Here is a 115,343-nt window from a genome sequence, read left to right on the forward strand (position 1 = left end):
CTGGATCACCCGCTGGAAGGCCGCCCTGAACGCCTTCGCCATCACCTTCGAAGGCCGCCTGACCCCGACCACCCGATAACGAATCGAGATCGAGAAACACCGTTTTCTAGACAGTCCCGATGAGCCAGAATTCATGAACATGCACAGCGTCGGAATCCCCACGATCATGGCTTTGAGGAGCCACGGTGATTCCGGACAGCCGCCTTATGGCGTAGCCTACGCGGCTGCTTGGGATGAAAGGGACTCGTTGAGCACGTCAAGGAGTGGCCGGTAGCCGAGCGCCGAGTGCAGGCGCCGCCGGCTGCAGAACCTTCGATGTAGCGAATGACCTGCCGTTTCGCCTTGGCCCGACTGGTGAAGCCGAAGCGGTGGTGCCATTCGTTCTTGATCGTGCTGAAGGACGACTCTGCCATCGCGTTGTCGTAGTAAACACCGGTGCGGCCGACCGAGCGGCGGATGCGCCGGCCGGTCAGAAACCGGCCGAACTCATTTGAGGTGTGATTCGAGCCGCGGTCGGAGTGGAAGACGGCACCGGGCTGGACGAGGCCGGTGCCGGCTCCCATCCGGATTGTGTCCTTGATCAGCTTGGTGCGGTAGTGGTCGGCCATGGCTCAGCCGAGGACCGCAGGGCGGCGTGCGCCCGCCGGTGGCCGTAGGTCTCGTGCGAGTCGGCGAAGACCTCCGTGACCAGCTGAGTGAGCAGCGCGCGGCGTTGGGCGGTGGCCGAGGCCGTCCGCTCGCGCCACTTGTAGTAGCCCGAGCGGGACACGTTCGGCCAGGCGCGATCTTGACGATCGCGTGGTGGGCCTTCTCCGCATCGATCAGCTCGTGCGTGGCGAGCGTCATCGACTCTCGGCCGCGAAGAAGGCGGCTGCTTTTTCAAGAACGCCAGCTTCTCGCGCAGTTCGGCGTTCTCCCGCTCCAACTCCCAGATCCGCACCCGCTCCGGACCGGAAGCCGACTGCTGCTCGTCTTGGCCGTGGATGATCCGATACCTGTTCACCTAGACTGCCCAGGGTGCCGGCGTTGATCCCACACTTGCGGCCACCGATGCGCCCGCGCGATCGCCGTCCAGGACCATGCGGACGGCTTCTTCCTTGAACTCGGTCGAGAACTGCCTGCGACGCCTCGTCATGTACCTACTTCCTCCAGACTGCTGTCAGCTTGTATAGCTGACTGTCCGGAATCTGCTGGGCACCTCACTTGACACAGTTCTCGATTCTGCCGCGCGATTCCGTGCCGCCTGCGACTCAAAGGGAATAGAGAAATGCGCATAACGCTCGCCCTCTTCCTCGCTTGCGCCGGTTGCACGTTCCTCTCTATACCGGCGCAGGCCAGTTTCCCCGACCCGCACCACACGTATCCCACCACGTACTATTCCGACGCCACACGAACCGAAGTCATCGGCCGATACATCGTCGACCGCCATGGGACGGTCCATGAGGCCGGTAAGCGCAGCGAGTATTCCACGTACAACTCCTACATCTGCGGTCCGGCTGCGGAGTAACCCGCCGCATCGAGTTTGGCCTGGGTCCGTTCGGCGTCTTTCACGCGATGCTGACGACGGTAGAGGTCCAACGCATGCGCCCAGGCCTGGTAGGCCTGGGCGTGCTCGCCCGCTGCCTCGTGGGCGTCACCCATCCGGTTCAGGGTGTCTGCTTTCTGGCTGGCGTTTCCCGTGGCGTCGCGAAGCTCCACGGCGCAGCGGTAGTGCCCAATGGCCTCGTTGTGCCGGCCCATACGGTGACTGATGTACCCCATGCTGTCCAGCGTGGCAGCCTCGCCGTCGAGGTCGTCCTGCTCGCGGAACAAGGCGAGAGCTTGCTCGCAGTAGACATATGCCTGTTTGTGCTGGTCGAGCTGGGCCAGACACCAGGCCGCCGCATTCAGAGCGTTGGCCTCCCAGGCCGGGGTGTCGAGTGTCTGAAAGTCCGCCAGAGCCCGGCTACTGTGATGCAGAGCTTGCCGTCGCTCGCCCCACTGCGTAAAGACCCAGCCCAGCGACTGGTGAACGTGAGCTGCCGACACGGCATCACCGGACTCCTTGAACAGGGATAACGCCTGGTACATATGGCCGAGCACCCCGTCGCGCTCTCCCACCATCGCCCTGGAGAACCCCAACCGCCAATGAGCCACCGCGCGGGCGGCGGTGTCCTCCAAACGTTCCGCGGCCTCCAACCCGGCCGCCCACATGCCCGAGCCGTCCACGAGGCGCACCTGACGCCAGCAGTATGTGTCCAGCGCCCAGGCCAGCTGCAACGTCGCGGTGTCCCAACCCCACGCCGCGGTGAGCCGCTGAATGGCCATCAGGCAGACGTACTCGGCGTCGAACCAGGCCAACGCCGCCGCTGTGTCTCGCGGCGGCTCCGGGGCGAGACCGTCTACCGGCAGGTCCAGCCCGAGGCCCGGCCGATTGGGGTACAGTAGCCGGTCAGCGGCGAAGGCACCGCGGAGGTAGAAGCCGCCCAGGCGGCGCATGGCGACCGTTCGCTCCTCGGCTGAGATGTCACGCTCTGCCGTTTCCATGGCGCAGAGGCGGACGAGGTCGTGCATGCGGTACCGCTGGGGAACGTACTGGCAGAGCAGGTGCGCGTCTTCCAGACTACGTAACAGGGAGCGAGCGCGCCCGATCGGCAGGTCGAGCAAAGCGGTGACGGCGAGCAGGCCGATGGTCGGCCCCGGTGCCAGCCCCAGCAACCCCAAGGCCCTGGCCGCGGAGGGCTCAAGAGAACGGTAGGAGGAGGCGAAGATCGCCCGGATGTCCGTGCCCGGGCCACCGACGTGGAGCGCGTCCAGTCGGCTGGATTCCTCCCTCAGTTCCTCGGCGAGGAAAGCGAGCGGAAGACCTGGGTGGGTCATCGCGCGCGAGGCCAGAATGCCGAGGGCGAGCGGCAGGCCCGCACAGTACTCCAGCAGAGCCGTCACGGCGTCGGCCTCCGCAGCCGCCCGGACCTTACCGATCCGAAGGGTGAGCATCCGGCGTGCCGCCCCTGGATCAAGCACATCCAGAGCGAGAGTCCTGGCGCCGTGCGTGACCGCCAGGTCGGCGAGTCGATTACGGCTCGTGATCAGGACAGTGCAGGCCGGGCTGCCGGGCAGGACCGGAATGACATGGGCCGCGTCGCGCGCGTCGTCCAGGACGATGAGCAGGCGCCTGTCGGCGACCAGCGAACGATAAAGGGCGGACTGCGCATCGGGGTCAGCCGGTATGGCCCCGGGCTCGACCCCCAGCGCCTCGATGAAGCCACGCAGCACAGCCAACGGTTCGGTGTGCTCACCCGCTGCGTCGAAGCCCCGCAGATTGGCGAACAGTTGCCCGTCGGGGAACCGGTCGAGATTTGTGTGAGCCCAGTGCAGGGCCAGATAGGTCTTGCCGATCCCGCCCGTGCCGACGAGCGTGACCAGCCGATCGGTGTTCTGCTCGTCCATGCGATCGAGCGCGGCCAGCTCGCGCGCCCGGCCCTCGAAATTCACCGGGGCCAGAGGTAGCTGACGCGGTATGGGCAACGTGGACACGGTGGTAGGACGCGACGAAACAGGCGTGGAGGACAGCACCTCCAGATGACGGGCCTGCAGTTCAGGGCTGGGGTCGACGCCCAATTGCTCGGCCAGCTGGGACCGGACCTGCTCGTACAGCTGGAGTGCTTCGGCCTGGCGCCCGGACCGGTACAGCACCATCATGAGCCGCGCGACCAGTCGCTCGTCGAACGGATGGGACGAGATCAGGTCACGCAGTTCGGGCAGTAACTCCTCGTGCCGCCCTCGTTTCAACTGGATGTCCTGATACAGCAGGGATGCCCTGACGCGCTCGTCGTCCAGCTGAGCCCGCGTCGCCTCCGCCCAATCGCCCGACAGACCAGTGAGGGCATCCGCCTGCCACAGGTCGAGCGCCTCGCGCAGCAGGCGCCCGGCGCGATCATCAGCAACGTCTCGTGCCTGCCTCACCAGGCGGCGAAAGCAGTACAGATCCACCCGTTCAGCGTCGGCCTCGAGCGCGTATCCGCCCGTGTGCCGGACCAGCGCGACACCATCCGCGTCCGTGCCCAGGGACTGCAGGATCGTACGGATGCGCGCCAGATAGCTGTTCAGGGTATTGCGGGCACCGCCGGGCGGGGCTTCGGCCCAGACGCGATAGATCAACTGGTCCGTCGAGACGACCTGACCCACGTCGATCAGTAACGCGGCCAGAACACACTGTTGCCGCGCCGGGCCGATGTCCACATGCCGAGCACCCACGGTCGCGCCGACAGGGCCGAGCACCTGGAACTCCATATGTCATCCCCCATGGGGGACACCCACAGGCGTCGCCTGCCCAGCCCGTAAGACGTCCCCCGTGTCGATAGGGCTTAAATGTGATCAAGTAAATCAGACCAGATCTGCTGATTCAGCGCAGATTCATCAAAGTCAAGACAGGTTCATGGAGGCGTTCGTCACATCTGGGCGGCTCACCACTCGCCGGCTCGTTATCGGGCGGCTCACCATCGGTCGAAGTGGAAGACCTCTCCGAGCGGGATGCGAGCGCCAGGCCGAAAGGTCTCTCCCGTGTAGTACGCAGTCGGGATGAGGGCACCCTGGCGGACGTCGGCAGGTAGGCCGAGCAATTCGGCGACTTCGCCTTCGTATGCCAGGTGCAGCGACGTCCAGGCCGTGCCCAGCCCACGGGTGCGGGCGGCCAGCATGTAACTCCACGCCGCCGGCAGCAGGGATCCCCACAGCCCAGCCTGGTTGCCACCGGGAAGCCCGCCCGGGAGCAGCCGCAGGCATGGGACCACCAACACCGGCACCTCTCCCATGTGCTTCGCGAGATAGGCGGCACTCTCCGCAACGCGCCAGCGGGCTTTGAGCCGGGCCAGGTCACCCGTGCGCGGTTCGGTTGCGGGGCCGCCGCTCCCGTAGGACTCCTCGAACGCGCGCCGGTAAAGCTCCCCGATGCGAGCACGGGTCGTCCGATCGGTCACGACGACCCAGTGCCAGCTCTGGCCGTTGCCAGCGTTCGGCGCCTGCAGGGCGATCTCCAGGCACTCCCGTACGAGTTCGATCGGAACGTCACGGCCGAGGTCCAGTCGCTTTCGCACGGTGCGAGTGGTCGTCAGCAGTTCCTCTGCATCGAGCCGTTGGTTGATCGTCAATTGCGCCACCCCGAATCAGTCCTCGGCCAGGACGGCCAGCAGGCCGCCGAAGGTCCTGATCTCCAAGAGACGCCCGATGCTCAGCTCGACGCCGAGTTGCGCCCGGATCCTAGCCATCAGCTCTACGGCGCTCAGCGAGTTGCCGCCCGCCTCGAAGAAGTCGTCGTCGTCGCTCGCCGGCGACGAGCCGACCGACTGGGTCCACAGCTCACGAAGCCGTTCCGGCAGAGCGCCCGCCGCATCGGTCGCCAGGTCAGCTGCGGAACGGGCCGGCTCGGCGGCGGCGTCCCGCTGCGGCTCTGTCTCCCCTACCACCGCTTCTCGCACCGGCACAGGACCGCCGTCCGGGTGCGGGCTGACCGCCACGGCATGCGGGGCGTCACTGGCCAGCAGCGTGAACAGCAGCCGCATCCCCTCCTCGCGATCCAGCCCGGCCTCCAGGCGATCCGGAGTCTCGCGCGGTGCGTCGAGGCCGTTCGACAGATCGGCCCGGCGCATCGTGAACCCGACGATCCGGGCAAGGATTGTGCCGTCCTCGGTCAGCAGGTCTATATCGCCTGCGATCGTGTCCTCGCTCATCCGCGTCCGCCGCACGTACGCGTAGAACTCCGCGGGCAGGTCGGCACGCAGAACCATCCGTTCGTACAGGAAGGGAATGAAAGGATCGGTGAACTGCGGCCTTATGGCCGCCGTCACCGTGTCGAGCAACGCCGGGTGCAGGCGATGCTCGGAGAGGTCGCCGGCGAAAGCCGAGGAAAGACGCGCATGCAGGAGCTGCTCGTCACCGGCTTCCCACGTCATGACCACGTTGCGCCACCTGGGCCCGAGGGCGAACGCGCCTCGCGGGCGCCCCCTGGGTGTGACCGCGGTCTTCGTACCCGCCGCCTCCAGCCTGTCGCGAACGGCGACGAAATCGACTTTCTCGGCCCGCGCCTCGACGCCGCGCACGCGGCCGGTGACGTGGACGACCCATGTCGCCCCCGGATTGTCCGACGGCCGGGAGGACACCTCGATGTCATAACCGTCCCCGGACGGCGTGAGCTCCAGCCGCAGCCGACGTGTCCCCTCGTCGAGGAGCGGCGCCCGGAACAACATCTCCGACAACTCGACCGCCTGGCCCGCCTCCTTCAGCCGATCGCTGAATACAGTGGTAACCATTTCCAGGTAGCCGGTTCCGGGCAGCAGAGGCCTGCCATCGAGCCTGTGCTCGTCGAGCATCCAGTGCGTGGCCGCAGCGATGTCGTCTTCCCAGACTACGGTCGCCGGGGCATCCTGCCGGACCATCCTGGCGATGGCGCCGGGGAGCGCCGCGAGGTCAGGCCCATTGTGATCCACCATGCCCGGGCCCTGCCAGACCGGCCATGCCACGCTCAGGACATTGCCATTGGCCAGCGAGGTCGTCTCCGCGAAGACGTCCATGAACGCGTTCGCCGCCGCATAGTCGGCGCCGCCGACCAGCCCTTCGAGCGCGGCCCTGCTGGAGAAGAAGACGGCGAAGTCGAGTGGCGGTCGCCCGGCGAACGCCTCGGCCAGGTTCACCGTGCCCAGCGTCTTCGGGGCGAGCACGGACCGGGCATCGTCTAGCTCCCGGAAAGCGATCATCCTGTCCCCGGGCACCCCAGCCAGGTGGAAGACCCCGTTGACCGGCCCAAAGCGGGTGGTGGCCGCGTCAATTGCCGCCCGGAGCGCCGCCGGGTCGGCGACGTCACCGGCGACGGAGAGCACTTCGGCTCCGCACGCACGCAGGTCGGCAACTATCCCGCGGTCCTCGGCCACGCGGCCCATCAGAACGAGCCGTGGCCGCAGCCCTGTTCCCGCCAGCTTTGTGGCGAGCGTGCGGCCCAGCCCGCCGAAGCCTCCTGTGACGAGGTAGACCCCCTGCTCCCGCAGCACGTCACGACCTGGGCGCGGCAGCGCCAGTGGACGTTCGATGGGCACCCAGCGGCGTCCACCCCGCAGGGCTACGAGTTCGGCGGGCGCCGCGACTCGCAGCTCCGCCGCGAGGTCGGCGACCTCCACCCGCTCGCCCACGTCGATCACACCGCCCACCAGCCGCGGCTCTTCCGAGAGCAGACTGCGCACGAGCCCGTGGATCGTCGCCTTGGCGGAATCGAGGCGGTCGCCTCCGGACACGTCCGCAGAGTAGGCGGTCACGACGGCGAACCGAGGCAGCGATCCCGCCGGGTAGCGCTGCAGGATCAGCTTCGCCAGCATGAAAGGGCCGGCGAAGGCGGTGTCGAGCTGGCCGGGCAAACTCTCCGCCGTGAGCGGCCTGAAGGGCTCCGCCGTCATGGCATGCACCACGAGACTGATCGCGACATTCCTGGCGGCGAGAGCGTCCAGCACCCGGGCGAGGTCACCGGGGTGGCGGATGGAGAAATCGGCCCCGTGCTCGGCATATCGCGTGCCGGCGTACACCCTGATAACCGAATGTCCGGCCTGCTGGACGGCAAGGAGCACGGTCAGCGCGCGGTCGTCATTTGGCAATAGCACGAGCGCAGTGCCGCCGCCCGCGACCTCGTCGGGCCTGGCCTGCTGCGTCCACTCAACGACCGTCATGGACGTCCGGGGCTCGGGCGACCTCCTGGGCGCCGACCGCTGAGGCTCCGGTTCCGCCCAGTGGCGTTCACGTTCGTAGGGATAGCCGGGCAGGATGCATCGCCTCTCAGGAGGCGTCTGACCGAGTGCTGCCCAGTCGAGCGGCAGGCCACGGGTCCACAGCATCGCGGCGGCCGACAACACGGCGATCATGTCCCCCTCTCCCTGGAGGGTGCTCACGACGGTGACGTGTCTCTTCCTTACCGAGCCGTGACGGCTGGCCAGCCCACCCAGTGTGGTGCCCGGCCCCACCTCCAGCAGAAGGTGACCGGAGCCCTCGGACAGCATGGCGTCGAGCGCGTCCCAGAAGCGCACGGGATGAATGAGCTGGCCAGCCCAGAACTCGGGATCCAGCGCCTCATCCGTCACCCGCGCGCCGGTACGCCCGGAGTAGAGAGGGATGCGAGGCAGGCTGGGCGTGACGTCGCCGAACGCCTCCATGAACCGGTCCGCCGCATCCGACCAGCCGGGATGATGGAACGGGTGAGCGACAGGCAGGCGCCTGGCCTGGATCCCCAACTCGGCCAGCTCTCCGGCGAGGTCGGCCAGTGCCTCATCCGGCCCGGACACCACCGTCTGCTTCGGACCGTTGACAGCTGCGATCGCCAGCCCTTCGGTAAGCACTTCGGCGATCCGGTCGGGCTCCGCGGCCAGCGCCAGCATGCCGCCGCGGACGGAATGCTCACTCATGGCCCGCGCCCGCGCGACCACAAGGCGTACGGCGTCGGGCAGGTCGAACACCCCGGCCACAGTGGCCGCGGTCAGCTCGCCCAGACTGTGACCCGCCACGGCGCCGGGCCCGATGCCGCCCGAGATCCACATCGCAGCCAGGGCGTACTCCACGGCGAACAGCAGCGGCTGCACCAGTGCCGTGTCCTCCAAGCGGGTGTCCTCCAGCCAGACGTCGTGAAGACGCAGGCCGTGCTCCTCCAGCAGGTCCAGGCACTCGTCCATGGCGATCGTGAACCCGCGCGCTGTGCCGTACAGGCCGCTCGCCATGCGGGCGCGGTGAGCCCCCTGACCGGGGAACAAGAAGACGGGACGGACCCCCTCCTTGGCCTCACCGGAGATGACCTTGGTGCCGCGCAGCAGGCCGGCGGCCCCGGCGGCGGAGTCACTGACGACAGCGGCCCGGGCCTGGTGCGGCGTACGGCCGTGCTGGAGAGTGCCGACCGCGTCAGGGAACGTCTCCTCGTCGCAGGTCTCGAAGAATGCGGCGAGAGAGTCCTGCAGCCTTCGTAGTGCGCCGAAGGTTCGCGCAGACCAGGCCACGACACGCGGCCGGGGCGGCTCCGTGATGCTGGAGACCACGGGGGCTTCCGAGAGCACCATGTGAGCGTTCGTGCCGCCGACCCCGAGCGAGTTGACGGCCGCGACCCGTGGCCGATCCGCCCGCCGCGGCCATGGACGCAGCTCTCTGGCAACATTGAACGGCGTCTTCTCGATCTCCAGGAGCGGGTTGACCGTCTCGACGTTGACGCTGGGGACGATCGCCCCGCGTTCGAGCATCAGAACCGTCTTGATGAGCCCGGCCACTCCAGACGCCTCGTTCATGTGGCCGATGTTGGACTTGACCGAGCCGATGGCTGTGCCGGAGAGCGGCAGGGGCTCGCCGGCGAGCGTGGCATACGCCTGCGCCAGCGCCGCGACCTCGACGGGATCGCCGAGCCGCGTGCCGGTGGCGTGCGCCTCGACGTACTGCACATCCGCGGGGTGGACGTCGGCCAGTGCCATGGCCTCCGCGATGGCCATGCACTGACCGGAGATGCTCGGCGCGCTGAAGGAGACCTTCTCCGCTCCGTCATTGTTGACGGCGTCGCCGAGGATGACCGCGCGGATCTGGTCGCCTTCGGCGAACGCGTCGTCCAAGCGCTTGAGCACGACCACACCGGCTCCACTGCCGAACAGCGTGCCCGACCCCGACGCGTCGAAGGGGCGGCAGTGGCCATCGCTCGTCAGGATGCCGCCCGGCGTCCACAGGTGTCCTGGCGCCAGATTCACTGAGACGCCTCCGGCCAGGGCCATCTCGCACTCCCCGGCCCGCAACGCCTGCGCGGCCAGGTGCACCGCCACCAGTGAACTGGAGCATGCGGTCAGCACCGTCATGCTAGGGCCGCGCAGGTTCAGCTTGTAGGAGACGAGGGTGGCCAGGTAGCCCGGGTCGTTCAACGGGAGCCACTGGAGCTCGTTGCGGCTTTCCAGCAGGTCGGGCCGGGTGGTGAAGATGTGCCGCAGGTACTGGTTGTAGCTGGCGGCGCCGAAGACGCCCACGCTCTGGCCGGCGCCGAAGGGATCGTGGCCGGCGTTCTCCATCGCCGCGTGGCAGATCTCCAGGAACAAGCGGAACTGCGGGTCGCAGATCTCCGCCTCGAGCGCGGTCATACCGAAAAGACCCGCATCGAACCGGTCGGCCTCTTCTAACGCCGGGACCGCCCTGACGAAATCCGGATTGGCCAGCTCCTCGTCACTCGCACCGGCCCGCCGCGCCTGCTCAGGTGTGAGGAAGGTGATGCTCTCGCGCCCTCCCACGAGGTTGAGCCAGAATTGCTCGACGTCGCGCGCGCCTGGCAGGCGGCAGGCCATTCCGACGATGGCGATCGGCTCGATCATTCCCGCCACGGCGGTCATCCCTTCCGTTGCATGAGTTGGGCTCGAAGGTTCCGCCTGGCGGCGGCAAGTCCCTGGGGGCGGTCGTTCAGGGGTTCGGGCGCCGCGAGCGGCCCATCCAGGTACGCAGCCAGGGATCGGATGGTGGGGTGGGCGAAGAAGGCAGTGAGGGGGAAGTCGCGGCCCGTCCTCCGCCGGATCTTCTCGTGGAGGGCCGGCAGCATCACCGAGGTCACCCCCGACTCGAAGAAGACCGCGTCGACCGGCGGACTCAGCCCACCGACCGCCGAGATCACATCGCCGATCAGCTCTTCCAGCTCCGTCATCGGACACCCTCCGGGATTTCGATCAGGCGAGCCAGCCTGGCGGGAGTGGGAGCGCGGAAGACCATCCCCATTGTCACGGGTGTGCCGAGGCGCCTGGTCGCGAGCTCCGCCAGGCGTGCCGCAGCGAGAGAGTGTCCGCCGCTGAGGAAGAAGTTCGCATCCACGTCCATGTCGTGACGGCCGAGCACCTCACGCCACAGCCTCACGAGGCCGCGCTCGATCTCGTCACCGGCTGTGCGGCGGGCGCTCGGCTCCCGTTCGCCGGCCTCCGCGGCTTCGAGCCGTCGGCCGGCGAGGGCCCTGGTGTCGATCTTGCCGTTGGCCGTGGTGGGCAGCGCGGGCAGCACCGCCAGCCGCGCCGGGACGCAGTAGGAGGGCAGCCTGTCTGCCGCATACGCCCACAGGTCGGCCCGCAGCCCACGTCTAGCCCGGGCGGCGACGAACGCGGCCAGCACCCCGTCGGCGGAGGGGTCGCCGTGCAGGACGACCGAAGCCGCCCGGACTTCGGGATGCCCTTCCAGCACCGCCTCGACCTCGCCGAGTTCAATGCGGTGCCCGCGCAGCTTGACCTGCCTGTCGGCGCGGCCCAGGAGGATCAACGTGCCGTCGTGGCGTAGCAGGGCACGGTCGCCCGTCCGGTAGAGACGGCCCAGTTCCTCGTCGTTGCGGAAGCGGTCGGCGGTCAGATCAGGCAGGCGGTGATAGCCGATGGCCACGCCGTCGCCCGACACGCACAGCTCGCCCGCGATACCCGGAGGGAGCGGGCGCAGGTGCCCGTCCACCACGTGGACCCTCGTGTTGAGCACCGGGCGTCCGATCGCCGTGGATGCCGGGTCCACGACCTGGGCAGCCGTAGACCAGATGGTCGTCTCCGTCGGGCCGTACACGTTGTAGACCGTGGCACCGGTGGCGAGCAGTTGCCCGGCGAGGGCCGAGGTGAGGGGTTCGCCTCCGCACAGCAGCGTGCGCCCGGCCAGGACACCTGCCGCGTACGGCGCGACCTGCCGCCAGGTGGTGGGCGTGGCCTGGACGATCGCCACGTCCTCCCGGGCGACAGTCTCCAGCAGAACGTCAGGGGAGTGAAGCGCGCTGTCCGGGGCGGCCACGACGCGCCCACCCCGGCTGAGTGGCAGGCACAGCTCCAGGGCGGAGATGTCGAAGGCGAACGTCGTCAGCCAGAGCACCCCGTCTCCTGCGCCCGAGTCGCACAGGTCCGCGAAATGCCGCACCACGTTGGCCAGGTTGCCGTGCGAAAGCCACACCCCCTTGGGGGTGCCGGTCGAGCCCGAGGTGTAGATCAGATAGGCCTCCGCGTCCGCTTCCGGCTCCGCGAGCGGACCGGCCACCTGCCCCTCCGACGGCAAGGTCAGGACTGTGCGACCGCGGGTGCACTCGTCGGGAAGCCGGTGATCAGTGATGATCAGCTGACAGGACGCGTCGTCCAGCTGGAAGGACAACCGCCTGGCCGGATGTGCCACGTCCAGCGGCAGGTACGCAGCTCCCGCCGCCCACACGCCCAGCACGGCCGCCGCCAGGCCGGGCCCGCGCGGCCCCGCCAGCGCCACGACGCGGCCCGGTCCGCCGTCGTGCGCTCTGACCTGGTCCCGGACGGCCGCCGCCATCCGGACGAGCTCGGCGTACGTGACCGATACCTCCGGAGAGGAGACCGCGACGGCATCCGGCGTGCGGCCGGCCGCCTCGATCACCATGCCGAGCACCGTCCGCGGTCCCTGCCACTGCCTGCCGGTTTCGTTGACCTCTTCGATCAGTCGGCGGTCACGTTCGGTGCGCAGGTCGAACCCGGTCACCGGCAGGGACCGGCGCCCCGCCGCCTGCCGGAGAACGCCCAGCAGCCGGTCCAGGAACGATTCCGCGAACGCCCGGTCGAAGGCTCTGGTCCGGTAGTGCAGCTTGACGATGATCCGCGGACCGAACCGCTCCACCGTCAGGTCGAGGTCGAACCGGGTCAGGCCGGTGAACACGTCGCGGTAGCGGATCGAGCTCTCGCCCATCCTGGCCTCGGCCTGCTGGTCGCCGCGGAAGTTGAACACGTGGTGTACGAGCCCGGAGCGCCACCAGTCCGGATCGGCCGTCGACTCCGGGACGTACCGGCCCACCAGCTCGTACGTCATCAGCCCGTGCTCAAAGGCGTCCGTCATGGTTCGCGTGACGCGTTGGACCAGCTCGGGGAAGCTCATCTCGTCGTCGACCGCGACGCGCAGCGGCACGGTGGCGATGTGGTAGCCCACGGCGTCCGGCGCGGCGCCTCCCCTCGTGTCCGCCATCACGCCCACCAGCGCGTCCCGGGCGGCGCCGTGCCGGCGGACGGCCAGGTAGTACGCGGCGAGCAGCACCATCGCGTCGGTGGAACGGCAGGCACGGCGCAATTCCGCCAGCACCTCCACCACGTCGTCGGGAACCACCCGTTCCACCACTTCACCGGTGAAGTCGGGCCCGGAGTCCTCGGGGGCGGCGGCGTCCAGCCGCATCCCTGACGGGTCGAACCCAGCGACGTGTCCTCTCCAGTAGTCCATGGCGGCCTGCGATGGAGCAGAAAGAGCGGCAGGAGAAGCCGGCTGTCCAGTGGGCAGCTCTCGTCCCTCCTCCGCGCTCTGGTACGCCTGCACGATTTCCCGCACCAGCACGCGCAGGCTCGCGGCATCCATCACGATGTGGTGAGCGACCACGCAGATCACGCTGTGGCCCGGCGAGACGGTGAACATCCCCACCCGGATCAGCGGGGCGGTGTCCAGATCGAACGGGCGGGCCGCGTACTCCCGCAGGTCGGCCTCGATCGTCTCGGGCCCCGTCGGGTGCACGTCGATGTCCAGCGCCAGTTCGTGCTCCGCGTGCTCGTGACGGACCGGCAGGCCCTCCGCGGAGGGGAACGAGCCGCGCAGGGCGGCGTGGCGGCGGATCAATGCGTTCACCGCCTCCTGCAAGGGCCACCATCGCGCCTGCCGGTCCAGGTCGATGGCAATGGCGACGTTGGAGATGCCGGAGCCGGGCATCAGCCTCTGCAGCGCCCACAACGCCTCGGTCGCAGCGTCGAGACTCACGTCCCCGTCCCTCCCAGCACAGATGCGATGCCAGCGGCCAGGTCGGCGACCGCCTCGTCCATCAGCCAGTGACCGCAGCGGAGCGGACGCAGTTCGACGGGCCGGTCGCTCTGCCTGCGCCATCCCAGGAGCGCGCCACGAGGGGTGCCGGGATCTCGTTCGCCGAAGAACACGGTGATGGGCAGCGGCATCGGCGGCCCTGGTCGATGGCGGTAGCCGGCCAGGGCCGTGTAGTCAGCCCGGATCGCGGGTTCGACCAGCTTGCGGAGTTGCGGATCCGCCCCGAGGCTGTCCGGCACTCCCCCGCTGTCGAGGAGGTACGTCCATAGCCGGTCGGCGGGCAGGTCCGCGACTCGGCGTGGCAGAAGAGCGATGTCGGGCGCCTCGTAAGAGGCCACGATGAGGCGCGTGGGCGGCTGCATGGAGCGCGACATCAGCGCCCGGGCCACCCCGTAGGCGAGCAGCGCGCCGCCGCAGTAGCCGAACAACCCGTACGGCGGGCCGTCCGCATGTGCGACCACGCCGTCAGCCAGCTCCTCCACCAGCGTCGCGTAATCCGTCACCGGTGGCTCGGCCAGCCTGGCCTGCCTGCCCGGCAGGTTGGCCGACAGCACCTGGACACTGTGGGTCTCCATCGCCTTGGCCAGACCGGCGAGCTGGGCGCATCCCGCTCCCGCGTGCGGAATGGCGAACAGGCGGGTCCGCCCGGCGGCGCCGAGCGGCACGAACCACTCAGCGCTCATACGACTGCCCCTCCCTCGGAGAGCCTGGCCAGCATCGCGGCGGGGGTCGGAGCCTCGAAGACCGCCGTGAAGTCCACGTCCCTGCCCAGGACCGCGCCGATCTCCACGGCCAGCTTGCCCGCCAGGAGCGAGTGACCGCCAGCGAGAAAGAAGTTGGAATCGGCCGTCAGGCGCTCGTCACCGAGCACGCCGCGCCAGGCCAGGACCAGAGTCCGCAGGTCCGGGTCGTCGGGCAGTTGCGGAGCGGCGGACCGGTCCGGGCCTGCGACGGCGGCCGCGACGGCGGTGTAATCGATCTTTCCGTTGCCCGTCAGGGGCAGATCGTCGATGACCACGAACCGGGCGGGCAGAGTGGCGGCGGGGAGCTTCCGCTCGGCGTACGCGCGCACCGAGTCCACCATCGCGTCAACCACCGTGTCCGGCCCTGCATCCCATGCTGCCGCACTGGGCTCGTTCTGGGCCAGGCGCACCGCCGCCACCAGCCGGACATGGCCTGCCGGGTCCGTTTCAGGTATCACGGCGACGTCCACGACCGCGTCGTGTTCCTCGATGACGGCCTCGACCTCGGCCGGTTCAACGCGGTGGCCGCGCACTTTCACCTGCCGGTCACTGCGGCCGATGAACTCCAGCAGACCGTCGCTGCGCTGCCGGACCTGGTCACCCGTGCGGTAGTAACGCCCCCGTTCGGGGTGGGTGCGGAAGCGGTCGGCCGTCTTGTTGGGGTCGTCGTGGTATCCCAGTGCGACCCCGGCGCCACCGATGCACAGCTCGCCCGGCACTCCTGGCGGGACCGGGAATCCAGCGGGGTCCAGCACATGGACCGTGGTATTGGAGATCGGTGCCCCGATCAGCATCCGGTCGGTCAACGGCGGACGCAGTTCCACCGCGGTGGACCAGATCGTCGTCTCGGTCGGGCCGTATACGTTGAAGAGCCGGCAGCCGGCGCCGAGCAGCTGCTCCGCGAGCGCGACGGTCAGGGCCTCGCCTCCGCAGAAAACTCGCACCCCCCGCAGCCGGTCGCCGAGGTGGGGGGCGAGATGCCGCCACAAGGTGGGGGTTCCCTGGACGACGGTGACGTCCTCTCGCCGGACCAGGTCGAGGAAAGCGTCGGGGGCGAGCCTGGACTCGTCGGACGCGACCGCCACGCCACCACCCACGACCAGCGGGACCAGCAGTTCCAGCACCGAGACGTCGAAGGAGAACGTCGTCGACCATAGCATCCTGTCGCCAGGGGTGACCTCGGCCGCTTCGGCGAAGTGGTGCACGACGTTGGCGAGCCCGGCCTGGGACACGCGGACTCCTTTCGGACGGCCCGTGGATCCGGAGGTGTAAATGAGGTAGGCGACGTCGCCGTTACGCCATCCCCCGCTGGCGTCGCCGCCCCTGCCCATCAGACTGTCCAGCGCCAGCACCTCTATGCCCGCGGCCAGGGTTCGCGGAAGCTCACGTCCGGCCAGCACCACTCTGACGCCCGCGTCCGCCAGCTCGAACGCCGTCCGCTCCGGGGGATGGGCCGGATCGAGGGGCAGATAGGCCGCACCCGTTCCCCAGACGCCCAGGACCGCCGCCGCGAGCCGGCGCCCTCGGCCGGCGTGGAGCGCGACCGTGTCGCCAGCGCCGATCCCCCTGCTGAGCAGCTCGTCCCTGACCGACGCGGCGGCGGCGAGCAGGTCGCGGTAGGTCCAGTCGCCGATCGCCATCGCGTTCGGAGACTCGCGTGCACGCTTCGCGATCGCCTGGAGGACCCCGCCAGGCCACACCCGGGCGGTCGCGTTCACCGCCTCCGCCTGCCGGCGTTCGTCCGGGGTCGACGCGGGCACGTTTCCGACCGGCCGGCCGAGCCCCGCGTCCAGCTCGACCAGCAGCGCATCGAACCGGGCCAGGAAGTCTGCGATCTCCTCACGGGTGTGCACCTCCATGCTGTAGATGGCGGTGAGACTCATCGCCGCCTGCCGGTGCCAGGCGATGATCTCCAGATCCAGCAGGCTCGTGCCGTCGTGGCTCGAGATCACTTCGGCCGGCCGACCGCCGATCGCGACGGCGGCGCCGTCGTTCATCGGCCGGAAGTTGAACATGTGCCTGAACAGGGGGACGCGCCAGTCGGCCGAGCGCAGATCCAGGTCGTGCTGGATCGACTCGAACGAGGCGCCTCGGTGCTCCATGCCATGGAGGAACGCGTCGCGGGTGGCCCGCGCGAGGGTCGCGAAGTCCCGCTCCATGTCGACCGCCACGCGGATCGGGAGTGTCTTGGCGTGGAATCCGACCAGGTCGCGCTCCTCGCTGCCGCGTCCGCTGACCGGGACGCCCACCACCAGGTCTGGGCCGGCGCCATGCTTGGCGAGCAGCAGCAGGTATGCCGCGAGGAGGACGATGTTGTCCGTGGTCCGCGTCACCTGGCGCAGGCGCCCGACGGCGGCGACTGCCTGCTCCGACAGCGGCCGGTCCAGCCGATCGCCCGCGAAGGTGGGCCGGGCGGGCATCGGGCGCGCTGCGGCCATCGCGAGCCGGCCCGCATCCACGCCCTCCAGATGCTCCACCCAGTACGCGGCCTCTTCCGGCTCGGGGTCGCGCTCGATCCGCATGGCGCCCTGGCCCGCCAGCCCCGCCGCCGGATCGTCGCCGGCCGCGTACGCGTCATAGAGCTCGGCCAGCTCGCGCATGAGCACCATGATCGACGTCGCATCGCTCACCAGGTGGTGCACCACGACGCAGATGACGCTGCGCTCGGGGAGCAAGAGCAGGTGGGCCCGTATCATCAGCTCGCCGGTGTCCTCGAAGGGAGCCGCCTTCACCGTGGCGACCTGCTCCTCGCAGTCCTCCTCCGTGGCCGCCAGCGTCTCCAGGGGCACGCTCACTTCGTCAGCCGACAGGATCCGCTTGCGCAGCCGGGTGCCCTCTGCCCGCACGATGGTCCGCAGCGCGGCGTGCCGCCGTACCAGGTGGTCGAGCGCCTCCTGCAACGGCCACCAGCGCAGCCGCTCGTCCACCCGCAAGGCGAAGCCGATGTTGCAGATGCCTCGCCCGCGCACGAGCTGGTGCAGCGTCCACATCGCCTGCTCTTTACGGTTGACGGGGAACTCAGTGGCGATCTCCGGCACGCCCATCTCACACCTCCCCTTTCTCCGTGAGGGACTCGGCCAGCGCGCCGACTGTGGGATGGTCGAACATCGCCACGATGCTCATCTGCACACCGAACTCGTCGCGTATGCGAGACATGAGCTCGACCGCGGTCAGCGAGTTGCCGCCGAGCTCGAAGAAGTCGCTATCGGCACCGATTCCCTGGTGCCCGAGTACCTCGGTCCACAGCGCCGCCAGCCGCTCCCGTACGGAAGCGGCTTCGTCCCGCGCGGCAGAGCCGTCCGAGGGGACCTCAGGCACGCCGTCGGCCGGCCGGCGGAGTACGGGCCCGATGGGCGCGGCCAGCGGGGCAGGCCGAGCATCGGTCGGCCGCACCGGCTTGCCGTCCTGGTGCGGCGCGATGGCGACCTGGTACGGGTGCCGCCCCTCCAGCAGCGCCATGAACAGCCGTTCGCCCTCGTCTGGGTTCAGCCCCGAGAAGCCGGCCGGGTCCGGGTTCCGCGGCAGCCGCGAGAGGTCCACCTCGCGCATGGTGTAGCCGCTGACGCTGGCCACCGGCCGGCCGTCCCCGCCGTACACGTCCACGTCCGCCACGATCAGACCGCCGCCCGCCCGCCTGCGCCGGATGCGGCTGATCACGTGAGCGGGCAGGTCCTCGTACAGCTCCAGGGATCCGCACCGGAACGGCAGGTGTGGCTCGTCCACACCGGGCACACGGGCAGCGGAGAGCGCGTTGTCCAACAGCGCCGGATGGGTGGCGTGGCGCGTCAGCTCCTCTTGGAATGCGGGCGGCAGGGCCAGCTCGACGAAGAGTTCACCGGACGCCCCACGACCTGAGGCCATCTGGTTGTCCCAGCGTGGTCCGACGTCCGCGATCCCCTCACCGGGACTCTCCAGCGGCTTCAGCAGCGCGGCCCATTCGGCGGGGTCGAGGCGGGACGGCGACGTGACGCAGGGCCGGATGGAACCGGTCACGTGCAGAGTGGGCCCGCCGTCGCCGGGCGGTCTCGACCGGATCTCGAATGCCCACGCCTCGGCCTGCGGCCGGAAGGACACCTCCAGCTCGCGAGCCCCCTCAGTGCTCAACATCTGCCGGAACACCACCTCGTCCAGGCGCACTGGTATGTCGGGCGGGCCGACGGTCTCCCTGAAGGCGCGGATGGCGAGGTCGAGGTGACCGGTCCCCGGCAGGGTGGGCACGCCCCCGATGCGGTGCTCGGCCAGGATCGGGCAGGTTGCCGGGTCGAGCACGGTCTTCCAGACCTGGCCTCTCGCCGCCATCCCGACCGTGTGCCAGGACGGCCAGTTCAGGCTCAGCACCGGTATTCCCCTCCTGGTCAACTCCGCGGCCTGTGCATCCATGAAGGCGTTGGCCGCGGCGTAGTCGGCACCGCCCACGAGTCCGCCCAACGCGGCCCGGCTGGAGAAGAACACCACGAAGTCCGGCATCGGCCGGCCGTCGAGCGCCTCCACCAGGGCCAGGGTGCCGTGCACCTTGGGGCGCAGCACGGATTCCGCCGCCGCCCTCGGCCGTACCAAGAGCATGCCGTCGCCAGGCACGCCGGCGAGGTGCACGACGCCGTTCACCTCGCCGTGCCGGGTGCGGACCAGGTCGAGCAGGCGGCGGACCGCGCGCCGGTCGGTTACGTCGCACTTCTCGACGCTGACCCGGGCACCCATGGTCTCCAGCGCGGCGATCTCCCGCCGCTGCCACTCGCCGGCTGGCCCGTTCCGGCTGGCGAGGACGAGCGTGGGCCGCAGCCCCGTGCGGGCCAGCCCGCGGGCGACGACCAGGCCGAGGCCGCCGAGCCCGCCGGTGAGCACGTAGACACCATCGTGGCGGACGACCCCTGCGCCGGGTCGTGGCCGGTACGCGCGCTCGGTGCGCACCCAGGTCCTGCTGCCCCGCACGGCGATCACAGTCTCGGCGGACGCGGTGATCGCGTCGGCCAGCTCGTCCGCGGACGCCGGGTGGGCCACGTCGATGAGCCGGGCGCCGAGCTCGGGAGCCTCCAGCGACAGCGTGCGCACGGCGCCGTGCAGGGTGGCCTTGGCCGGATCGAGCGGTTCGCCTCCCGTCACGTCGGCCGATCGCCCCGCCAGCACCAGCAGGCGTGGCGGCACCGGTCGCCTGGCTGCGCGTTGTGCCATGCAGGTCAGGCTGTGGTACGTCTCGACGAGCTGCTCGTCCACGGTGGCGGTCGAGGGCTGCTCCCAAGGGGCCAGCGCCAGTGCATGCACCAGCAGCCCCGGCTCGGCCCCCCGGGCGGCCAGGACGGAGAGCACCCTGTCCAGGTCCCCATCATGGCCCGGACGCATCCTGAACTCCTCGTCGACCTCGGCGAATCCCGCGCCCGGGCGTACGATCGCCACCCGGTGGCCGGCTCGTCGCAGGGCCGCCACGCTGAGGAGGGAGACGTCCGCGTCGTGGGGCAGGAGCACCAGGGCGGTGCCGTCACCCGCAGGCCCGGGCGGGCAAGGCCGCTCGACCCAGGCAGGAAGGGTCAGGGCCGAGGGCTCATGCACGGGCGGTTCGGGACGGGCCTGCGGCCAGTGGCGGGCGCGCCGGTAGGGGTAGCCTGGCACCGCTGTGCGATGGACCGGCTCCCGTTGCCGTACCGCCAGCCAATCCACCTCGTGCCCTTCCGCCCAGAGCGTCGCCGCGGCGGCCAGTGCGGACTCGTGATCGGGCCCCTGCCCGAGCGTCGGCAAGGCAAGGGGCGCGGACGGGTGCGCCCGTGCCAGAGATGTGAGCGTCCTGCCGGGTCCGACCTCCAGCAGCACCCGGCCCTCGTCGGCCAGCAGTCGCGTCATCGCCCGGTCGAATCGGACGGGTCGCACGATCTGCTCGGCCCAGAACATGGGGTCGCGGGCCTCCGACGTCACCCGCTCGCCGGTGGTGGCCGAGATGAGGGGCACGATCGGCTCTCGGAGGGTCACTCCGTCGAAGGCCGCGGCGAAGCGTTCCACGGCAGGCGTCATGAGCGGGCTGTGGAAGGCGTACGAGGTAGCCACCGGCGTGCAGGCGAGCCCCTCCGAGCGTAGCTTCCGGCGCGCGTCCTCGATCTGGTCGGCGGTTCCGGCGAGCACCGTCTGCCGCGGGCCGTTCACGACCGCCACGCTCACGCCGTCCGGGAGCCCATTCTCGATTCGCTCCACGGGAGCGGCCACGGCCAGCATCCGCCCTCGCGACATCGCGGCCATCGCCTCGGCTCTGGCCGCGACGAGCCGTATCGCGGAGGGCAGGTCGAAGACGCCGGCCACGGTCGCCGCGGTGAGCTCGCCCAGGCTGTGGCCGACCACCACGCCGGGCTCGATTCCCCAGGCCCGCCACATCGCGGCCAACGCGTACTCCACCATGAGCAGCAGCGGCTGCGCCGGCTCGTCGCCGGAGAGCCAGGCGTCACGCAGGTGCAGGCCGTGCCCGGCGACCAGGTCGAGGCAGGTGTCCATGGTGGCGCTGAAGGTCTCGTCCACGCCGTACAGCCCGGCCGCGATGCGCGTGTGCCGCGCCCCTTGCCCGGGAAACAGGAATGCCACAGGCCGCGGGGAAGCGCCGGTAGGGCCGCGGACGACCCTGCCCGCATGCAGGGCCTCGGCGCTCTCCTCCGCGCTGTGCGCCACCAGGGCGGCGCGGACCGGGTGCGGCGTCCGGCCGTCCTGCAGGGTGCCGGTCATGTCGGCGAAGTTCCGCTCACCGTGCCTGCGCAGGTGCGCCGCCAGCCGCTGCTCATACGCGTGCAGGGTCGCGTCGTCACGCGCCGACCAGATCACCACGCGTGGCCGCTCCGGCGCCACCGTGCGCACCGTATCCGGGCCTTCCTGGACGACCAGGTGCACGTTGGTGCCGCCGATGCCGAGTGAGCTCATGGCCGCTACACGGGGACGCTCGGCCCGCCTGTCCCATGGCAGCGTCGTCCCGCTGACCGTGAACGGCGTCTCGTCCAGCTCCAGCCGGGGATTCGCGTCGGTGAAGTTCACGGTCGCGGCCCGACGGCCGTGCTCCAGGCAGAGCGCCAGCTTGATCAGCGATGTCACGCCCGCCGCGTGCCCGAGGTGGCCCACGTTCCCCTTGACGGATGACAGGACCAGGCCACCCGCCTGGCCCTGCCAGTTCATCGACCGGTAGGCCCGGCTCAGGGCGGCCACTTCGATCGGATCGCCGAGCAGCGTGCCCGTGGCGTGCGCCTCGATGTAGGACACATCGGTCGTGGTGACCTCGGCGAGCGTCATGGCCTCGCGGATGACGGCGACCTGGCCGGCGACGCTGGGAGCCGAGAAGCCGGCCTTCGCCGCGCCGTCGTTGTTCATGGCGGAGGCGCGTACGACGGCCCAGATGTGATCGCGGTCCGCGAGCGCGTCGCTCAGCCGCTTGAGCACGACGGCGCCGCCGCCCATGCCGAACACGGTGCCACTGGCTCGCGCGTCGAACGGGCGGACGTGCCCGTCCCTGGACAGCGGTCCGTCGGGATCCCAGCGGTAGCCGTGGTGAAGCGGCGCCTCGACCGCGGCGCCGCCAGCCACGGCCACGTCGCATTCGCCCGTGCGCAGCGCCTGACAGGCCAGGTGGACGGCAACCGCCGAGCTGGAGCACGCGGTACTCACGGTCAGCGAGGGCCCGCGGAAGCCGAAACGGTACGACAGGTGGGTCGAGAGGTAGTCTCCCTGCGTCAGCGCGCCGGCCGCCATACCTCCGGCGACGGCGTCGAGCGCCTGGCTCGGGAGGGCGTCGCGGTAACGGCTGTCACCCGCCGTGCCGAAGACGCCGACTTCGCCGCCGACCCGGTACGGGTCGTACCCGGCGTGCTCGATGGCCGAATGCGCGACCTCGAGGAAGAGGCGGATCTGTGGATCGAGTACGGTCGCGTCCCGTGGTGTGAACCCGAAGAAGCCGGCATCGAACATGTCGAGGTCGGATGCCTGCGCCGCCGCTCCGACATAGCGGGGGTCCGCCAGCAGGCGCGGGGACACACCCGCGGCCAGCAGTTCCTCATCGGAGAGGAAGGTGACCGCCTCGTGCCCCTCGTCGAGGTTCTGCCAGAACTGCTCCACATCGCGAGCTCCGGGGAAGCGGCCCGCGAGTCCGATGACGGCGACGCAGTCGTCTGGGTTCGATCTCATGCTCGTCCTTTCTTGGACACCGCGGTGTCACGGGCCGCGAGTCGCCTGGCACGCAGCCCGCCTAGCTCAGCGCGAGACCGGGTGACGTCATCGAGGGCGACCTCTCCGGACGCCAGGAAGGCCGCCAGGTGGTGTACGTTCGGGTGGGCGAACAGCGCAGTCGGGGGGATCTTGCGACCCAGCTCTCGCTCCAGGGCCACGTGGGCGCGGATCATCGACATCGAGTCGGCTCCCAGGTCGAAGAAGTTCTGATGCAGGGGTACGTGCTCCGCGCCCAGGACGCCCTGCCAGATCGACGCGACCAGCCGCTCCAGCCCTGTGGCGACCTCCTGGGAGCGGCCCGGCTGCGGGAGGCGGGGCGCGACCGCGAGCGCGGCACGGTCGACCTTGCCGTTGAGGGTGAGCGGAATACGCTCCACGGCCACCACGGACGAGGGCAGCATGTGATCGGGCAGCGTGCGGCGCAGCCGCTCCCGCACATCGGAGACAGGCTGGGAGGCGTCGGGGACCACGTAGGCGACGATCCGGCTTTCGCCGTCGGCGCCCACGCGCACGGCGCCGGCCGCGTCCTTCACACCTGGGCACTCCCGCAGCCGGACGTCCACCTCGCCGAGCTCGACGCGATGGCCGCGGACCTTGACCTGATCGTCGGACCGCCCCAGGACCGTGACCAAGCCGTCGGGACCATAGCGGCCCAGATCTCCCGTGGCGAAGCGCCGGTGCTCGGGCACGGGGTCCGCGTGGAAGCCGCCCTCTTCCCGCAGGTAGCCCAGGGCGAGGTACGGACTGCGCACGACGATCTCGCCGCGCTCGCCTATTCCCGCGGGACGGCCGCCGGGCCGGAGTACGAGCAGTTCGAAGCCGGGGATGCCCGAGCCCACGGGCACGCGCTCCAGGGCAGCGTCTCCCGAGCGCACGTCGTACGCGCCGGCGAGTTGCGGCGTCTCGGTGGCGCCGTAGCCGTTGACGATCTGCGCCGACGGAGCCCACGAGGCGATGTCAAGTAGGTCGCGCCCGCTCAGCGAGTCGCCCGCGCAGCAGACCAGCCGGACCCGTTCCGGAACCGGCGCCCGCTCAGGCAGCGCCAGCATCCGGCACAGCGCCGGGGTGACGTGGAGGACCGTCACTCCCTCGTCGCGCAACCACCCTCTGAGCGCGGCCGGATCCCGCATCAGTTCGGTGGGCGGCACGCAAAGCGTGGCTCCCGCCCAGAGGGGTGCGAGGATATCGCGTAGCAGCGGGTCGTGAGCGATCCCCGAAACGAGCGCGAAGCGGTCGTGACGGCCGAGCCGGTATCGCCGGACGTACCAATCGAGGAAGTGCGCCAGCGGCCGCGTGTCGGCGCTGATTCCCCGGGGCGCGCCTGTCGTGCCCGATGTGAAGGCCACGTAGGCTGCGGTGTCCGGCAGCGGAGTTCCCGGTCCGTCAGGCCCAGGATCCGTGATCTTTCGCGCGGCCGCGTCGGGGGTGGCGATCCACCGCACGTCCGGACCGGGCAATGCGGCCGCGGGGGTACCAGTCAGCTCTGCTCCGAGACGGACGCCGGCCGCGGCCAGTTGCTCGGCGAGGCGGGATCGCGGGTGGTCCGAGTCCAGCACGGTGAAGCGTGCCCCGGTGGCCAGGATCCCGAGCAGGGCGGGCACCAGGCCTGCAACGCGGGCCCCGTGGACGGCGACGACCTGGTCCTCTCCCGTACCGGTCGCCGTCAGCGTCCGTGTCCACGCCGCCGCGGCGGCGTACAGATCGGCGAAGGTCAGCACACCGTCGCGATCCCGTACGGCAGGTGCGGACGGCTGCTCCCGGCCGCGTCGCCACAGTTCAGGGAGGAGTTCCGGCACGTCTTCCCGCAGGTCTGCCGTACCCTTGGGCAAGATCTCGGCGGCCGGTCCGGTACGCAGGTCGTGGGCGGCCAAGGGCGTTTCGGGGCTCGCGCAGGCCGCGGCCAACAAGAGCGAGAGCTGTTCCAGCAGCTCCGCGACATGCGCGGAGTCCAGCCTCCCCTGGTCGTACACCGCCTCCAGCCGATAGCCGTCGGCTCGGTCGGTGACGTAGATCCCCAGGTCGAACAGCGCTCCGGGCAGCGGCGGCTCGGCGACCTCCACTTCCAGCCCCGCCATGGAGGGGGGCTCGACAGATCGGCCCAGTAGGTTGAGCCAGACCCTGAACAGCGGATTGCGCCCGCCGCCTCCCGCCAGCCCGAGATCGGCGACGATCTGGTCGAACGGCACATCGGCATGGGCGATGGCCTCCGCCACCGTACGCCGGGCCGCGCGCAGCACCTCGCTGAAGGCGGCCTCGGCGGGTACGGCCATGCGAAGGGGCAGCGTGCTGACGCAGAAGCCCACCAGGTGGGCGTTCTCCGGGCGGTCGCGGTCACCGAACGGGCCGCCGATCACCAGGTCGTCCTGTCCCGACCAGCGGCTCAAGAGGGCGGCCAGGGCGGCCAGCAGTGCGGCGTACGGGGTGGCGCCATGCGCCCGGGCGACGGCGCGCACCTGGTCGGACAGGTCCGCCCCAAGGTCGCGTGTCGTCCTTCCGGCGAGCCCGGCTCGCGACCGCTGAGGTGGCTCGGGCAGGTCGAGGAGCGCGGGAGGTGAGGCGAGCGTGGAGCGCCAGTAGTCGCGTGCGGCCTGGCCGTGGCCGTCCTGCAGGCGCCTGTTCTGCCAGGCCGCGAAGTCGGCGTAGCTCCTGCGGACGGGCTCAGGTACCGGACGCGCGCCACTGGCCAGCGCCGAGTAGATCTCACCCAGCTCGCGCACGAGGATCCGTTCCGACCAGCCGTCGAACACCACGTGGTGCGCCACGAACACGAGATCGTGCTCGTCGGGGCCGCGGCGTACCAGCGTCGCACGACACAGCGGGGCCGCACCCAGGTCGAACGGGCGCAGAACGGCGGCTTCCACCGGATCGGGCCCGCTTTCGGGTGCCTCGATGACGTCCAGCGGCACCGTCACATCGGTTTCGACGTGGGTTTCAAGCTCGTCCGCGCCGTCCGCGAATCTCGTGCGCAGCGCGTCGTGCCGGGCCACGAGCAGGTCCAGGGCCTGGCGAAGCACATCTTCGCGCAGGCGGCCACGCAGGCGCAGGAGGGTGGGCAAATTGTAGGACGGGTCACCCGGGTTCAGCCGGTGCACCGTCCACAGCCGCCGCTGATGAGGTGACGGCCGATGACCGCTCGCCGACGTGACGGGCTCCGCCGGGGGCAGGCCGTCGAGGTGGCGCGCCAACTCGACGACGGTGGGAGCGCCGTACACGGCGGCGGCGGAGGCGTCGGCCCCGCACGCGTTTCGCAGGGTTAGTGCCAGCCAGGCGGCGGCCAGAGAGTCACCGCCCGCCTGGAAGAAGTCCTCCTCAAGACTGGCCGGCGGGCTGCCCAGCACCTCCGTCCAGGCCCTGATCACCACCTCCTCGGTGGCCGTCCGCCCTGCCGGAGCCGTACCGGGCCGGACGCCGATCCCGTGGTACCCATCCGGCATGTCCTGGGCTGACGCCGCCTGGACCGGCTCATCCGGGGCCGGCACCCCCTGCACCGGCGTCGACGGCAACGCGCGGCGGTCCAGCTTGCCCGCTGGGGTCAGCCACAACGACGAGGTGATCACGACTTCGGCAGGAACCATGGCGCTGGGCAGTTCGCGGGCCGCGAACCGCCGGATCCGTTCGGCTAGCCCGGCGGCCGGTGATGTCGGAACCACATGGGCGACGAGCATGTGGTGGTCGCCGCGTGAGGCTCGGGCGACGGCGACGGCTCGCACCTGGGGGTGGCGAGCCAGCACCGCCTCCACCGACCCTAGCTGGAATCGGACGCCGCGGACCTTGACCTCGTCGTCGAGGCGGCCCAGATGGGTCAAGACGCCGTCGGACCGCAGGCGCACCAGGTCGCCGGTGCGGTACATGCGCTGCCCGGCCCCTCCTCCGGTCAGCGGGACGAAGCGTTCGGCGGTGGCCGCAGGGCGGCCGAGGTACTCGCGCGCGAGCCCGTCTCCCGCCAGGAACAGCTCGCCGGGAAGCCCGGGGGGCACCGGTGCCAGGTCCTCACCGAGCACGAGTGCCGTGACACCGGGAAAGGGCTTGCCGATGGGGACGAGGTCGCCGTCGAGCGTGTCGTCGGTGACCTCGTGCCAGGTGCTGTCGACAGCGGCCTCGGCCACCCCGTACGAATTGACGATGCGGGTGAGCTGACCGGTCACGCCTCGCAGGCGGCGGTACTCGGCGGCCGTCCACTGCTCGCCGCCGGAGATGGCCAGGCGCACGGATGGCAGGCTTTGCCCGGTCTTCTCCAGCCATGACACGAGCAGCCGCCACACTGACGGCGTCAGCTCCATCAGGTCGATCGACTCACGTTCGATCAGCGCGTGCAGGGCGGGCGGGTCGAGGAGCACATGCGTGGGGCACAGCACCAGCCGACCGCCGGACAGCAGAGCCCTGGCGATGTCACCGACGTGCACGTCGAACGCCGCGCCGGCCCCTTGCAGCACGGCACGCGGCTCCGGCGTGAGTTCGTAGCATTCCTCCCAGGCCCGGTAAACGCAGGCGAGTGCCCTGTGCGGCACGGACACCGGCTTAGGCTCGCCCGTCGACCCCGAGGTGTGGATGATGTAGGCGAGCCGATCGGCGCTCATCTCGACAGCGGGCATCGATGACGCCGGGGCGTTCGGCGAGCCCGGAAGGGGAAGTTCGTCGCCCGCCGAAGCCGGAAGTCGATGCGGTACCAGGCCGTCCCACGGCCCGGGCGGACCGACGACGGCGACCGGCGCCGCACCTCGGATCATGGGCTCCACCCGCCCCGCCGGCGTGTCCGGATCGATGGGCAGGTACGCCGCGCCGGACGCCCACACGCCCAGCACCGCGACGATCCAGTCTGCCCCGCCCTTGTCCGCCACCACCGCGACAGGCGCATCCGGTCCCGCTCCGGCCGCGCGCAACCGATGGGCCAGCCGGAAGGCCCTCGCCGCCAGTTCCCCGTACGTCAATGTGACAGAGCCCGCGACGAGCGCCGTCTGATCGGCCCGCTCCTGCGCCACCGTGGCGAACAGGTGATGTACCAGCTCAAGCCGGTCATCGTTGCGCAACGATGTCCCCCTCCCAGCCAAGGCTGCGCAGCCGCCGGACCGAGGCACCGCGCCTGCGCTTGGCCTCCAACGCCTCGGCCCCGACATAGACCCGGCGCACTCCGGCGGCGATGGCCCGCTCGATCGGCTCGAAGAAGGTGAGGTTGAAGTACAGCGCCTGTTCCCGCACCGCCGGATGGCCGTAGTCGCACCCCCATGCCCGGGTCCGCCAGTGCGGACCCGCATCCCACAGGGTCACGAATGCCACGGGGGCCTGTCCGTCGAACGCCACGAGCATGGAGCAGTGCGCTCCCATCGCGATCGAGGTCGAGGTGAGGTACTGGCGCATCTCGTCCTCCGTCGCGGTGGTGCCGTACTTTCGCTCCACTTGAGCCAGGAGGGGCAGCACCGCCTCCACGGCTTCCAGTGGCGGTACCGAGCGCACGGTCAGGCCGGATTCCAGCAACGCACGGCGTTGCGACCGCACCTGACGGCGACGCTGCTTCGGCAGCGCCGCCACGTATTCACTGAACGAGGTGTATGGGAGGTCGAAATACGCCTCGTCGCGGCAGGCGAGCCTGGCCGGGCCCGGGGGCAGCGCCGACCGGACCGCCGCGTGCTGCTCCTCGTCGAGGAGGGGCGCGCTGATGAGCTCGGGACGATACCGGCCCGCCACCGTCCAGGCGACACGGAGCAGGGCCGGGAGCAGGGAGATGCGGGCCGTCATCATGTTCGGCGTCACGCCGTCCGACCCGATCAAGGATACGGAGCTCCAGGTGAACCGGTCCGACTCGCCGAACAGCACGGCCGCCTGCTCGCTCTCGAAGAACCCGCCGGGTGTCGGATAGATCGGAACCAGGCCCGCCAGCCCAGCTCCGTCGACGGCGACCACGTAAAGAGTCGGCAGGCCGTTCAACTCACGGATGAGCTGCCTGCGGTCCAGCTCGCGGAGGGCCTGCTCGGGCACGAGCGGTGTGCCACGCTTGGGGAGCAGCCGGTCGACCTCCTCGATGGTCTCGAGCACTTCGATCGCGCAGCCGCGCGGCAACGTGGTTTCGCGCGTCATGCCGGACCCGTCCGCGGAGCGGGCCAGGAGACGACCGGCGCCGGCGTGGGATCGACGGCCACGACGCGCAGCTCAGAGGTGTAGGCCCGGCCCGCGGGATCGGTGAGCCACAGTTCGCCCGGCCCTGGGAGCATTTCGACGAGATCCACGTGGTCTGCGGTCCTGAGTACCCGAACGAGGTTGTCCATCAGCACCGGCGAGCGGAGGTCCGCATAGAAAGGTTTGGCCTGACCGGGTATGCGCGCGAACACGTGCCTGGACACGCCGAGCCCTGAGAGGTAGGCGCGCATCCGGTCGTGGCCGGGGTCCACGGCTCTCGTCCGCAGCGGGGCCTGCGCCGCTTGGACGCGCCATGACCGGCGGCAGACGGTCAGGTCACCGATGGCCGCCCGGAAGCTGTGCCGCCCGGGCGCCCTGATCTTGAACAGGTTGACCACCAGGGCGCTGAGAAATTCTCCGAACACCTCCAGGACGGGCGCCGCCCAACGGTCTGCCTCGGCCACAGCCACCAGCTCGCCGTCCCGCTCCATGACGAGCAGGCCGGTGGCCGGGGTGCTAGGTGCGCCGGACGGATGCCCCTCGTCCGAGCCGTACGACCAGTAGCGGTAGTGGCCGGGCGGGTCGAGGGCGAGAGGCGGATAGGTGCGTGAGCTGACAGCGGGGGAATCGTTCGGGTAGATAGGTACGATCCTGCCTCCCGGATGGTCGGCGGCCACGGCGCGCAGGAGCTCACCGGGATCGTCGGCCTGGGTGCGGAAGACGCGGCTCTCCAAGGTGTTCAGCGCGACATGGAGCTCGCCGAGCACCCAGCGGTCTCCTTCGGCCGTCCGCCAGAGCAGCAGATCGGGGCTGTGCACCCTCGCCGCCGCCCACAACCGTCCGGAAGCAGGAAAGAGCCGGTCGGCGAGCTCACGCGCGTGACCTTCCGGCACGATCAGGTCCCTGTCCCCGGGCGGGAGGATCTCCGCCCACCTGAGCTGGAAATCGGCCAGCACGTCCGGGATCTCCTTCGCCCCTGTGCTGAGGAGCTCACCGGCGGCGAACTGGAGATCGGCCATCGTGACATCCGCCCGTCGTGTCCTCAACTCCCGATAGCAGCGGCGCAGCTCCTGCTCGACGACCTCGCCCACCTGACCCGCCAGCCAGCGGGCGCTGTCCAGCAACACCGAGAGCGGCCCGCTCAACGTGTCGAGCAACGAGGAGGCGATCGTCGCGTCCAGATTCCGGCGGCAGTCCAGGTACAAGGGGGTACGCCGCCCCGCCACGCGTTCCTGCCCGAGGGCACCGTCCGTGGCTTCCGCGAGGCGGCGGTCCACCTCGGCCAGCGCGACACGCAGGCGTTCGGGATCCTGCCCGGCCGCGGCCACCTCGTCGCGGGCCCGCTCCAGCCCGTCGAGCACCTCGGCGAGCCGGCGCCGCACGTCCGGATCCGTCACGGTCGCCACCTGGCGTCTCACGTGCTGCTCCGGGGCACTGTCCAGGGGCACGCGAAAGCCGATCTTCAGGACTCCCTGCCGCTCCAGTTCTGTCACCGTCTGCTCGGACTCCGGACCGCAACGCTGTACGAGATTTCCGAGGGAGACATCCGGGGTCAGCGCCCGAATGACGCGACCCATCGGCTCCACGCACGCAAGCGGCGGCCGGCGCGGGCGCCAGATCGCCCCGTCACTGAGCGTGCACGCGGGATCGAGCCGCACGGGCAGGTGGGCACGTAGCGCCGGATCCCGGTTCCACGACCGCACGACGGCCTCGACCGCCCACACCTCGAAGCACACGCGAGAGGACCGGATGGTCGTGTCCCCGCTGGTCCGCGTCTCGGACTCCCCCAGCCTCGCCCACGCCACCGGGCCGAAGAAGCCGATGGTGTCGTTCTTGACGCAGTACCGCTGTACATAGCGGGCGACCAGTGCCTCCCTTTTGCGACGGCGAACAGGCCCGGTCCGGCCAAGCGAGGCGACGTGCCGGCCGATCCAGTTGTCCACCGCGCGGGGGTTCTGCCACGTCATGGCGGTGCGCACGACAGGATCAGACAGAAGCGAGTCGATCGCCGCACCGGTGGCGGCGTTGACGGCCTCGTCGCGGGCCGCCCCGGGCGGCAGGCTCACCTGCGCGGGAGCCAGCGGATCCAGCAGCCCGCACGGCAGGCCGGCGGAGCGGAGCGCGGCCAGTCGCCACAATCCCCACCCGCCGGCGATCGCCACGAGATCGGCGCGCCGATCCTGAATGTCAGACGCCATCGCGCCCCTTCTACTCGGACCCTGGGCTCACCGCCGCACCGTAACTCTCGATACCGGGCCGGCACCTGTCGCACCTTTGCGGGACCTGTCCACCCGTCCGTGGGCAGGCACTATGAGACCCTTATGAGGAAGGGCACAGAGGTCGAGGTAGTGACCGCGATCTTCGGCGACCGTGCGATCACTGGGGACCGGCCTGGCCCGATCTCCTCGCAAGAGGCTCGCGAGCTGCATCGCATCGAGCTCATCCGCCAGTACCACGGCCTGCGGACCTTCTACGTGATCGCGCGAGAGGCCGACGACGTCATTGGGTTCCTGCCCGTCTACCCGGTCTCCCGGGCGTTCGCGCCACCTCGCATGGTCACGGGTCTCTTCGCGGACCTGCCGCACTGGTCCAGCGCGCTCTTGCTCGGGAGCGACGGCTCGATCCCCTCTCTCCTGACGACGCGGCCAGAGACGGCGGGCGAGCTGATCGCCAGGGCCCTGACGCTGGACAGCGCACAGGGGCATGGCATCGCCTGCCTGATGCACGCCGACGACGCGCAGTTCGAGCTGGTGCGCCCGTTCCTGCCCGAGGCCGCCTGGCCGGGAGAACGCCAGGAAGCCTATTTCGAGCTGCCGTTCGCCTCGTTCGAGGCATATGTCGCCACGCTGTCCCGGAACGGCAGGAAGCAGGCCCGCCGCGAACGCAGGCGGTTCCTGGACAGCGGACTCGAGCTCAGCGTCGTGCCCGCCATGGACGCGGTCGAGCTGGAACCGCTGCTCACGCAGGTGGAGCGCAAGTACGACGCGAACGCCAGCGCTGAATGGGAGGAGCTGTTCCTGTCCTCCACCGCACTGGCGATGGCCGAATGCGGCACGGCGCTGGTCGTCCACGACTGTGGCCGTCCGGTCGCCTTCACCGTGCTCTGGCAGGTTGGATCCGTGTGGCGGGTTCGCTGCTGGGGGTGTGACTACACGCATCCGGCAGTCAGGGACGCGGCGTTGTACGCCAACCTGACGTTCTACGAGCCGGTCATCCGGGCGGGTCAGGCAGGCGGGCGGCTGCTGATGGTCGGCACGGGGACTCTGGAGGCGAAGCTCAGGCGCGGCGCCTCGCTCCGCCGCCTGCGCAGCCTGGCTTGGGAGCACCAGTGAGCCCGGATTAGGGGACGTGCCGCCGCACCACATCCTCACCAAGGATTTCCCCATGCGTCCATCAAAGAGATCGCGCCGAACCACCGCCCGCGTACGGCGGGCTCAAGGGGGCGGTGTCGCCCGGTGACCGACTGGTTCGTCCCCCTGTCCCGCTCAGCCACAGGAGCGACCCGCCATATTTACGCCTTTCCGCAGGCCGGAGGCGGTTGCTCCACCTTCGCCGAGCTGGCGGACCGGCTGCCTCGCGACATCGCGCTCTGGGGACTGAACCTGCCCGGCAGGCAGGCCCGATTTCTGGAGCCCCCGTGCACGGACTTGGACGCGCTGGTCGGCGCGCTCGCCTCCGCTCTGGCGGGACGCGACCGGCCGGTGCTGTTCGGCTACTGCTCGGGCGCCTGCCTGGCCTTTCTCGTGGCCCGGCGGCTGCGCAAGGACTGGTCGCTCTCGCCCGCGGCGCTGATCGCCGCCTCATATCCGGCGCCGGACCGGGCACGGCCGCCCACTGACCTGCACGCCCTGGACAGCGAGGCGTTCTGGCGGGAGGTCCTCTCGCACGGCGGCGTACCGGCGCGGGTCGCCGCGGAGCCCGACTTCCGCGAACTCTTCGAGCCGGCGCTGCGCGCCGACTATGCCCTGCTGTCCACCTACCAGCACACGGAGGAGGAGCCGCTCGACGTGCCCATCACGATGATCTCCGGCGTGTCCGACCCGGTTCTGCACTATGAGGACATCGACGGCTGGGGCGGGCACACCGCGAGGGAGTTCGCGTCCATCCAGGTGCCGGGTGATCACTGGCTGCTCAACGGCGACCTGACAGCTCTGGCCCACACCATCGGGAGGGCGGCATGAACACGATTCTGGGCAAGACCGGTCTCGAGGTGTCGAGAATCGCGCACGGCACCTGGGAGCTGAGCGGTCATTGGGGAACATTCGACGAGGACGAGGCGATCAACGCCATCCGGCACTCCAGAAACCTGGGCGTGAACGTCTTCGACACCGCTCACGCCTACGGCTGGGGCGCGGCCGAGCGGGTGCTCGGCCGGGCCCTGCGCGACGACCTGAAGCGCCGTAGGGACGAGGTCGTGATCGTGACGAAGGGCGGCATGGGCATCGACGACGACGGCCGCCCGTTCCCCGACTCCGGCCGGGCCATGCTCCGCGTCGGCATCGAGAACAGCCTGATCTCGCTCGGCGTGGACCACATCGACATCTACCTGGTGCACGTGCCCGATCCCGACTTCCCATACGACGAGGTCGCCGGGTTCCTCCAGGAGTTCGTCGAGGCCGGGGTCATCCGCCACGTCGGCGTCTCCAATTACGACACCGAGCAGATGACCGCCTTCGCCGCGGGACGACCGGTCGAGGTGCTGCAGGCTCCCTACAACCTTCTGTGGCGAGAATCCCAGGACACGGTCCTGCCCTTCGCCCGTGGGAAGGGCATCGGTGTGCTGACCTACGCCCCGCTCGCGAACGGCCTGCTGTCGGGCGCCCTGACCGGGAAAGAGATGTTCGCTGGCGACTGGCGGGCCTTTTCCGGCAATTTTCGGGGCGAACGATACGAGAAGACCCTCAAGACGGCGAGCAAGCTGGCGGCGTTCGCAGCCGGCGAGCTGAACGTGACCCTGCCGCAGCTGGCCGTGGCATGGACGCTGGCGAACGGCATGGTGGACTGCGCGATCGTCGGCACCCGGCAGGCCGGACACATCGAGCAGGCGGTCCGCGCGGCAGACCTGCGGCTCGGCGCCGCCGAGCTCGCGGAGATCGACCATCTCATCAATGACTGACAGCGGAGGCATCGTGGTGGAACCCTGGGACGACTCTTTCGAAACAGTACTCCGGCCGCATCTCATGCTCCTGGAACCGGGCATGCCCATTGCGGCCGATCTCGACCTGCGTGAGGCGGGACTGGACTCGCTCACACTGATCGAGGTGCTCATAGCCATCGAGACCACGTACGAGATCGAATTTCCCGACGCACTGCTCACCGGGGAGACCTTCCGCACGCCCGGCACGTTGTGGACGGCCATCTCCACCATCCGTGACGTGCCCACCGGGCAGGCGGCGAGCTGAGTGCCGGTGACCAGGAGCACGCCCCGTCTGAGCGTGTTCTTCTTCTCCAGCGCCGACACCGGAGCGGTTCCGGGACGCTACGCGTTCATCCTGGAGACCACCGCCCTGGCGGAGGAGCTGGGCTTTGAGGCCGTGTGGGTGCCGGAGCGGCACTTCCATCCGTTCGGCGGACTGTTTCCCAATCCCGCGGTGCTGGCGGCGGCCTTGGCGGCCCGGACCAGCAGGATCGCGGTCCGCGCGGGCAGCGTGGTCATGCCGTTGCACCATGCCGCCCGGGTGGCGGAGGAGTGGGCGATGGTGGACGCGCTGTCCGGCGGCCGGGCCGGCGTGTCGTTGGCCACCGGGTGGAACAGGGGCGACTTCGTGCTCAGCGACGTGCCGTACGAGGAGCGCCGCGAGCATACCTTCGCCACTGTGGACACCTTGCGAGCGCTGTGGCGCGGCGAAGAGGTTCGCTTCGACACCGACGAGGCGCCGGTGCGGACGTATCCGGCGCCCATCCGGCGGCCCGTCCCGCTGTGGCTGACCGCGACCTCGGGGCCGGAGACCTTCTCGGAGGCGGGCCGGCGCGGCTGCAACGTGCTGACCGGCTTCCTCCAGCTGGACGGCGAGCAGCTGGAACAGAACATCAGGATCTACCGCGATACGTATGCCGCACATCACCGGGACGGGACCCCCCACGTCACGTTGATGCTGCACACGTGCGTGGGCGACACGACGGAGCAGGCGCTGGCCGCGGTCGAGGAGCCGCTGCTCACGTACCAGCGGCAGTTCCTCGACTTGCGGGACCGCGACGTCCAGGCGGAGGAGGACGAGCTCACCGACGAGGAGAAGCATGATCTCGCCCGCTACGCCGCCCGCAAGTACGCTTCCGGCCGCGGGCTCGTCGGAGACGTGGAAGAGGTCGCACGGCGGTTGCGGCAGCTGGCCCTGGCAGGCGTGGACGAGGTGGCCTGCCTGGTCGACTTCGGCGTCGAGCAGGAGATGGTCTTCCAAACGTTGAAGCGGCTCTCCGCTCTCACCTGAACAGCCCGGTGAGCTCCGGCACCTCGCCCAGTTCCCAGTCCGTCGCCACGGCGGGCGCCAGAACCGCCGCCTGGTCGGGCGCCGGTTCACCGGACAGAATGATCATGGCCACACGCAGCGGCCACTCATCGTCGTCGAAGCCGCGTCCTCGGTACTCGTAGCTCAGCCGCTCCGCCGGCCCTATCTCATCATCGCCCACCTCATGCAAGGCCAGATGGTTACACCCACCGGCGGTGATGCCTATCGCGGTGCGGAACGCCTCGTAGCATTCGGTCAGGCGCCGTAGCGCCACGGCCATATCCTCGATCCGGCATTTCTCCGGCACACGGAACAACTGGGTGCTGTTGAAGTAGTAGTGGTGCGGACGGCTACGTGAGAACCGATGCCCACATTTCGCGCTGCGCCCAGGTCAGCAGCCTCGGCCGGGCCTCGGGGGCGCGGAAGGCGACGGTGATCTCTCCGGTCGGGGTCGCGTCGGTCATGTCAGACTCCCGGCGTCCACTCGATCTGGTGCCAGGCCTGCGGGCCGCTCCAGGCGGGAGCGTCCACGACGAGCACGGCGAGTTCGCGCGGGGTGGGATGCTCGAGCAGGGCCACAATATCGATCTCCTTGCCCAGCTGGGCTCGTACCCTGGAGCGGATCCGGACCGCGGCCAGCGAGGTCGCGCCGAGATCGTGGAGGTTGCTGTCGGGGTCGATGTCCGAAGTCTTCAGCACGCTCTTCCAGATCGCGACCAACTGCTCGGCCACGTCGTCGAGCGTCTTGTCGGATGCGGGCATGGCATTCTCCTTTCGCTTGGTCACCAGTCGAGCAGCCGGCCGTCGCGGTAGAACCGTCCGGTCGGCCCGTCCGGCGGCAGGGTGGCCAGCCACACCGGGGTCACCGCGGCGTCCTCGGGGCTGACCGTGGCGGACGGCCCGCCCATCTCTGTCCGCGTCCAGCCGGGGCAGCAGGCATTGACGAGGATCCCGTCGTCGCGAAGCTCGTCGGCCATGATCCGGGTCAGCGCGTTCACCGCGCACTTGGAGACCCGGTACGCGGGGATGCCGGCCCCCATGCTGCTCAGCCGTCCCACGCCGCTGGAGATGTTGACGATGCGACCGTGCCGTCGCGCCCGCATAGCGGGGATGACGGCCTGACTGAGCTGCCAGGTGCCTAGCAGGTTGGTCTCCATCGTCCGCCGTACGACGTCCATGTCGATCGTCTCCGCGTCCTGACCGTCGTCGACGGCCACCGCCGCGTTGTTGACCAGTACATCGCAGCGGCCGAAGGTGAGGCGCAGCCAGGTGGCGAACTCGGCGACGCTCGCCGCGTCGGAGATGTCCAGCGGGGCGACGGTGACGCTGTCGCGGCGCTCGTCCAGCCGCTCCGCCGCCGCCTCGCCGCGCTCGGCCGACCGGCTGGCGAGCACCACGCGCAGGCCCGCCGCCGCCAGGCCGCCGACGATCTCCAGGCCCAGACCCCGGTTTCCGCCGCTCACCACGGCCACTCTGCCGCTCATCCCGCCGCCTCTGTCAGCACCTCGGCCAGCGCAGACTCCAGTGCGGCCAGCCGGGACTCGCCCACCGGGGCACGCGGCGAGGCGACCTCGGCGGTGAGCCCGCCGTCGTTCAGCGAGACCCACAGGCCGTACCCGGCCCGGTACGCAGGAGCCATGGGCACGCGCCGCCAGGCCCGCGCGCGGGCGGGACCGGGGTCTCGGTCGTCGGTGAAGGAGACGAAACAGCTGACGCCGTGCTGCTGATCGTCGGGCAGGCGTTGCAGGATCCGGGCCAGCGGCAGCTCGTGGTGTTCGAACACGGCCAGCAGGTTCGCCCGGACGTTTCGCAGGGTCGCGGCGAAGCCGTCCACGTCCGTGACCGGGAAGTAGAGGGGAAGCATGTTGGCGTACCAGCCGACGGCGTGGGATGTGTCCAGGTCGTCCCTGTTGTGGGTGGCGACCAGCACACCGGCTTCGTGCCGGCCGCTCACCTCCTTCAGAGCGAGGCCGAGGGCGGCGAGCACGCCCATGAAAACGGTGGATTTCTCCTCACGGCAACGCCGGGCGAAAGCGCCGGCCTGCGCCGGGTTCAGAAGCTTCAGCCGCGCGTAACGGCCGTGAGTGAGGTCCCAGCGGGCGACGCCGACGGGGAACGGCGGATGGAGCGGACGGCCCGCCAGCAGTCGCTGGAGGTCGGCGACCTGCGCGTCGAGGGCGGGCCCGTCCGCGAAGCGGCGGCGTTGCGAGGCGCTGTAGGCCAGGTAGCCGCCCGGATCCGGCAGGTCCGGCGGGCGCCCGGCCACGGCCGCGTCGTACAGCTCCCGCAGGTCCCGCATGGCGACGGAGACGGACCAGGCGTCGGCGACCAGGTGGTCCATCGACAGGTACAGCAGCGGCCGCTCCGATCGCACCAGCCCGGCCCGCAGCAGCGGCCAGCCGAGCACGTCGAACGGCCGGTCCACCTCGGCTCGCACGTGACCCATCGCCTGCTCGTCCCCGCCCGGGACCGCCGTGGCCACGCACGGCACCTCGGCGACGGGCACGCTCCTGACGGACACGATGCCGTCCCGGTGCGCGAAGCGGTGCCGCAGTGCCTCGTGACGGGCCACGAAGGCGGTCACGGCACGGGTCATGGCGGCGACGTCCGCCTCCGCCGGCAGGCGGCAGACCAGCGGAATGGTCTTGGCCAGGCCGGCGAGCCCGTCCCCGGCCTCGCGGACAGCGCGTACTCGCCGAGCCTGCGCGTACGACGGCTGGACATCCGTCATGTGGCGAGGTCCTCGGCCACGTGATCGAGCACTTCGCCTACACGGTCCCGCAGAAAGAGATGGCCGCCTGTGAAGGGGCGCACACCGCACTCCCGGGTGGTGTGGTGGCGCCAGGCCACCATCTCGTCGAGCCGCACCTCCGGGTCGTCCGTGGCGGCCAGGCAGGTCAGAGGGAGGTCCAACGGAGGCTCGTCGACGTAGACGTAACGCTCGCACATCTCCAGGTCGGCCCTGATCAGCGGGGCCATCGCCAGGAGGAGAGCCCTGTCGCGCAGTACGGTGACGGAAGGCCCGGCCATCTCGTCGAGCCTGGCCAGGAGCCCCTCATCGGACAACGTGCTGGCTTCGGGGCGCCATGGCGGCAGGTGCGGCGCCCGGTGCCCGGAGACGATCAGCCGGACCGGCTGCGGCCCGACCGACCGGCGCAGGCGCCTGCACACCTCGAACGCCAGCAAGGCGCCCATGCTGTGCCCGAACACGGCGCAGGGAACGTCCAGCAGCGGCTGGACGGCCTGCGCGATCTGCTCGGCCAGCAGGTCCGCCCGGCGGATCGGCGGCTCGCTCCACCGGTACTCGCGGCCTGGTGGCTGCACCGCCCAAATCTCGGCCGCCAGGTCGCCGGGCAGCCGCCACTCGCCGAACATGGATGCTCCTGCCCCGGCATACGGCAGGCAGATCAGTCGTAGCGCGGGGCGAGGGGCGCCACCGCACCGTCGCAGCCACGGACCGCGGAACACCTCCGTTTCCGACAGCACATTCCTCTCCCTCCGGTTTTCCTGACGATGGCATCGGCGGCCGCTCACGGGCATGTCCCAGGATCTGGTGACGTTCGAGATCCCTGACGTCATTGGCGCGGAGCGAGAACGTGCGGCGCGGGGGCACGATTGAGGTAGATGCCGCCGTCTACGACCAGGTTCTGGCCCGTGATCCAGCTCGCGGCGGGCGAGCACAGGAACACCGCCGCGGCCGCGATGTCAGCCGGGTCTCCGAGCCGGCCCAAGGGGCCGTCCCTGCCCGCGTCGGCGAAAGCCGCCGGCCGCGTCGTGGACAACATGTTGGCGGCCACGCCCTCGGTGGGCACGGGCCCCGGAGCGATGGCGTTGACCCGGACGCCGCGGGGGCCCCATTCGTAGGCCCACGTGGCGGTCAGCGAGACGATCGCCGCCTTGGCCGCGCCGCACGCGGCGAAGCCGGGGAAACCACGCTCGGGCACGGGCAACGTGATGTTGAGCACCGCGCCGTGGCGGGCCTCGAGCATGGCGGGCACGAAGCCTCGGGCGAGGTGGAACGTGCCGTACAGGTCGGTGTCCACCACCGCGGCCAGAGCCCGGGAGGTCAGGCGCTCGGCGCGCATGGGGAAGTTCGCCGCCGCGTTGTTGACGACGATGGTGGCCGGGCCGTACCTCGCCTCCACGTAGTCGCGCAGGCGCTGGACGTCGTCTTCGTCGCGGACGTCGCACGGCAGGCTGCCACAGCGGCGGCCGGTCTCCTCGACGAGCCTCGCCTTGGCGGCGGCGAGCCGTTCGGCCGAGCGTGACGTGATCACCACTGCGGCGCCGACCTGGGCGAAGGCCCTGGCCATGCCGTATCCCAGCCCGGATCCGCCGCCCGTGATCACCGCTACCTCGCCTTTGAGCGCGTTCGGCTGGAAGATCTCAAGCACCGCTGCGGCCCTCCGCCTCGGCCAGCTGGGTGAGCTCGGAGGCGAGCGCTTCCAGCGTGGAGAACTCGAACAGCGCCCCCGCGCCCAGTTGCGTGCCGAAGCGGGCGTTAATGCGCGCGACCAACTGGACGGCAGTGAGCGAGTTGCCGCCGAGCTCGAAGAAATCCTCCTGGCCGCCGATCTTCTCCAGCCCGAGCGCGGCCGCCCAGAGGCCGCGCAGCACGGGCTCGATCTGCTCGTCCTGCGGCTCGTCGCGCTGATCGGCCCGCTCCTCGCCAGAACGTTCCGCCTCCGGGGCCTTCGGTAAGGCGTCCGTGTACCGCTGGTCCCCATCCGATGCGGCGCCCGCGCGCAGCACCACCGAGGGCCCACCGGCCGGGGGCAGTCCCGGCGCCTCGACCGGGGCGTCCACAAGGTCGACCAGGACGACAGGCGAAAGATCCTGCCTCAGGAGCTCCAGAAAGGCGGCGGCTCCCTCCTGCGGCGTGAGCAGGCCGGTCGGCGGGTCGGCGGCCTCCTGCGGCGTGAGCAGAGCGGTAGGCCGCCCGGCGACCTCCTCACCTCGCCCGGGCGCGGCGAACGCCCCGTCCTTCACCTCGCGAATCGTGAACGACTCCGCGTAGAAGAGCAGGGCGCCTGTGCGGGAGTCGTAGATGTGGAAGTCCAACGCGCCCGCCACCTGAGCGCCCGTCGTGGCCCGGCCATGCACATGGACGTCTCCGGTCAGCGGCTCGAGCGCGACCACCCTGCGATAGAGGAAGGGTGCGTAGGCGCGGCCGGGCGGCAGCGTGTGCAGCACTCCGCCCGCCGCGTCGACGAGCGCCGGGTGCACGGGATGCGCGGAAAGGTCGTCGTGGAAGCGTTCCGGCAGGACAAGGCGGACCAGCCGCTCTCCCTCGGACGCTCTTCCCTCGGACAGGGAGGGCCAGCGTGGTCCGAACGTGATCCACTCGGCCAGCCGGATATCGACCGGTTCCGTCAGGCGGCCGCGGAGGTGGTCGAGCCCCTCCGCCTCGACCGGCTGCGCGCCGACGACCAGACCAGTGGCGTGCTCGGTCCACGGCCCCCGGCCCTGCTCCGGCCGCGAGCGCACGACGACGCGATGGCCGCCCGGCGACGGCCGGAGATGAACTTCGACACGCCGGGGCCCATCGCCCACCAGCGGCGCCAGGAAGGCCAGGTCGCGGATCTCCACGGGCCACGCCCGCTCGTTCACCGACTGGGCCCCGAGAACGGCCAGCTGCAGCAGGCTGGTCCCCGGCAGCACGGGGACCCCTTGAAAGAGGTGATCGTCGAACTCCCAGTCATGCCCCGGCCGCCGGACCACCTCCAGGACGGGGGCAGGGCCGCTGGACGGGTCCGCCAGCAGGCCGCCGTGCACCGCGCGTCCTTCCGGAGAGCGGGCCAGCATGCCCACCTCGGCCCATCCCGGCCACTGCACGGACACCGTGAAGCGCTCGTCGGAGCGGCGGTCGGTGCTGTGCGCGTCCAGGAAGGCGTTGGCCGCCGCGTAGTCCGCGCTGCCGTACATGCCCGTCAGCCCGGCGACGCTGGAGAAGGACACCAGGAAGTCCAGCGGAGCGCGATCGGCGAACACCTCCTCGATCGCCAGCACTCCCCCGGCCTTGGGGCGCAGTACCTCGCGCAGCTCCGCCCCGGAGCGCCGCTCGACGAGCCCCCCACCGGGCGTGCCCGCCGCGTGCACCACCCCGTCGATCCGTCCGAACCGCTTTTCCGCCGCGTCCACGACGGCGCCGAGCGCCGCCACGTCCGCGACGTCGCACTCATGGACCTGGACCTCGGCGCCGGAGTCGGTGATCGCCGCCAGCTCGGCCGCCACGTCGTCACGGTTCTGGAGCCTGCTGAGCGGCGTTCGTCCCAGCAGGACGAGGTTGGGGCGCAGTCCCGTCTCGGCCATGGCGCGCGCGACGACCAGACCAAGGCCGCCGAGTCCGCCGGTGATGACATACGTGCCTCGTCGGCGCAGCCTCGATTCGGTTCCCTCGGGCGAGCCGGTCACCAGCCGGGGCACCCAGCAGGCGGCGCCTCGGACGGCCGCCAGCGGCGGCTCGCCCACGACGACCTCTCCGAGCGTCCGCTCGGACGCCTTGGCCGACACGTCGACGAGCTGGAAGCGGATGGCGGGCAGTTCCTGGGCGGCGCTGCGGATCAGGCCCATGACGGCGGCCCTGACCGGGTTCACCGGCTCGCCGCCCGTGACGTCCACCATGCCGCGGGCGAGCACCAGTACCCGCGTCGGCACCCGGTGGTGGCGTTGGAAGACCGCCGCGGCCTTGAGCATGCCCCGTACCGCGTCGAGGTCCTGGGCGACCTGACGCTCGAGACCGTCGGCGTCCACGTGGTCCACCGGGTCGAGCATCGCGGCATGGGTCAGAACGACCTCCCCTTCGGCCCGGCCGATGGCGGACAGCCAGTCCTCCTCGACCGTGGGGTCGATGGCGCCCGGCCCCGAGGCGCCGGGGGCCCGGCGGTCCGCGACACGCCGGGTGCGATAGCCGCCGAGCTGCAGGGCCGCCTGAGCGGCGCGGGCAGCCGTCTCGTCGCCGGGAGCGAGCATGACGGCGACCCCGCGGCCGGCCACCCGGCCCGGCGATGGCGGCAAAGCCTGCCGTACCCAGTGCAACTCGGCGAAGCGCCAGCGGCGGACGTCGGGGGCAGGCACGGCCTGGCCCGCGAGAGCCGGAGCGGGATCGCCTGCGGGAGCCCGCCGCACGGCCTCGGGAGCGGCCTTCTCCTGCGCTTCTTCCGCCGCGGGCTTGCGATCGATCCAGGCGCGGCGACGCTGGTAGGGATAGCCGGGCACGGCGACGCGCCGATACCTCCGCTCATCCTGCCGCCAGTACGTCACCGGGACACCGTCGACCCACAGCCGGGCCAGCGTCTCCTCCAGCACACCCTCGTCGTCCCCGCGCCCGGTGACCGGCAGGAGCCGGCTCGCCGACGACCGGAAGTCGGAGCGCCCCCGCAGGACGGCGGCCAGGGTGGCGCCCGGCCCGATCTCCAGCACGTTGGCCGGCCCCTCCGCGAACACGACCCGCGCGGCGGCGTCGAAGTCCACGGGCCGGACCAGTTGCCGGGCCCAGAAGGCGGCGGAGGTGGCCTCATCCGGGCCGAGCTCGGCCCCCGTTTCGGCCGAGATCACCCGCGTCGTGGGCGCTGTCAACGTCATGGCGCTCAGAGCCGCCTCGAACTCCTCCGCCGCCTGCGCCATCGCCGGCGAGTGGAAGGCGTGCGAGGTGTTCAGGATCTTCGTACCGATCTCTTGCGCGGCCAGCTTCTGAGCCAGATCGGCGATGACATCGCCGGGGCCGGCCAGCACGATCTGCGCGGGCGCGTTGACCGCGGCCAGCGTCACGTCGTGCGGCAGCAGCCCGGCGACGGCCTCCATGCTCGCGGACACAGCGAGCATGGAGCCACGTGGCATGCGCTGGATGCACCGGGCCCGCGCGGCGACCGCCCGCAGTCCCGTCTCGAAGTCGAACACTCCGGCGACCGCCGCCGCCACCAACTCGCCGAGGCTGTGACCGACCAGCGTGACAGGGGTGACGCCCCACTGCATGAGGCAGTGCGCCAGCGTGTACTCGCCCACATACAGGAGCGGCTGGGCCACCTCGGTCTCGGCGAGCTCGTCGGGTTCGGCCGCGGACAGCCACAACGCACGCAGGTCGCGGTCCAGCAGCGGCCCCAGCACCTCGAAAGCCGCGTCACACCCCTGGCGGAACATCGGCTCGGTCTCGTACAGGTGACGGAACATGCCCGGCCGCTGCGCGCCCTGCCCGGGGAAGGCGAAGACCGTGTCCCTGATGACCCCGTCCCAGGTGCGGACCCTCGCGGGATCGCGCAGCCCGGCCGCGGCGTCGGCGGGGCCGGCCGCGAGCAGGGCGGCGCGCACCGGCAGGCGGGTGCGGCCCACCCGTAGCGTGTGAGCGGTGTCGGCGAAACGGCGGGCGTCCAGCCGCTCGAAGTGGCCAGCCAGGCGCTCCCGCAGCGCCGTCTCCGCCAAATCCGTGCGGGCCGACCAGGTCAGGATCTCCCGAGGGCGTACGCGCTCGGTCTCCGGCTCGGCGGGAGGCGCCTCCTGCAGGACGACATGCGCGTTGGTGCCACCGATGCCGAAGGAGCTGACCCCGGCCCGGCGCGGCCGGCCGTCGTCCGGCCATTCGCGCAGCCGGGTGTTGAGGTAGAAGGGCGAGTTCTCCCAGTCGGTCTCGGGAGTGGGGGTGGAGACGTTGATGCTCGGCGGGATGAGGCGCCGGCTCAGGACGAGTGAGGCCTTGATGAGTCCGGCGATCCCGGCCGCCTGCCCGAGATGACCGATGTTGGACTTGACCGAGCCCAGACCGCAGTATTGCGTGGGCAGCGGCTCGGGGGCCGCCTTCTGGTATGCCTCGATGAGCGCGGTCAGCTCGATCGGGTCACCGACCTTGGTGGCGGTGCCGTGCGCCTCCACGTAGCCGATGTCGCCCGGAGTGATGCCGCTGGCCGCCAGCGCGTCCCGGACGCACTCGCTCTGGCCCACGATGCTCGGAGCGGTGAAGCCGACCTTTCGCGATCCGTCGTTGTTGATGGCCGAGCCGAGAATCACCGAGTATACGGTGTCGTTGTCCCGCAACGCCGCCGAGAGCGGTTTGAGAAGCACAGCGCCGACACCGTCGCCGAAGTTGGTACCGGCGCCGTCCACGTCGAACGATCGGACCACGCCGTCGTGGGCGGCCAGTCCGCCGGCCATCGGCACGTACCCGCGGTGATAGGGGAACTCGATGTCCACGCCCCCCGCGATCACCATCTCGCAATCCCCGGCCCGGATCGCCGTGCACGCCATGTGGACCGCCATCAGAGAGCTGGAGCAGGCGGTGAGCACGGTCGCGCTCGGCCCGCGCAGGTTGAGCTTGTACGAGATGAACGTGGAGAGGTAGTCGGGCGAGGTGGCGACGTCGATGGCCGTGTAGCCGACGCTCTCAACGAGATCCTCGTCGCGCTCGATGTAGTCGTAGCGGTAGCGGTTGACGTTGGTCGCGGCGAACAACCCGATGCGTCCCTGATAGTCGGCCGGGTCGTAGCCGGCGTGCTCCAGCACGCTGTGCGCCGTCTCCAGCATCAGCCGATACTGCGGATCGCGCAGCTCCGCCTCCCTTGGCGTCAGCTCGAAGAGCTCCGCGTCGATCGCGTCGGCGTCAGAGATGATCGGCCGCCGCCGCACGTAGTCAGGGCGGGCGATCAACTCCGGATCCTCGTGGTAGCGCAGCAACTCCTCGTCGCTCAGCTCGGTGAGGCAGTCACGCCCGGCGACCAGGTTGGCCCAGAATTCCTCGATGTTGTCCGCGCCTGGGAAGCGCCCCGCCATCCCGACGATAGCGATCGGTTCTGCCTGGGCCATGCGCTACCTCCGATGTCGATGCCGCCGCGCCAGGGTGATTGTGGCTCGCCGGTCGGTCGCTTTCACGTCACGCAAACCTGCGACGGCCCGCTCAGCCGAATTCGGTGACCTGCCCCAGCAGCGCGGCGCGCGTGAGCTCGGCCTTGTTGCCGGCCCCGAGCTTGGCGCGGATCCGTTTGACGTAGGTGTCGACGGTGTGCCTGCTGATGCCCAGCCGGGTGGCGATCTGACCGTGGGTGAGTCCCTGGGAGATCCGCCGCAGCACCTGCTTCTCCCGCTCCGAGAGGGCCGACGGGCCGGCCGCGGCTGCGTCGTCGGGCTCGTCCGGCCCGTCGTTCCTGGCCGGCGCGCCTGTCGTGACCTCGTGGATTCCGTTGACGATGACGTCTTCCGGCGCCATCTTGCTGAGGACGAGTGAAGCGCCGGCCTTGATGAACGCGACGTCACCGAACGACGGGTGCGTCCGAAGGACGATCACCGACGTGTAGGCCGCGAGGCGCGAGATATAGCCAAGGGAGTCCTGGGCGGGCAGCACGGCCGGATCGACGAGGAGTGCGTCGGCGCGCCATGGAACGCGGTCGGTCAGAGAACTACGCACGTCGAGCACCTTCATCCCGGCGTTCGACAGAACGTGCGTCAGGCCAACGATGAAGATTGGTGATGTGTCCACGATCTCAACACGGATCACAATGCCCCCAATGGTTCCGTCTCGAAACGGCAGCGAACGCTGCTGAGTTCAGGCTGTCCGGAACAAATGGAGTGATTGTTGAGAGAATCTTGATCGCCTGGTCAAGCCATCTGCCATCGCAGACCGTTTCAGGCGTTTCGGTCCCAGGGCAGGCGGGCGACGACCGGGCGTCCCGACTCGGCGAGCAGCCGCACGGTGGGATAGCGGTAAAGGTCGGTGAGCGACACGGCCAGGCCGAGGTCGCGCAGGCCGGGTAGCACCTGGGCCAGCATGAGGGACGAGAATCCGGCCTCGAAAAAGTTGACATCGAGATCGATCGGACGATGTTCGGCGAACAGCGCATGGACCCGCTCGAGCAGCTCCCGATCAGCCATCGCCCTACCTGCCTCCTGCGTGACGGCGTGCATCGCCATGGTGACAACATCTGCGTGCCGGGACCTGTCCCGTGTAAACGCGACTGATCGCCGCAGCGCCAAGCCGGCATAATCGAGACCTAGCCGGTACACGTACAGCCGTGCCTCTTACCGACGGGGCACCCCCCGAGCGGGCTCACCATATTCGCGGGACTGCTGTGTACGACCGCCAACGTCCTGTCCCGGCGCGCTTCGGCCGGGCCGCTGTCTCCGGGTGACTTCGTGGTGTCGCCAGCGTCGGCGCGGACGGCCTCACCTTCGCAACAGTCCCCGCGCGGGCACCCCGTCAGCGGCCAGCCGGCTCAACACTTCGCGGCTGAGCAAGCCGCCGGCATCCGTCACCAGCCAGTCCGTCATTCACATCCCCTGCAGTCATGGTCACGTCCACGGCAAGGGACCTGGGTTGAATCGCAGCCCGATGACCTCAGCCTTCACCCTGCCCCGCTCGTGGCTCGCGACCTAGAGTCTGCAGTGGTCATCAGCGGCCTTACCTTGATCATGTGACCGGTGGTTGGCGTGGTCACGTCCGGCTCGACCAGGAGTCTCCTGCGGCCCAGGCACGAAGCACTGATGGTCAGTCTCGCGGGTATGCGACTGTCGCCCAGGAGGAGCGGCACTCTGCATGCGCAAGCCAGCTGGCGCGCGAGGCTCAGTTCCAAGAGCTCGACGTAGTCACCGCGCTGTCGCGGTCCGCGTACGGCGTCGAGCGTCCTCGTACTACAGGTGGACTCGAACGTTTCGTGGACCAGGCATCGCTATCACACCAGCCTCCACTCGGATCCTGTCACCGATTTCGCATTGTCGATGGGGGCAATCGGGCAGGCAACTGCCCCGGCCACCCCCAAAATCAAGGACACGTGACTCCTTGAGCGATCATAACCTGCGCCCTACGTTGAGGAGCGGCCTATCCAACTGCAGGAAAGGGTGCGATGACCGAGTTACTCGCAAAGGCTGACATCGAGGCTGCGGTGAGAGTTCTCCGATCGGGGCAGCTCGGCGGCCCCGATCATCCGGAAGTCCGGCGTTTCGAGTCCGCCTTGGCCCAGCAGTCCGGTGTGCCGCATGCCGTCGCAGTCGGATCAGGCACCGCGGCCATCCACTGCGCGTTGATCGCGCTGGGCATCGGCCCGGGCGATGAGGTCATCGTGCCCGCGCACACCTTCATCGCTACGGCCACGCCAGTGCTCATGACCGGTGCCACTCCTGTCGTCGTCGACATCGACGACAGCACGTACTGCATCGACCCGCCCGCGGTACACTCGGCGGTGTCGTCGCGGACACGTGCGATCATCGCTGTTCACATCAACGGGCATCCTGCTCTCGTCGATCAGCTGCCGCAGGATGTGCCACTGATCAGCGACGCCTGTCAGGCGCACGGGGCGCGGCTTTTCGGTCAGCATGTGGGAGCCATGGGAGTGGCCTCGGCGTTCAGCTTCTGGCAGGACAAACTCATTACCGCAGCAGGAGAGGGCGGTGCCGTCCTCACGTCCGACGACTCGATCGCCGACAGAATTCGCCTGATCAGGTCGCACGCGATGGAGCAGATTCCGAGCAGCCCAGACTTCCATCACGTCACGCTGGGCTACAACTACCGGCTGACCGGTGTGCAAGCCGCAGTGGGTCACTCCCAGCTGTCCAGGCTCGAAGATTCCGTCCGTGAACGGCGAGCGCGTGCGCTGCGGCTAGCGGAACTACTGACGGAAGTTCCAGGGATCAAGCCTCCGATCGAGAGAGAAGGGGCCCAGCACGCCTTTTGGAAGTTTGTCGTCGAGGTCGAGGCTGAGCGGTTCGAAGGCGGCCGGGCCGGTTTAATGATGGCGCTGGCCGAGTTCGGTGTACGAACCGCGCCCCGATACCCAGTGCCACTGACGCGACAGCCCGTTCTGGGTGGCGGCAACGCGCGGCTGATGTCTTGCCCGCGCGCTGAATCTCTCGCCGACCGTCTGCTGACGATCCCGCTGCCTGCTGAGGCGGGCACCATCGACGGCCTGGCCGACTTGGTGAAGAAGGCGGCAGACGCACAACGCCGCTGAGAGGAGATGAGCGTGGCTCGCATTAGCGATGATCATCTGATGCGTTATCGGAACGACGGATATGTGTTAGTCGAAGACTTCATGACCGAGGAGGAGCTAGTAGCAGTAACCTCCGACTTGTCGCAGTATTTCCCAACCTGGGAAGAATTGGCAAATTGCCCGGAAAAGTGGCCTGAGCTCGATCGCACCGGTGACGGTGTGGCAGAGCTGCCTTTCAAGGGCGCCTCGCTCAACGACATGAGCACTCACCCAGCCCTGGTCGACATCACCCGCCGGATGCTCGGGGAGGACCAGGTCTTCCTTACCCAGTCGATTTGTTGGGCCAAGTATGCGGGCCGGACCGACTTCGAGCAGTCGTTGCACCTCGACTGGCACGACAACTCGCTGGTCATGCCACGCAGCGACGGCGCGTTCGGCCAGCTCCACATGATCCTTTATTACTCTGACATCACTGAAGGGTTGGCGCCGACGACCGTGGTACCGCGCTCGGCCGCAGCCGGCCGCGGCGCCGTACCGTGGGCCCGCACCAAACGGATCGATCCTGAACTCTACGATCATGAGCTGCCCATCTACGCCAAGACAGGCTCGCTACTGATCTTCTCGGCCCATACGTTTCACCGCTGCTCGGGATTCAGCGTCGAGGAAGGCGCCCGGGTCAGCCACCACCTGGCCTGGCGTGGCATTGGCCACGAGTGGATGTCCTGGCGAGGCTGGGCCCAGTACGCCGATCATCTCCAGATGCTTCGATGGATCCAGCGCGCCACGGTCGAGCAGCGCTCCGTGCTCGGCTTCCCGCCCCCTGGTCATCCGTACTGGAACGAGGAGAGCCTGGAGCTGGTCGCCCAGCGCTATCCGCATATGGACCTCGGCCCCTACCGGCAGGCCTTTACCGGAACGTATTCGTGACGACGATGGGCGCGGCCTTGGTGGCTCGCGCCCATCGTGCTGTTTCCGCACTCAGCCGAGTGCGTCGACCATCACCTCGGCCACCAGACTCACCGGCACCACGGTCAGCGGAAGCGCACCCGTCCTAGCGGGAACGCCGGGAGAAGTGATCAACACCATGGGCACCTCGTTCGCCCCCGCGGGTAGGTAGCCGCGCTTGTTGTCCTTGAGCAGCTGGACGGCGAGCGCATCGACGTCGAGCAGGCCGGAGAACTCCCTGGGCAGCATCAGCGGTAGCCCGACGGCGTTCAGCAGTGTGTCGTGCAGCGCGATGTCCGCGGCAGGCAGTAAGCCCAGCCGTCCCGCGACCCGGGCGGCCACGCGCATGCCCAAACCCACACCCATGCCATGGGAGATCGCGCCGCCTGACATCGCTTCGAGTGCGTGCCCCGCCGTGTGGCCGTATTCCAGCACCAGCGCGCCGCACCGCTCCTTACCGTCACCACGCAGGACCTGGTCCTTGCTGCGTACCGCCATCTTGACGAAGGCCAGTAGCTCCTGCACCGAGTAGGAGGCGGAAGGCCGCAAGGAGGCGCCCAACGGCTCAAGGTCCTCGCTCGAGATCACGAAGGCGTTCTTGACGATCTCGGCCTCCCCCGCCCTGATCTCCTTGGACGGCAGCGTCAGAAGGGACTCGGGGTCTGCCCAGATCAACTCGGGCGCGTAGTAGGTGCCGATGCCGTTCTTGACCCCAGCCAAGTTGATGCCCTGCTTCAGCGAGAGAACGACGTCGCTCATACCGATCAGCGTGGTGGGCACCTGGATGAGCCGGATGCCACGCAGCATGAGGGAGGCGGCGAGCCCACCGACGTTGCACACATTGCCTCCGCCGACTGCCAGCAGCACCGAAGCCCTCGACGCGCCCACGCGGAAGGCCTCGCTGCATACCCGCTCCACGCAAGCCAGTGACTTGGCCGCCTCACCGTCGGGTAGCCGCACGGTGGTGACAGGTGCCGTGCCCGACAACTGGCCGGCCAGCTTGCCGGTCAGGTGCTCGAGCATCGGTTGCTCGCTGCTCACGATGATCCAGCGATCCGGCCGCAGCCTCGCCGCTTTCTCGATGAAAGCCTGTTGACCGCCGAGCAGGTACGGCACACGGGTGTCGCCGATGGAAACGACGAACTCCTCATCATCGACGACTACTGTCATGACGCTCCTCTCTGAATGGCCGCCGTGCGGGGCACGGCGGCAGGCTGGGTGGTCTGGATCTCTTGGGCGCACCACTCCAGGGATCTCATCACGGTGTTCGTCAACGCCGGCGCTTGGAGCAGATCAGCGACGAAAAGCAGCGTGTAGGCCCGCCAGAGGGGCGCGAGCAGTGCAATCTCAAGGTCGTCCAGGTGTTGTACGGCCAGGTATCCGGCTACCACCTCGTCGGTGTCGCGTCGACGCGCCGCGGCCACGTCCATCGCTCGGAGGTCTAAGCGGGCATCGTCGAAGTCGAGCAGTGCGGAGAGGTACCCGTCGCGCCAGCGCAGATTCCACGCCACGAAGTCGCCGTGCACAATGCAACGCGGTAGATCCACTGGTAAGCAGTCGAGCGTCGCGTAGGTTTTCTCCGTGATTCTGACAATGGGCTCACGCAGGTGGGGATGGTCGCCTAGCCTGGCCATCGCGTTGGCGACGATCTCACCGGCTTCCGCTGCCATGAACTCGTCCGTCGAGCGCCAGTTGCTCCGCTGCCCCAGGGGTAGCCGGTCGAGATCCGAGTGGAGCACCGCGAGCAGGGCACCACGCTCCCGGGCGTAGGCCGGCCGCGTCGGTATCGGCCGCTGTCTTCCCGGTAAGGCGGGGAACAACGCGAAAAGGCGCTCCTTCCAGGTGGCCAGGGTTGGCAGCGGGCAGGCCACGGGCCAGCCCGCCTGCCGCAGATGCGCCAGGACGCGGAACTCGTAGTCGATGGCCTCGGCGTCCCTGTCCTGTCGGTAGCAGCGCAACACGAATCTGCCCTCTGGGGCGCTAACCGCCCAGTGCACGTTTCTGCTGCCACCGATGCGCGCGATACGCACCGGTTCTATATCCCAGGCGCGCATGACCTGCCTGACCGGGACGCCGACGGGCAGGCTGTCACCGGCCGCGACGGGGTGCAGCTTGCGCAGCCGCTCGGGACCTACGACGTTCATGCGTGCAATGCCAAGGTCACAGCGCTTTGCGCCAGAACACTGCGTCGGTGTCTATCCATTGGATGGGCTCGGTGATGTCGTTCTGCGCCCTGAAAGTCTCCACGGCAGCACGACAGGCGGTGACATCACCGTAGTCGTCCACAATGCAGAACCCACCCGGCTCAAGCCGCGAGTACAGTGCGTGCAACGGCGCCCAGGTGGAGTCGTAAAGGTCGCCATCCAACCGCAGTAGCGAGATCGCGGAGGCCGGGAGCTTGGGCAGCGTCTCGTGAAACCAGCCAGGGACGAAACGGACCTGGGAGTCACACAGGCCATAGCGCTCGAAGTTACGCCGCACGGTGGCCTGGCCCACGCTGATGAACGGGAACTGGTAACTCTCCGTACCTGTCGCCTGCTCCTCCTCAGACAAGGTGAAGTCGGACTCAGGAAACCCTTCGAAGGAGTCGGCCACCCAGATGGTCCTTCCTGTTTCGTTCAGGACCTTCAGCACGCCGCGCATGAGGATGCACGAACCGCCACGCCAGGCCCCGGCTTCGACCAGGTCGCCAGGCACGCCGTCCCGAACCAGCTCGGAGACGCACCAGGCTAGATGTCGCAGGCGGTGGGGACCCACCATCGTCTCGGCGTCAGCAGGCCAATCACGGCCGATCTCGCGTGCTTCCTTATCGATGGCCACCTTCCTGTAGTGATCACCGCACTTGGTCGGCACGAACTCGTAATCGAGCACAGAACGGCTCAGCACGCCGATCAGCAGTTCGGTGTAAGCGGCGGCGGCCGACTCCATGACCTCGCTCAGCGCAGGCGTGGGAACGACCACGCCGTGCCCCACCGCGGCGGCCGGGCCCGAGCTACGTGCCTCGAACGACAGTCCAGCGGCGGCGGGCCTCCTGGCCGACAGCAGCCGCAGCCTGGCGTCGAGCATCGGCAATGGTAGGGAGGCTGCGCCGGAGAAGTGGACGGCCACCTGGCGCATCTCCTCCGGCGTCACCCGCGGTAGGAACGATAGGTGGACTTCTTTCACGGTCGAGACGTCGTGGTCGCCGATACCCTCGGCCTGAAGCTCCCTATACTGCGCGCGCGTTAGCGCGACGGCGGACACAGCGTGCCTATCGACGGCGGCCAGCAGGGGTTCAACGTCAGGACCGTCGACGACGAATCCGGTACGACCGCGCCAGCCCTGCCACATCAGCGCGCTGCCGTACGAGGCGGGATCGAGCGAGTAGGCCAGGTCTCGGACCATCGGTAGCAGCTTGGCCCAGCGCGGTGCCAGCATTCGTAGCAGCGTTTCGCCGGAGCGCGGCAGAATCTCCCCAGTCCGCTCGTCGTAGAGCGCGTCGCCCGGTCCCTTGCCTCCCGATTCCTGCCGGCCTTCAGGTGCCTCCACCCAGAGCACGGTGAGCTCTGCGCCATCAGCCAGGCGCAAACCGAGTTCCGTGGCCGCTCGCCCGCCATGTACGGCCAGCGAGCGTACGGTCATGGGACGCAGACCAGCTCGTTCCGCAGCCAAGGTGGCAACAGCGTGCGCGACCAGGCCGTGGTCGGTGGGGACAGCGAGAACGCCGTGCCCCCGCAGGCCGGTGAGCTGCGGCACCAGCGCATCGGCTCGTTCATTGAGCGCGCCGTAAGTCAACAACTCCTTGCGGCCAACATCCATCAGGAACCCATAGCTAGGGTGGGCCCGCGCCCGCAACGCGATGGCGGCGGCGAATGAGCCCGACCGCGCGAGTGCGCCTTCCATCGCCAGGGCACGCTCGGCCAGATCCGCCCGCATCGGTGGGATGGTTGCGGTCACTTTCTACCTCCGGGCGAATAAATCGGATGTCTCGCCGAACGCGGCTGCTCCTATCGTGCGTCACCTCCACTGCCGCGAACAGGCCCCGTCAATATGGGACACGCGGACCAGGCGCCGCTTGGGCACCGTGGTTTGCATGGTCCTGGCATCGAACGCATGCCCCCGGGGAGGCATCTTGAAAGTCGCGCCGTATACGCGCCGGATACGTACAGCGTCTTTTCCACACCCGGGCACGCGGGTCGCGCTCGACGCTCGTGAGGGGGCGTTGGTGGCGCTGCTGCTGGCCGGCCACACCGACGCCAGCGCCGCACGGCGTCTGCAGATCAGCCCGCGCACCGTCACCAACGTGCTCCGCGCGCTGATGGATCGGCTCGGGGTGAACAACCGCTTCCAGCTCGGTGTGGCAATCGGCCAGCAGATCCCGTTGACAGCTCGACGGAATGCGTCATGATCACGGCTCGCTATACGATGAACGAGTTCCGCGGCGTGCTACGGCTGCGTAACGAGGCGCCGTTGCAGTATTTCAACGGCTTCTACGATCCAGATCACCGAGCGGATCCGGTGCTCGAGCTACCTCCGATCGAAGTCGAGCCCGAGAATACGCCGGACTCGGCCGCGTGGGTCATCAACGTCGAGGGACGCCCCGTCTCCGTCGCCGAGCGCTCTGGCGGCTATACGGTCTGGTCAGCGGCTGGCCGATACCACGCCGAGACGGCGGCCCGCCGCCTGCAGCGTGACATGTGGCTGCGGGCGAGGATCAGGCGCGGCGGCGTGGCCTTCCTTCACGCCTCTGCCGTCGATGACGGCCATCACCTGGTCGTCTTCGTCGGCGACAAACGAGCGGGGAAGACCAGTCTTATGCTCGACGCCACCCTGCGTAACGGGTGGCGGCTGGTGTCCAACGACTGCCTGGTGTTGTTCGAAGGACAGGACGGCCTGCGTGCCTGTGGGTTACCAACCTATCTGGCCATCAGACCGGACGTGGCGCGCCGCTTCGAGCCTGAGCTGCTCGCCCGGCTTACCGAAGACGAGGCGAACTGGCGCTCCTACGAGCGCTGGCGCACGGCGCCGCCCGTCGACGACGAAGGCAAGCTGTACCTGTCGCACGGCGTGATCGGGCGGCCGGTGTTCAGCACGATCGAGCTGTCGACCCGCGAGGTCACCGTGGTGGACGTGAGCTTCGGCGGCGCAACTGAGCTCGCTCGCCAGGCGGAGACTGAGATCCCCGCCTTCCTGGCGAAGAACCTCAAACCGATGGCCTACCTGCTGAAGGAACTGAGGTGGCGACCGGCGGGACCCCTGCCCGTTGATGAGGACATCCTGGCGCGGTTCGGCGCGAGTGTCCGCCTCCTGCGCTATCGACACCATGGACAGGCGGGCGACGTACTCAGCTACGTGGCGACAGTTCGCCGTCCATGACAAGGTCACGGGCGCGGAGAGCGTCGAAGAACCTAGTCGCGAGCGGAGTCGTCCAGCGATAGGTCCGTCCCTTCTCGTCGAGCACCTCGTGCACGTAGTCGGTCGAGGCCGGACGCAACTCTTCAGCCAATCCAGGGGGCACCCGGGCTGGGAACAGCTCGGCAAGGTGGGACAGCGCAAAATACACTGGTCGCTCGTAGCCGATCTGTCTGATCCTGGACACCAGCGCGACTATGTCGAGCGGAAACTCGTGGCTCGTAAGCATGGCCAACAGGTCGATCAGCTTGTAGAGCACCAGATCCTTCAGCCTGGCCACCTCGTGATGATGGGTGGCCTCCTTGAAGTAGTGGACGCAGGCCAGGATGAACATGTCATGTTGGTGCAGTGCCCACAGCGGTGGATCGCCGACCGGCACCCGACGGTCGAGCAGGTCGGAGACGAGGTCGTCCGTTCGGTTGGGCGTCAGCAGGTCGACGGAGAAATGTATGTCCACGCGGTGGCATTCCAACGTGGCGGCCCTGGGCGTCGGGCGGGAATAGGGGTGGGTCTGATGGGAGTTGATCGCGAACAGTATGACATCGCTCCTGCGCGCCGGTCGAACCTTGGCCTCTGCGTAATCCCATGACCCCTGCTCGTAGCCCAGCTCCTTCATGACCACCCCGACCTCCGCAAGTCGCGAGTGCGGAACGAGGACGTCGTTGTCGTTGAACACCCGCATGCCCAGGCTGGGATAGGCCATACTTGCGACCGCGCCGCCCTTGAGCATCGCGCACGGGACCCCGGCCGCGCCGAGCGCGCCGAACAGCTCGAGGCTATACGTGATCTGTTCCTCCGCCATGATTCGCTGGCCCTTGAACGTGACCTCGGGACCCTTGAAGAAGTAGGTGGGGCGCAGGGCCCCGCGCTCCTCGATCAGATGCTCCAGCGTGTTATACCAGGCGACGCCCATCGTACGATGCGTGGCCAGCACGCCGAGGACTCGCGTCCAGTCCAGATCGGTGTAGAGGAGCTCACGCAGCCGCGCCACCTCGGCCGCCTCCAGCCGGGGCGTCGACCACAACAGGGCTGTCTCCGTCTCAAGTGACATCATCAATGCGTTTCCTTAATCCAAGTACCGGCCCGTTCGACTATCACTTGCGTGTATCTCTCGTCCCAGGGGAGCTCATGGATCTGGCCCTCTTCCGAGCCCAGCTGATAGGCCAGCCGGTGGGCCTGACCGAGCTCGAAGTAGCCGGCGTCGTCGACTTTCCCTACGCTGCACATCAGGTATTTCTTGTCACGTTCGGTGATTGCCGCACGGAAGAGCCGTCCCGGGTAGCGGGTCTCCGAGTAGACGTATGGCCGAGCCGTACCTCCGAGGCAGGCGGGCAGGCGGCCGTCGATCTTCCAGTCGGCGCTACTCAGCTCAGCGGCGGCGAACAGGATGTTCGGTATGTCCACCAGCTCAACGAACTCCTCAGGGCGGCCGACTGGGACTCCGGGGCCGCGCACCATCAGGGGCACACGCAACCTTACGTCCGAAAGCTCCCAAGAATGGGTGAACCGGGAGTTGAACGACTGCCCGTGGTCGGAAAACAGCAGGACGGTAAAGTCCGCGTAGTGTGTCGTCAAGTAGTCGAACAACACGCCCAGCGTCCTGTCGAGTTTGCGTATCTGCGGCTCGTAGGCGGTGATGTTCTCGAGGTCGTACCCGCCCTGGTACATGGGCATGAGGCTGTCAGGTAGCGGCTCCCGCAGTTGCGGGCCAAGCGGCTTGGCGGTCTGAACCGTGATGTCAGGCAGGCTGTCTTCGCACTTCCAGTGGATGTCCATGAAAGAGGCGTAGGCGAACACCGCGCGGTCGCCCAAGGAAGTCAGCTGATCGATGAGGTCGCTCACCACTTGGGCACCCGGCAGGTTCTTTTGGTATATCGTGCGATCGAATCCGCGCGCGTAGCCGTACGCGGGAGTGGCACGCCAGTTGGCGCCCACGCTGACCGTGGTGTACCCGACGGATCGCATACGCTCGCTGATGAGCGGTTCCGGTGGCAGCGCCATAGGGCGGCGCGGGTGAAACATATTGTGCCGCGAGGCGTAGAGCCCAGTGAGCGCCGAGGCCACGTTGGTGAGCGTCCATTCAGCGGTGGCATAACAGTTCGAGAAGCGCAGTCCCTGCTCGAAGAAGGACGAAGTCTGCGGCATCAGCCCGGGTTCGCCGGCGTCCTTCAGTACGACCTGGCTGAGGCCATCGATGAAGATCATGAGGACGAGTGGGCTGGCCTGTGGCTGCTCCCCGCGTGACAGGGAGGCGCCGAACACGACAGGCGCGGTGATATGCGCGTGGCCGGAGAAGGGCTCCTCGAACCTCAAGTGGCGCCAGCGTCTGGGGGGCAGGGGGATCGCGCCAACCAGGCTACCTGTTAACCGCAGGTCGCTGGGCGCCAGCGCCATCACCGGCAGCACCGAGCCGGCGGGAACCACGAGCGGATGCACACCCGACTCGACCCGCCTGCCCGGAAGGGTCTCAGTCTTGAGTTGCGGTCCCTCGGGGACCAGCTTCGCCATGGGGTCACACACCTGGCCGTAGAGTCCTGTCCACAACCCGGGTTCCGAGCCTGTGAGGTGTTCGGGCAGCGCGGCTCCCAGATAGGTCTCGTTCCTGGTGCGCCACGGGAACACGTCGGGAAGCAATTCTTCCTCCGCCATCACCAATCCCCTCCGGCATCAAGGAGGTCCACGGCGGCGCGGCCTGTGTCCAGGTCGGCCGGATGGTCGAATTCGTACCAAGGCCCCACGACGGGCACCGCCGCGATCGGCATCCGCCCCGCGCGCACCACCCGCTGTAATAGCCCGGTCATATGCGCGGGTGGTGCGCCCTCAGAACGGCAGTGGTCCAACTCGTGCCACCCATCGGGTGTCAGCCGCAGCAGCCCCATGTACTGGCCTTCGACGTTCTCGGCCGAGTCTGGCCGTCCACCGATGTCGCGGAGCAGCCCGCCTGGCCCCAGTTCGAACGTCTCCGCGTCCGTGAGCGGGTCGTCAAACCGCTGCTCCCATAGTGCCCGCCAGCCTGGGTCGTAGGACACTGCGATCGGGGTGCGGCTGGCAGCCAGCGCGCGAACTGTCGCGGCCGAATATACGATGTCGCCATAGCTGACGATCACAGGCTCGCGCTTCAGCCAGGACGCCGCACAAGCGAGCGTTTCAACCATCGAGGTCGTCGCCCAATCCTCGTTGACGAATGTCGGAAGGCCGCAATCGGCCATGGACTCTCTACGCCAGCCGACCACGATCGCGATGTCGTGGGCCCCGCCCGCTCTGAGCGCGGCCGTTTGCCGGTCGAGCAGCGAGCGTCCGGAGATTCGCACCAGGCATTTGGGCCGATCCTCGGTTGCCGGGCCCAACCGGGATCCGCGGCCGGCGGACAAGATTATGGCCTTCATACGAAGATTTCCCGGAGCATGGCGACGTCGACGCGCCGTTCGGGGTCGTCGGACGGGCGGCGCTCAGGATGCCACATGATGCCCCAGACAGGGGCGTCCGCGTGCTCTACCGCTTCTACGATCTCATCCCTCCACCCGATGGCCACCAGCGGCGCGGCGACTTCCGTGGCCGCCCAGCGGTGATAGCAGTTCACCCGCCGATACCTGCCCTCGATCAGCGCCTCGTGCTCCACCGCGACGTGGCCCTCCACCGGCTCCAGGGCGCAACCGTGGGCATCGAGCACCAACTGCATCCCGCGGCACACCCCGAGCACGGGCCGCCCCATCCTGCCAGCCCAGTCCAGCAGCGCGCGCTCCGTCTTCTCTCGCCAGGGAGCATCGCCGCCGTAGCGGACGAGGTTCTCACCTCCGGTGAGCAGAACTCCGGACAGGCCCAATGACTCCACGACGGCTACCGCACGCTCCGGCGCGTTGGGCACAGGCACGCCGATCACACCGCAATCAGCGAGAAAGGCGTGCCACCGAGGGTCCAGCCCTTCGTAGCGCACACCAAACGGGTCGGGCGGCAGGACCCGCTGAGTCACTGCGATCGCGATCAAGGAATAACCTTGACGAGCTTGTTGGCGCAGTCTATCTCCAGCGCGCGCGCTGCCATCCAGCGGCGGTAACGGGACTCACCCGTACCGATGACCGCCGGGATACCCAGTTCCTGTGCGCGGATAGCCATGTGGGAGTTGACGCCGCCATAGGCTGTAACGAGCCCGGCGACACCGCGCGCCAGTATCCAGTCGTAGCCGGGATCACCGCTGACGACCAAGGCGATCGCGCCCTCTGGTGGCTCGCCACCATCGATGTCAGCCACCTTTCCATGCGCACGCCCCTGAGTGACGAAGTTGGGCATGGACTCTGGCACCTCGAAGGCACGCACATCCTCCGATGAGTAGATGAGCGGTGGCAACACCATCGAGCGGGCACGCGCGTACGCCTCACTGCCCCGGCGGGCGGACTTACGCAGGTCAGCACCACTGAGACTCGGGTGGAGAAGGTGAGCCACCTCGATGTGGGAAAGCTCCTCCGCGTTCAGTCCAAACTCCCTGCCGATGTCGCCGATGCGGACGAGCGTCTCGCTCAGAACACCGGTGAAGACGAACTTCGCCCACTCGCGGTCCTTGATCGCCTGAGCGATGAAGGACAGTAGCCCAGGGGCGTCGCTTGTGATCCCGGCCTTGCCCACCAGCACATCGATGGCGCGCAGCTCATCCAGGCCCGGCCGGTACGGCGAAGGCTCAGGCGCGGGGGCGGGCCGCCGCGTCCAGTCGAAGTACCGGTCGGGATCTTCGTCGTACCGCGGCGAGAGGATGTCGTAAGTTCCTGGGCGGAGATGACCGTAGCGGCGCAGAAACTCCGCCTTGCCGAGGGAGGCGAAGTCCTGCTGGATGTCGGCCGCGACCGTCTTGAGCGAAGCGAGGAACGCATCTCGGCCGGCGGCCGTCATGGCACCGCGCCGCACAAGCCCGCCGAGCAGTTCGGCTGCCACAAAACCCGCACGGGCCAGACCAGCGAACGGCCGCGCCCCCCACTCGGCGCAGCGGTCAAGCAGCGCGGCCAGCCCGGCGGGGCGTGAAGCCGGCTCGGAAAGCATGGACACCAGCTCCAGGTCGGCGCCCCGGGGCCCCTGGTCGCTGATGATCTCATTGGTGAGGTGGACTAATGATCTCCGTAACGCATCCGTCTCCGCGGCGGAGAATCCGGCGCGCCGCAGGCCCTCCAGCCGACGGTTCAGGTCGAACGCGTTGCACGACAACACAATCTCGAACTCGACCTTGTCATGCAGGTACGGCTCGGCCGCCAGCCGGTTCAGATAGTGATTGACCAACCGCCCCGCCAGGTCGTCATCGAGGTCGGCGGGGACGAAGGAAGTGAAGCTGGCACGTACGTCGATGTAGGCGCATCCGCCGAGATCTACCATCAGCGGCACGCCGGTGACATCGCGGTAGCCGTATCCGGCTCGGGACTCGGCCCACACCCGGTCGGTGATCAGCCGTTGGTACAGCGACCTAGCCAGCGCTCTCGGGCGGAGCCCGATGATCTCCGCCGGATTCCAGTCAGGCATCACACCGTAGATCGGCCGATCGCCCAGGACGTCGACGCGCGATGGCGCCGCCAAGCATTGTGTCAGGTGTTCGACCTGAGCTTGATGCTCGACAGGCCCCACGCCGTCCTCCTTGACCAACAGCGGGCGTGCCTGGAACAGGTAGAGCACGCCGGGGGACGACACCGCGAACTCGATTTCGCAGCGATCCTCCTTCGTGTACTCGATCACCTCGGTCAGAAGAGACAACACCCCCTCGAGCCGGGGGTCCGGTGGGCGCACAGCCGGATCGTGTGCCAGGCCGTACCAGGTGCGGGCGCCCGCCGTGCCCCGCGTAACCGACGTGGTGTCCGCTCCCTCGCTCCAGGTGATCACGCGGTAGGGCGCGCCGCTGCTGGGGTCGCACGAACAAGCGACACCGCTCAGTACAGCGTCGGTCAGTTGCGGCTGCACGAGTACCTGGTCATCCGAGGAGGCCGAGCCGTAGGAGCCCAGCACCTTTTCCACCGCCAGGCGCAGCTCGCTGGGGCCGCACACGCCGAGCTCACTGTGGAAGTGCCCGGCCAGAGACTCGGTCGTGGAGTCCTCTGTCTGGGCACTGCTGCGTACCACGAGCGGCCCATCCGCCCAGGGTTCCCCGAGCGTATGAGTTAGCAGGGCACTTTCGTCCCGCCGCCATTGCCCCACGCTGAAGGAGACCATCGGCAGCACGCGAGCCGAGCGCAACAGTGGAGCCAGCCGGATGAGGGTCTCCGCCTTCGTGCCGAACACGTTCACCGCGCCCCTGTTATCAACGCGTGGACCCGGGCTGCGGCCTCCTCCGGACTGACCGACGCGTAGTTGTCGATCACCAGGTCGGGCTCGCGTGGGAACTCCGGCTCGATCTCCATCCCGACCACTTGATCTCCGGAGCCGTAGACACCCTTGGTGTCGCGGCCGCTCAGCTGGTTGGGGGGCACGCGCAGCCATATCTCCAGATATCCCGGCAGGTTCGCGCGGTTCCACGCGTGCGCCGAGTGGAACATCGACACCGTCGCGCATAACACCACATGGCCCTGCGCGGCAAACTCGCCAGCCAGCCGGCCGTAGCAGGCGGCTAGCTCACGCCGTGATCGCTCGTCGAACCCCGGCAGGTCAGGCAGGGCCTGTCTGATCGTGTCACCGTCGAGGATGACGGGGTTGATGCCCTCCGCGTTGAGCTGCGCCGCGATCAGCTTACTCACCGTAGTCTTGCCCGCACCCGACAGCCCAGTGATCCACACCACCCTTCCAAATCGCCGCGTCATGTCGTGACCTGATCCAGTAGCAGCGGAGCGATGCTGCCTTTATGGCGTAGCCGTACCACCTCGGCCCGAGCGGCGAACGCGGTGATCAGGTCTCGTCCGCCCCCGGACGGTTCGGCGAGCCACTTCAGGTTTTCGCCCACGAGTGAGCTCTTGTCGTGAACACAGGAGACCGACGGCAGCCCTTGAGTGAATTCGGGTTGGACCAGGACTAAGCGGCGATCGGCGAGGGGGACGATCGGCTGGCACCACCTGCCGAAGCCGGCGGGTGGCAGCATCGCTTCTGTGTGGAAGGGGAAGGCCGAGGGGTCGCGCAGGTAGCGGCGCCACATGGCGGTGCCATGGCGCGAGGCGGCCGCGCGGGAGGCCAGCATGGTGGCGAATCTGATCGCCGGCGCGGTCCTGACCTTCAGATAGGTGGCGACGCTGGTGAGCTGCGGCCCTTCGTCGCTTTCGTACACCACGAGGTTGTCGTTGGTCAGATGGTCGCAGGGCAGCATGGCCAGGTTGTCGAGCAGCAGGGTGGTCTTACCGCGGTAGCGCTCGCCGACGAAGACCGTAACCGTCTCCCCGTCGTCGACCGCGGCGGCGTGCAGGTTGAAGGCGGTGCGGGTAGCGGTGAGATGGTCCTGCCAGAGCTCGCGGATCCGGTGACGCGCCTCCTGAAAGGTGAACTCCGGAGGGTCGATACCGGCGTCGCACACTACTGCGCCCTCAACAGTTGCGGCAGCGGTGCCGAGTTCCACGTTCAGGCTGACCGTCATGTGCTCGGCGCCGTCCCCCTCACGCGTGACTCGGTCGTGGAAACTGTCCAGGTAGTCGAAGAGCTGGGAATGAGCCGAGCGCACTCTGACGATCAGAGCCGGGAGCCGGTACTCGACGGTGTCTTTCGGCAGCATCAACCCCCCAAGGCAGGTGTCTGTGATCGTCGAACGTGGACAGTGTGACCTACGGTTCAGCGAATCAGCTGATTCGCTGCGTAAATACGCAGATGTATGGAAGGGCCGGTAAGTCATATGTTGATGTTGAACAGTGTCCACATCGATGCTTTTTGTAAGATTTCTGGCTTTCGGTGACGTACTGCTTACCATGCCGGTCATTGAGGCATTGGCCCGCAGCGAGAACGTCTCCCACGTGGACCTGCTGACCGGGGCCGAATACGCCGATGACCTCAGGCGCAGCCCGTGGGTGCGCCATGTCTTCGCTTATGACGCGCGCATCGGCCGCATGCACCGGCACGACGGCCGCTCCCGGCATGTGGAACACGACAGCGAGATCGGGGAGTACGACGTGGTGGTTGATCTTCACACACGCGCCGTACCGCTGGGCGAGGAACTTGAGGCCCTCATCGCCGGGCTGCGCGGGCATCGCCGGGTCGGCTACGCCAGCCCTTTTTCACCCTCACCTGCCGACTATACTTTGGCCGCTCGGGGCCGGGACGAGCATGCCGTCGAGTATTACGCGCGCTCGGTCGCGGACCTCATCGATGTCCCGCTCGGCAATGGGTCCATGCGCATCACCGAGGCCGAGCGAGCCCAGGCCGCCATGAGGTTGCCGCCTGACCCGGTGTGTATGGCGCCGGGGGCGAGATACCCGTGGAAGCGCTGGCCTGCCGAGTCTTACGCCAAGCTGGCCGGCCTGCTGGCCGCCGAGGGTTATTCTCCCCTGCTCATCGGCCAGCGTCCCTTCGACGAGCCCTATGTACGCGCGGTCCGCAGGCTTCGCGACATTCCGGCCATCATGGACTCCACGGTAGAGCTGGCGAATCTGATGGCCGCAGCCGGTCTCGTCATCGCCAACAACAGCGGCTTGACGGCGCTGGCTGCGGCGTCGGGTGCCCAGGTGGTGTGCGTGCACAGCCACACGCTGCCCGCCATGTGGAGGCCTTGGGGCGACGGGCACGCCAACCTGACCGGCGAGCCAGGGCCATGCGGCTGTGTCGGCCCCGCGCCACACGATCTGGCCACTCCGTGCGGTAAGGGCATCTCGCCCGAGGACGTGTTCGGCGCCGTCATACGTCTGTCACGGGGAAGGTCATGACCGTCGTAGTGCGCGCCCCGCTTCGCATCGGCTTCAGCGGCGGCGGCACCGACATCATGCCTTATGCAGGTGAGCACGGCGGGTGCGTAGTGTCCGCCACCATCGACCTGCACGCTCAGGCCACCATCGAATCGAGCACCGAGCCCGACGGTTCCTTGCTGTTCAGCACGGCGCGCCGCCTGCTCGACCTCCCGTACGAACCGGGCTACGCGGGAAGGGCCACCGCTGGCGACTTGATCGGCTCAGGGCTTGGCTCGTCCTCCGCGTCCGCCGTCGCCGTGATCACCGCACTAAGTGAGTCGCATGGCCGGCCATTGTCCAGAGCCGACCTGGCCATGTTCGCGTACCGGCTCGAACGCGAGGAACTCGGGCAGATTGGCGGCGCGCAGGACCACCACTCGGCCGCGCACGGCGGGCTCAACTTCATGGAATTCGGCGCGCACGGCACGGTTGCAGTGACGCCGCTTCGCCTTGAACCCGAGCCGCTGTGCGACAGCGGCGTGCGCCGCGACTCTGGCCAAGTGCTCAAAGAGCAGGTCAGAGCCGTCCAGCGTGGAGAGAGGACAGTCCTCCACGCGCTGTACAGAATGAAGACATTCGCCGTCGAGATGCGACACCAACTCGTCAAGAGAGACCTGAAGTCCTTCGCTGAACTGATGGCGCTCGCTTGGGAGGAGAAACGCCGTCTGGCAGGCGTCGAGCAACCGCAGATACGCCCCCTCCTGGACACAGGACAGGAAGCAGGCTCCGCGGCGGCAAAGGTGCGCGGCGCGGGAGGCGGGGGCTTCCTGCTGTTCTTCGTCGCCCCCGCACGGCGAAGTGAGGTCGCGTCGGCATTGGCCGCGGCAGGCGGCAAGCCGCGCGCCGTCACCCTGGTCAATGATGGAGCCGGAACACGATCTGCGTTGAGGAGCAAGGTGTGAGGATTCTCTACCTGGCGCCGTTCACCAGCCGAGAAGATCATCTCGACAGCGGTGTGGTGGGGTACGGCGAGACGTCGGGCAACGCGCTGGTACGGGAGCTGCGACTGCTGGGCCACGCGGTCAGGACCGTGCCGACCCGTCCGCCGGCCACGACCAAGGTGGGGCACGCGATCCAGACCTATGAGGAACTCAGCACGCTCGACCTGAAATCATTCGACGCGCTGTTCATGTACAACACCCACCACCAGTTCGCCGCCGAGGTCAGAAGGCTGTTGTATGAGACGGGCGCGACCGGCACGTTGCTGACGGGCTACACACACGGCAGCCACTGGGATCCGAGCGACCAGATACGGCACGCCTATCCTATGTTGAAGTTCGCCGACCTGGGCAATGTCATGGCTTTCGACGTGGTCTTCCTCGTCTCGCACTACATGCTCGACGTAGTGTCGCGCACCCTCACCGCCGAGCTGGGACCGAAAGTCGCGACGGAGTTCGCCAAGAGGGCCCGCGTGGTAGGGGGAACCATCGACACCGACCGGCTTGAGGCCGCGCGCACCGACAAGGACGAGGTGCCCGCCATCGTTTTCAATCACTCGCCGACCGCCGCCAAGCGCCCTGAGGTCTTCTTCCGGCGTATTCCCGAGGTACTCGACGCGCATCCTGACGTAACGCTCACCGTGACACGCAAATTCTACTCGGACAATCCTGGATTCACCGAGCTCCAGCAGGTGATCAAGCATTTTCCCGGCCGAGTCACGCTCGGCGAAACGATGCAGACCGATGCTTACTTCACGCGGTTGTGGCGCAGTCACCTCCAGGTGTCGACCGCCTCGCACGAATCCTTCGGCGTCAGCACAGTGGAGGCTATTTACGCCGGGTGCTGCGCTGTACTGCCCACGCATGGCTGCTACGCGGAGGTGACCGGAGACTCGGGCATCTATCACCGTGACGAGGACATGGCCGAGCGGCTGAACACCTACTTGTCCGACCCCATGGCCACCGAGCGGACCGTGCGGGACCAGCAGCGGGCCATCAGGCGCTACTACCCATCCGACGTGGCCGCCCGCATCACCGCCGCCATCGCGTCCCCATGATGTCCGCCGAGTTGGCAGGGCGGCGACGGCCGAGCTACCCAAGGTGATCTCCAGCCTGCACAAATGCGACCATCAGATGGTCACGATCGCCACGACCATGGCGTATGCGCTAGGGCAGGCAGCAAGATCCTCTTCTTTGGCAACGGCGGATCTTCCATGGACGCCGGCCACCTGGCGGCTGAGTTCCTGGGCCGATTCAGCCGGGAACGTCGGTCGCTGGCGGCCATTAGCCTCACCGACCAGACCGCCGCCATGACGGCCATCGGCAACGACTTCGCCTTCGAGGTCTCGCCCGACAGATCCAGGGACTCGGCCGCCCCGGTGACGTCGCCGTCGCCTTGACCACCAGCGGCCGGTCCACGAACATCGTGCCTGGACTGGAGCGAGCGCGCCGTTTGGGGCTCACCACGGTCGCGCTCACCGGCCAGGCCGGAGGCCCGGCCGCCGGCATCGCCGATCTCTGTGTGCGCGTGCCGGCCGATGACACACCGCCTATCCAAGAGGCCTGCATCCACCTCGGCCACACGATCTGTGAGCTCGTCGAAGCCAAGCTCTTCCCCGTACGGCAGGCGCCCTTGACCACTGTCTTCCCCTCGAGCGAGGCGGCACGCTCAACGCCAAGACCGCGACGACGAGTACATCACCTCGCCCGACGCGCGTTTAATACTTCCAGTGCCGTATCCAGGCGCGACATGACCTGACCGTCGGCCATAACCGCCGCGACCCCCTCGGGCCGCCAGCGGTCGACGAACACGTCGGAAGGCGCTTCGACAAACAGCGCCACGGCCGGTACGCCGAGTGCCGCGGCCACGTGCTGGAAGGCTGAGTCATAGCCCACGTAACCGTCTGCGGCTGCCAGCAACCCGCCGACGTCGGCCACCGTCGCACCCACGATCAAGCCGAGCCCATGCAAGGCCGGCTCGGGATCGCCGTCCTGGCGGGAAAAGCACCACACCCGGCCACCGGTACGGCTCCCCCAGGCATAGGCCGCCTCACGCGCCCTGCGCTCCTCCTCCGCGGTCCCCCCCGTGTCGAGGAGGATGGCCGCCCGCTCACTGACCCGGCGCAGGACGTCGACCTCCTCACGCGGCGACAGCCCTTTGGTGTCTTTTCCGCCGACGCCCAGCGACACCACCACGACAGGCAGACCGCAACGGTCACGCACCGACTTCACGATGGCGCTTCCCCACGCGGTCTCGGCATCGGGCAGCATGATCCGTGGCCCCACAGCGGCCTCTCGCGGTAGGCCGACCACCGCCCGCGCCCAGTCGGCCGCCAGCGCGCCAAGGTCACGCCTGTCCCAGGTCGCCGTGTGCCGCCCGCTGAAGATTCGCACACCGACCCGTCCGGTCCCCAACCTGAGCAGGCCGAGCTGGGTGAGCCTGCTGTCGGGGTCGAGTACCAGCAGCTCGGCATGTGGATAACGCGCCTGCCAGGCCCGTACAGCTCGAGCCGCGCCCGACCATGCTCTAATCCGTTCCTGAATCGTGCCGTGGCGCGGATACGGATGGTTCCAAACCTCCGTGCCGGAGAACTGACCGAGCAGTGGTTCAAGGTGCTTGACCGAGCCCAGCAGGGCCAGCGGGACCTCCGGCCAGGCGGCCCGCACCACGGCCGCGATGGTGCCTGTCACGGTGACGTCAGCGCCGATGGTAACGCGCGAAGGAATGACGCACAGAGCTGGCCGCCTCGCTGCGAGGGTTGAATCCCGCGTCGCCGCGACGTGCGCTATATCGACCTCGTCAACCAGCAACGGATTCCGGCGAGCAGCCTCTGCCAGGACATATGCCATAAGCCTGTCATGCAAGTGTTGCACATCAGGATCGAAACTATCACAAATAGGTTCGATTATCTCACCGAAGAACCACCGCGCCCCCCGATGCCCGTCCAGCGCGCGATCGGCGATCTGCACCATGGTCTGATCCGGGAAATCGACTGCCTCGGCACCAAACGCGGCGACAAGTCCCGCTAATAGGGGATACGTAAACGCTTTTATGGCGATCTCCCGAGAAGCGCTTCGACACTAGACTGCAAGTTGCACCCTTGTTGGAATATGGAAGGTTGTTCGCCCTTGAACGGCTCGATTGAAGCGGTAATCGTCAACCACAACACTTCGACTTTCGCCGAAATCGCGCTGAGGTCGTTGCGATGGACCATTGATCACGCCGGCCTCGCGGAGACGGTGCGCATCACGGTGGTCGACAACCACTCCACTGACGACACATCCGATCTCAAGGCTGCGCTCAACGACTGCGGGGCGCGATGGGAACTGTCGCGCTGGCCTGCGAGCAAGCAAGCGCTCACCACTCACGGCGACGTCCTGCGCGACTTCGTGCTGTCCCGGCCCGAGGCCGCCGGCTACTTCTTCGTCGAGTCCGACATGTGCCTGCTGGAGCGCGACATCCTTGCGGTCATGCTCGCCGAGGTCACCGAGGAACCCGACGTGTGGGCAGTGCAAGCACGACAACTGATCCCTGGCGCGCCGCGTGACGCAGCCCCGTTCACAAGCGCCGTCCATCGCAGGAGGCGGCGACTGGAGTTGACCGCGCAACTGGCCGTCGAGACGGACGACGGCACGATCGACACCATGAATCTCGTCCACAAGGGACATAAGATGCCCCGCTGCCACCCCGGGTGCGCGCTCCTTGCCAACAGCACCGCACTCCAACTCGGCGCGCGGCACCTCGGCTTCTCCGCGGCTTGGACGTGGTCCAACGATCCGGCTCTCGGAGGTCTGAACGACACCCTGGGTCTGGTGTCCAATGTGTTGCGAACACACGGCAAGCGCAGTCGGCTCTCCACTGCCTCGGTGATCCACTTCTGGCACGGGTCCCGCATAGGCGTGACCGATCATCATCGCCGGCTGATCGCACTGCTCAGGGCAGGTGATATGGAGGAATTCGCAGCCGAGGCCACAGCAGGACTGGCCACCTCGACCACCTGAGCGCCTGCTCGCGGAATCCTCCTGCGCCTGATATGAGCCTCGGCCGCTCATCGGGGGCTTCCACCAGGCACGTCGTTGTAGGAATCGAGCCGCCACTGCCGTCCCTCACTGGTGTCTGACCACACGGTGATCGAACCGTTGGCAGGATCGAGCCTGAAGGGCAGCCGGGCGGATACCCCGCCCAGCGTCCAGAAGGAGGCGGCGATCACGCCGCCGTGTGTCACCGCCACCACAGTCCTGTCGATCCCTGGAGCTGCGATCTTGCGTAGCGCGCGGCGTACCCGGACTTGGAAGGACTCGCGACGTTCGGCGTGGGCCAGATCTAGGTCTCTGGCCTGCGCGATGGCCATGCCGTCCAGCGAACCGGGATGCCGCTCACACAGGTCGCACCGGCTGTGGAGGGTCAGGCCGAGACGCTGGGCTATGGGCTGCGCGGTCTCCCTGGCTCGCGGGAGCACACTGGAGAAGAGAACAACGTCGTGGTGGTCGGCGCACATCTCGACGAGACGATCAGCGATCGAATGACACTGATCGCGACCGAACTGGGTCAGGCCGACGCATGTGTCGTGCCCCGCCCACGTCTCGTCGACGTTGCACACGGCCTGTGCGTGCCGGACCAGAATGAGCCTGGTCACGGCAACGTCTCACGCGTGAGGCGCAGGCGTGAGGCTGAGACCACGACATCACCACGCAGCACGACCTCGGTGGGCGAGGGCCGACCGAGAAAGGCGATGAGGCTCGCGGTCAGGCCATAGGCGCCCAGATTCGGAAAGACGATCAGGTCTCCTGGGCGGAGCCGGGCGAGATCGATCGAGCGGGAGATGACGTCCGCCGGGGTGCAGAGCGGGCCTGCGAGCGTTACGGTAGTGAGCTCGGTTGCTTCCTCTCCAAGCACGGGCACGGCTTCGGGAAGCATTCGGCCGAGACCGGACAGGCCGCCCAAATGGTTAATGCCGCTGTCCAGGAGGACGAATGTGCGGCCAGAGCGATCCTTTACATCGACCACGCAGCAGATGAGCCTGCCGCAGTCGCCTACCAGGTGGCGCCCTGACTCGAAGGCGAGCGTCATGCGGCTGTCGCGCCATTCAGGCAAGTGAGCATCGAGCGCCTTGCTCACACGACGGCGAAGCATGGGGTAGTTCGGACGGTTACCGGGCTTGGCGTAGGGGGCGGCGAACCCGCCGCCGAGATCCAGATACTCCAGCCGCAGCGCGCCCTCGCGCCGCAGGCGGGCTGCGGTCGCGATGCTTTCCTCCAACTCGGCCGCCAGTCCTTCCTCGTCGGAGACGTTACTCACGGGGAAGAAGTGGGCACCCACCACGCGCGCGCCCTCGAAGTCGGCGAAACGGTCAGGCGAGTCAAGGAACTCGTGCGCGTCGACGCCGAACTGAGAAGCCGTTCCGGTCATGCGCAGTCCCGCCCCGCCGTTGGCCGTGCCGGAGATCCGCAGTAGGCATCGGGCAATCGTTCCCGCGTTCGCCGCCGCCCGGGCAACACGCCCGTAGTCGGCGGCCGACTCAACGGAGAAGAGGGTGACGCCGGCGGCGAGGGCCGCCGACAGCTCCTCCAATGACTTGGCCGGCCCCGTGTAGAGGCAGTCGGCGCCGGAGAATCCAGCCGCGCGCGCTGCAGCCAGTTCACCTTCAGAACTGATCTCCGCATGACAGCCTCCTTTCCGCAACTCCCGGGCGACCGCCGGGTGCGGGTTGGCCTTCAGCGAGTAATACAGCGTCGCCCCGGCAGGGATCGCGGCGCGCAGATCGGCCACCGCAGCAGCGACCGCGTCCAGTTGATAGACATATATGGGGCTTCCATATCTGCCGACCAGCTCCACATCGACCGAATCAGAAGAATGAAGTATCATCGCATACCGGATTGTTCCCGATTACTAATTCGATAATTAGTCGCATCTATTGGGGACATGCTCCACAACCTGTGGGCGGAACACTAGGCCCCGAAGACGATCGGCGGACAGAAGCGCCCTGTTCGACTTCCCAGCCCTGGAGGCGCTGGTCAAGGTGATCATTCGCGCTGCTGAAGGGGAAGCCGTGACTGACTGCGTCAGCCACGGCTACATCATGGCCCGCGGCTTCGTAGCGCGTGGCAAGGAAGCGCTGACACTTGGCGGTCGGTTGAACGACTGGCGCCGCCGAATCGGGCGACGTGCCCGAGGAGCCCGAGGTGGAGCGATTGCGCAACTACGTGCGCGCTATGGCAACGCCACGATCACCATCAGCAATACCGTGGCCGCCTTCTTCATACCTGCCGAGCGCACGATTCGACGCGCGCCGGACACTCTGGTAAGCATCGAACTCGACCGCATGGTCCTCATCACACGGAGAGTCGTCCTCGCCACGCTGAGGCAGGGCGTGGTGTGGTGCTAACAGCACCCCGCCCCGGCCGGAACGTGGTTTCGCCGGCTTCGCGCTACAGCGCCGCAAAGGTCACGATCGTATCGCTGCCCGCCACTTGGGAATACGAGCTGGACTCGCGCGGAGTGCGGGGCAACGCCATCGGGCCGAGCATGGCGCTGGCCGAAGTGTCGCAGCGAACGTGATGTCAACCGAAGACGCGGGATCCGCTCGCGCCACTTCGGCGGCTGAGACACAATCTGGACATGCACTGTGGCATCTACCTCAACGGGGCGCACGTTCCAAGCCTGCCCTCGCGTAGCCAGCGCAACTCATCGGCGTCCATCGTGATATCCACGCCGACGAGCGCGGTCTCCAATTCCTCGACGGTCTGCGGCCCGATAATCGGATAAGTACCGAACGGTTGGTTGAGCACGTAGGCCAGCGCGATGTTGATGGTGTCAACTCCGCGCCGCTCGGCCAGTATCGCGGCGCGCTCGCGGCGCGCGTAGTTGTCGGGTGTACCCCAGCAGCGCCACACGTTGGGATCCAGCGATGACTCGGGCACGTTCGCGAAGAAGCCCCTAGCTTGGGACGACCACGGCATCAGCGCGATATTGCCGTCGGCCAGCATGTCGAGATAAGCCGGTGAGACGCCCTCACAGCCCGGGTAAAGCGGTTCGACGGGTTCGGCCAGCGAGAAGTGGTTGCTCAGCACGATCATTCCAGTGCCACCGCGTGCCACGGCGTAACGATTGGCCTCAGCTAGGCGCTCCCGCCCCCAGTTGGATGCGCCGTAGGCACAGATGCGGCCTGCGGCTACCTCGGCTTCCAGAGCCTCCACGAACTCGCCCACAGGGATTGCCGGGTCGTCGCGATGTAGCAGGTACACATCCACCCGCGGCACGCCGAGCAGGTCGAGAGTCTGCGTCAGGTCGGGGGCGACGGCCGAGGGCGTGCAGTCTGGCGGATGCGCCCCTTTGGCAATGATGACAAAGTTGTCAGGTTTGCTGCTCCTGATCCAGTCGCCGACTGCCGCTTCCGAGGTGCCGCCACCGTACACGCGCGCGGTATCTATGCACGTGCCCCCGGCTTCCATAAACCTGTCGAGCAGCTTGTGACCGCGTTCGTTGCGGATGCCGGAGGTGCCGAGCACACACCGGGACACCAACTCGTCAACTCCCGGTAGCTTGCCGTATTTCATGCGAACCCCTCTGTGCTTCTCTGCGCTTGTGCCTCGAATGCCTGGCGATAGAGCCCATCACGGGCCATCAGCGTGTCGTGGTCACCCACTTCGGCGATCCGGCCCTGGTCGAGAACCACGATGAGGTCCGCCATGCGGACGGTGGAGAAGCGGTGCGACACGAGCACGGTCACCGCGCCGCGCGCTCTGGACGCGGCGCTCAACTCGGCGAACCGCTCGAACAACTCGTGCTCCGCCCTTGGGTCGAGCGCCGCAGTGGGCTCGTCGAGCAGGGTGAGCATCGGCTCGCCGCGTAGGAACGTGCGTGACATGGCCAAGCGCTGCCACTGGCCATCCGACAGTTGCGCCCCGTCGAACTGGCGGCCAAGCCGCGTCTGGTAGCCATGCTCCAGCGTTTCCACCATCTCCGCCGCGCCGCCGGCAACCGCTGCGGACGCGATCTCGCCCTGCTCGGCGCCCAGGCGGCCGACGCCGATGGATTCCGCCACCAGAAACTCGAACCTGGCGAAGTCCTGGAAGGCTGCGGTGATGTGGGTGCGCCAGTCGTCGGGATCGAGGGACCGCAGGTCTGTGTCGTCGAAGCTGACGCGGCCAGAGCTTGGATCGTAGTAGCGGCACAGCAGCTTGGCCAGGGTGCTCTTGCCCGCGCCATTGTCGCCGACGATCGCCACGGTGGCCCCCGCAGGCAGCGTGAGCGTGATGTCGTGGAGGACCTCGTGGTCGGTCAGTGGGTAGCTGAAGGATACGCGCTCCAGGTGGATCCCTTTCTCCAGGCGAGCGGGCACCGGCTTGGGCCGTTCGGGAGCGCGTACAGCGGAGGCATACTCGATCAACCACAGATACCGCCGCGCAGCGAAGCTCACCCTGACCACCTGCGTACCGGCCATCGCCAGGCTGCGCGCGCTCTCCAGCACGGTCTGCAGCAACACCACGCCCAGCACCAGGTCGCCGGCCGACGCACGACCCTCCGCGGCCAACCAGATCAGCAGCGCCAGCCCGCCAACCAGCATCAGCGCCTGCATCGCACCCGACAACGCGGCGGCTATGACGCCACGGCGCTCTGAGCGCAGGAGATTCTGCCCCACCGCCATGGTGGCCTTGTCATACCTGTCCAACAGCCAGGAGCCGATGCCCAGCATCCTGATGTCAGGCGCGACCGCTGCTCTCGTGGTCAGCTCGATCAAGTGTCCGGCCAGCCGCTGGTCGGCCAACGCGCCATCCTTGACTGTCATCGCCCACTTGGCGGCACGCATCTGCACGGTGCCAAGCGCGATCGCGCCCCCCACCGGCACCATCAGCACTGGATGCAAGGAGGCCAGGACGCCCAGTGAGATGAGGAACGCGCAAACTAGGCCCATCTGGCCGCCCACGACGCCGAAGACGGTGGAGATCTGGTTAGCCTCGGTACGCAGGAAGGAGACGCGGTCGGCGTAGCGGGGGTTCTCCAGATGCTCGATGCCGTACGGCCGCAGCGCCGCCTTGATGATCTCCGCCGAGATCAGCTGCTCGCCCCGCCGCCTGACGATCTCGCGCATGTGGTCGGTGAGGTTAAGCATGACTTCCGGCATCAGCACCCCGATGGTGACCACGGCGACCCACACCGGGTCACTGAACCCATGGCCGGCGACCAGTTGCTGCAGACCGAGCCCGAGCAGCGGTCCCGCGACGATCATCGTCAAGAACCAGCCGGCGACAGTGAAGATCGCACCGAGCGGTGAGGCGCGCCAGGCGATGGCGAAGACCGCCCGCCATGACAACAGCAGAGAGGGCAGATCGGGCTCGCTCATCGGACAGGCTCCCGGAAACGCCTTGCCTGCAGCTCGTACAGCTCCGCGTAACGACCAGCAGCCGCCAGGAGCTCCTTGTGGCTGCCCTGTTCCACGATTCGGCCCTCTTCGAGCACAGCGACCCGCGCGGCCATGCGGACTGTCGAGAATCTGTGAGAGATGAGCAAGGTGGTGGTGCCGCGGGTCAGTTCATCAAAGCGCTCATAGAGCTCGGACTCCAACCGGACGTCCAGCGCCGCGGTCGGCTCGTCGAGCACGAGGACGGGCGCCTCGTGACGAGCACGGACCGCCAGCAGTCTGGCCAGCGCAAGCCGCTGCCACTGGCCTCCCGACAGGTCGACGCCGCCGAACTCCCGGCTGAGCACGGTGTCCCAGCCGTAGGGCAACGCGTCGAGCACTGAGGCCATACCCGCCCGCTCGGCCGCCTTTGCGAGCAGGTCGCGGTCGTCCGCCGCCACGCGCAGGTTGTCGCGTGCCGACATGGGTAACTTGATGAACTGCTGAAAGATCACTGCCATCCGCTGCCTGAGCAGCTCGAGATCCAGCTCCCTGATATCCACGCCGTCGAGGGTGATCCTTCCCTCGGTTGGGTCGTAGAACCGGCACAGTAGCTTCACCAGCGTCGACTTGCCTGCGCCGTTCTCACCGACCAAGGCGACTGACTCTCCAGCAGGAATGTGAAGATCGAGCCCGTCGAGCACCAGTTCTGACGTGCCCGGGTAACGGAAGCTGACTTTCTCGAAGTGGACGCCGTCCCGTAGCTGGGCGGCGGGGATGGCGCGGCCAGCCGTCGCCATTCGCGGATCGCGTTCCGGCATTGTCTCGATGGCGAACACGTCGGGCAAGAACGCCACCGCTTGCCGCAGCCCTCCAGGCAACCCCTCGAGCGTGTGCATGCCGTTGGAAGCGGTACGCAGGGCGAGCATGGTGGCCGTGAACTCTGTGGCACCCATTGTGCTCGCGCGGAGCGCGCTCACCGCCACAATGAGCGGTGTCAGGAGGACGGCCGCTCTGATCAGATTGATGAGGGTGTTCTCCTTGAGTTGACGGCGCAGGTCGCGGAAAACGCCTGCCATACCGTCAGCCCAGAACCGTTGTTGCCGATCGGCCAGCCAGTCTCCCAGCGCGAACAGCCGGACCTCTGACGCGTGCTTGGGCGTGACCGCCAGGTCGCGATGATAGTCGGCATAACGCAGCCGCGACGACTCCTCACGCTGGAGCGCAGTCCTGCGCCCTGCATGCCGCCAGTCGTTGACGCCGATACTGATGGCAACCGCCAAGATCAATAGTGGCGCCCACCAGGCAAAATGGCCCAGGATGATCAGGCTGCCGACCAGCATGGTGCCCCGTCTGACCAGTGTGACGAGCCGCTCAAGCAGTATTCCCGGCTCTTTTCTGCTCCAACTGGCCGCCTCCAGACGATCAGCCAGCGCCGCAGTCTCCAAATGCTCCAAACCAGGCAGATGCAGGCAGGTACGCATCCTGATTCGGTCGAGCGCGGTCGCGAAACGAAAGGATAGGTAAGCGGACGCAATGGGCGCCATGGCCGCTGCCGCACGCTCCATCAGGAGTGCCGCCGCCAGTACGGCCAAGGCTTCGGCGGCGGAGGTACGGGCCGCTTCAGAATCGACCATATGGGGAGCCAGGCCGACCAAGGTGGCTCCAGCCACGGTGGCGATATTGGGTGAGATGCCCTGGAGCACGGCAGCCACTGCGGACAGCCAGAAAGCGCCGGGCGAAGAGCGCACGAGCAGCCTTGAGGCGCGGGTGAGCAGTGTGATCATGTTTACCGATCTCACGGAGTCGTAGCGATAGGAACATAACGTCACAAGTACGGCTAAGGGAGTGCTCGCGCTGTCACCGGATCACGGGACGTGCCCAGTCGGCCGTGCCCGGACCAGGATTGTCGTCACCGCCGTGTTGAGGAAGGTGGTGCGTTGGGTGCCGTGCTGTCCAACTCTTGGCTGCGGCGGTGTCGAGGCCTGCAGTGCCCCATAACTTGGCTTCAAGTCCGCGGGATGGCAGCCAACCGTTGAAATCGACGAACACGCCGAGCGCGTGGTGGCTATCTGGAAGAAGGTCATGAGGACAGACGAGATCCACGCCGACAGCCACCTGATGGATCTGGACACAACCTCGCTGACTCCGGGTCCACCTCCGGTCGCAGGTGCGCGCCGAGCTCGGCAAGGAGATCGAGCCGGTGGACTTCCTGGACCATCCGACGCCATCAGAGCTGGCGATGATGATCGCTGAGGCGCAGGAGTGGAATGGTTCCGCTACTGTGGCGACAGATCGAATGGTCATCGAGCTGTGAATGAGATCGTTGTCGAATTCCACGGTGCCAGATCGGGGTCGGGCGAGCTGACCTGGGCCCAGCGCGAGATGTGGCATCTGATCAACCAGTCCCGTCCTCATCACCATTACTTCAACTTCGGAAGGCTGTTCCGGGTGCCGAAGGGGCGCACCGTTGACGACGTGGCCAGTGCCGTTCGCCAGCTGGTGGAAATTTATGAGACCTTTCGCACCACGATCCGCGTCGAGCCCGACGGCACACTGGGGCAGCATGTGGCCGAGAGTGGCGAGTATCGCCTGGCGAAGTACGAGGCGGGAGAAGCCGACGGCGAACTGACCGAGCAGGTGACCTACGAATACAAGGGCTACAGCTTCGACGACGATGAGTGGCCGCTAAAGGTCGCGGTAATCATGCGAGACAGCAAGCCCAGCTACGTGTTGTTCATGATTTCCCACCTGGCGGCCGACCGCCTGGGTTCCGAGCTGGCCTGCGACACCTTCGCCAGGCTGCTGGCGGGAGGGGTCGACGGAGTGCCCGACGGCATCACTCATCCGCTCGACCAGGCGGCGGCCGAGGCAACACCTGCGGGATTGCGCGCCGCTCGACGCGCGGCCGGCTTCTGGCGCCGGACACTGAAAACGATCCCACCGACGTTGTTCACCGAACGGCTGGAGGAGACGCCCGTCTCCTGGTCTCCAGCCGGTGAGCTCGACTCGCCGGCGGCGGCACTGGCCGCCGGATCACTTGGAGTCGAGCTCGGCGTCTCCAGCACGGGAGTGGTCCTGGCTGCCGTTGCGGCACTGCTGGGCGTGCGCACGGGCCAGGACATGATCGCACTCAGGCTGTTCGCGGCCAACAGAACCTCGCCTGGGCTGAGGGAGATGGTGGGGACCAGGGTGCAGACCGGCCTGTTCGCTGTTGATCTGACCGACTCCTCCTTCTATGAGCTGATACGTCGCTCGTGGGCTGCCTCCCTACTGGCCTACCGCTATTCCTCCTACCCACCGGAGCTGATCAGGGAGATCGTCGACGAGGTGAGCGCAGAACGGGGGGTCCGGTTCGATCTGGGCTGCCACGTGCAGGACGCCACCGGCTACAAGCAGGCCGTACTGCGCCACCATTCGCCGGAGGAGGTGGCGGCGGCCGCAGCACATACCCATTTTCGCCGCAGCGTGCTCTGGGACCGTAGACAGCTGTTCAGACTCGACATCGAGGGGACACCTGGGGTTAGCCTGAAGCTCAGGCTCGGCGCCGACCCGACTGTCATGACAGCCAGCGATATCGAGACATTCCTGCGTGGAGCCGAGAAGCTTCTGGTCCAAGCGATCACCGCGAACGTTGCACTGAAGGGGATCCCCGGGCTGGTGGGCTGGTGACCGCCAGCCGCGGATGTCTTCATGCTCTCCAACCAGATCACAACCTCCTGTGACGTACTTGCGCGACGTCCTCATCAGCTCGTCCTTCTCCTCCTTGGTGAGCACTTCCAGATCCCCTGTACAAACCGCTCGGTCGTGCAGGGTCGGCTGGTACACGATGAGCAACAGCTCGCCTCACTGGGGCACCGCTGCCACGAGAACCTTGTCGATTCCGGCTGAAGACCGGCTCTGGCACTAATTTCGTGACGTTGACCCGTGTCAGTCGGCGAGGAGGACGCGTTTGCGCAGGAGGTCGGGGGTGGCCCGGCCGTACATCTGCCGCTTGAGCATCTTGATACGGTTGACGTGGCCTTCCACCTTCGCTGAGCTGTAGGGCAGGGTCAGGCCTGCTTTGGGGGAGTCGAAGTCGCGACGCAACCCTGCGACGAAGGAGTGCACTTCCGGCAGGTCGGAGGCCTGGACGGCGTTCATCCACTGCTCCAGCCCGTCACCAGCGAGTTGCAGCATCATGTGGGCAAAGGCACGGACGTGCTGGTCACGTAAGTGGGCGCGATGCTCTTGGTGACCGATCGGCGACCTGCCTCGCCTGTGGGGCGCCGCGGGCGGCGCCGTCGGCATAGCAGCCTGCTCTGTCCCGACAGACGATCTCCACGCGGGGGTGCTCGATCAGCCAGGCGGCCAGGGCGTCCGATGACCGCTCCGGCAGCACGTCGACCGGTCGGCTCGTGGTGATGTCGATCAGGATCCTGCCGTAGGTATGACCGCGGCGAAAGGCGAAGTCGTCCACGCCCAGTACCTGGGGTCACCGTTCGGATCAGGGGCAGGCAGGGGCCGGATCAGCCTGATCAGCGTCATCCGGTTCACCGCAGCGGCCAGGCGGTGTGTGAGCCGGGCACCGGGCCGGCCGCCCAGGGCCAGGCCGATGGTCTGCAGCAGGTACCGGAGCAGGAGGCTGTAGCGGCCGTAGCGGACGGCCAGCCCGGTCACCTGCTCGGCAAAGGTCTTCTTGCCACAGCCATGGTTTCCGCACCGAAAGGGCTGAACGTGCAGATGGAGCACGATCTCCTGGCCACTGACCGCCGTGTCGCACACCCGTCGCTCATACCTGCTGTGCACTCGGCGCGAAACCATCCCGCACCGCGGGCACGCCGCTTGCGTGGTACGGGTTCGGACCCGGATCCGTACTGACCTGTCCGACCGGTACAGCTGATCGATCTGCCGGGAGTGGGGCAAGAGGACCGCGAGCAACTCCGAGATCGTCACTCAGCATGATCAGCAATACCTACGGCTGGCCGCCGGAAGATCACGTGTGCCAGAGCCACAGTTCGAGCGGAATTGACAAACCTGACGATGGATCCGGACGTTCTCTCTGCGATCCCTCCTGATGGAGAAGAGCGTTCCAGATTCGACAGCCGCGCCGTCTGACGGCGGCGAGCCATATGCCGACGGCCGTGGCGCTCACCCGTCAGCTGTGAGGAGTCGGCCAGCGGCAACGTGCCGACCAGAAGCTCCACGCACTCGGGTGAGGCTTCCAGCATGTCGCCATCCGGATGCCAGCCTGTTCACAGGGTCCAATTCCCAAGATCTCCGGTCGGAACATGTCGATCGCATTCGCTGGCCGTACCTCAAGATAAGGAGCACCGCGAGCGTCTGCAAGACACGGCTGTGTCCTTGATTCTGGGGGTAGCCGGGGTGGTTGTGGTCCTCAATGTGACGGACCGACAATGCGAGCTCGGAGGTCAGACATGATCAACGACTCGAGGCCGCAGCTTCTCCACGATCTGCTCGAACTGGCTGCCCGGCGTGCCCCCGAAGCAATCGCAGTACGCGATGAGGAGGGCGCCTGGTCGTACGCGGAACTGCTGGCGCAAAGCCGCGCCTGCGCGCGGTGGCTACATCGGCGCGGCACGCGTCCGGGTGACCGCGTGCTGATCGCGGCCGTACCGGATCGGCGCGTCGTCGCCGTACTATTCGCCTGCTCCTTACTCGCCGCCGTATGCGTTCCGGTCAGCGGTACGGCGAAGCGCCGTCAGTGGACCCACTATGTCGCCGACTGCGGCGCGGCGGTAATTCTGACCGCAGATGCCCTAAATTCGAGCCAAGCCGAGTGGGACGACGACGATGAGCTCCCGGCAGCTGCCCTGCCGCACGACACCGCCCTGCTCATCTACACCTCCGGCAGCACTGCCGTGCCAAAGGCCGTGGTGTGCCCGCACGCATCCGTGCTCTTCGCCACCCTGGCCATCGCCGAACGGCTCGGGTACCGGGCGAGCGACGTGGTCTTCTGCCGCGTCCCCCTCTCCTTCGACTACGGCCTCTACCAGGTGTTCCTGTGCGCCCATGCGGGTGCAGAACTGGTGCTGGCGGCTCCAGACTCCGACGCGGGACTCCTCGCCTCGATACGCCGGTGTGGAGCCACTGTCGTCCCTGTCGTCCCGCATCTGGCAGAGATGCTTCTGCGCCTCGGCGCCCGCGACGGGCTACCCACGTCGATCAGGCTTTTGACCAACACCGGCGAGACCTTGCCACCGGCGACTGTCTCGGCGCTCAGGCAACGCTTCTCCGGTGCCAAGGTCCAGTTGATGTACGGCATCACCGAATGCAAACGGGTCAGCATCATGGAAGCCGATGGCGACCTCGACCGACCCGGCGCCCTCGGCAGGCCACTGAGTGGCACCCGCGTGCGCGTCCTCGACACCTCGGGGGCCGATGTCGCCCCCGGCGAGCTGGGAGAGCTCGTCGTCAGCGGCCCGCACGTCATGGCGGGCTACTGGGGCGACCCCGGACTCGGTGTCGAGGTCTTCGGAACCGACCCAGAGAGCGGGGAGAGAGCGTTGCGTACCGGCGACTTCGGGCGACTGGATGAGGACGGCTACCTATATTTCCACGGCCGCCGCGACCAGATATTCAAGCGACGCGGGATACGGATGAGCACACTGGAGATTGAGGCGGCGGCGCGCGAGGTCCCTGGTGTCGCCGAGGCCGCGCTCGTGCCGCCCGACGAAGGCCGCGACGCCGTACTCCTCGTGGTGGCCTCGATCTCAGCCGCGAAAGTACTGCGTGAGCTGGGCGAGCGCCTGGACTCTGCGCGGGTTCCGGAACTCTGCCGTGTGGTCGATCACTTGCCGCGCAACTCATCAGGGAAGCTCGACAGGGCCATGCTGGCCCGATTGGAGGCAGCAGGATGAAGCCCGCCGACGTTGCCGCACAGGTGGTCCCGGAGTTGGCCGAGCACGCCGCCCGCGTGGACGCCGACGCCACGTTCCCAGAGACGGGAGTGAAGGCGCTACGGCGCAGCGGTCTCATGGGCCTGCTCGTTCCGGCCGAGTACGGCGGCATGGACGGTGACCTGAGCGACCTGGTAGAGGTTGCCGCGACCCTGGCTTCGGGGTGTCTGTCCACCGCGATGATCTGGGCCATGCACTGCCAGCAAATCGACGCGCTGGTCCGCCACTCCTCTCCGGAACTACGGGCCAGGCTCCTCCCCCGCATCGCGCGTGGTGAGGTCTACATCGCCTCGGTGACCACCGAGCCCGCCAAGGGCGGCCACCTCCTGACCGCCGTCGCCCCACTGCGTCCGGCGGACGGCCAGGTCGAGCTGTCGCGCACCGCGCCCGTGGTGACCGGAGGTGAACACGCCGACGGCTATCTCATCACCATGCGCGCTGCCGAGGAAGCGGCCGGCCAGGAGGTAACGCTCGTCTACGCCGACCGCTGCCAGCTCACTCGCCGGACCAAGGGCACGTGGAATCCGCTCGGCATGCGTGCCACCCACAGCGTGGGCATGGAACTGTCCGGTGCTGTGCCCGCAGACCAGATTGTCGGCGAGTCCGGCGGCTTCCGCCGTGTGGCCATCGACAGCTTCATCCCCACTGGCCACCTGGGCTGGGCGGCGTGCTGGCTGGGTGCGGCGCGTTCCGGGTTGAGCGACGTGGTGCGGCTGCTCGGCTCCCCCAAGCGCCCGTCCAGCCTCGACCTGGGCTCCGATCTGGTGCGTGAGCGGCTGGCGCGGGTTCGCATGGACCTTGAACTGATCAGCGCGTATCTGCATGTCGTACGCGCCGAGGTCCTGGATCGACGGCGAAGCGGCGAGTCGCTCGATGTCCCGGCCGCTCAAATCCACCTGAACACGCTGAAGGTGGCCGCGGCGGAGCTGACCTTCAACGCCGTCCACCGCCTCATTCAGCTCGCCGGCATGTCGACCGGCTACCTAAAGACCTCCCCCATCCCGCTGGAGCGGCACTTTCGGGATCTGCGATCGGCCAGCCTCAACTATTCCGATGACCGGCTGATTACGGCGATCGGCGCCCTGTCGCTCATGGACCGCGCCGTCAATTTGGCCTGACGTTCGCCGCCTTTAATTCGCGCTGTAAGTTTCTATGGTGTTCTGATGTCGCGTTCTGGTCCTCACGCAGTTCAGTCAGCGTCTTCGCCAGGACGTCGACGTGCTCAAGCGAGTGACGGCTTTCATCGTGTGTGGGAGACCCGGTGAGCGTCCACCCGTTGATCGAGCCGGCGAAACAGGGCGGCCACAGCGTCAAGCGGGTGCGTGAACTGCTGGGAGTCTCCGTGCCGTCTTCTATGCCCGCCGCAGCGGGATCCCTGGGCCGCGTGCCGTGCGCGACGCCGAGGTGCATATGCGCTTGCGGGGCTGCTATGGCGCACCCCGGGTGCACGCGCAACTGCGCCAGAGTGCGAGCAGTGCGGCAGGCCAGCGGGCGGCCCGGCTGATGCGCGAGCTCGGCCTGGCCGGACGGTATCGGCGGCGCCGGCAGCGGACCACCATCCCCGCCCCGGGCGCAGACACCCGGCCGCACCTGATCGGCCGCGACTTCACACCCGATGCAGCCGGACTCGATACCCGCTGGTGCGGTGACATCACCTACATCGCCACCGAGGAGGGCTGGCTGTATCTGGCCACCGTCATCGACATCGCCTCGCGCCGGGTGGTCGGCCGGGCGACGGCGGATCATCTGCGTACCGACCTGGTCGCCGAGGCGCTACGCCGGGCCTGGGCACGCCGTCGCCCACCTGATCGGTGATCTTTCACTCGGACAATGGCTGCCATTACACCAGCGTCTACTACACCACCCTGGCCGAACGACTCGGGGCACGACTGTCCGTCGGTCGGTCGAACCGGTCAGTGCTGGGACAACTCGCTGGGCGAGTCGTTCATCGCCACGCTCAAGGGCGGGCTCCTCGGCGATCGCCCCTGCCCCACCCAGGCTGCCGCTCGCCGGGCGATCTTCGAGATAATAGGGGCTGGTACAACCTCCGTCGCCTGCACGGCAGCCTGGACTACCGTAGCCCTGCCGACTTCGAGGCCGCTCACGCTGCCTGCGAGCAACGCCGAAGTGGCCGCCCGATTGGAATGGGCACGCATGTGGTGGCTAAATGGCGCCGGCGCCCGGGCGTGGCGCGCACCACCACTGACGGCCAAGTGGAGGAGGTGGTGGTACGCACCCTGGAAGGAGTGCCGGCCGGGCCCACATACTGGTCCAGGCGCGATCTGTCTCGCCGGAGGGCATCACCCCAACCAGCATGCTGCGCATCTGGAGAGCGTTCGTGCGCTCCTGGCACACAGAGGACTTCAAGATCTCCACACATCCGCTCCTGATCGGCAAGATCTGGGCGTGGCTGGCTCTACCTGGCCCCACCGGCCTATGCCGCGGTGTCCCATGGATGAGAAACCGCAGATCCAAGCCCTGCAGCGCAGCGCGCCCGGTGCTGCCCGACGGCGCCCGAGCGGCGCAGCTTCGACCACGTCCGGCATGGCACCGTCGATCTGTTCGCCGCTTTGAACACGGCCATCGGCATGGTGATCGGCAAGCTCTCAGCCCACCGGGTCATCGACTCCCGTGATTTCCCGGACGAGATCGCCCGCCAGCTCGAGCCCGGTCTGGCAGTCCGTCTCAACTGCGACGGCCTGTCCACGCACAAGGCGCCGGTGGTACATGTCTGGCTGCTGGCCCAGCCATGCTTCGTGCTGCACTTCACGACCATGTCATCGACTGCATCTGCCGCTACTTGCGACCGACTCTCAAGACCGGCTCACTAGACGTCGATCCGCACCTTGCTGTGATCCCCCAATACGAGTCGATGCGTCCCGCGCACGCCCGGCGCGGCCGTGACCGCGACGTCGTGGCCGATGAGCGATGACTCGACACGGCGAACGCCCTCAAGGCAGGCACGGGGCAGGATGATCGAGTGCCGGATCTCGCTCCCGGCGACCCGGCACTTGGCCGCGATCGAGGTATTCGGACCGACGAAGCTGTCGAGCACGTGAGCGTCCTGGCCGATGACCGCCGGGCCGACGATCCGCGAACGTTCGATCACGGCCCCAGGCGAGACGACGACAGGGCCTGTCAGCTCGCTGTGCTCGTCCACCGCGCCGTCGATCCGCGCCTCCACCGATGCCAGCACCAAGCGGTTGACCTCCAGCATGTCGGCGACGCTCCCGGTGTCCTTCCAGTACCCGGACACCAGTGACGATTTCACTTTCAGCCCCGATCTCAGCATCGCCCGAATGGCATCGGTGATCTCCAGTTCGCCCCTGCGCGACGGCGTCAGGCGCGCCACCGCGTCGTGGACGGCCGGTGAGAAAAGGTAGACCCCGACCAAAGCGAGGTCGCTCTTCGGCTCCTGTGGCTTCTCCACCAGGTCGATAACCCGCCCCCGCGGGTCGAGCTCCGCGACGCCGAACTGCCGGGGATCCGGGACCCGCGTGAGCATGATGTGCGCGTCCGGGCGATCACGCCTGAAGCCGTCCACCAGGCCGGTGATCCCTCCCACGATGAAGTTGTCGCCGAGGTACATGACGAAGTCGTCATCGCCCAGATACTCACGGGCGATCAACACGCCATGCGCCAGCCCCAGAGGGGATGTCTGAGGCAGGTACGTGATTCTGAGCCCGAAAGCGGAACCGTCTCCGACCGCCTTCGTGATCGAGGCGTGGGTGGCACCGACCACCACGCCGACCTCCTCGATCCCTGCGGCCGCGATCGCCTCTAGACCATAGAACAGCACCGGTTTGTTCGCGACGGGCACCAACTGTTTCGCCAGCGTGTGAGTGATCGGCCGCAGCCGCGTACCGGAGCCTCCGGCGAGCACCAGAGCCTTCACAACGGGCGGACGTGCGCGGTGGTGGACATCTGACTACCTTTCTGCACGCTCTTTGACACACCTGCACGTTCGTTGACACGAGCGACGCGTGTTCGTTGAAGCGAGCGGCAAGGCCCACCGAACACCGCCGACTCCAGAGGCGTCAAACGCCGCGCAGTCGCGGGAATCGGGGACATGCCTTCGGCAGGTGCTCGTGCCAGGCTGGCGGCGAATCGAGCGAGCGAGGTCCCCATGCCTGATTTTTCGATGTACGTCCAGCGAGAGTTGCTAACTCCTCAGGAATGCCAGGAACTTATCGACGTCGCGGATGCCATCGACCTTTGGGGCGAGTACGAGGTTCCCGTGGACGAGGTCGGCAACGGGGTTCGCCAGAGCGTCTTCGACCTGCGTATCCAGTTCGAGGACCTGCACGACTCCGTCCTGGCGTTCCTGACGGAGATCAACGCCGAACACTGGAACTTCGCCATCGACGGCTGGAACCAGCCGCTGCGGATAGCTCGGTATTTCCCGGGCTACCGCCACGACTGGCACACCGATTACACCGGCGCCGACGCCAGCAAGCTCGCCTTCTCAATGCCGCTGAATAGCGACTACCAAGGCGGCGAGCTGCAACTTCTGGAATGTGAGCGTATCGGCCAGAAACTCGGCCACGCCCTGGTCTTCCCCGCCTTCCAAGGCCACCGCGTCACAGAGGTGACGGAGGGAGTCCGATATGTGCTCCTCGGCTGGCTGACCGGCCCTCGGTTCGTCTGACCGGCCAGAGCCTACGGTGCTGACGGCGAACGGCAAGGTTGACCACGCTGCCGTGGCCGACCGGCTCTTCCGGTCCGGCGGTGCGCCCGCGAACGGAGACGGCCGCGCATGACCAGCTCATCGAGAAGTTCGGCAACCCGATCTACAAGTACGATCTCGGCGAGGTCGCGGAGGCCTTTCGTCGCCTGTCCGAAGCGCTCCCCTCCGAGGCGAGGACGAAGATGGCAGAGCGTTTACGCGGCGCCCGACCTCAGGACAACGGCGCGGGAGCGCGAGGATGTCATGAACAGGATGACGATCCGACCGGGCTGGATCGCCTTCCTGCCGAAGCCCGCCTGCTGCTCGTCCTGTCGCGCCAGAAGGTGGGCCAACCGCAGCGGGCGAGGGGTCGGACCTCCTGAAGAGCGCGGATGCCGTCGATTGGGGATACTTCCTGGACCAGGGATTCCGTAACAAGGTCATGCCGCTGGCGGCACGCAATCGCACGGTGCGAGATCGCTGGCACCGCGGCCGTGAGCGGAACACCGCCGCCAGCGCCCACAGCAGCACGCCGGTCTCGTTGCCCAGCATGGCCGCCGCCCCCGAGGACCGGCCGGCGCGCAGGGTCTGGCGGAGGATCACCGCGGTGCTCACGCCGGGGACTATCGCGATGAGGAAGCAGGCGCCCCGGCGACCTCATCGAGTCGACCCACGTGTAGATGGCGTCCTGCCGCTCCGCCGCGACACCTGTCCGGACAGAGGTCCTCCTCATGGAAGACGCGGTGCCGCTGTACGGCGACATACGCCTAATCGTGGAAGCTTTCGAAAGGCAGACAAGATAATGGACCTGTTTCCCAAGGCCCTGCGCGTCGCGCTGCTCCTCGGCGGCCATAGCGCCGAACGTGACGTCTCGATGGCCTCCGCAGCGGAGGTCATTCCAGCCCTGCGCGGGCGCGGCCACAGTGTTGAAGTCTTCGACACCATCAAGGGCAGGCTCGGCCCTGCCGACGAGGCGCGCGTGTTGACGGCGAAGGTGGGACACATCCCGCCCGACCTGGCTTTGCGACCCGTCGTGGGTATGGTGCCCCGGCTGGTGGAAGAACTGCTTGGCGCGGACGTGGTCTTCCTGGCCCTGCATGGAGGAGCGGGAGAGAACGGGGTCATCCAGGCGATCCTGGACTCGGTGGGGCTGAGCTACACCGGCAGCGGCCACCTTGCCAGCGCCATGGCCATGGACAAGAACCTGAGCAAGCGACTGTTCCGCGCAGCGGCCGTACCCACTCCGGACTGGGTGCTGCTGGAACCGGACGACGATCCTGACAGCCTTCCCTTCGAGATCACCCCCAGCAGCCCTGTGATCGTCAAACCGAATGCACAGGGGTCCACCATCGGCCTGACCCTGGTGGAGAAGCCGCAGGCCCTGCACGAGGCCGTGAGGACCGCACGGATACACGACACCGACGTGCTCGTCGAGCGTTTCGTGCCCCGGCGGGAGTTCGTCGTCGGCGTCCTCGACGGAAGACCGCTGGCCGTGGGGGAGATCAAGTTGCGCGGCAAGGCGATTTTCGACTACGAGGCCAAGTATCAGGTCGGTGGCGCACTGGAGATCTTCCCGGCCGACATTCCCGCGGCATTGACGGCCGAACTGCAGGAACTGGCGGTGCGAGCTCACCACAGCCTCAAAGTGGGCTCCTACAGCCGCGTGGACTTCCGGCAGGACGAGGAGGGGCGTCTCTGGTGCCTGGAGGTGAACACGTTGCCCGGCCTGACCGCCACCAGCCTCTTCCCCCAATCGGCGCAGGCAGCGGGAATCACGTTTCCCGAACTGTGCGAGCGCATCTGCCGATCGGCGCTGGCCCGATGACGGCCGTCGAGTTCGAGCACATCGCCATCAAGGAGAACGGAGATCCCCTGGTGGATCTCCGTCCCTACCCTTTCGATCTTTCTCCCTCCTACTTTCACCAGGGCCTTTCACCGACCAGCGCGATACGCCTGCGCCGCTCGGTCGCCGACATGCTGGTCGACGTTCAGCACGACCTGGCTCCGCTGACCTTGAGAATCTGGGACGGTCACCGGCCGCGGTCGGTGCAGACAGCCATCTATCAGCGTTACCTCGCGGATCTTCGAGCCGCGTACCCGGAGAAGGACGAGACCGAACTGAGGAAGGAGGCGGAGGTCTTCGTCACCGAACCGGCAGACCCCAGGCGCGTCCCTCCCCACGCCACCGGCGGCGCGGTGGATCTGACGCTCCTGGACAGGACCGGCCACGAACTCGACATGGGGACGGCCTTCGATCACTTCGGCCCCGAGTCGGCGGCCCTCTATCTTGAGGAGCGCGCTGGAAACCCTCGAGTCAGGGACAACCGGCGAAGACTACGCGACGCCATGATCGGAGCGGGCTTCCGCTGCGATGCCGACGAGTGGTGGCATTTCGACTTCGGCAACCAAATCTGGGCGGCGCACTACAAGGAGCCGGAAGCCTTTTACGGCGAGATCGACCACTGAGCTCTTCCATCCTGACGCTGCTGGGGCACGAGCAACCGTCAAGAGCTGTGGTTGGGGAGTGGTGGTCAGGCTGCGGTGGCTTCGGGGCACAGACGAGGTGACCGTTCTCGAACTGCGCCCCGGCGCGGACGAGGGCGACCAGGTGGGGTGCGGTGACCGCGCGTCAGCGAGCCTGTGCCGACTCTGCCGGCTTGGACACCATCGCCGGCGCGGCGGCCGGGCCGCCGGCGAGCTACTCCCTGTGACGACGAACGCGGCGAAGCCGCTCGCCGATGGGGATCGTGAGGACTCCCTGCGGTCGACGCGGAACCACCTCCAACGTCACCGCGACCTCGTAGGTCGCGGCACGTCCGGCCAGCCGTACGGCGTCGTCCAGCAGGAGCTCGGACCTGTGTGCATGTCCGTGAGGCGGAGGCGTCGACCGAGGTGGCCGCTGAGGTCAGGGGCGTAGTGCTGTTGTGGCGGATCGGAGCAGCTGGACGAGGTCGTCGCGTTGGGTGCTGGGCCAGGAGCTGAAGCGGGTGGTCAGGGTCGTGTTGATGGTGTGCTGGAATCTGCCGGTGACCGCCTCGCCCTCGGGGGTGAGATGGACGCGGGTGATCCGGCGGTCGTTGGGGTCCGGTTGGCGGGTCAGCAGGCCGCGTCGCTGAAGCCTGTCGACCAGGCCGGTGATGTTGGTCTTGTCACAGTGCAGCAGGGTTGCGAGCTCACCGAAGGACGGCTGCAGATGCTGGGCGAAGCACAGCAGTTGCGCCTGCTGGGGGGTCAGCCCCAGCTGGCGACTCGCCGTGTTGAACAGGCCGTCGATCTCCATGAAGACGCCGATCAGCGTCTCGACGAGTTTGTCATCCGGCGTGTCGGCCATGAGAGCAGTCTACCGGCTCGACAGTTGACACCCTCGACCAAATTAGTCGATGCTATGGACTATCGATAGGGTCTACTAATTGGAGAGGTCATGCGTATCGAGGATCGGGTCGCAGTCGTCACCGGCGGATCGCGCGGTATCGGGCAGGCGATCAGCGACCGACTCGCCACGGCGGGGATGCGCGTCGTCATCGGCTCCCGTGATCAGGAGACGGCCGCGCGGGCCGTGGCCCAGATCAAGGACGCGGGCGGCCAGGCCACCGCGGTCCGTGCCGACATCACCCGTCCCGAGGCGGTTAAGGAGTTGTTCGATGCGGCCGAGAGTCAGTACGGCCGGGTCGATGTGTGGGTGAACAACGCGGCCACGGCGTCCGCCGGGCCGCTGGCGCGCGCCACCGATGACGACTTCGACCAGTACCTGAACGCCAACGTGCGGGCCACGTTCGTCGCCCTGCGCGAGGCCGCGCTGCGCATCCGCGATCACGGCCGGATCATCTTGATCTCTTCCGCCCTGACTGTGTCGCCGCTGCCCGGCATGGCGCTGCTCGCCGCCAGCAAGGCCGCCGGCGACCAACTCGCCCGTACGCTGGCCTGGGAGGTGGGCTCCAGGTCCATCACGGTCAACAGCGTCCTGCCCGGCCTGACCCGCACCGACGTCATCGCCACCGTACCCCCGCACGTCATTGACGACGCCAGGGCCCGCACACCGTTGGGCCGCCTGGGCGAGCCAGCCGACATCGCCGACATCGTCGCGTTCCTGGCCTCCGACGCCGCCCGCTGGATCACCGGCCAGACCATCAACGCTGCCGGTGGCATGATCTGACGAGTTGGCGTGCGGGCAGGACCGGGTGGCGCGCAATCCCAAAAGAGCTGGGCCACGATCACCGGACCGTCCGCAGGCTGGTCACGCCGTTGCGGTGACGGTCTGGTGACCGGCGGGGTGGAGTGGGACGGTGTGCCGGGGGCGGAGTTGAACTGGGAACGCGAGGCGGGTTGTCACGGACGGCGTTCGCCCGCCGGTTCACCGCCCTGGCCGGGCGGCCACCGCTGACATACCTGACCTGGTTCTGGTCCGTCCCTCTAGAGACGGACGCCCCTGGAAGGCCACACACCCCTGTCCCCCGCTGGGCGTCTCCCTTCCAGGGACGTCACGACCTCCGACCGGACGATCGTCGTGCTGCGCGGAGTACTGTTCGGCAAGGCACGTCGATGGAACGAGTCGGGACGCCTCCAGGACAAAGGAGGTCATCGTGAACAGCTGGACCAACGCGGCCGTCCGCCCGGGTTACTTCCAGGATTTCCACGGCATTCTGCCTCTGGAACGACCCCGCCCCCAGACCCAACCTCATCTAGAACTGACCGGCGAGGCCGCAGGCCGGGCCCGCTGTTCGCGCCCATGATCTTCACGATGCCGGGCCCGCCACTCGGGCGATGACTGAGCCCTTCCGAGGCGATAGAGCGCTCGAGCGGACGAGCTCAGCGTTTTGGCCGGCGCGTCCGGTCACCAGACCGCTTACCAATGAAGGGGATGAGCGCACCCGTTCTGGCACGGTAGTCCGAATAGCCGGGCAGCCTCTGCTCGAGCAACCGCTCCTCAGCGATGATCCGCCGCCAGTACGCCCAGCCCAGCAGCGCCGCGATGGCCGCGACCGCGAGAGCGGTGCGAGAGGTGAGAGCGAACCCAGTCCAGATCAGCAACGAGCCCGCGTACCCGGGGTGCCGGACCAGGCGGTAGGGCCCGGTCTGGACGGCGTGGTGTTCATCGCCTTCGGTGCGCAGAGTGCGGGAGTAGAAGCGGCCGAGTGTTCGCATCGACCATCCCCGCAGCGACAATCCCGCCACCTGGACAACCAGGCCGGCAGGAGCCAGGAGCAGCGGAAGTGATCCCCACGGGAGGAAGCGCAGGAACGGAGTCACGCATGCGGCTACCGTGTAGGCCACGACGATCAGGAGGGTGGTGCCCCGGTCGTCGCTCGAGGCGTCCAGGCTGGAGGCGGTGCCGGCGTTGCGGGTCAGCGCCTCCAGAGCGAAGAAGCCCGCCAGCCCCGCGTATCCGGCCAGGAACCACCACGTCCCGGCGCTCACGTGTCCGCCTTGGCCAGCATGCGCATCTCTTGCAGCCACGATCGTTCTGACTCGCAGCGGCGGATCAGCTCCTGAGTGACCAGCGAGCCCCACTGATCATCACGCGCACCCTCGTCCAAGGACCGCAGGTGTGCCATCCGCGCCAGGACGGCCGCATCCCGGGCGTCCAGCACGCCCAGCCGCTCGCTCGGCTCCAACAGGGCGAAGTGGGCCAGGCGGCAGAGGAATTCCGCCTGGTCACCGGCGATTTCGGGCGGAAGCTCGGCCAGCATCTCGTGCAACATTTCCCGTCCGACGTCGGTGATCTCATACACGTGACGCGGCGGACGTTTCTGCTGCATCTGCGCGGTCTTGACCACCGCGCCGGCCTCCTCCATGCGGCGCAGCGCCGGATACAGGGAGTTGTTATGCAGGACGAAACCGGTATCGGCTTCGACATGCTTGCGCAGTTGGTAGCCATGCGCCGGCGACTGCGCCAGATGCCGAAGTATCAACACGTCCACATACGACATATCGTCCAGTGTGACATAGGTCAAGCTGGACGAAGCCGAGAACCGTCAGGGCTCAAGCGAGGGCCGGCCCTCTCTCTGGCCGGCGCTGCAGCAGCCACATCAGGGTCGGCGAACTGGTGCAGAGCCGTCATCCCTGCGATCTCGCGCGCCGGCGGCGAGGGGCACATCTCGACGGCGAGGTCAGTGCGAGTGGATCTCATCGTGTGCCTCTTCGAGAGAAGATCCGGCCAGGAGCGCCGCGACTCCACCGGTGAAGTTGGCGCACTCGAAGATGTCCTCGTGCGGGCAGGCCAAGCCATGGGCGATGGCGGTCCGTGCCACCTGAGCCCGGGCGATCCGCTGGTCCAGCTCACCGAGCTTGCGTCGGTACAGCTCCCGCCAGCCGTCGCCGTCCGGCGAACGAGACGCGAGGAACGCTTTGACCTCCCGCAACGTGAAACCGACATCTCGCAGCAACAAGACCACACCGACCAGCTCGACCGCCGACGGCGGATAACGCCGCTGGCCTGACACCCGGGCCGGTGCCGGCAGCAGGCCGAGCTCCTCCCAGTAGCGCAGCGCCGAAGTGGCGACACCGGTACGGCTCGCCAGCTCACCGATCGTCAACTGCTCACCCATTTGACTTCAAGCGTACTTGAAGCCGTTGACTGACGATCATGCAGACAGCAGGCAAATCTCTCAAGCAACGCGCGCTCGGATACCTGGTGAGCCAGGCGCACCGCCCCCGGGGCCTCGTCGGGTGGGCGAACGGCTGGATGTTCGCTCATCGCCCCTCCAACCGGAAGCGCAACATCTGGGCGGTGTCGTTGCTGGACGTGCGGCCCACCGACCGGGTGCTCGAGATCGGCTTCGGCCCCGGCATCGCCATCGCCGAGCTCGCCGGCCGCGCCACCCGGGGCCACGTCTACGGCGTCGACCACTCCCAGGCCATGGTCCGGCAGGCGGCCCGGCGCAACGCCGCCGCCGTCCGCGCCCATCGCGTGCACCTGACGTGCGCCTCCGTGGAGCGGTTGCCGAGTTTCGGCGATCCGCTCGACGCCATCCTCGCCGTCAACTCCGTGGGGTTCTGGCCCGATCCGGTGGAGCGGCTCGGCGCGCTGCGCCGCCTGCTCCGCCCCGCGGGACGCATCGCGCTGGTCAGCCAGCCCCGCTGCCCCGGCGCCACCCGGGACACCACGGCCCTAGCCGCCCAAGAGCTCCAGGACCTGCTCACCCAGGCCGGCTTCACCCTGATCCGGGTCGAGACCCTCGAGCTCGACCCGCCCGTCGCCTGCGTGCTCGCCGGCAATCCGAGTTGACCGAGTTGTCCTGCCCATGCGGTGGTTGCTCGGGGCGCGGGAGTCATTCCTCTTCGTCGTCGGCGGCGTCGCGTTGTTTCTTGAGTTCCTCGGCCAGTTGCTTCGCCCAGGCGAGGCGTTCTTCTTCCGGGAGGTCGAAATAGCCCTCCGGCAGCGCGGCGTGGATCTTACGCCTCCTCCAGAAAACCACCGGCACCTCCCGTGTTGATGTAGTCGCGGGTCTTCACGTCGTAGATGGCGATCTGGTCGGTCTCCCTGGCCAGCTTCACCGCCTTGGTGCGTCTGCGGAGGTTCATGGACGGTTCCAGCCACATCTTTTCGTCTTCTATCCAGCATCCCAGATAGATGTCCTTGCGGTTCTCGAAGACGTCCCGGTTGGCGTGCAGGTAGCGGTCGATGGCGCGGGCCGCGGCCTTCGGGTCGTCGAGGATGCTCTCGGGGAACTGGGCCGTACGGCCCGTGGTGGCCACCATGTAGCCCCGGGTGGGCAGGCGGCCGGTGGCCGGGGACCAGGAGAACCCGCCGGTGCGGCGGGCGTCCCTGACCAGGCCACCCAATGGCACCGGCCGCGCCCGCTGGAAGAACCTGGCGGCGCGGCGGGCGATGAACCCGGCCGCGCCCGCCGGGACCCTACGCAACCAGCACCCGCGACGCCTGGTCGCCCGCCAGTTTCAGCATCAGGCGGGTGATCTGCTTCTGGGCGGGGATCGTCAGCAGCGAACCCCCGGAGGTGGCCACCGCCGAGGCCTGCGCGAGGCGGATCCTGACCAGCAGCAGGACGAGCTGGACGATGATCACGACCTTGAGGGCTCGCACGAGGGCGGCGGCGAGCATGAGGCAGACCGCCACGATCCGCGCCCCGGTGCCGCCTCCCGCCACCACGGCGCGCGGCGCGTTCTCGCCGGTCCAGGCGGACAGGAACGTGCCGATCGCCTCCCCCTCGTTGCCGCGCCGCACGGCCTCGGCCAGGTCGTCCGCCTGGCCGACGATCCCGTCGAGCCGGCCGCCGAAGCCGATCCAGGCCGTCGCCATGCGCTGCAGCCCGTCCTCGTCGACCTCCGGCCACAGGTAGCCGAGCTCGTTCAGAAGGCCCGTCAGAGCACCGGGCAGCTTCACACCCACCGCGCCGCCCTCTCCACGCGCCCGGTACGCCAGAGACTGTCCTGCTCGGCGCCCTCGTACCGGGCCGCGGCGACGGTGAGCTGCTCCCCGCGGCCGTCCAGGGAGGTGACCGCCGAGCGCACGGACCCGACCGCGATCTCGTGCATGGCGTCGCAGGCCACGCCGATCATGGCGCTGATGTCGTCGCTCTGCGGGATGGGCCCTTCGGCCGAGATCGCGGCGAGCAGTTCGTCGAGCGCCGCCCGTAATTCGCCGGCCGTGTCGCCCGCCCCGGCTCCCGCCTTTCGCAGTGCTGTCCGCCGGATGTCCACGGCGTCATCCTCCGTTTCGCCTTTCGAGCTGCCTGAGTACATCGGTGATCGTGTCGGCGAGAACCCCGAACCTGGCGGCGGCGAGGTCCTGGAGTTCGCGGAGTTCCGCCGGCAGGGTGTCCAGATCGGGGACGGCCTGCCGGCCCGCCGCGCCGGCCAGCCCTTCCAGTGCCTCGTTCACGCTGCCGAGGATCAGCTCCGCCAGCTCGGCGGAGTCGAGCCGCCGGACCCGCGGATCCAGGTCCAGGCACGCGAGCCGGGGGCCGCTCGCCGTCAGGACGGCCTCGGCGCGCACCGCCCCGTCCCGCCTGCCGGCCTGGTGCCGCACCTCCGGCAGGTCGGGCGGGCTCGCGGTGACCGATTCCAGGGCCCGTCTGGTGGCCTCGATCAGCCGGTCGAAGTCGTCCGCGCCCAGGTCCCCCGTCACCCCGACGCCGCCGCTCACCGGTCGGCCGCCTCGCCGAGCACCTGGCCGACCCGGTCGAACAGCGGTTTCGGCTCGCCCCGCCGCGCCTCGCCGGTCAGCAGGAGCCGGGCCGCCGCGAGCACGGCGCGGATCGCGCGGACGCGCAGCTCTTCCGGCAGGCCCTCGATGTCGCTGACCGAGGAGAAGCCGATGACCCGGCGGGCCGCCTTGGCGGCGGCGAACACCACGGCGTCGCCGTACACCTTGCCGAGGTAGGGGTCGAGGTCGATGACGCGCGGGTCGGCCCGTCCCGGCCACAGCGTGGCGAACTCCTCGGCGAACCCCTGCCAGGTCTCCCCCGCCTGCGCCAGCACCCACCCGGCCTGCGCGTCGTCGCCGAGGACGAGGGCGCGGGCGGCGGCCAGCACGTAGTTGCCCCACAGCGCCCCGATGTCGAAGCCGACCGGGCCGTAGAAGGCGAACTCCACGTCGAAGGCGCGCGCCGAGCGCGGCTCGTCGCGCACCAGGACCGAGCCGGTGTGCAGGTCGCCGTGGATGAGCGCCTCGGCGTGCGTCAGGAAGGCGAGCTTGGCCGCGCCGATCGCCGCCCGGACCTCGGGGTCGCCCGCGTACGCCGCGACGTCGGCCTGGTTGCCGGGCAGGATCCGGTTGTGCTCGTGGGTGATGTACGGCTCGGTGAAGACGAGGTCCTCGGTGATCTCGCACAGCTCCGGATTGGACGAGGCGACGAGCGCCTCCTTGTACGGCTTGGCCCCCAGCCCGAACACCGAGGTGCCGAAGGCGACCTTGGCGACGTACCTGCCGAGTTCGCCCGCCACCCCCTCGTGCCGCAGCCCCTCGTTGAGCGCGCCGCGCCACACGCGGTGGTCCGAGAGGTCCTCGATGGCGATGACGTGCCGCGCCGGGTCGGCGTCGTGGATCTCGGGGACGAGCCCGGGGGCGACGCGGTTGTGCACGCGCAGGGCGCGTGCCTCGATGCCGTTCCGCTCGGGGGTGATGGGCCAGGTGGGGTCCACCCGGACGTACGGCAGGGCCTGCTTGAGCACCAGGCCCCCGCGCTCGGCCTCGACGACGAACACGAGGTTGAGGTTGCCGTCGCCCACCTCCCGCACCTGCCGTACGGCCCCGAATTGGGCGAGGGCCGGCCGCTCGGCGACGTAGCCGGGGACCGTCTCCACGGTGAGCACCTCGTAGCTCAACGGTTCCTCCTGAGCGTGTAACTGGTCACCAGCGCGCCGACGAGCAGCGCGCCCTGGACGAAGGTCTGGGCGTAGTAGGGCGCGTTCAGCATGGTCAAGCCGTTGATCATCACGCCGGTGAACAGCGCGCCGACCACGGTCCCGATCGCGTTGGGCCGGTTGGCGCCCAGCACGGCGAAGCCGATCAGCGCCGCGCCCACCGACTGCAGCAGGTACGGGTCCCCGGCGCCGACGTCGCCCCGGCCGAGCCTCGCCGACAGAAGGATCCCGGCCACGGCCGCGCACAGCCCGGACACCGCGTACGCCAGGGCGCGGTAGCGCGCGACGCGGATGCCGGCGAGCCGGGCCGCCTCGGGGTTGCCGCCGATGGCGTACAGGGCGCGGCCCCACCGCGTGTGGGTGAGCAGCACGTGGACGGCGGCGGCCAGCAGGGCGAACACCACCACGGCGACGGGCACCGAGGCGATCGTGCCGCCGCCGAGCCAGGCGAATCCCTCGGTGTACCGGCCGGGGGCGGGGACGCCGTCGACCGTCATGCCCGGCGCGACCGACTGGCCGCCGGTGACGATCAGCGCCAGCCCCTGGAACAGGAACAGCGTCCCGAGGGTCGCCACCAGGTCGGGCACCCTGGCGACGACGGTGAGCAGCACGTTCACCCCGGCGACGAGCAGCCCGGTGAGCAGGCCGGTCACGATGGCGGTGCCGCCGGTGAGGTTGAACCTCACCATGGTCAGCGCGGTCACCATGACGACCGCGCCCACGCAGGCCCCGGCCGACAGGTCGAAGCCGCCGGTGGTCATCGAGACGGTGACGCCGAGCGCGACGATGCCGACCACGGCCACCGACTGCAGGACGACCAGCGCGTTGGGGTAGGTGGCGAACGCGGGCCGCAGGAGGGAGAACAGGACGAGCATGGCGGCGAGCACCACCAGCAGCCCGTACCGGTAGGCGAGGGCCGCCGCGCCGGACGCCACGCGCCGGGACGAGATCCGGCCCTCACCTTGGGATGTCGTGATCACGCCGGGACTCCTTCGCCCGTGCCGGACATCAGGGCGGCCAGGCGTTCGGCGGTCGTCTCGGCGACGGGCAGTTCGCCCGCGGGGCCGCCCTCGTGCAGCACGAGCACCCGGTCCGCCAGCCCGATGAGCTCCTGGGGGTCGCAGGACGCCACGACGACGCCCATCTCGCGGGCGTGCTCGCGTACGACGCGGCCGATGTCGGCCCTGGCGCCCACGTCCACCCCCCGGAACGGTTCGTCGAGCAGCAGCAGCCGCGGCGTCCCCTCCAGCCATCGGCCGACGACGACCTTCTGCTGGTTGCCGCCGGACAGCGCCTCGATCGGCGCCTCGATCCCGGGGCCGCGTACGCCGAACAGGTCGGCGACGCGCCGGGCGGCGGCGGTCTCCGACCGTGGCGCCAGCAGCCCGGCGCGACTGTGGGCGCGCAGCCATGGCAGGGTGACGTGGGCCCGTACGGACCAGCCGGGGACGACGGCCTGCGCGGCCCGCTCCTCGGCGGCGAAGGCGACGCCCGCCTCGATGGCGGCGCGCGGGTCCGTCGGCCGGTACGGCGCCCCGTCGAGCAGCAGCCGCCCCGACAGCAGCGGCCTGGCTCCGGCGAGCTGCTCCAGCAGCTCGGTCTTTCCCGCCCCGACCAGCCCGGTCACGCCCAGCACCTCCCCCGCGCGCACCCGCAGCCCGAACTCACGTCCGCCCGGCACGGCCCGCACCCCTTCGGCGACCAGCACCTCGCGGGCGGGACCGCCGACCTCCGCTCCGGGGGGACGCGGGGCGGAGCCGGGTTCCGTGGCGGCCACCGGGCCCAGCATCGCCGTGACGATGGCGGCCCGGTCCGGCGGCGCGGTGAACGTACGGACCACTCGGCCGTCGCGCAGGACGACCACCCGGTCGCACAGCGTCTCGATCTCCGACAGCCGATGTGAGACGTACAGGACCGCCACGCCCGTGGCGGCGGCCTGCTTGACCCGGGCGACCAGCGCGTCCGCCTCGACGGCCGACAGAGTGGAGGTGGGCTCGTCGAGGATCAGCAGCCGGGCCCGGCGCGACAGGGCCCGCGCGATGACGATCTGCTGCCGCGCGCCGGCGGGCAGCGTCTCGACCGGTGCGTCCAGCGGCAGCCCGAGCCCCGGCGCGACGGCGGACGCGGCGGCCCGCACCCGGGCGCGGGTCTGGAACCATCCTGGGGCGCCACCGCCTCCGGCCAGGGAGTCGAGGGTGAGGTTCTCGGCGACGGTGGCCCCGAAGACGACGCCGTCGTCGATGTTCTGGTGCACCGTCTGCACCCCGGCCGCCTGCGCGTCCAGGGGACCGGCGAACGACAGGGACCGCCCGTCGAACGACAGCGTGCCCGAGCTGGGCTTCGCCGCACCGGAAAGGATCTTGATGAGCGTGGACTTACCCGCCCCGTTCGTCCCGACGAGCCCCACGATCTCCCCGGGCCTGACCTCCAGGTCGACCGAGGACAGCGCGGCGGTCCCGCCGTACACCTTGGAGAGCGAGGTGACCGCGAAGGTCACGACGCCGCCCAGGGCACCCGCGCCACGTCGGGCGTCGCGAGGGAGGGGAAGGCCTTGGTGAGCTGTTCGACGCCGGTGATGCCCGCGTCGCGCAGCCCCTTCTGCGTGATCAGCGTGGGCGGGACGGTGAGCTTGTGCTCCACCTGCGAGCCCGCGACCAGCAGCGCCGCCGCGCGTACCGCGACGCGGCCGACGTTGGACGGGTCGGTGGCCGAGGTGGCGACCCACGGGCTGCCCGGCTCGGTGATGACGCCGATGTCGGCCGTGGAGACGTCCGCGCCGTAGATCTTCACCTTGTCGCCCAGGCCGAGCTCCTTGACGGCCAGCGCGGCGCCCTTGGCGAACTCGTCATAGGGGGCGAAGATCGCTTTGGCGCCCGGATGGGCCTGGAGGGCCGCCTTGGCCTGGTCGGCGACCGCCGAGGCGGTCGAGCTGTTGACCACGCCGATCTGGGCGACCTGCTTGATGCCGGGGTTGTCCTTCTTGAACCGGTTCCAGGTCTCGTCGCGCCGGTCGAGCGGCGCGAACCCGGCGACGTACACGTAGACGACCTCACCCGAGCCCCCGGTGTCGGCCTTCAGCGCGCCGAGGGCCTGCTCGGCGATCTGGTGGTCGTCCTGGTCGAGGGTGATGGCGCCGGGGGTGCCGGGGTCGACGTCGAAGGCGACGAGCGGGATCTTCGCGTCGGCGGCCTTCTTGATCGCGGGCTGGACGGTCTGGGCGAACCCGTGGTCGACGATGATCGCGTCGCTCTTGGAGGTGACCGCCTGCTCCAGGTTGAGGGCCTGCTTGTCGTTGTTGCCGTCGCCGCTGGAGACCTCCAGCTTGACGTTGAGGGCCTTGGCCTCGGCCTGTGCGCCGGCGAGCCACTGTTCGAAGTAGTCGCCTGAGGAGAGCTGCCGGACCAGGGAGATCCGCACGTCGCCGGAGGCGAATCCGGCGGGCGCGGACGCCGCCGGCGTGGCGGCGGAGCTGGTGGAGGAGGCGGACGGAGCTGATGGAGCGGCGGCGGGCGTGCCCTGCGAGCAGCCCGCCAGGGCGAAGAGGGCCACAACGCCCACGAGTCGTGCACGGTTCACACCAGCGGACTATATCCGACATTTCATGCATGTATTGTAGGCTTTAGTTCATGACATACCTCACCGTGTACACCGACGGCGACGAGCCCGAGACGCTCCTGCAGACCGAGGACGCCGCGGAGATCGCGGCGGCCCTGAAGGAGATCGACGTCGTGCTGCGCCACTGGCAGGTCGTGGCGGACCTGCCCGAAGACGCCGGCCAGGAGGAGATCCTCGACGCCTACCGCGCCGAGATCGACCGCGTCATCGCCGAGGAGGGCTACACCTTCGTCGACGTGGCCCGGCTGCGCCCCGACGGCGGCGCCGACTGGCCGGAGCGGGCGTCGGCGGCCCGGCAGAAGTTCCTGAACGAGCACACCCACGACGACGACGAGGTCCGCTACTTCGTCTCCGGCTCCGGCATCTTCTACCTGCACACCGGCGGCAGGGTGCACGCGGTGCTGTGCGAGGCGGGCGACCTGCTGAGCGTGCCGAAGAACACCACGCACTGGTTCGACATGGGCACCGAGCCCGACTTCACCGCCATCCGCTTCTTCCACGACGACGACGGCTGGATCGGCGACTTCACCGGCGACCCCATCTCGCGGCGGATCCCCGACTTCGACACCATCACCGCCACCCGCCTCTCCCGCCGGCCCGCCCCCGGCCTCGGGTAGGCGAGAAGGACTCCGGGCCCATGCCGCCTGTGTGGTCGGCGGCATGGGCCCGGTCTCGGGGTCACTTCACGAGGTACGCGTCCGTGACGGTCTGCTGGACGGTGTTGCCGGCGGTGTCCTTGGCCTCGGTCCGGATGCTGACCGGCCCGGCCGCGGACGGGTTGCGCACCACGGCCCGGTAGGAGCCGTCGAGCCAGGGCAGCACCGTGGCCGCGGTCCAGTGGGCGCCGTGGTCGGCCGACGTCCACACCTTCAGCGAGGCCGTACGGCCGCCGCCCTCAGGGGTGACCGCGAAGGTGTGCGGCAGCCCCGCCCTGACGGTGTCGTCCTGCGGCAGGCCCAGCCGGTAGCGCAGGTGGATGATCGGCAACCGGCCGCACGCCTGCTTGTCACCCCAGACCGTGGCGTCCAGGCACGGGTAGGGCGCGTCACCGGAGGCCGGGCGGGCGGTCCGGAACGTCCAGGTGGACTCGACGGACGTGCCGGGGTGCTTGGCGGCGAACCCGTCCTTCCACACGTCGGTCAGCTTGTAGGTGGCCGTCCCGGCGGGCGCGGTGTAGTACGGCAGGCCCAGGTCGTCGTACTGCGGCCGTACCTCGGCCCCGTCCCCGCCGTACAGGTGGACCTCCTCGGTGCCGGAAGCGCCCTGGTAGACGTGGGTGGGGTCGGAGGCGTCGGTGTAGTACCCGAGCCCGGCGGCGCTCAGCGTGCGGAGCCGGAGCCGGTCACCCTGGCGGCAGGCGTCGCAGTACAGGTTCGGCCGCAGGACCGTCGGCAGGCCGGGGCCGTCCGCGGCCTGGGTGGGGATCAGCGCCTCGTTCCAGTGCTCCTGCTCGTGGGCCGGGCGGGTGAAGCCCCGGAAGGAGTCCGCGTCGCGGTGCTCGCCGGTGGCGAAGTCGTAGAAGGTGAATCCGCGCTCCCACATCACCTCCGGGCCGGTGACGTTGTAGAACTCGGTCCGGGTCGCCGGCGCGGTGAAGCTGTGCGACGCGCGGATGCTGAGCGTCTGGTCGCGAGTGTAGGTGTGGTCGACCTCCAGGAAGTTCCGCTGCGGTCCCCATTCGCCCTGCGGGGCGGGGAACTGCGCGTGGTAGGTGGTGTCGACGCCGACCAGCTCGTTCTCCTTCGGGCTGAAGTCCATGCGCTGCGGCACGCGCCCCTTGAGGTGGTAGGCCAGCTTGTACTCGTACGGCGCGGTCGGCTGGGCGTTCAGGTCCGCCTCCAGGCGCGGCCTGCGGGTCAGGGCCGTGCCCAGTTGAGCGGCCTCCCCGGCGTCGAGCCACAGCAGCGGGATCTTCATGTGGTCGTGGTAGGCGGCGGCGTCCATGACCCACGCCAGGCGGTTGGCGGTGATCACGCCGGCGGCGCCGCCCTTGGCCGCCAGGTCCATGTCGGTGATCAGGTCCGCCAGCGTGGTGGTGCCGGACAGCACGAGCCTGCCCCGCACGTCCCGGCCGGCGCGAAGGTCCTCGCCGGTGGCCAGGCCGAGGCGGCGGTCGGCGGCGAACTTCGGCACCACGGCGTTGTCCTCCGTGACGTACGCCGGGTGGAGCCGCAGGCCGGGCACGGCCAGCTCGACCTGCGGGGCGCGCCGGATCTGGTCGAACACGAACGTCGAGGCGCCCACGGTCGGTGTCTTCGCCGACGGGGAGACCCACAGGTAGCCGGGCACCACGTTCGGGTAGCTGTTCACCCCGGCGGCCCCGTACAGGCGCCCGGCGGCGGTCGTCCGGGCGTACATGTAGTCCATGGTCACGGGTATCGAGGCGCGGGGCGTGGTGACGCGGATCGGCACGGCCTTGGTGGCGTCCAGGGTGACCTCGGCGTCCCCGTCGAGGCGGATCTCCGGGTCGAACAGGATGCCGAACTGCAGGCGCCGCTCCGGCTCGGAGTACCACAGGAGCTGGCTGCTCACCGTGTACAGGCCGCCGTGCGCGAGCCGCACCTCGGCTTCGAGGGTGTTCGGGGTGTCGGTGGTCTTCACGCCGCCGATGCTGTAGGCGACGGGCTCGCCGTCCAGCGCCGGGTCGGTGTCGTTGATCCTGATGACGCTCAGCGTCTGGGGGCTCATCACCCAGTCCGGGCTGCCGACCAGCCGCAGCTTCAGGGTGTCCTGCTCGGCCTCCTTGTGGAAGGCGAGGGGGATGGTCACCGTGGCGTCGCCGCCGGTGGCGGCGAGCCGGCCCTCGTACCAGCCGGGCTCGCCGAGCGTCGGCTCGACCGTGAGCTCGGCGGTCGCGGTCCCGCCCGCCGGGACGGTGAGCGAGGACGGCGTGACGGCCGCCATCCCGGACGGGGCGGGCTTGCCGCCGCGGGCCAGGGCGGCCGACAGGGCCAGGGTGACGGGCTCCTTGCCGGTGTTGCGGTAGGTGATCTTCTTGGTGAGCGTCTGGCCGGTGTAGGGGTCGGTGAACGCGGCGGACACCGTGGAGACGTCGGCGAAGACCTGCTGCTTCACGGCCCGGCCGATGTCGAGCCGCCCGGAGCCCTGCTCGTACGGGCTCAGCCCGAGGGGCTTGGCGGTGCCCACGAGGGCGTCCTTGAGCTGGTGGGCGGTCCAGTCGGGGTGCTCGGCGGCGAGGATGCCCGCGGCGGCCGCCACGTGCGGGGTGGCCATCGAGGTGCCGGACGCCTTGGTGTAGTTGTCGTCGATAGGACCGCCGCCGCTGCTGCTCCCCTCGCCGAGCGAGGTTCCGGCGGCGCGGGCGGCGATGATGTTCACGCCGGGGGCGGTGATCTCCGGCTTGATCGCGAAGTCGCCCAGGCGGGGGCCGCGGCTGGAGAACGACGCGATCGCGTCCGTGGAGTCGACGGCCCCGACGGTGAGGGCCTCGTCGGCCGCGCCGGGCGCGGCGACGGTGAAGCGGCCGGGCCCGGAGTTGCCGGCGGCGACGACGAAGAGCGTGCCGTACTCGGCGGTCAGCTCGTCGGCCGCCTGGCTGAGCGGGTCGGTGCCGTCGGTGGCGGTGTTGCTGCCCAGGCTCATGTTGACCACCCGGGCGTGCTGGGAGGCCGCCTGCCACTGCATCGCGGAGATGATCTCGGAGTTGGTGCCGCTGCCGGTGTCGTCCAGCGCCTTGGCGATGCTCAGCTTGGTGCCCGGCGCGACGCCCTTGTACCGGCCGCCGGAGGCCGCGCCGCTGCCGGCGATGATGGACGCGACGTGGGTGCCGTGGCCGTGGCCGTCGGCGGGGACCTCCGGGTCACCTCCGCCGGGCCGGCCGGCGGGGATGAAGTTGTGGGCCGCGACGACCCTTCCCTGCAGGTCGGGGTGCTTGGCGTCGATGCCGGTGTCGATGATGCCGACCGTGGCGCCCGTGCCGTCGTACCCGGCGGCCCAGGCTTCCGGTGCGCCGATCTGCGGGCCGCTGACGTCGTCGAGGGCCTTGACCTTGCCGTCGAGCCACACCTTGCGCAGCCCGCCGCCGAGGGCGGGCCGGTCCGCCTTCAGCCGCGCCTCCAGGGACGCCTTGCCGCTGACGGTCTGCCAGAACGAGCCGGCCTGCTTCTTGTCCACCTTCAGGGCCGCGCCGTCGATGCTCTGCAGGACCAGGGTGTCCTCGCCGCCCTTGAGCGAGCGGGCCTTGCCCGCGAGGTCGGCGGCCTTCACCTGCGGCTGGTACTGGACGATGACCGGGAGCCGGTCGGTGGCGGTGTCGGCGTAGCCGTTGGCGGCGAGGTAGTCGACGTTGAACAGTTCCTTGTCCAGCAGCCCCGCGTCCACGTAGCGCCGGGCATCGGCCGGGATCACGTAGTACCCGTGGGCGTCCCGCTCGGCCTGGTAGGTCTGCGACTCCCGGCCGGGGCCGAGTTCCACGCCGACCGACGCGCGCCCGGCGGCGTCCTTGGCGTAGATGACGGTGTCGCCGGTGACCAGGGTGATCCTGGCCTGCGGCGTTCCGGCGACGACGGGCGGCGGCTGCTTGGCCGTGGCCGCCGAGGCCGATCCGGGCGGCGTGACGAGCGGCAGGGCCGCGAACGCCGCGAGTACGGCCACGAGCGCGTGGCGTCGGGGGGAGGGCAGCATTCCTTCGACACTCTCCAGACGGGGAGACGTCCGGCCGCCGCGGGCCGGACGCGGTGGAGATCGTTATAGGTCTGACCTAATCTGGGAAACGATCACGGCACAAGTGCGCCGACCGGGCCAGAACCCGCCATATGGCGGTATGCCGCCACATGTGCAGGAAGGGCGACGTCATGCTGGAAGCGATCGGACTGTCACCGGCCGAGAGCCGCCTGTACGCGACCCTCGTCGAGAACCCGCGGTCCTCGGCCGCCGAGCTCGCGATGTACTGCGGCGTGTCGACACCGCTGGCGGCCCGCGCGCTCGCGCTGTTCGCCCGGCGCGGCCTGGCGAGCAGGCTTCCCGGGCGGCGCGCCCGGTACGTCGCGGTGTCCCCGGACATCGCGATCCAGCCGATGCTCAGCCGCCGCGAGGAGGAACTGCACCAGGTGCGGGCGGCCATCCGGGAGCTGACCACGACGTATCACCGCGCGTCCCGCTCCACCACACACCCCGCCGAGCAGGTCGAGGTGGTCACCGGGAGCGAGAACATCATCAGCCGGGCGTACGCGCTGCAGGACAGCGCGCAGCGGACGTTCCGCAACATCGAGAAGCCGCCGTACGTCATGCCGAGCTTCATGAGCAACGTCGACCGCGAGCACCGGATGCTGCGCGCCGGCGTCGACTACCGCAGCCTGTACGACGTGGAGTCGCTGACGCCCGCGGAGAAGCTCGACCAGATCCGGATCGCGTGCGCGCTCGGCGAGCAGGCGCGGGTGGTCACCGACGCGCCGCTGAAGCTGTGGATCGCCGACGAGGCGCTCGCGCTGATCCCGATCCGCAACGGCAACTACCCCATCGACACGGCGTTCGTGCTGCACCCCTCGGCGCTGCTGGACGCGCTCATCGCGCTGTTCGAGCTGGAGTGGCGGCGCGGCTTCCCGTTACGGACGGCCATGCGGCCCGGGGGCCCCTTCCGGGGCGGGGCCGGGCGGGCGGCCGAGGCGGCGGCGGGCCCTTCGGAGGCCGCCGCCCCGGACGAGCTGACCAGGAGGCTGCTGGCGCTGCTGGCCGCCGGTCACACCGACGAGGGCATCGCCCGCGCGCTGGGGCTGGGCCTGCGCACGGTGCAGCGCCGCATCCACGACCTGATGCGGGAGCTCAACGCGATCACCCGCTTCCAGGCCGGCATGGCGGCCCGGGAACGCGGCTGGGTCTGAGCCGTCGTCCCCGGGAAGCGGCGGAGTCCTGACACCGTCACCAGGGCATGGTGGGGTACCACCCGTAGCCGAACATCGCCGGGAGCCGGACGTCCCAGTACAGCACGGTGAACGCGCCGGCGACGATGAAGGCGGCGGCGGTCACGCGGATGAGGCGGCCGGGCTCGGCCCGCAGCCACCGGCCGAACCGGCCCCTGCCCACCAGCACGAGCAGCGCGAACAGCACGCCCATCACCACGATGTTGCCGAGGGACTGCAGGATGAACACCGCCGCGCCGTACAGCGGGTTGTGCGTCTCGGCGGCGTAGGCGAACAGTTTGTGGAACAGCGGGTACGGCCGGCCGATGAGGAACCCGCCGACCAGCCCGCCGAGCACGACCAGGCGGACGCGCGGGTACCGCCGCTCCAGGCGGGCCAGCGGGTCGGGCAGCAGGCGCAGCGCGGCGAGCCCGAGCCACACGAACGTCAGCCCGATGATCCCGAACACGACGCTCGACTGGATGAGCCGCACCGGCAGTCCGTGGCCGACCGTCGCGGGCGACAGCTGCGGTAGCCGCTCCCCCACGACCGCGCCCACCGCGCCGTACACCCCGCTGACCACGATCATGCCGGTCGCGAGCCTGCCGAGCGGGGCCGCCGTGGCGCGCAGCCGGTCCCGCCAGGAGTCCCCGTGCTCGACGAGCGGCACCACCGCGCCGAACGCCGCGACGTTGCAGGCGGTGAACGTGCCGGCCAGCCCGGACACGAACGCGAACACCGCGCCGGCGACGACTCCGCTGATGGCCGTGCCCTTGGCGTCGTGGCCGAGCAGGGTGTTGGCGACGTTGTCACCGATCACGCTGTCCACGAAGCGGAAGGACCACAGGGCGGCGACGGCCGCGCCGGCGAGCACGCTGAGGAGGACCAGCCGGGCCCGGTGCGGGGGTAAGGCGGGGTCCGCGGACAAGTGGCTGCCGGTGGAATCGGTAAGCGTCATGGCACATCCTCACGTAACGCTGGACGTCGGGACATGTGCTGATCGGTGGCCACCTGAGTGTGACTCTGAAGGCGAGATCATCCTCCGTCAAGCCACGATCTTCCCGGCCCCGGCCATCGGTTCCCCTTCCCCGCGCCATCGGCCGCGGCCACCAGGATTACAAGATCATTTGACTGTTAGACTGGGCCGTCATGGAGTTACGGCAGCTCGAATACTTCGTGGCGGTCACCAAGGATCTCTTAGTTCATACTTCGGCCTATGGCTACCTCCTCACCTCGCAGGGTCGGGGGTCGGACGCTCATCGAGCGCGACCCCGACGGTCTCACGTGGATCTTGCTGGCTCGCGAGTCGGCTAATCGCCCGGAACAGATCGAGCACCAGCTAAAAGACCTTCGTTCCTTTGTGCATGGAATCGGCGGGAAAGTCTATCGAGAAGTCACGGAACTAGAAGTTTCCTCCTACAAGAAAAAGCGCGTTCGACTTCCTGACGGCACCTGGGGATATAGGGTCGTACGCCCGGACTGGGAACAGACGCTAACGACGTTACGGCGCGGATTAGCTAATGCGCTAGCCGTTCCCGACATCGATCGAGCCACACGAGACCCACGCTTGCTCGAAGATCTCATAGAGGTGGTCGAGCATTACGGCGTATATGTCGCCAGCAGGTCAGGCAATATCGATCTGACCACAGACGCCGGTATCGACGCCGCCCGGAATCTGGTGAATCAGCGCAACCAAGAATCCCGGAATACCTCGCGCCGAGTGAACGACGGCCAGCGTCACGCAGCGCTAGAAGGAAAGAATCACGGGGGACCATACCGGCCTTTTGGTTGGCGGAAAGACCGAGTCAGGCTGAACAAGCGCGAAGCCTCACATATCAGGAGGGAATTGCCCCGCATCCTTGCAGGCGTCAAGCCGATCACCATCGCGAAGGAATGGAACCAGCGAGGGATCCCTACCGTCACTGGCGCACAATGGCGCGCAGCGACGGTCCGCAACATATTCACGAATCCGCGAATCTGTGGGTGGCGAACCTACCAAGGAGCAATCCTGCGCAATGAGTCCGGCAACCCCGTCAACGGCGTCTGGGAACCTATCCTGACCCCGGACGAATATAATGACGTTCTCGCCGCCTGGATAACGAGCGCCGATAAGCCGCCGTCGAGACTCGGGAGCATAGGACGCGGCTACCGCACCGTCTACCTTCTTTCACCATTCGTGCGCTGCGGAAAATGTTCCGCACGGATGGTAGGCATAAGACAGCGCGACCGTAACGGAAAGCTTGTCGAGAAATACCGCTGCCCCTCGAAAGGACAGGGCGGCTGCGGTGGAGTCTTCTGTGTGGCCTCACCCGTAAACGAGTACATCAAGGCACTGGTCATCGCAGAGCATAAGAAAGTACAACTTCGGAAGATGAAGAATACCCCGCCGTGGCCGAAGACGAAGGAGTTAGCGGACTTGCAAGCACGAATCGATGACATGACGAGAAAGTTCGAGAAGGGAAAAATCAGCGAAAAGCGCTACTGGCCAAGCCTGGAACGAATGGAGAAGGACGAGGCCGTACTACTGCGAGAAAAGCGTATATACGACGGGCAGCAACAGGCTCGAAAACTCGTATCGACCGATCTCGCCAAGAAGTGGGATGAGCCCGACTTTTCGATGGAACAGAAGCAGGCCGCAATAGCGCAAACCCTTAGCGCGGTCGTCATCATGTCAGTCGGCAAAGGAAAGAGAACGTTCAACCCCGATGAACGCATCAAGCCGATCTTCCGCTAGGGCGAGCGATCAGCCCACATGAATGCAAGCAAAGCATTGACCCGACCTCCAAAACGGGAGATCGGGTCTTTGCTTACTCCTCGATGTCCAAACCGTAGATCCGGGCTACTTCCCTAGCCCATTGCGCCGATCGTTCGGGGGCGTTCTCCAGTTGCTTTCGCGCCCACTCCTCCGGGGTGGGGACTCTCACCTTCTCCCTGTGTTCCCGCTTGCTCCGCTTGGCTTCATTCGTCGGGCATCACCTCCCCTCCGCCTGCATGGTCGCCGTAGGTAACCGTCTCAATGTCTCGTCTCATCTGTGCATGCGCGCTTAGGTGCAGACACGCGCGTGAGAGGGTGAGAAATTGAGACGTTGAGACGATCACTCAGAGTCAGAATCAGCACATGCGCGCCAGCGTCCTCGGCTGACTTGTCGGATCCGGCTCTGCTGTTCAAGTTGGTTCAACCGCCGGTAGATGGTGGGGCGACTCATCCCCGTAGCCTCGATCAGATCGGCCAGAGTCGTCCCGTCTTCGGGTGCGTCTCGCAGCGCTGCCCAGAGAGCCTCTTCGGCGCTCTCTCGCGCGGTCCGGCGGGCATGCCTGCCTTGAGGCTCTTCTCTGTCCTCCGACTGCGCTGACGGCTCGTGAGAGGCTTCCGGAGCGGCATCTAAGGCAGCGATCGACACGGCGTCCAGGGATGGCCGATGTGATGCGTGGAGGCTTGCCGCTTCCCGCACTGACTCATCGTCCATGAGGAAGGTACGGGCGCGACGGGGGATGTCGTGCTCAGGTGCGCTGATGAGGAACTTGCCGGGAGCGTTGAGGCTGTGGCTGTGCCAGCCCGATTTGAGCATGCCCTGACCAAGGATGAGATCGACGTCGCGCCGTTCGCGTACGCGGAAGGAGATCCGTACGTCCATCTGGGAGCGCACCGCGCCGTGTCCCATGGCTTTCTGGGAGGGGCGTTGTGTCGCGGCCACGAGGGTGACGGCGACGGCGCGTCCGCGTCGGGCGATGGAGTCGGCGTGCCGTACGGCTTCTGGTGCCTCGTCGACGAGTTCGGCGTACTCGTCGATCAGGATGACCAGCGCAGGGGCGTCCGGGCGCGGATGCCAGACCCTCAATCCCTGCTGAGCCAGCACATCCGCCCGACCATCGAGAACGGCCACCGCGTCGCGCAACAGTGCTTGGGCTTCTTGAGGGGTGGTCGCGACACGGTCGAGGCAGGATGCCCACGGGAGGAGTTCCATCCCGCGTTTGAGGTCGATTCCCCAGATGACCACGTCCGGGCAAGCGGACAGGTCGGCAAGGATGACGTTGACTCCGCCGCTCTTGCCTGCACCGGCCACGCCTCCAACTAGCGCGTGACGTCGTAGCAGGGAGACCCGCACGGGGCTTCCGTCCTCGAAGAGACCCAGCTTGACGGGTTGGGCGATGGAGGTGACCGACGGGCCGGGCCAGACGATCGCGTCCGCGTGCGGGTCAGTCTCGATGACTCGCAGTTCCATGCGGTTGGCTCGCTCCGGAACCGGCTGCACGCGCACCGCGCCACGTCGTGTCCCTAGGGCAGACTCTAGAGCGGGCAGTTTAGAGACGGCGTCCTCTACCGTCTGGCCGCGCGCCAGGGCGACCCTGGCGCGGTATCCCCACAGATCTACGATCGCCGATTGGATGCGTGAACCGGTCAGCCCGACGGCTTGCGAGATCTCCGGCCAGGCGGCCAAGGTCCGCTCTACGCGGACCCTGGCACGCCGCCGGCGGTGTGCCCACCATGGAGTGCCGGCGAGGAATCCCCCGATGGCGAGCACGTGAGGAAGCGGCACGGTGAACGGGCCTACGGCTGTGGCTGCTGCCGTCCAACCGCCGATGAGGAGGACCACCGCTGCGGCGTAGCCCCGTTCCACGGGCCGGGTGAGGTTGACCCATCGGCCGAAGAAGGCCAGTGCCCACGCGGCCAGAGCGGTGAGGATGAGTACGGTCGGCCACCAGGTGGCGTATGCCGAATGGAGGACTGCGCCGCCTGTGAGGGTGAGGAGCGCCATGGTGAACGGGGCGAGTTCGGAGCGGTAGCGCCACATCGCCCGAGCGATCGCCACAAAGGCGATGGGCGCGAACTCCATGTCATCAGTCAGGATCATCATCGGCTCGATGCCGTCCCGGCGGATGCGGCGAGCGTTACGGCGCAAGCGGTGGCGGGAGTGGCGGTGCCTCACCATGCCTCGTCACCCGGCTTCGGGTTGTCGGCGCGCTGGGCGGTGAGTTCGTCGCGCAGGTAGTACAGCGGATCGGATTCGCCATCGTGGTGAGCGGCCAGGGTCGCGCGGGCTGCGGCCATCAGGTCGGCGTATCTGCGGCGGTTGCGGGCGAGTTCCGCATGAAGGCGGCTGATCTGGGCGACGAGGGTGAGCGTGTCGTCAAGGGCGGTGGAAACGTGCTGCCAGATGTCGGCCAGAGTTGGGGTGCTCGAAGAGAAGGCGTTAACGAGCTGGCGTGCGGTGCGGTTGCGGGCGGTGACCTCCTGAAGAGCCGGGTCGGGATATGGGTTGGTGTAAGGCACTAGGCATCACTCCTTAGGTCGGAGACAGGGGGTCAGGAGCCGGTAAGCCAGCTCAGTGCGGCGCTCACGGCGCGACGGATGTCGGGGGCAACGGTGGTGGCGGCCAGGAAGAAGCCGAACAACAGGCACAGGATCGCGTGCCAGAGCCGCAGGCCCAGATAGCGCCAGGCGATGAACACGACCGCTCCGAGGAGCACTACCAGGGGGATCGACACGGTCAAGGGGTCTCACCTCCTCTCGTCTTGTCTCGGATCTCGTGAATCGAGGCTTCATATGCCGTCGTGGTATGCCTTGCGGCGGTGCCAACGAGCGCGGGCGCGGCACTTGCGGCATCGGGCGGTGCCGGGGTCAGTAAGTGCGCCGCAGGGGCAGCGGTGGCCGAACTGGCGAGGGATGCGCATGGGTTCAACTCCTCAGTTGCGGAAGCCGGAGACACTGTCGTCGTGGTTGCGGACGTGTACGCCGACGAGACGGCGAGTCGTGCTGTCCATGGAGGTGCGGGGAGGACCGGACAGGCTCATGCGGCGGTCCTGCCTGCGGATGCTGACGGTCAAGGCGATGAACATGACCAGCACCACAGCGGCCAGTAACAGGGCGAGAACCACGATGACCAGGTAAGTCATGGAGATCACTTCCTTGCGCCGTCGGAACCTTGCGAAGCGAAGGTAGGTTCGGCGGAAGGGGCGGCCCCATCACCAGGTGAGATCTTGCGATGAGATCGGCTAGATCATGCGGTGAGATAAATCCCTGGTAGACGCCTTGTTCTCACACGAGAAAACCCCCGGAAGAGCCGGGGGAAGGAGCGGTAACGCTCTGGCTCTGCCGGGGGCAGTCTGGGGGCGGTGATGCGCCATCACGACGCCATGGTGATCTCGGGCTACGAGGGGGGCGGGGACTCCTTGTTGAAGAGTTCCAAGAACTCGATGACCTTCTCGCGTGCCCGCTTGTAGGCGGCTTGCTCGGTGGGAAGCCGTTCGATCTCTTGCGCCCCCTTGGGGCCGGGCAACTTGCAGTGGAGTTCGTACGGGCGAGTGTGCACGTCCAACGTGAAGGCGCGGATTCCGCCTACCATGCCGTGCTGGAAGGCGGGGATCTTCGGTGACTGTACCCAGGTGATTCGCAACTCAGCCATTGATTGATCTTTTCTCGGCGTCGTCGGCTTGTTGGTCAGGAACAGGCACGTCAGGGTCTCCCTGGTGCGCTGCGGACGTGGATGGGGCGTGCTCCCTCGCCATGAGTCGGTAGCGGGCGGCTATGCGTTGCGCTGCCGTACCGGGGACTCCGGCCGGGCACGAGGCATAGATCCTCTGACCTGTCCTCTCCGACCGACGCCCTGTCCACCAGCGGTAATACACGCCGTTGAGACTGGGCTCGCACCAGATCACCAGGCCATACCGCATCGACAGTGCTGCGACACGGTCGCCCGGATGAGTTTCGGCGGTGATCCCGTGCTTCTCCAACTCCTGGCACAGCCGGAGCGCAGCCCGGCTGACGGCAGATCGCCTGATGTCGGTAGCTCCGCTCACGGCTTACGTCCCACCCCGCCGAGTACCCATACGGGCACGTCAGGCCAGTCACTGGGGTAGATCGAGTCATGGTCGTCCGGACGCCACTCATTGAGCCGTACCAACCCAGGCTCTACGAGCGTGGTCCCGTTGAAGAACGGCAAAACGCCATGATGATCACGGAACGCGACGTCAGCGGCGGTGTATGCACCAGCGGCCTCGATCATGGCTGGGGCCGGTTCGACATGGGAGATCGCGAGGTACGAGCCAGGTGCCAGGGAGTCGGTCAGGGTGCTGACGATCCGGTACGGGTCATGCTCGCCACCATCAGGGAAGAAGTGCAAGATCGCGAACAACAGGACCGCGATCGGCTGGGAGAAGTCCAGAAACCGGCTTGCCTCGCCGAGGATCCTGCCGGAGTCCCGTAGGTCGCCATCGATCACGTGTGTGGTGGGCGTGGTTGCCAGAAGAGCGCGGGCGTGGACCAACACCAAGGGGTCGTTGTCCACGTAGACCACGCGAGCGTCCGCGTTGGCTTCCTGCGCGATCTCGTGAACGTTCTGCCGTGTCGGCAGACCGGACCCGATGTCCAGAAACTGGCGAACGCCCGCTTCCTTGGCCAGGTAGCGGACTACGCGTCCCAGGAACGTCCTATTGGCAACCGCAAGCCGAGGAACGTAGGGAGCGATTGCGATGATCTTCGCAGCCTGCTCGCGATCGGCGCGACAGTGATCCTTGCCGCCCAGGAAGTAGTCATAGATACGGGCGATGTTGGGCCGAGAGGGGTCGAAGTGCGGAGCCCTGACCATGTCCGGTTTCGCCTGTTCGACGGAATGTCCGTCACCTCGACGCTTCAAGCCCATCTCTAGAGCGGCCCTTACCTGACGCAATCTCTCGATTACCTCTCGTGTTGATGCATTCACGAGGAAATCACGGCTTTGCACCTCCCTGTGATCCGTGAGCCGCGTTTCTCACCCAGGTACCGGCTCTGACCTGCGTCTTGCCTTGATGCGAGGTTTCCAAGCAAAGCCGTTCCGGCTAATCTCACCGTGATATCTCACGATGTGATGGACTTAGAGGGCCCGAACTTCCTGGCAGACGGGCACACAGAGGAGCGGTACGCGCGCCATGGTGATGGATCAACGAAACATCAGAGAGATCCTTGATGCTGTTTTCGCACGTCAGGACATGGACGATGTATGCCGACGGCATGACGTCGGAGGCATCATTCGCATCCTCGGCAAGTTCGGGATCACCCAGGGGCAGATAGCCAGCCTCACAGGGATCGCCCAGGGACGCATAAGCGAGTACAAGACGGGCAAGCGTATCCCGTCCGCAAAGTCTACATTTGAGGCGTTCGCCGATGGCTTGGGTATGCCTGCGCACTTACGTCACCATCTGGGGCTTTCGCCAGCGAGTGACGGCAACGGTGCGATTGGCACGCACGTTGTCAGCGGCGAGTTTCAGATCGCTACAGACACGTTCGACTTGCAACTCTTAGCGGAACAAGTCGGAAAGCAAGGTGACGCGTTGAAACGCCGCGAATTGCTCAGCATGATCGCTCGACTCGGCGCAACTTCAACTCTCGCCCAGAATGAAGTATGGGAACGACTCTCGTACGCTCTGGCCAAACCCAACGCCATAGACGAAGCGATCGTTCGGGAAATGGAAGCTCGATCGGCCGGCTTCCATCGACTCGAAGAACTCATGTCGGCTAGCTCCATCTACAAAGGGCTTGCTCTTCACCTCAAAGAGGTGGGGACGATCCTCAATGGCACAGCCAACGATCCGAAGAACGAGTTAAGACGTCGCCTCATTGTCGTGGCGGCGGAAAGCAGCGTGCTCGCAGGCTGGATCGCTAGCGACATGGGAAGCCCAACCACAGCACGCAACTTCTACGGCACGGCAGAAAGAGCCGCAAAGGAAGCCGAAGATCCCAGCATCATTTCATGCGTCTACGCGTACCGTAGCTATATCCCAAGCGCCAAAGGATCACACGGCCGAGCGAGGGCATTGCTGGCAAGTGCTTTGGAAGTACTCCCGCCGTCCGCTTCGCCAGGAACCATGTCGTGGCTGGCCGCGCGCCATGCGGAAGAGAGCGCGGCTCTCGGCGACAAGGAAACTGCCATTCATTCCTGGGCGCGCGCCGAAGAAGCCTTCAGCATTTCCGACCCGGAAGAAGACCGGGTATGGACGCGATTCCTCGATCAAGACAGATTTGACTCGTTCCGGATCGCGACCTACTCGCGAATGGGAAGACTGACCGAAGCGGAAGAGATAGCCCATTCGGTAATCGCACGTCTTCCCCAGGTGGAAAGAAAGAGAGCGGCAATCATCCTTGCCGATATCGCTACCGCTCACCTTGTCCAAGGGTCCATCGACGCGGCAGCGAAGCTAGCAAGAGATGGTCTCGCAGCCGTACGGGAGACCGAATACGCCATGTGGCTCCCCCGCTTCGAGATGTTAGCCGAATCGTTGCGACGCTGGCAGACTCAGCCAATGGTCAGAGCATTCTTAGAGGATCTGACTATGACGAAGCGTCAGTTCGCGTCGTCTCAGCACTGATCCATCCTAGATATTCAGCGCTTCCGGCGACGATTTCAGTTGCGATAATTTCCGGTGTCTCGTAGCTATGGTTTTCCTTGATGTGCTCCTCCAAAGCCGGGAATTGAGTGGCAGTCGTCTTGATGAGCAACTGCCACTCTTGCGCATCCTCTAGGGTGCCCTGCCACCAGTACACGGACCTGATCGGGCCGATCATCTGGACGCACGAGGCGAGTCGCGCCTGCGTGATGCTGTGTGCCAGTCTCGCCCCTTCTTCCGCGCTTGGAACTGTCGTAAGGGCCTGCCAGTACTCCGCCATCGACCTGTTCCCTTAGTCCCTGCAAGTGAAGATCACGGTCCTTGCACTCTAACGCGTGACCTCGACAGATGCAGCGTCGCTACGCCAGGGCATAGGAGTGCGAGAGCATCGCCGGAACACTTCTCTTCGACTCCACAGCACTCGCACGAACGTGCAGGTGGTGAGCCATGCCAGAAGCACACTAAGAGATCCGTGGTTGTGGCGGAGGAGGCCAGCTTCACCAGGGCGGCCGCGCGGGTGCACGTCGCCCAGCCCGGCGTCAGCGCCCAGATCCGCCGCCTCGAACGCGAGCTGGGCCAGGAGCTCCTCGACCGCTCCGGGCGCGGGGTACGGCTGACCGCGGCCGGCGCGGCCGTCCTCCCGTACGCGCGGGCCGCGCTCCGGGCGGTGACCGGCGCCCGCCTCGCCGTCGACGAGCTGACCGGGCTGGTACGCGGGCACGTCGCCGTCGGCGTGGCCCCGTCGTGCCCGCCCCTCGACCTGCCCGCCCTGCTGGCCGAGTTCCGCCGCGACCACCCGGCCGTCGAGATCACCCTGTCGGAGTCGGGGTCCGGCGACCTGCTCGAAGGGCTGCTCGCCGGGACGCTCGACATGGCGCTGGTGTGGCTGCGCGCCGCACCGCCGCCCACGATCGAGGTGCAGGTGGCCGTGGACGAGGAGCTGGTCGTCGCGGTGGGGCACGACGACCCGCTGGCCACCGAGACGACCGTGACATTGGAGGCGATCAGGAAGCGGGCGCT

At 68.2% G+C, this 115,343-nt stretch carries 98 protein-coding genes and 2 pseudogenes (1 of these 100 running past the window's edge); 34 read left to right on the forward strand and 66 right to left on the reverse strand.

What is annotated here, in order from left to right; all coding sequences use genetic code 11:
* Positions 1–164: 164 nt before the first annotated feature.
* From KIK05_RS32845 to KIK05_RS49500, 3 genes are all read right to left on the reverse strand, one after another.
* Positions 165–608: a DDE-type integrase/transposase/recombinase gene (locus KIK05_RS32845; protein ID WP_214414731.1), complete on the reverse strand. Its 444-nt coding sequence runs from the start codon at positions 606–608 to the stop codon at positions 165–167.
* The gene (locus KIK05_RS32850; RefSeq protein ID WP_214414732.1) at positions 581–769 is read right to left on the reverse strand and encodes an IS3 family transposase; all 189 of its coding nucleotides are present in this window, start codon (positions 767–769) and stop codon (positions 581–583) included. Before KIK05_RS32850 ends, KIK05_RS32845 begins: the two co-directional genes overlap by 28 nt.
* Positions 770–1,003: 234 nt before the next feature.
* Positions 1,004–1,135: a transposase gene (locus tag KIK05_RS49500; RefSeq protein ID WP_214414733.1), complete on the reverse strand. Its 132-nt coding sequence runs from the start codon at positions 1,133–1,135 to the stop codon at positions 1,004–1,006.
* Positions 1,136–1,267: 132 nt separating this feature from the next.
* On the opposite strand from KIK05_RS49500, the gene KIK05_RS49770 reads away from it, so the two are divergent.
* Positions 1,268–1,507 carry a DUF6289 family protein gene (locus KIK05_RS49770; protein ID WP_504740200.1) on the forward strand — a complete coding sequence of 80 codons (240 nt, stop codon included), beginning with the start codon at positions 1,268–1,270 and terminating at the stop codon, positions 1,505–1,507.
* Here the strand turns inward: KIK05_RS49770 and KIK05_RS32860 are convergent.
* The 11 genes from KIK05_RS32860 to KIK05_RS32910 form a co-directional block, all read right to left on the reverse strand.
* Positions 1,480–4,272: an AfsR/SARP family transcriptional regulator gene (locus tag KIK05_RS32860; protein ID WP_214414734.1), complete on the reverse strand. Its 2,793-nt coding sequence runs from the start codon at positions 4,270–4,272 to the stop codon at positions 1,480–1,482. The genes KIK05_RS49770 and KIK05_RS32860 overlap by 28 nt on opposite strands.
* 203 nt (positions 4,273–4,475) lie before the next feature.
* Positions 4,476–5,138: a nitroreductase family protein gene (locus tag KIK05_RS32865; RefSeq protein ID WP_308250206.1), complete on the reverse strand. Its 663-nt coding sequence runs from the start codon at positions 5,136–5,138 to the stop codon at positions 4,476–4,478.
* A 6-nt stretch (positions 5,139–5,144) separates the two neighbouring features.
* Positions 5,145–10,337, reverse strand: a complete 5,193-nt coding sequence (locus tag KIK05_RS32870; protein WP_214414735.1) for a type I polyketide synthase — start codon at positions 10,335–10,337, stop codon at positions 5,145–5,147.
* A gap of 14 nt (positions 10,338–10,351) precedes the next feature.
* Positions 10,352–10,660 carry an acyl carrier protein gene (locus KIK05_RS32875; RefSeq protein WP_214414736.1) on the reverse strand — a complete coding sequence of 103 codons (309 nt, stop codon included), beginning with the start codon at positions 10,658–10,660 and terminating at the stop codon, positions 10,352–10,354.
* Complete coding sequence (locus tag KIK05_RS32880; RefSeq protein ID WP_214414737.1) at positions 10,657–13,719, reverse strand: non-ribosomal peptide synthetase; 3,063 nt, start codon at positions 13,717–13,719, stop codon at positions 10,657–10,659. The genes KIK05_RS32875 and KIK05_RS32880 overlap by 4 nt, the downstream gene beginning before the upstream one ends.
* Positions 13,716–14,462 (reverse strand): thioesterase II family protein, encoded by a 747-nt coding sequence (locus KIK05_RS32885; protein WP_214414738.1) that lies wholly within the window; start codon positions 14,460–14,462, stop codon positions 13,716–13,718. Before KIK05_RS32885 ends, KIK05_RS32880 begins: the two co-directional genes overlap by 4 nt.
* The gene (locus KIK05_RS32890; protein WP_214414739.1) at positions 14,459–17,566 is read right to left on the reverse strand and encodes a non-ribosomal peptide synthetase; all 3,108 of its coding nucleotides are present in this window, start codon (positions 17,564–17,566) and stop codon (positions 14,459–14,461) included. Before KIK05_RS32890 ends, KIK05_RS32885 begins: the two co-directional genes overlap by 4 nt.
* A gap of 1 nt (position 17,567) precedes the next feature.
* Positions 17,568–22,661: a type I polyketide synthase gene (locus KIK05_RS32895; protein ID WP_214414740.1), complete on the reverse strand. Its 5,094-nt coding sequence runs from the start codon at positions 22,659–22,661 to the stop codon at positions 17,568–17,570.
* On the reverse strand, positions 22,658–27,730 hold the full coding sequence (locus tag KIK05_RS32900) for a non-ribosomal peptide synthetase (RefSeq protein ID WP_214414741.1): 5,073 nt from the start codon (positions 27,728–27,730) through the stop codon (positions 22,658–22,660). Before KIK05_RS32900 ends, KIK05_RS32895 begins: the two co-directional genes overlap by 4 nt.
* Complete coding sequence (locus KIK05_RS32905; protein ID WP_214414742.1) at positions 27,717–28,775, reverse strand: GNAT family N-acetyltransferase; 1,059 nt, start codon at positions 28,773–28,775, stop codon at positions 27,717–27,719. Before KIK05_RS32905 ends, KIK05_RS32900 begins: the two co-directional genes overlap by 14 nt.
* Complete coding sequence (locus KIK05_RS32910) at positions 28,772–31,012, reverse strand: lantibiotic dehydratase (protein ID WP_214414743.1); 2,241 nt, start codon at positions 31,010–31,012, stop codon at positions 28,772–28,774. The genes KIK05_RS32905 and KIK05_RS32910 overlap by 4 nt, the downstream gene beginning before the upstream one ends.
* A gap of 123 nt (positions 31,013–31,135) precedes the next feature.
* Between KIK05_RS32910 and KIK05_RS32915 the strand changes: the two genes are divergently transcribed.
* From KIK05_RS32915 to KIK05_RS32935, 5 genes are all read left to right on the forward strand, one after another.
* Entirely contained in the window at positions 31,136–32,146 is a 1,011-nt protein-coding gene (locus KIK05_RS32915) for a GNAT family N-acetyltransferase (protein ID WP_214414744.1), read from the forward strand.
* 123 nt (positions 32,147–32,269) lie between these two features.
* The gene (locus KIK05_RS32920) at positions 32,270–32,995 is read left to right on the forward strand and encodes a thioesterase II family protein (protein WP_214414745.1); all 726 of its coding nucleotides are present in this window, start codon (positions 32,270–32,272) and stop codon (positions 32,993–32,995) included.
* Positions 32,992–33,930, forward strand: a complete 939-nt coding sequence (locus KIK05_RS32925; RefSeq protein WP_214414746.1) for an aldo/keto reductase — start codon at positions 32,992–32,994, stop codon at positions 33,928–33,930. Before KIK05_RS32920 ends, KIK05_RS32925 begins: the two co-directional genes overlap by 4 nt.
* Positions 33,923–34,216 (forward strand): phosphopantetheine-binding protein, encoded by a 294-nt coding sequence (locus tag KIK05_RS32930; protein ID WP_214414747.1) that lies wholly within the window; start codon positions 33,923–33,925, stop codon positions 34,214–34,216. The genes KIK05_RS32925 and KIK05_RS32930 overlap by 8 nt, the downstream gene beginning before the upstream one ends.
* Before the next feature lie 6 nt (positions 34,217–34,222).
* Complete coding sequence (locus KIK05_RS32935; protein WP_214414748.1) at positions 34,223–35,242, forward strand: MupA/Atu3671 family FMN-dependent luciferase-like monooxygenase; 1,020 nt, start codon at positions 34,223–34,225, stop codon at positions 35,240–35,242.
* Here the strand turns inward: KIK05_RS32935 and KIK05_RS32940 are convergent.
* The 9 genes from KIK05_RS32940 to KIK05_RS32980 form a co-directional block, all read right to left on the reverse strand.
* Complete coding sequence (locus KIK05_RS32940) at positions 35,235–35,534, reverse strand: hypothetical protein (RefSeq protein ID WP_214414749.1); 300 nt, start codon at positions 35,532–35,534, stop codon at positions 35,235–35,237. The two genes, KIK05_RS32935 and KIK05_RS32940, sit on opposite strands and share 8 nt — an antisense overlap.
* Before the next feature lie 191 nt (positions 35,535–35,725).
* Positions 35,726–36,022: an acyl carrier protein gene (locus KIK05_RS32945; RefSeq protein ID WP_214414750.1), complete on the reverse strand. Its 297-nt coding sequence runs from the start codon at positions 36,020–36,022 to the stop codon at positions 35,726–35,728.
* Between the two features lie 20 nt (positions 36,023–36,042).
* A complete protein-coding gene (locus tag KIK05_RS32950; protein ID WP_214414751.1) occupies positions 36,043–36,744 on the reverse strand; it encodes an SDR family oxidoreductase in 702 nt (233 codons plus the stop codon).
* A complete protein-coding gene (locus tag KIK05_RS32955) occupies positions 36,741–37,991 on the reverse strand; it encodes a condensation domain-containing protein (RefSeq protein ID WP_214414752.1) in 1,251 nt (416 codons plus the stop codon). Before KIK05_RS32955 ends, KIK05_RS32950 begins: the two co-directional genes overlap by 4 nt.
* Positions 37,988–38,839 (reverse strand): thioesterase II family protein, encoded by an 852-nt coding sequence (locus KIK05_RS32960; protein ID WP_308250207.1) that lies wholly within the window; start codon positions 38,837–38,839, stop codon positions 37,988–37,990. The genes KIK05_RS32955 and KIK05_RS32960 overlap by 4 nt, the downstream gene beginning before the upstream one ends.
* The gene (locus tag KIK05_RS32965) at positions 38,836–39,654 is read right to left on the reverse strand and encodes an SDR family oxidoreductase (RefSeq protein WP_214414754.1); all 819 of its coding nucleotides are present in this window, start codon (positions 39,652–39,654) and stop codon (positions 38,836–38,838) included. The genes KIK05_RS32960 and KIK05_RS32965 overlap by 4 nt, the downstream gene beginning before the upstream one ends.
* The gene (locus KIK05_RS32970; protein WP_214414755.1) at positions 39,647–45,052 is read right to left on the reverse strand and encodes a type I polyketide synthase; all 5,406 of its coding nucleotides are present in this window, start codon (positions 45,050–45,052) and stop codon (positions 39,647–39,649) included. Before KIK05_RS32970 ends, KIK05_RS32965 begins: the two co-directional genes overlap by 8 nt.
* A gap of 91 nt (positions 45,053–45,143) precedes the next feature.
* Positions 45,144–45,740 (reverse strand): helix-turn-helix transcriptional regulator, encoded by a 597-nt coding sequence (locus tag KIK05_RS49110; protein WP_214414756.1) that lies wholly within the window; start codon positions 45,738–45,740, stop codon positions 45,144–45,146.
* 128 nt (positions 45,741–45,868) lie between these two features.
* Entirely contained in the window at positions 45,869–46,114 is a 246-nt protein-coding gene (locus KIK05_RS32980; RefSeq protein WP_214414757.1) for an acyl carrier protein, read from the reverse strand.
* A gap of 968 nt (positions 46,115–47,082) precedes the next feature.
* Between KIK05_RS32980 and KIK05_RS32985 the strand changes: the two genes are divergently transcribed.
* Both KIK05_RS32985 and KIK05_RS32990 read left to right on the forward strand, forming a co-directional pair.
* Entirely contained in the window at positions 47,083–48,186 is a 1,104-nt protein-coding gene (locus tag KIK05_RS32985) for a DegT/DnrJ/EryC1/StrS family aminotransferase (RefSeq protein ID WP_214414758.1), read from the forward strand.
* A 12-nt stretch (positions 48,187–48,198) separates the two neighbouring features.
* Complete coding sequence (locus KIK05_RS32990) at positions 48,199–49,092, forward strand: phytanoyl-CoA dioxygenase family protein (protein WP_214414759.1); 894 nt, start codon at positions 48,199–48,201, stop codon at positions 49,090–49,092.
* A gap of 51 nt (positions 49,093–49,143) precedes the next feature.
* Here the strand turns inward: KIK05_RS32990 and KIK05_RS32995 are convergent, their stop codons facing one another.
* The 3 genes from KIK05_RS32995 to KIK05_RS49115 are packed head-to-tail and all read right to left on the reverse strand — an operon-like array spanning position 49,144 to position 53,046.
* Entirely contained in the window at positions 49,144–50,280 is a 1,137-nt protein-coding gene (locus KIK05_RS32995; protein WP_214414760.1) for a 3-dehydroquinate synthase family protein, read from the reverse strand.
* On the reverse strand, positions 50,277–51,254 hold the full coding sequence (locus tag KIK05_RS33000; protein ID WP_214414761.1) for a phosphotransferase enzyme family protein: 978 nt from the start codon (positions 51,252–51,254) through the stop codon (positions 50,277–50,279). The genes KIK05_RS32995 and KIK05_RS33000 overlap by 4 nt, the downstream gene beginning before the upstream one ends.
* 16 nt (positions 51,255–51,270) lie before the next feature.
* A complete protein-coding gene (locus KIK05_RS49115) occupies positions 51,271–53,046 on the reverse strand; it encodes a TylF/MycF/NovP-related O-methyltransferase (RefSeq protein WP_214414762.1) in 1,776 nt (591 codons plus the stop codon).
* Positions 53,047–53,182: 136 nt separating this feature from the next.
* Between KIK05_RS49115 and KIK05_RS48395 the strand changes: the two genes are divergently transcribed.
* Together KIK05_RS48395 and KIK05_RS33015 are read left to right on the forward strand one after the other, a co-directional pair.
* The gene (locus KIK05_RS48395; RefSeq protein ID WP_284681496.1) at positions 53,183–53,497 is read left to right on the forward strand and encodes a helix-turn-helix domain-containing protein; all 315 of its coding nucleotides are present in this window, start codon (positions 53,183–53,185) and stop codon (positions 53,495–53,497) included.
* On the forward strand, positions 53,494–54,465 hold the full coding sequence (locus tag KIK05_RS33015; protein WP_214414764.1) for a hypothetical protein: 972 nt from the start codon (positions 53,494–53,496) through the stop codon (positions 54,463–54,465). The genes KIK05_RS48395 and KIK05_RS33015 overlap by 4 nt, the downstream gene beginning before the upstream one ends.
* Here KIK05_RS33015 and KIK05_RS33020 read toward each other — a convergent pair.
* The 7 genes from KIK05_RS33020 to KIK05_RS33050 are packed head-to-tail and all read right to left on the reverse strand — an operon-like array spanning position 54,434 to position 62,161.
* Entirely contained in the window at positions 54,434–55,555 is a 1,122-nt protein-coding gene (locus KIK05_RS33020) for a nucleotidyltransferase family protein (RefSeq protein WP_214414765.1), read from the reverse strand. The two genes, KIK05_RS33015 and KIK05_RS33020, sit on opposite strands and share 32 nt — an antisense overlap.
* On the reverse strand, positions 55,555–57,150 hold the full coding sequence (locus KIK05_RS33025) for a sulfatase-like hydrolase/transferase (RefSeq protein WP_214414766.1): 1,596 nt from the start codon (positions 57,148–57,150) through the stop codon (positions 55,555–55,557). The genes KIK05_RS33020 and KIK05_RS33025 overlap by 1 nt, the downstream gene beginning before the upstream one ends.
* Entirely contained in the window at positions 57,150–57,887 is a 738-nt protein-coding gene (locus tag KIK05_RS33030) for a phosphocholine cytidylyltransferase family protein (RefSeq protein ID WP_214414767.1), read from the reverse strand. The genes KIK05_RS33025 and KIK05_RS33030 overlap by 1 nt, the downstream gene beginning before the upstream one ends.
* The gene (locus tag KIK05_RS33035; protein WP_214414768.1) at positions 57,884–58,486 is read right to left on the reverse strand and encodes a gamma-glutamyl-gamma-aminobutyrate hydrolase family protein; all 603 of its coding nucleotides are present in this window, start codon (positions 58,484–58,486) and stop codon (positions 57,884–57,886) included. Before KIK05_RS33035 ends, KIK05_RS33030 begins: the two co-directional genes overlap by 4 nt.
* Positions 58,483–60,756: a PEP-utilizing enzyme gene (locus KIK05_RS33040; RefSeq protein WP_214414769.1), complete on the reverse strand. Its 2,274-nt coding sequence runs from the start codon at positions 60,754–60,756 to the stop codon at positions 58,483–58,485. Before KIK05_RS33040 ends, KIK05_RS33035 begins: the two co-directional genes overlap by 4 nt.
* Positions 60,753–61,265 carry an adenylyl-sulfate kinase gene (locus KIK05_RS33045; protein WP_284681497.1) on the reverse strand — a complete coding sequence of 171 codons (513 nt, stop codon included), beginning with the start codon at positions 61,263–61,265 and terminating at the stop codon, positions 60,753–60,755. The genes KIK05_RS33040 and KIK05_RS33045 overlap by 4 nt, the downstream gene beginning before the upstream one ends.
* Positions 61,262–62,161: a hypothetical protein gene (locus KIK05_RS33050; RefSeq protein ID WP_214414771.1), complete on the reverse strand. Its 900-nt coding sequence runs from the start codon at positions 62,159–62,161 to the stop codon at positions 61,262–61,264. The genes KIK05_RS33045 and KIK05_RS33050 overlap by 4 nt, the downstream gene beginning before the upstream one ends.
* A gap of 145 nt (positions 62,162–62,306) precedes the next feature.
* Here KIK05_RS33050 and KIK05_RS33055 point away from each other — a divergent pair, with 145 nt between their 5' ends.
* From KIK05_RS33055 to KIK05_RS49505, 5 genes are all read left to right on the forward strand, one after another.
* Entirely contained in the window at positions 62,307–63,302 is a 996-nt protein-coding gene (locus KIK05_RS33055) for a glycosyltransferase family 9 protein (protein ID WP_214414772.1), read from the forward strand.
* Positions 63,299–64,225, forward strand: coding sequence for a GHMP family kinase ATP-binding protein (locus KIK05_RS33060; protein WP_214414773.1), 927 nt, complete (start codon positions 63,299–63,301; stop codon positions 64,223–64,225). The genes KIK05_RS33055 and KIK05_RS33060 overlap by 4 nt, the downstream gene beginning before the upstream one ends.
* Entirely contained in the window at positions 64,222–65,319 is a 1,098-nt protein-coding gene (locus tag KIK05_RS33065) for a glycosyltransferase family protein (RefSeq protein ID WP_214414774.1), read from the forward strand. The genes KIK05_RS33060 and KIK05_RS33065 overlap by 4 nt, the downstream gene beginning before the upstream one ends.
* A 63-nt stretch (positions 65,320–65,382) precedes the next feature.
* Entirely contained in the window at positions 65,383–65,661 is a 279-nt protein-coding gene (locus KIK05_RS33070; protein ID WP_214414775.1) for an SIS domain-containing protein, read from the forward strand.
* Entirely contained in the window at positions 65,619–66,020 is a 402-nt protein-coding gene (locus KIK05_RS49505; protein WP_372455629.1) for a D-sedoheptulose-7-phosphate isomerase, read from the forward strand. The genes KIK05_RS33070 and KIK05_RS49505 overlap by 43 nt, the downstream gene beginning before the upstream one ends.
* Here the strand turns inward: KIK05_RS49505 and KIK05_RS33080 are convergent.
* The gene (locus KIK05_RS33080) at positions 65,960–67,234 is read right to left on the reverse strand and encodes a glycosyltransferase family 9 protein (RefSeq protein WP_214414777.1); all 1,275 of its coding nucleotides are present in this window, start codon (positions 67,232–67,234) and stop codon (positions 65,960–65,962) included. The genes KIK05_RS49505 and KIK05_RS33080 overlap by 61 nt on opposite strands.
* 156 nt (positions 67,235–67,390) lie before the next feature.
* Between KIK05_RS33080 and KIK05_RS33085 the strand changes: the two genes are divergently transcribed.
* Entirely contained in the window at positions 67,391–68,263 is an 873-nt protein-coding gene (locus KIK05_RS33085) for a glycosyltransferase family 2 protein (protein ID WP_214414778.1), read from the forward strand.
* 47 nt (positions 68,264–68,310) lie between these two features.
* Here the strand turns inward: KIK05_RS33085 and KIK05_RS33090 are convergent, their stop codons facing one another.
* Both KIK05_RS33090 and KIK05_RS33095 read right to left on the reverse strand, forming a co-directional pair.
* Positions 68,311–68,898, reverse strand: coding sequence for a histidine phosphatase family protein (locus KIK05_RS33090; RefSeq protein WP_214414779.1), 588 nt, complete (start codon positions 68,896–68,898; stop codon positions 68,311–68,313).
* The gene (locus KIK05_RS33095) at positions 68,895–70,127 is read right to left on the reverse strand and encodes a type III PLP-dependent enzyme domain-containing protein (RefSeq protein WP_214414780.1); all 1,233 of its coding nucleotides are present in this window, start codon (positions 70,125–70,127) and stop codon (positions 68,895–68,897) included. The genes KIK05_RS33090 and KIK05_RS33095 overlap by 4 nt, the downstream gene beginning before the upstream one ends.
* Positions 70,128–70,311: 184 nt before the next feature.
* On the opposite strand from KIK05_RS33095, the gene KIK05_RS33100 reads away from it, so the two are divergent.
* On the forward strand, positions 70,312–70,647 hold the full coding sequence (locus KIK05_RS33100; protein WP_214414781.1) for a hypothetical protein: 336 nt from the start codon (positions 70,312–70,314) through the stop codon (positions 70,645–70,647).
* 247 nt (positions 70,648–70,894) lie between these two features.
* Here the strand turns inward: KIK05_RS33100 and KIK05_RS33105 are convergent, their stop codons facing one another.
* From KIK05_RS33105 to KIK05_RS33115, 3 genes are read right to left on the reverse strand one after another with little or no spacing between them, the layout of a single operon-like run.
* Positions 70,895–71,818 carry an aldo/keto reductase gene (locus KIK05_RS33105; RefSeq protein WP_214414782.1) on the reverse strand — a complete coding sequence of 308 codons (924 nt, stop codon included), beginning with the start codon at positions 71,816–71,818 and terminating at the stop codon, positions 70,895–70,897.
* Positions 71,815–73,605 (reverse strand): ABC transporter ATP-binding protein, encoded by a 1,791-nt coding sequence (locus KIK05_RS33110; RefSeq protein ID WP_214414783.1) that lies wholly within the window; start codon positions 73,603–73,605, stop codon positions 71,815–71,817. Before KIK05_RS33110 ends, KIK05_RS33105 begins: the two co-directional genes overlap by 4 nt.
* Positions 73,602–75,389 carry an ABC transporter ATP-binding protein gene (locus tag KIK05_RS33115; RefSeq protein ID WP_214414784.1) on the reverse strand — a complete coding sequence of 596 codons (1,788 nt, stop codon included), beginning with the start codon at positions 75,387–75,389 and terminating at the stop codon, positions 73,602–73,604. Before KIK05_RS33115 ends, KIK05_RS33110 begins: the two co-directional genes overlap by 4 nt.
* 377 nt (positions 75,390–75,766) lie before the next feature.
* On the opposite strand from KIK05_RS33115, the pseudogene KIK05_RS33120 reads away from it, so the two are divergent.
* Positions 75,767–75,919, forward strand: a pseudogene (locus KIK05_RS33120) (hypothetical protein); the annotation flags it as partial.
* A complete protein-coding gene (locus tag KIK05_RS33125; RefSeq protein WP_214414786.1) occupies positions 75,916–77,274 on the forward strand; it encodes a condensation domain-containing protein in 1,359 nt (452 codons plus the stop codon). The pseudogene KIK05_RS33120 and the gene KIK05_RS33125, both read left to right, overlap by 4 nt.
* Before the next feature lie 258 nt (positions 77,275–77,532).
* Here KIK05_RS33125 and KIK05_RS33130 read toward each other — a convergent pair whose 3' ends face one another.
* Genes KIK05_RS33130 through KIK05_RS33140 form a run of 3 tightly spaced genes read right to left on the reverse strand, consistent with a single transcriptional unit; the run spans position 77,533 to position 78,537 of the window.
* The gene (locus KIK05_RS33130; protein ID WP_214414787.1) at positions 77,533–77,892 is read right to left on the reverse strand and encodes a transposase; all 360 of its coding nucleotides are present in this window, start codon (positions 77,890–77,892) and stop codon (positions 77,533–77,535) included.
* Complete coding sequence (locus KIK05_RS49510; RefSeq protein ID WP_214414788.1) at positions 77,810–78,061, reverse strand: transposase; 252 nt, start codon at positions 78,059–78,061, stop codon at positions 77,810–77,812. The genes KIK05_RS33130 and KIK05_RS49510 overlap by 83 nt, the downstream gene beginning before the upstream one ends.
* The gene (locus KIK05_RS33140; RefSeq protein WP_214414789.1) at positions 78,013–78,537 is read right to left on the reverse strand and encodes a transposase family protein; all 525 of its coding nucleotides are present in this window, start codon (positions 78,535–78,537) and stop codon (positions 78,013–78,015) included. Before KIK05_RS33140 ends, KIK05_RS49510 begins: the two co-directional genes overlap by 49 nt.
* Before the next feature lie 482 nt (positions 78,538–79,019).
* Between KIK05_RS33140 and KIK05_RS33145 the strand changes: the two genes are divergently transcribed.
* The 4 genes from KIK05_RS33145 (at position 79,020) to KIK05_RS33160 (ending at position 83,332) form a co-directional block, all read left to right on the forward strand.
* On the forward strand, positions 79,020–80,462 hold the full coding sequence (locus KIK05_RS33145; protein ID WP_214414790.1) for a class I adenylate-forming enzyme family protein: 1,443 nt from the start codon (positions 79,020–79,022) through the stop codon (positions 80,460–80,462).
* Positions 80,459–81,619, forward strand: coding sequence for an acyl-CoA dehydrogenase family protein (locus KIK05_RS33150; protein WP_214414791.1), 1,161 nt, complete (start codon positions 80,459–80,461; stop codon positions 81,617–81,619). The genes KIK05_RS33145 and KIK05_RS33150 overlap by 4 nt, the downstream gene beginning before the upstream one ends.
* 271 nt (positions 81,620–81,890) lie before the next feature.
* Positions 81,891–82,316, forward strand: coding sequence for a DDE-type integrase/transposase/recombinase (locus tag KIK05_RS33155; RefSeq protein ID WP_214414792.1), 426 nt, complete (start codon positions 81,891–81,893; stop codon positions 82,314–82,316).
* A gap of 755 nt (positions 82,317–83,071) precedes the next feature.
* Complete coding sequence (locus KIK05_RS33160) at positions 83,072–83,332, forward strand: hypothetical protein (protein ID WP_214414793.1); 261 nt, start codon at positions 83,072–83,074, stop codon at positions 83,330–83,332.
* On the opposite strand, the gene KIK05_RS33165 is transcribed toward KIK05_RS33160, so the two are convergent.
* Positions 83,329–84,396 (reverse strand): glucose-1-phosphate thymidylyltransferase, encoded by a 1,068-nt coding sequence (locus tag KIK05_RS33165; RefSeq protein WP_214414794.1) that lies wholly within the window; start codon positions 84,394–84,396, stop codon positions 83,329–83,331. The two genes, KIK05_RS33160 and KIK05_RS33165, sit on opposite strands and share 4 nt — an antisense overlap.
* 231 nt (positions 84,397–84,627) lie before the next feature.
* Here KIK05_RS33165 and KIK05_RS33170 point away from each other — a divergent pair, with 231 nt between their 5' ends.
* The 4 genes from KIK05_RS33170 to KIK05_RS33185 all read left to right on the forward strand — a co-directional run bounded on the left by KIK05_RS33170 (position 84,628) and on the right by KIK05_RS33185 (position 87,633).
* The gene (locus KIK05_RS33170) at positions 84,628–85,149 is read left to right on the forward strand and encodes a 2OG-Fe(II) oxygenase (RefSeq protein ID WP_214414795.1); all 522 of its coding nucleotides are present in this window, start codon (positions 84,628–84,630) and stop codon (positions 85,147–85,149) included.
* A 38-nt stretch (positions 85,150–85,187) separates the two neighbouring features.
* On the forward strand, positions 85,188–85,550 hold the full coding sequence (locus KIK05_RS33175) for a hypothetical protein (RefSeq protein ID WP_214414796.1): 363 nt from the start codon (positions 85,188–85,190) through the stop codon (positions 85,548–85,550).
* A 419-nt stretch (positions 85,551–85,969) separates the two neighbouring features.
* Entirely contained in the window at positions 85,970–86,992 is a 1,023-nt protein-coding gene (locus KIK05_RS33180; RefSeq protein WP_250563865.1) for a D-alanine--D-alanine ligase, read from the forward strand.
* On the forward strand, positions 86,989–87,633 hold the full coding sequence (locus KIK05_RS33185) for a M15 family metallopeptidase (protein WP_214414797.1): 645 nt from the start codon (positions 86,989–86,991) through the stop codon (positions 87,631–87,633). The genes KIK05_RS33180 and KIK05_RS33185 overlap by 4 nt, the downstream gene beginning before the upstream one ends.
* A gap of 91 nt (positions 87,634–87,724) precedes the next feature.
* Here the strand turns inward: KIK05_RS33185 and KIK05_RS49720 are convergent.
* Positions 87,725–87,862, reverse strand: a pseudogene (locus tag KIK05_RS49720) (IS256 family transposase); the annotation flags it as partial.
* Positions 87,863–88,072: 210 nt separating this feature from the next.
* Complete coding sequence (locus KIK05_RS33190) at positions 88,073–88,498, reverse strand: MarR family winged helix-turn-helix transcriptional regulator (protein WP_214414798.1); 426 nt, start codon at positions 88,496–88,498, stop codon at positions 88,073–88,075.
* Positions 88,499–88,588: 90 nt separating this feature from the next.
* Between KIK05_RS33190 and KIK05_RS33195 the strand changes: the two genes are divergently transcribed.
* Complete coding sequence (locus tag KIK05_RS33195; protein ID WP_250563866.1) at positions 88,589–89,320, forward strand: SDR family NAD(P)-dependent oxidoreductase; 732 nt, start codon at positions 88,589–88,591, stop codon at positions 89,318–89,320.
* A 653-nt stretch (positions 89,321–89,973) separates the two neighbouring features.
* On the opposite strand, the gene KIK05_RS49120 is transcribed toward KIK05_RS33195, so the two are convergent.
* The 3 genes from KIK05_RS49120 to KIK05_RS33210 form a co-directional block, all read right to left on the reverse strand.
* Positions 89,974–90,582 (reverse strand): methyltransferase family protein, encoded by a 609-nt coding sequence (locus KIK05_RS49120; protein WP_214414799.1) that lies wholly within the window; start codon positions 90,580–90,582, stop codon positions 89,974–89,976.
* Positions 90,579–91,094, reverse strand: a complete 516-nt coding sequence (locus KIK05_RS33205) for a PadR family transcriptional regulator (protein ID WP_214414800.1) — start codon at positions 91,092–91,094, stop codon at positions 90,579–90,581. The genes KIK05_RS49120 and KIK05_RS33205 overlap by 4 nt, the downstream gene beginning before the upstream one ends.
* Before the next feature lie 180 nt (positions 91,095–91,274).
* Positions 91,275–91,712 carry a MerR family transcriptional regulator gene (locus KIK05_RS33210; protein WP_214414801.1) on the reverse strand — a complete coding sequence of 146 codons (438 nt, stop codon included), beginning with the start codon at positions 91,710–91,712 and terminating at the stop codon, positions 91,275–91,277.
* A gap of 38 nt (positions 91,713–91,750) precedes the next feature.
* On the opposite strand from KIK05_RS33210, the gene KIK05_RS33215 reads away from it, so the two are divergent.
* Complete coding sequence (locus KIK05_RS33215) at positions 91,751–92,392, forward strand: class I SAM-dependent methyltransferase (protein WP_250563867.1); 642 nt, start codon at positions 91,751–91,753, stop codon at positions 92,390–92,392.
* Between the two features lie 43 nt (positions 92,393–92,435).
* Here the strand turns inward: KIK05_RS33215 and KIK05_RS33220 are convergent, their stop codons facing one another.
* From KIK05_RS33220 to KIK05_RS33260, 9 genes are read right to left on the reverse strand one after another with little or no spacing between them, the layout of a single operon-like run.
* Positions 92,436–92,582 carry a hypothetical protein gene (locus KIK05_RS33220; RefSeq protein ID WP_214414802.1) on the reverse strand — a complete coding sequence of 49 codons (147 nt, stop codon included), beginning with the start codon at positions 92,580–92,582 and terminating at the stop codon, positions 92,436–92,438.
* Positions 92,560–93,030, reverse strand: coding sequence for a hypothetical protein (locus tag KIK05_RS33225; RefSeq protein ID WP_214414803.1), 471 nt, complete (start codon positions 93,028–93,030; stop codon positions 92,560–92,562). The genes KIK05_RS33220 and KIK05_RS33225 overlap by 23 nt, the downstream gene beginning before the upstream one ends.
* On the reverse strand, positions 93,023–93,514 hold the full coding sequence (locus KIK05_RS33230) for a WXG100-like domain-containing protein (protein WP_214414804.1): 492 nt from the start codon (positions 93,512–93,514) through the stop codon (positions 93,023–93,025). The genes KIK05_RS33225 and KIK05_RS33230 overlap by 8 nt, the downstream gene beginning before the upstream one ends.
* Positions 93,505–93,825: a hypothetical protein gene (locus tag KIK05_RS33235; RefSeq protein ID WP_214414805.1), complete on the reverse strand. Its 321-nt coding sequence runs from the start codon at positions 93,823–93,825 to the stop codon at positions 93,505–93,507. The genes KIK05_RS33230 and KIK05_RS33235 overlap by 10 nt, the downstream gene beginning before the upstream one ends.
* Before the next feature lie 4 nt (positions 93,826–93,829).
* Positions 93,830–94,270 carry a hypothetical protein gene (locus KIK05_RS33240; RefSeq protein WP_214414806.1) on the reverse strand — a complete coding sequence of 147 codons (441 nt, stop codon included), beginning with the start codon at positions 94,268–94,270 and terminating at the stop codon, positions 93,830–93,832.
* Complete coding sequence (gene mtnK, locus KIK05_RS33245) at positions 94,267–95,451, reverse strand: S-methyl-5-thioribose kinase (RefSeq protein ID WP_214414807.1); 1,185 nt, start codon at positions 95,449–95,451, stop codon at positions 94,267–94,269. The genes KIK05_RS33240 and mtnK overlap by 4 nt, the downstream gene beginning before the upstream one ends.
* Positions 95,448–96,470, reverse strand: coding sequence for an ABC transporter permease (locus tag KIK05_RS33250; protein ID WP_214414808.1), 1,023 nt, complete (start codon positions 96,468–96,470; stop codon positions 95,448–95,450). The genes mtnK and KIK05_RS33250 overlap by 4 nt, the downstream gene beginning before the upstream one ends.
* The gene (locus tag KIK05_RS33255; protein ID WP_214414809.1) at positions 96,467–97,987 is read right to left on the reverse strand and encodes a sugar ABC transporter ATP-binding protein; all 1,521 of its coding nucleotides are present in this window, start codon (positions 97,985–97,987) and stop codon (positions 96,467–96,469) included. Before KIK05_RS33255 ends, KIK05_RS33250 begins: the two co-directional genes overlap by 4 nt.
* Positions 97,984–99,066, reverse strand: coding sequence for a substrate-binding domain-containing protein (locus KIK05_RS33260; RefSeq protein WP_214414810.1), 1,083 nt, complete (start codon positions 99,064–99,066; stop codon positions 97,984–97,986). The genes KIK05_RS33255 and KIK05_RS33260 overlap by 4 nt, the downstream gene beginning before the upstream one ends.
* A 50-nt stretch (positions 99,067–99,116) precedes the next feature.
* Between KIK05_RS33260 and KIK05_RS33265 the strand changes: the two genes are divergently transcribed.
* Entirely contained in the window at positions 99,117–99,722 is a 606-nt protein-coding gene (locus KIK05_RS33265) for a 1,2-dihydroxy-3-keto-5-methylthiopentene dioxygenase (protein ID WP_214414811.1), read from the forward strand.
* Positions 99,723–99,783: 61 nt separating this feature from the next.
* Here KIK05_RS33265 and KIK05_RS33270 read toward each other — a convergent pair whose 3' ends face one another.
* Complete coding sequence (locus tag KIK05_RS33270; protein ID WP_214414812.1) at positions 99,784–103,749, reverse strand: S8 family peptidase; 3,966 nt, start codon at positions 103,747–103,749, stop codon at positions 99,784–99,786.
* 170 nt (positions 103,750–103,919) lie between these two features.
* Between KIK05_RS33270 and KIK05_RS33275 the strand changes: the two genes are divergently transcribed.
* Positions 103,920–104,945, forward strand: coding sequence for a helix-turn-helix domain-containing protein (locus tag KIK05_RS33275; protein WP_214414813.1), 1,026 nt, complete (start codon positions 103,920–103,922; stop codon positions 104,943–104,945).
* Between the two features lie 37 nt (positions 104,946–104,982).
* Here the strand turns inward: KIK05_RS33275 and KIK05_RS33280 are convergent, their stop codons facing one another.
* Complete coding sequence (locus KIK05_RS33280) at positions 104,983–105,921, reverse strand: urease accessory protein UreH domain-containing protein (RefSeq protein ID WP_214414814.1); 939 nt, start codon at positions 105,919–105,921, stop codon at positions 104,983–104,985.
* A 333-nt stretch (positions 105,922–106,254) separates the two neighbouring features.
* On the opposite strand from KIK05_RS33280, the gene KIK05_RS33285 reads away from it, so the two are divergent.
* The gene (locus tag KIK05_RS33285) at positions 106,255–107,697 is read left to right on the forward strand and encodes a recombinase family protein (RefSeq protein ID WP_214414815.1); all 1,443 of its coding nucleotides are present in this window, start codon (positions 106,255–106,257) and stop codon (positions 107,695–107,697) included.
* Positions 107,698–108,058: 361 nt separating this feature from the next.
* On the opposite strand, the gene KIK05_RS33290 is transcribed toward KIK05_RS33285, so the two are convergent.
* The 6 genes from KIK05_RS33290 to KIK05_RS33315 all read right to left on the reverse strand — a co-directional run bounded on the left by KIK05_RS33290 (position 108,059) and on the right by KIK05_RS33315 (position 112,603).
* The gene (locus KIK05_RS33290; RefSeq protein WP_250563868.1) at positions 108,059–109,819 is read right to left on the reverse strand and encodes a helix-turn-helix domain-containing protein; all 1,761 of its coding nucleotides are present in this window, start codon (positions 109,817–109,819) and stop codon (positions 108,059–108,061) included.
* Positions 109,820–109,887: 68 nt separating this feature from the next.
* Complete coding sequence (locus KIK05_RS33295) at positions 109,888–110,235, reverse strand: hypothetical protein (protein WP_214414817.1); 348 nt, start codon at positions 110,233–110,235, stop codon at positions 109,888–109,890.
* Between the two features lie 32 nt (positions 110,236–110,267).
* Positions 110,268–110,456, reverse strand: a complete 189-nt coding sequence (locus KIK05_RS33300; protein ID WP_214414818.1) for a hypothetical protein — start codon at positions 110,454–110,456, stop codon at positions 110,268–110,270.
* A gap of 192 nt (positions 110,457–110,648) precedes the next feature.
* Complete coding sequence (locus KIK05_RS33305) at positions 110,649–110,858, reverse strand: hypothetical protein (protein WP_214414819.1); 210 nt, start codon at positions 110,856–110,858, stop codon at positions 110,649–110,651.
* Positions 110,859–111,112: 254 nt separating this feature from the next.
* The gene (locus KIK05_RS33310) at positions 111,113–111,367 is read right to left on the reverse strand and encodes a hypothetical protein (protein ID WP_214414820.1); all 255 of its coding nucleotides are present in this window, start codon (positions 111,365–111,367) and stop codon (positions 111,113–111,115) included.
* 390 nt (positions 111,368–111,757) lie between these two features.
* Positions 111,758–112,603, reverse strand: coding sequence for an SAM-dependent methyltransferase (locus KIK05_RS33315; protein WP_250563869.1), 846 nt, complete (start codon positions 112,601–112,603; stop codon positions 111,758–111,760).
* 265 nt (positions 112,604–112,868) lie between these two features.
* Here KIK05_RS33315 and KIK05_RS33320 point away from each other — a divergent pair, with 265 nt between their 5' ends.
* A complete protein-coding gene (locus tag KIK05_RS33320; protein WP_214414821.1) occupies positions 112,869–114,305 on the forward strand; it encodes a helix-turn-helix domain-containing protein in 1,437 nt (478 codons plus the stop codon).
* Here the strand turns inward: KIK05_RS33320 and cutA are convergent.
* Positions 114,268–114,603, reverse strand: coding sequence for a divalent-cation tolerance protein CutA (gene cutA, locus KIK05_RS33325; RefSeq protein ID WP_214414822.1), 336 nt, complete (start codon positions 114,601–114,603; stop codon positions 114,268–114,270). The two genes, KIK05_RS33320 and cutA, sit on opposite strands and share 38 nt — an antisense overlap.
* A 192-nt stretch (positions 114,604–114,795) precedes the next feature.
* Here cutA and KIK05_RS33330 point away from each other — a divergent pair, with 192 nt between their 5' ends.
* Positions 114,796–115,343: the 5' portion of a LysR family transcriptional regulator gene (locus tag KIK05_RS33330; protein ID WP_214414823.1), read on the forward strand. Its footprint extends 313 nt past the window's final position; the window shows 548 of its 861 coding nt (coding positions 1–548); its start codon is at positions 114,796–114,798; its stop codon lies off the right edge, out of view.

Origin of the sequence: Sphaerisporangium fuscum, from assembly GCF_018531465.1 — a bacterium.
Lineage (GTDB): Bacteria > Actinomycetota > Actinomycetes > Streptosporangiales > Streptosporangiaceae > Sphaerisporangium > Sphaerisporangium fuscum.

Coding starts and splice junctions, on each gene's coding strand:
- KIK05_RS33185 (WP_214414797.1), top strand. CDS start 86,989: ATGACGGCCGTCGAGTTCGAGCACATCGCCATCAAGGAGAACGGAGAT.
- KIK05_RS32875 (WP_214414736.1), bottom strand. CDS start 10,660: ATGACGGAGCTGGAAGAGCTGATCGGCGATGTGATCTCGGCGGTCGGT.
- KIK05_RS32910 (WP_214414743.1), bottom strand. CDS start 31,012: ATGGCGTCTGACATTCAGGATCGGCGCGCCGATCTCGTGGCGATCGCC.
- KIK05_RS32870 (WP_214414735.1), bottom strand. CDS start 10,337: ATGATCGAGCCGATCGCCATCGTCGGAATGGCCTGCCGCCTGCCAGGC.
- KIK05_RS33030 (WP_214414767.1), bottom strand. CDS start 57,887: ATGAAGGCCATAATCTTGTCCGCCGGCCGCGGATCCCGGTTGGGCCCG.
- KIK05_RS32930 (WP_214414747.1), top strand. CDS start 33,923: ATGACTGACAGCGGAGGCATCGTGGTGGAACCCTGGGACGACTCTTTC.
- KIK05_RS33110 (WP_214414783.1), bottom strand. CDS start 73,605: ATGAGCGAGCCCGATCTGCCCTCTCTGCTGTTGTCATGGCGGGCGGTC.
- KIK05_RS33215 (WP_250563867.1), top strand. CDS start 91,751: ATGCAGACAGCAGGCAAATCTCTCAAGCAACGCGCGCTCGGATACCTG.
- KIK05_RS33170 (WP_214414795.1), top strand. CDS start 84,628: ATGCCTGATTTTTCGATGTACGTCCAGCGAGAGTTGCTAACTCCTCAG.
- KIK05_RS33055 (WP_214414772.1), top strand. CDS start 62,307: ATGCTTTTTGTAAGATTTCTGGCTTTCGGTGACGTACTGCTTACCATG.
- KIK05_RS49770 (WP_504740200.1), top strand. CDS start 1,268: ATGCGCATAACGCTCGCCCTCTTCCTCGCTTGCGCCGGTTGCACGTTC.
- KIK05_RS33290 (WP_250563868.1), bottom strand. CDS start 109,819: ATGATGATCCTGACTGATGACATGGAGTTCGCGCCCATCGCCTTTGTG.
- KIK05_RS33070 (WP_214414775.1), top strand. CDS start 65,383: ATGCGACCATCAGATGGTCACGATCGCCACGACCATGGCGTATGCGCT.
- KIK05_RS33000 (WP_214414761.1), bottom strand. CDS start 51,254: ATGAACGTCGTAGGTCCCGAGCGGCTGCGCAAGCTGCACCCCGTCGCG.
- KIK05_RS48395 (WP_284681496.1), top strand. CDS start 53,183: ATGGTCCTGGCATCGAACGCATGCCCCCGGGGAGGCATCTTGAAAGTC.
- KIK05_RS32885 (WP_214414738.1), bottom strand. CDS start 14,462: ATGAGCGCTGAGTGGTTCGTGCCGCTCGGCGCCGCCGGGCGGACCCGC.
- KIK05_RS32970 (WP_214414755.1), bottom strand. CDS start 45,052: ATGGCCCAGGCAGAACCGATCGCTATCGTCGGGATGGCGGGGCGCTTC.
- KIK05_RS33280 (WP_214414814.1), bottom strand. CDS start 105,921: ATGACGCTTACCGATTCCACCGGCAGCCACTTGTCCGCGGACCCCGCC.
- KIK05_RS33310 (WP_214414820.1), bottom strand. CDS start 111,367: ATGGCTGAGTTGCGAATCACCTGGGTACAGTCACCGAAGATCCCCGCC.
- KIK05_RS33145 (WP_214414790.1), top strand. CDS start 79,020: ATGATCAACGACTCGAGGCCGCAGCTTCTCCACGATCTGCTCGAACTG.
- KIK05_RS33190 (WP_214414798.1), bottom strand. CDS start 88,498: ATGGCCGACACGCCGGATGACAAACTCGTCGAGACGCTGATCGGCGTC.
- KIK05_RS32945 (WP_214414750.1), bottom strand. CDS start 36,022: ATGCCCGCATCCGACAAGACGCTCGACGACGTGGCCGAGCAGTTGGTC.
- KIK05_RS33305 (WP_214414819.1), bottom strand. CDS start 110,858: ATGACTTACCTGGTCATCGTGGTTCTCGCCCTGTTACTGGCCGCTGTG.
- KIK05_RS33315 (WP_250563869.1), bottom strand. CDS start 112,603: ATGGGCTTGAAGCGTCGAGGTGACGGACATTCCGTCGAACAGGCGAAA.
- KIK05_RS33060 (WP_214414773.1), top strand. CDS start 63,299: ATGACCGTCGTAGTGCGCGCCCCGCTTCGCATCGGCTTCAGCGGCGGC.
- cutA (WP_214414822.1), bottom strand. CDS start 114,603: ATGGCGGAGTACTGGCAGGCCCTTACGACAGTTCCAAGCGCGGAAGAA.
- KIK05_RS33150 (WP_214414791.1), top strand. CDS start 80,459: ATGAAGCCCGCCGACGTTGCCGCACAGGTGGTCCCGGAGTTGGCCGAG.
- KIK05_RS32915 (WP_214414744.1), top strand. CDS start 31,136: ATGAGGAAGGGCACAGAGGTCGAGGTAGTGACCGCGATCTTCGGCGAC.
- KIK05_RS32985 (WP_214414758.1), top strand. CDS start 47,083: ATGACCGAGTTACTCGCAAAGGCTGACATCGAGGCTGCGGTGAGAGTT.
- KIK05_RS33080 (WP_214414777.1), bottom strand. CDS start 67,234: ATGGTGCAGATCGCCGATCGCGCGCTGGACGGGCATCGGGGGGCGCGG.
- KIK05_RS33270 (WP_214414812.1), bottom strand. CDS start 103,749: ATGCTGCCCTCCCCCCGACGCCACGCGCTCGTGGCCGTACTCGCGGCG.
- KIK05_RS33095 (WP_214414780.1), bottom strand. CDS start 70,127: ATGATACTTCATTCTTCTGATTCGGTCGATGTGGAGCTGGTCGGCAGA.
- KIK05_RS32995 (WP_214414760.1), bottom strand. CDS start 50,280: ATGACAGTAGTCGTCGATGATGAGGAGTTCGTCGTTTCCATCGGCGAC.
- KIK05_RS32845 (WP_214414731.1), bottom strand. CDS start 608: ATGGCCGACCACTACCGCACCAAGCTGATCAAGGACACAATCCGGATG.
- KIK05_RS32890 (WP_214414739.1), bottom strand. CDS start 17,566: ATGGGCGTGCCGGAGATCGCCACTGAGTTCCCCGTCAACCGTAAAGAG.
- KIK05_RS32905 (WP_214414742.1), bottom strand. CDS start 28,775: ATGACGCGCGAAACCACGTTGCCGCGCGGCTGCGCGATCGAAGTGCTC.
- KIK05_RS33180 (WP_250563865.1), top strand. CDS start 85,970: ATGGACCTGTTTCCCAAGGCCCTGCGCGTCGCGCTGCTCCTCGGCGGC.
- KIK05_RS33265 (WP_214414811.1), top strand. CDS start 99,117: ATGACATACCTCACCGTGTACACCGACGGCGACGAGCCCGAGACGCTC.
- KIK05_RS32895 (WP_214414740.1), bottom strand. CDS start 22,661: ATGAGATCGAACCCAGACGACTGCGTCGCCGTCATCGGACTCGCGGGC.
- KIK05_RS33210 (WP_214414801.1), bottom strand. CDS start 91,712: ATGGGTGAGCAGTTGACGATCGGTGAGCTGGCGAGCCGTACCGGTGTC.
- KIK05_RS33320 (WP_214414821.1), top strand. CDS start 112,869: ATGGTGATGGATCAACGAAACATCAGAGAGATCCTTGATGCTGTTTTC.
- KIK05_RS33205 (WP_214414800.1), bottom strand. CDS start 91,094: ATGTCGTATGTGGACGTGTTGATACTTCGGCATCTGGCGCAGTCGCCG.
- KIK05_RS32950 (WP_214414751.1), bottom strand. CDS start 36,744: ATGAGCGGCAGAGTGGCCGTGGTGAGCGGCGGAAACCGGGGTCTGGGC.
- KIK05_RS33275 (WP_214414813.1), top strand. CDS start 103,920: ATGCTGGAAGCGATCGGACTGTCACCGGCCGAGAGCCGCCTGTACGCG.
- KIK05_RS32980 (WP_214414757.1), bottom strand. CDS start 46,114: ATGGCTGATCGGGAGCTGCTCGAGCGGGTCCATGCGCTGTTCGCCGAA.
- KIK05_RS33130 (WP_214414787.1), bottom strand. CDS start 77,892: ATGCCGACGGCGCCGCCCGCGGCGCCCCACAGGCGAGGCAGGTCGCCG.
- KIK05_RS33045 (WP_284681497.1), bottom strand. CDS start 61,265: ATGACGCGGCGATTTGGAAGGGTGGTGTGGATCACTGGGCTGTCGGGT.
- KIK05_RS33050 (WP_214414771.1), bottom strand. CDS start 62,161: ATGCTGCCGAAAGACACCGTCGAGTACCGGCTCCCGGCTCTGATCGTC.
- KIK05_RS32960 (WP_308250207.1), bottom strand. CDS start 38,839: ATGACGTCAGGGATCTCGAACGTCACCAGATCCTGGGACATGCCCGTG.
- KIK05_RS33115 (WP_214414784.1), bottom strand. CDS start 75,389: ATGATCACACTGCTCACCCGCGCCTCAAGGCTGCTCGTGCGCTCTTCG.
- KIK05_RS33020 (WP_214414765.1), bottom strand. CDS start 55,555: ATGATGTCACTTGAGACGGAGACAGCCCTGTTGTGGTCGACGCCCCGG.
- KIK05_RS33105 (WP_214414782.1), bottom strand. CDS start 71,818: ATGAAATACGGCAAGCTACCGGGAGTTGACGAGTTGGTGTCCCGGTGT.
- KIK05_RS33015 (WP_214414764.1), top strand. CDS start 53,494: ATGATCACGGCTCGCTATACGATGAACGAGTTCCGCGGCGTGCTACGG.
- KIK05_RS49500 (WP_214414733.1), bottom strand. CDS start 1,135: ATGACGAGGCGTCGCAGGCAGTTCTCGACCGAGTTCAAGGAAGAAGCC.
- KIK05_RS32925 (WP_214414746.1), top strand. CDS start 32,992: ATGAACACGATTCTGGGCAAGACCGGTCTCGAGGTGTCGAGAATCGCG.
- KIK05_RS32860 (WP_214414734.1), bottom strand. CDS start 4,272: ATGGAGTTCCAGGTGCTCGGCCCTGTCGGCGCGACCGTGGGTGCTCGG.
- KIK05_RS33025 (WP_214414766.1), bottom strand. CDS start 57,150: ATGGCGGAGGAAGAATTGCTTCCCGACGTGTTCCCGTGGCGCACCAGG.
- KIK05_RS33195 (WP_250563866.1), top strand. CDS start 88,589: ATGCGTATCGAGGATCGGGTCGCAGTCGTCACCGGCGGATCGCGCGGT.
- KIK05_RS32955 (WP_214414752.1), bottom strand. CDS start 37,991: ATGACGGATGTCCAGCCGTCGTACGCGCAGGCTCGGCGAGTACGCGCT.